The sequence below is a fragment of the Streptomyces sp. NPDC003720 genome (genome assembly GCF_042875075.1).
Classification (GTDB): Bacteria; Actinomycetota; Actinomycetes; order Streptomycetales; family Streptomycetaceae; genus Streptomyces.
The window spans coordinates 388928-502340 of sequence record NZ_JBIANZ010000002.1; the positions used below are offsets into that span (position 1 = coordinate 388928).

The following is a 113413-nucleotide window of genomic DNA, read 5'->3' on the forward strand; positions in this document are numbered from 1 at the left end:
TCTTCGTCGGGGAATGGGCCCCCACGTTCTTCGGTCTCGGACTGGCCTTGTCCACCTACGAATAGGGTTGTGGTCGGGGGCCGTAGGGGTGGTGGTGCATCCAGAAGCCTCGGCCCACGACCTCGGTTCCGTCGTGAGCACACGCTGCAGGCCAGGACTCGTGCTGGGAGCGTGGGTGTGACCCCGTGAGTGACGTCACCGGCGACTTCGATGCCTGACCGGCCGAACTCGGCACAGTCGAGCGACGGCCTGTGCTGTTTCGCCGACAGGGCCGTCAGCCGATCACAGGCGCGAGCTGTACTACGTCGGGTGGAGGTCGACGTACCGCCGCAGTATCAGTTGGTCCGCCCGTCTCCACCCGGTGCCGGCTGCCCGAACCCTCAAAAAGGTGTACTTCCGGCCTCTCGCTAGGACGGCAGGATGGGTGCATGCCCGCCCGTCCTGTTGACGGAGTCCCAATGCCCTATTCCGCCGATGCTCGTCCGGTACGTCTCGCGCGCGGTGCATCGCCGTGGCTTCTCCCGGCCGTCGCCACCGCAGCCCTCAGCCTGGTCCGCGCCCGCCGCTCGGGCGCGGCCAAGGCCGTCGCCGTGCCCGCCACCGCGCTCGCGGCGGGCATGCTGTGGTTCTTCCGCGACCCCGAGCGCGAGATCGCCCCCGGCCGGGTCATCTCGCCCGCCGACGGCGTGGTGCAGAGCATCATGCCCTGGAAGGACGGCCGCACCCGCGTCGCGATCTTCATGAGCCCGCTCAACGTGCACGTGAACCGCGCGCCGCTCGCCGGCACCGTGACGTCGGTCGAGCACATCCCCGGCGGCTTCGTTCCCGCTTTCAACAAGGAGAGCGAGAACAACGAGCGCGTAGTCTGGCATTTCGACACCGAACTCGGCGACATCGAAATGATCCAGATCGCCGGCGCGGTGGCCCGCCGCATCGTGCCGTACATCCCCGAGGGCACGAAGGTCGAGCAGGGCGACCGCATCGGTCTGATCCGCTTCGGCTCGCGTGTCGACCTCTACCTGCCCGAGGGCGTGGAGGTCGCGGTCGAGGTCGGACAGAAGACCGTGGCTGGGGTGACTCGCATCGACCGCAGCTAGAGCCGAACTGGAGACGCGGAAAGGCGTCGAAGGCCCGGGCCCCGGTGGGGCGGCGATTGCGCACCAGGGCTCAGGCCGCCGATGCCGCCAGGTGGCGGGTCGCCGGGTGCGACGGGCCTCGCCGGCGTCGGTTCCGACCTACGAATAGTCCACTTGCCTGGTCATGCGCCGCCTTGCCCTCGAGACTCGGAGAGAGCGCTTCCATGCCGTTGCCGCCGGTGAAGTAGGGTGACGGCGCGGAAGGAGCGTGAGCAGTGCGAGAGCAGGTCACCATGGCGGACGTCGCGCGGGCCGCCGGCGTGTCGACCGCTACGGTTTCCTACGTCCTGTCCGGCAAGCGGCCCGTCTCCCCGGTGACGCGTGCGGCGGTGGAGGCCGCCATCGCCGACCTGGGGTTCGCCGTGAACACCGCGGCGCGCAGCCTGAGGACCGGCCGCTCGAGCCTGGTGGCGCTGATCGTTCCCGACATCGCCAACCCGTTCTTCGCGCAACTCGCTGCCACGCTGCAGGAGGAACTCCGCGGCCTGGGTATGCACGTCGTCGTCTGCAACACCCGAGCCGACCGTGAGGAGGAGCGGGCGCTGCTGGCGGAGGCCGTGCAGCAGCGCTTCGCCGGGGTGGTGATCACTCCGTTCCGTCTGCTGCCCAAGGATCTGGACACCCTGGCGAGGGCCGACATCCCTACCGTGGTGAGTGCCGATGTGCATTTTGGGGCGGTCGACCAGGTCACGCCGGACGCGCGGACCGCGACCCGGCAGGCGTTGGAAAGGGTGACCGCCGCGAAACGTCGCCGCATAGCAGTGATCGCCGGGCCTCGGGACGCTACCGGCGGCGACCCCCGTCTGGAGCTTCTGCGAGCGCTCTCCCGCCAGTTCGGCACCTCCCTGCCGCGAGTGCTTGTGGTGCGCGGCGAGCACACCCGGGAGGCGGGGGCCGCCGGGTTCGCCGAGCTGATGAGCCGGCGCTACCCGCCGGACGCGGTGTTCTGCTCCAACGACGTGATCGCGGTCGGCGCCCTGGACAAGGCGCGTGAGCTCGGCATCGACGTACCCGGCGACGTGGCGCTCGTGGGTCACGACGACGCCTCCTTCGCCTCGTTGGTGCGACCGCAGTTGACGACGATCCGCTATCCCGCGGAGGACGTCGGCCGCGCGGCCGCACAGTTGCTCAAGGAGCGTTTCGACGGGCGCCGCGTACCTAAGACCGTCCGTGTGAAGGCCGAGTTCGTCGCACGGGCCTCGGTCTGAGGCGTCGCGCGCCTACCGAGGCGTCCCACCCACCCCGACACCACACCGCCGTGGCCCGGCGAACACCGTAGCGTAATCGATTGCGCCTGACGAGAGATGGTCGCGACGCATGCTCACCGACCCGGTGAAAGAGCAGCTCAGGATACATTTGAGGGATCGTAAGGCGTCCTGGACGTGCGTCTCGAAGTGGACTCGTTAGGGAAAAACTTCGTTCGGCCTGTTGACTTCTGGGGATTCCCGTTGTGAAGGTTGCCGCCATTGCTTGTCGGAGCGGGATAACCGGTGCAAGGAGCAACCTCATGGCGATAGGCGAGCGCACTTCATCCCTGATCAGACGGTCACTGATCAGGCGCTGCATGATCGGTGCGGCGGTCATGGCACTCGCCATGGCGACCGGCTGCGGCAGCGGTGGCGAAGAGGGCGACGCCGCGGCAGGCTCGTCCTGCAAGCCGTCCTCCGGCAAGGTGACACTGCAGTACTGGTCGTGGGTCCCTGGCATGCAGAAGGCTGTGGACCTGTGGAACAGCGAGAACCCCGACGTGCAGGTCAAGCTGAAGACCACCCCGGCCGGCAACGCGGGCACCTACCAGAACATGTCCAACGCCCTGAAAGCCGGCAAGGCCCCCGATCTCGGCCAGATCGAGTACGACTCACTGGCGAGTTTCCGTCTCAAGGACGGGCTGCGCGACATCGCCAAGTGCCCCGGAGTGGACGCCGCCCAGAGCAAGTTCGTCGACTGGACGTGGTCGCAGGTCGGCTTCGGAGCAGGCGGCAAGGACGGCATCTGGGCCGTCCCCCAGGACACCGGCCCGATGGCCCTGTTCTACCGCAAGGACATCTTCGACAAGCTCGGCCTCAAGGCCCCCACGACGTGGGACGAGTACGCGGCCGACGCGGTCAAGCTGAAGAAGGCCGGCAAGTACATCACCCACTACTCGCAGACCGACCCGAACTGGTTCACCGGCCTGCTGTGGCAGAACAAGGCCACCATGTTTCAGCGCAGCGGCGACTCCTGGAAGGTCACGGTCGACCGGCCCGAGAGCCGGCAGGTCGCCGACTACTGGCAGAAGCTGATCGACGACAAGCTCGTCGCCACCGACCTGCAGGGCTTCTCGCCCGCGCTGTACAAGTCCTGGAACGACGGCGAGGTCGTCACCTGGATCAGTGCGGCCTGGGGCTACAGCACCATCCGCGACAACGCCAAGTCCACCGCGGGCAAGTGGGCGGTGGCCCCCATGCCGCAGTGGCACCCGGGCGACCAGCAGGCCGGCAACTGGGGCGGCTCGACCACGGCCGTGCTCTCCGGCAGCAAGCACCCCGCCGAGGCGGCCCGGTTCGCGCTGTGGCTCAACAGTGACCCCAAGGCACTCGAGATCCTCAACCGCGAGGGCGGCCTCTACCCGGCGGCGAAGGGGGGCCTGAACCTCCCGGCACTGAAGCAGCCGGTCGACTTCTACGGCAGGCAGCACATCTTCGACGTCTTCGCCAAGGCATCGGACAACGTGGACAACAACTTCACCTGGGGGCCGACGATGACCGACACGTACCGCTTCATCAGCGACGGCACTGCGGGAGCCGTAGGCGGCAAGGGCACGCTCACCGACGTGCTGAAGCAGACCCAGTCCCAGAGCGTGGAATCGCTGCGCAAGCAGTCCCTCGACGTGACCGGCTGACCCGGTCGTCCACCCCCAGAGCGTCCCCGCCGCCCCCACCGCGGCGGGGGCGGCACCCACCCTGCCGAAGGCCCTCTCGTGACCACCACAACCGCCCCACCCAAGGCACGCCGGAGACCCGCGCGCCAGGCCCTCGCCCCCTACGCCTTCCTCCTGCCCTTCCTCGTCCCGTTCGTCCTGTTCACCCTGCTGCCGGTCGCCTACGCCTTCTGGCAGAGCCTGCACAAGACCGAGCGCACGGGCGGCACCTTCGGACACACCCACTCGGTGTTCGCCGGCTTCGAGCAGTACGCCGACGTCGTACACGAGCCCTTCTTCGGCGACAGCGTCGTGCGCGTCGGCGTGTTCGCACTGGTGCAGATACCCGTGATGCTGCTGCTCGCGCTGGTCCTGGCCCTGCTGCTGGACTCGACTGTGGCCCGGCTCAGGCGCTTCTTCCGCCTGGTGTACTTCGTCCCGTACGGCATTCCCGGCGTCGTCGCGGCAGTGATGTGGGCCTTCCTCTACGACCCCCGGCTCTCACCGATCGTGAGACTGCTGAGGTCGGCAGGCGCACAGGTCGACCTGCTGGGCTCCCATCTCATCCTGTTCTCCATCGGCAACGTGGTCACCTGGACGTACACCGGTTACAACATGCTCATCCTCTACTCGGCCCTGCAGGCCCTCCCGGCCGACATCGGCGAGGCGGCCCGCGTCGACGGAGCGGGCGGCTGGACAATCGTCACCCGGATCAAGATTCCGATGATCCGCCCGGCACTCGTGCTCACTGGGGTGTTCTCGATCATCGGCACTTTCCAGCTGTTCACCGAGCCCCAGGTCTTCCGGACCATCTCCACCAGCGTGACCAGTACCTACACGCCCAACCTGGCGGCCTACTCGCTGGCGTCGGGCGACAACTACAGCGAGGCGGCCGCCCTTTCGGTCCTGCTCGCCATCGTGACCTTTCTGCTGTCGTTCGCGTTTCTGCGCCTGACCTCCAGGAGGCAGGGATGAGCGTCCTCACCCGCGTCGAAGGGGCCCACGCCACTACCAAGCGGGGCCGGGGCGCGCCCGGGCGGCTCTCCGTGGTGGCCGCGTTGGCCTTCATGGTCCTGGCCGCCTGCTACATGCTGCTGCCGGTCTACTGGCTGCTCGTCTCCTCGACCAAGAGCCAGGGCGACCTCGTCTCCACCCCCGGACTGCTGCCCGCCCACTGGCACCTCGGTGACAACCTCGCCGCGCTGTTCGCGCAGCAGGACGGCGTCTTCGTCCGCTGGCTGCTCAACAGCCTGCTCTACGCCGGAGCGGGCGCGGCGGTCGCCACCGCGCTGGCCGCCGCGGCCGGGTACGCCCTGGCCAAGTACGAGTTCCGGGGGCGTGAGGCGGTGTTCTCCGTCGTTCTCGGCGGGGTCCTGGTGCCCGCGAGCGCCCTCGCCCTGCCGCTGTTCCTGCTGTTCGCCCAGGTGAACGCCACCAACACCTTCTGGTCGGTGTTCCTGCCCAGCATCGTCAGCCCCTTCGGCGTCTACCTCGCCCGGATCTTCGCCACGGCGTCGGTGCCGGACGAGGTGCTCGAGGCGGCCCGTATGGACGGCGCCGGCGAACTGCGCATCTTCCGCACCATCGCCCTGCGCCTGATGTCTCCGGCACTGGTGACCGTGTTCCTGTTCCAGTTCGTCGTCATCTGGAACAACTTCCTGCTGCCCCTGGTCATGCTCCAGGACGACGACCTCTACCCCGTCACCCTCGGCCTGTTCACGTGGCAGTCGCAGACCAGCCGGCTGCCACAGCTCCAGACCCTGACCATCGTGGGCGCCCTGATCTCGGTCGTACCCATCGTGCTCACCTTCCTTCTCCTGCAGCGCTACTGGCGAGCCGGACTCGCCGCAGGGGCGGTGAAGTCGTGACCCACACCCCGGCCCAACCACCGACCGTCCATCCCCTGACCGCGCTCACCCGCAAGCTGGGCTCCATCGCCTACGGCGGGGACTACAACCCGGAGCAGTGGCCGAGGCATGTATGGCAGGAGGACGTCCGCCTCATGCGGGAAGCGGGCGTCAACTTCGTCACCGTCGGCGTCTTCTCCTGGTCGCGCATCCAACCGCGCCCCGGCGCTTACGACTTCGGGCTGCTGGACGAGGTGCTCGACCTGCTCCACGCCAACGGCGTCGCCGTGGACCTCGCCACCGCGACCGCGGCCCCGCCCCCGTGGTTCACGCATCTGCACCCGGACGCCCTGCCGGTCACCTCCTCCGGCACCCGGCTCGCCCACGGCAGCCGCCAGGCCTTCTGTCCGAGCCACCCCGCCTACGCCGAGGCCGCCGACGCCCTGGTCGCCGCACTGGCCGAGCGGTACGCGAGCCATCCCGCCGTCGTCCTGTGGCACGTGCACAACGAGTTCGGGAACCACAACGCCCTGTGCTACTGCGACACCAGCGCCACCGCGTTCCGCCGGTGGCTGCAGGAGCGCTACACCACCCTGGACACCCTCAACGAGGTGTGGGGCACCGACTTCTGGGGGCAGCGCTACGGTGACTGGGAGGAGATCGAACCCCCGCGGGACACGACCGCCTTCCGCAATCCGGGTCAGGACCTCGACTACCGCCGCTTCTCCTCCGACGAACTCCTGGCACGCCACCGTGCCGAGGCTGCCCTGCTGCGGCGCCTCGCGCCCGGCATACCGCTGACCACCAATCACCTGGGCACGCTGGAGAAGAAGGCGGACGCCTACTCCTTCGCTGCGGACTGCGACCTCATCTCCCTGGACCACTACCTCCCTGCGGCCGACCCGGACGGCCACATAGACCTGGCGTTGAACGCCGACCTCGCGCGGGGAATGGCCGCCGGAAGCCCGTGGCTACTCATGGAGCACTCGACCTCAGCCGTCAACTGGCAGCCCGTCAATGTGGCCAAGCGGCCCGAAGAGATGCGCCGCAACAGCCTCACGCACCTGGCCCGCGGCGCCGACGGCATCATGTTCTTCCAGTGGCGGCAGTCCCGGGCGGGCGCCGAGAAGTGGCACTCCGCGATGCTCCCGCACGGCGGCACGGACACCCGAATCTGGAAGGAGGTGTGCGGTCTCGGGGCGGACCTGGCCGCCCTTGGCGAGGTGATGGGGACCCGGGTCGCAGCGGACGTCGCGCTGCTCTTCGACTGGCACAACTGGTGGGCGCTCGAACTGGACGCCCGCCCCTGCGGGCCCATGCGCTACCTCGAGTTGGTCCGTGACTGGTACGAGGCCCTATGGCGGCTGAACATCACCTGCGACGTGGTCGCGCCCGGAGCCGACCTCACGTCGTACAAGGCCGTCGTCGCGCCCAATCTCTACTTGTTGGCCGACGAGCACGCCGACGCCCTCACCGCGTATGTGCGCAACGGCGGGCACCTCGCCGTCGGCTGCTTCAGCGGAGTCGTCGACGCCCATGACCGAGTCCACCTCGGCGGCTACCCAGGCGCGCTGCGCGAGGTGCTCGGACTACGGATCGACGAATACTTGCCGCTGCGCCCCGGTGACACCGTCTCCCTCAGCGACGGCTCGACGGCTGTGCAGTGGGCCGAACGCGTCGAGCCGCGCGGCTGCGCACCGGTGCTGCGCTTCGCGGACGGCTCCGACGGCGGCCCGGCCGCAGGCGGCGCCGCGCTGACCCGGCACACCTACGGCGCGGGCACGAGCTGGTACGTGGCCACCCGCGCGTCAGGAGCGACGCTGCAGGAGCTCGTCCGGCGACTCGGCGAGGAGGCCGGGCTGCGGCCCGTCGCCGACGTGCCCGACGGGGTCGAGGCGGTCCGCCGATCGAGCACGGACGGCTCCTACCTCTTTCTCATCAATCACGGCGAGGATCCCGCCAAGGTCCTGGTCGAGGGAGCCCGCCTGCTCGACGCCGCCGGTGACGGCTGCTTCACGGAGATCCCCGCGGGAGGCGTGGCCGTCCTCCGGGAGAGCTCCGTCGAACCGCGTTCCTGAACCGCGCGCCGTCGTACACCGCGCCCGCCCTGTCCCCACCCGTCAAGGAGTGCCAGCCATGGCCGCCCCCGTGTCCTCCCAAGCACTTCCCGCGAGCGTGGAGTTCGACGAACGCAGCGGCACGGTGGTGCTGCGAACCCACGCCTCCTGCTACGTGCTGCGCGTGGACCGTGCAGGGGGCACCGTTCGTCACGTCCACTGGGGGGCTCCCGTACCGCCGACCGACGCGGCGGCGCTGCCGGTGTGGGCAGGCCACGACGACAGTTTCGAAGGGCGCCTCGACGGAGTGGAGGAGTACCCCGTCGAAGGCGGTGCCCGGTTCGGCGTCCCGGCCCTGGAGGTCCGGTTCGCCGACGGCAGCAGCCCCCTCGAACCCCGCGTCGATGACGTGCGGATCACCGACGGCAACCACCTCGTGGTCGCACTGCGGGACCGGTCCCGGCCCTTGGCCTGGGAGCTGCACTACCGGGTGCCGTCTGGCGGGGACGTACTCGAACGTTGGACAGAACTCATCCACACTGGCGAAGCGAACGAGGAGCCGCTGCACCTGACGCGGTATTCCTCCGCCCACTGGCCGCTGCCTCAGCGATCCGGCTGGCGGCTGTCCTGCGTCCATGGCGGTTGGTCCGCGGAGAGCCGTCTGGAGCGGACGGCACTGGGAGTTGGGGAGACCACGCTGACCAGCCGGCGCGGCCACACCGGCCACCACGCCAACCCGTGGGCCGTGCTCGACGCCGGTCACGCCGATGAGGAACACGGCGAGGTATGGGCCACGGCGCTCGCCACCAGCGGCAGTTGGCGTCTGACGATCCAACGCACGGCGGCCCGCCGTGCCGGTGTCGTCGCCTCGGAGGGACACGAGGGCGTCGAGATCCCCTTGGCACCCGGCCAGCGGTACGTCACCCCGATCAGCGTGGCGATGTATGCCACGGGCGGCTTCGGCGACGTCAGCCGTGCCTTCCACACTTACGTACGGCGGCACATCCTGCCTCACCCGGACGAGCTCCGGCCGGTGCTCTACAACTCGTGGGAGGCCACCTCCTTCGAGGTAGACGAGGACAACCAGCTCGCGCTGGCTCGCCGTGCCGCGTCCCTGGGCGTGGAACTGTTCGTGGTCGACGACGGCTGGTTCGGCGCCCGGGACGACGACCGCGCGGGGCTCGGCGACTGGACTCCGCACCCGCGGCGGTTCCCGCGCGGACTGCGGCCGCTGTCCGAGGAGGTGCACCGGCTGGGCATGTCGTTCGGCGTGTGGGTGGAGCCGGAGATGGTCAACGCCGACAGCGACCTGTTCCGCGCGCACCCCGACTGGGTGCTGCATCTGCCTGACCGCAACGCGACAAAGCTGCGCAACCAGCTGGTTCTGGACTTCTCCCGGCCGGAGGTGACCGACTGGGCATACAGGTGGCTCCACACTCTGGTCGCCGACAACGGCGTGGACTTTCTCAAGTGGGACTTCAACCGCTCGTTCACGGAAGCCGGCGGGCACGGCGGCCGGCCCTCCCGGCGGGTGTACATCGAGCATGCCCGGGGGGTGTATCTGCTGCTCGACCGGCTGCGAGCCGCCTTCCCCGCGCTGCGCGTCGAGGCGTGCGCGGGCGGCGGCGGACGAGCGGATCTGGGCCTACTCCGCCGCACCGACCAGGTCTGGACCTCGGACAACACCGACGCCGTGGACCGGCTGGCCATCCAGCACGGCTTCAGCCAGGTGTACCCGGCGGGAGTCATGTCCGCCTGGGTGACCGACAGCCCCAATCCACTGACAGGGCGGTCGGTCCCACTCGCCTTTCGTTTCCACTCCGCCATGGCGGGGGTCCTCGGCATCGGTGGCGACCTGACCCGGTGGACCGCGCCGGAAATCGAGGAGGCGGCCCGGCTGGTCCAGCGGTACAAGGAAATCCGTCCGCTGGTGCAGCACGGCCGCCAGGACCGGTTGCTGGTTCCGGGCGAGGGGGTGCTGACGGTCGTCCAGTACACCGACTCCGACGCCCACCGTGCCGCGGTGCTCGTCTGGCGGTCCAGCGCCTCCTTCGGGTCGGCCTGCCCTCCACTGCGGCTGCGCGGCCTGGACCCCGACGCCCGGTACCGCGACGAGGACACCGGTGCCGAATGGTCCGGGGCCACGCTGATGGGCTACGGCCTACCGGTACCGGCTCTTCCGGACGGTGACTGCGCGAGCACCATGGTCGTACTGCACCGGACGACGTAACGGCCCTTCAGCGGTCCACCGTGTCGCGCAGCCTGCCAGTACACACCAGCGATGCCGGCGGTGCGAAGGGTCAGGAGGAGTAGCCAGCGCTGGAAAGAGAGCGGGTGTCCGACAAGCAGGCCACGGCCAGGGCACACATGACGAAGACAACCGATGGCAACAGGGCCCAGGGGCGAGCCCCGTCCAGCATGACGGCGCAGAGGGCCGCACCGGCGACGAGCGCGGCGAAACGCAAGGGGACCCACAGGCCCGGGCTCCCGGTGCCTATGCCTTGGACGATGTAAGCGGCCAAGGTGCCGGTCAGGTAAGTGGTGGGGGCGGCGGCCTTACCGGCGGCGACCATCGCCGCGGACTGCGCGCCCATGGCGAGCGCGGCACCGCACTGCAGGATGTTCCGGAGCGCCTCGCCGGGCCGGCCACCCGTGAGTCCCCATACCAGGGCGCCTGCGGCCAGCAGCACAGCCTCAGCGGCGAGGACGACCAGCACACGACGAGGCCAGTGCATGGCCGACGTCACCGAAGCGCGGGTGTACCAGGCGACGAGCGCCGTGCCCGCGCCGAAGCCGCCCAGTGCCAACAAGGCCGCGGTGATGTCGAGCGGCTCGCCGCGTCCGGCGGCCATACCGAGCAGCGCAAGATTGCTGGTCATGACTCCGGCGAAGACATGGCCGAGGCCGAGAAAGGAGGTCGCCTCCACGCCGCCAGACGCCGCCACCAACAGCACTACGGCGAGTCGCAGGGTGCGCCCCTGGGTCGGTTTGATCAGCATGATCGGCCCACCTGTGGCGCTTGGTGATGAATCGTTGCTCATGGTTATCCGGCCTCTTGCGCAGAAGGGGTTACCCGAGCCCGGCCAGAGCGCAGGGGTCTTCGGACGGCGACCCGGGCGGCGTCTCCTCGGCAGCGGGCCCGTTGTGACCGCCGGGCTTGGAGATCCAGGCGGGCCGGTCTTGCTGACGAGCGAAGCTGAAGGCCGAACTTAATCCATCGTCGAGACCTCGCTCCTCTCGCCCATTTCCGCGGCCAGCAACCAGGGATCCCGGTCACGTACGTTGCCGACCGGTGGAGGGCGGGCTCCGATCCATCCTGTACAGGAGTCGGCCTCCCCGTGCAGGTAGATCGGCTCGGACAATGCGCGCAGGGCACTTCGCACGTCCTCCTACCATGAAGCACTACAGCAGGCCGTGACAACCGGCCGCGGCGCGCCGCGGGTTCGACGACACGTCTCGCAACGCTGTGCTGCCCGGACGTACGGCCCTTCCACGTCTTTTGGGGGAACACTGCTCTCGCGGGGGCAGCACGCACAGTCGGTGACCGTTGCGGGTCGTCTCTCGGGTGGCGACGAGCACCGTGTTCATCGGCAGCCAGAGGAAATTCCCACAGGGGATCGGTCGGCGGACCACGTCCAATCAAGGGAGATGCCATGCGCGCCTTGCAGGAATCACTGCACGTCACGGTCCGCAATGCAAGGGCGTGGCGACGCGCGCTGGTCGTCCTTGCCGTTGGACAGGTGATCAGCTCGATCTTCAGCCAGGCGTCCGGGACACAGCTGACCACACCGGATCGGTCAGGAGAACCCCCGATCGTGCCCGTCGGATGGGCATTCTCCATCTGGGGGCTGATCGAACTGCTGAGCTTGGCCTACGCCGTATGGGCCTTGCCCGACAGCCGCCCTGACAACCGTCTCCGCGACGAACTGGCTGTACCTCTGACGATCGTGTACGCCGGGTTCAGCTGCTGGCTGGTGGCAGCCGAGATCGAGCCCGTCTGGACGACGGTCGTCGTCTTCGCCATCATGATCGCCGGCCTCCTCAAGGCCCTGCAGATCGCCCTGCACAACCGGAACGCAATCGGCGAGTGGTCACGGCCCGCGCAATGGCTGATCTGGTGGACCATCGGCATCTACTCCGGCTGGTCGACCATGGCGATCTGGATCAACCTCACCACCGCCATGGCCGGCTCCGGGGCCCCGATCAGCGGTACCTGGGGCATCAGCGCCCAACTCGTCGTCCTCGCCGGTGCGACGGCGACAGCCGTTCTCATCGCTCGGTGGACCGATGCGCTGCTCCCGTACACGCTGGCGGCCTGCTGGGCCCTGGCCACAGCCGGGCTCGGCGCCGCAGGCGCCGGAGAAACCCTCTTGGCCGCGGCCGCAGCAGCAGGCTTGGTCATCACCGCGGCCGTAGCTGTCCGCACCCGTGGATGCAAAGGCGTCCGGACTTGATCGGACGACGCCGGGACGGCCCGGGAGAGACGGCACCCACGTGCACGGTCTGTGACGAGGCAAGCCATCGTCGGTGTGCAGAACGGAACCGCCTCGTTCAAGGAAGCGAGCCGGCCCACCACCGCGCACCTCAGAAGCCTTGCTGATCGCTCACAAGTGGCCGGCCAGATGTGGCCAGCCGCCACCATCTCGACGTCTTCAGCAGACACAGGGAGAGCGCGATGCGGACGGGGCTGTGCCAGATCCGCAGACGGACATGGATCCTCCAGCTGCTCGGTACAGATCACCGGAACGGCTCGTGGCCGTACGCAACCGATAGAGGCCTTGGAGCGGAAGAACGATTGCCGGTGGCTGTGTGAATGGTCGCCGTCGTTCTGATGAGGGGCGGGGTCTTGGCTCCGAAAGGGTCAGACATGAAGCCGTACGACGAGTTCCCGGCAGAGCACAAGTGCACGTCCGTGCACCGGCACGGCGCCGGAGTGTGTGGCGGCATTTTCCTCGCCTTCGGCTGCCTGGGCTTCGCCGACGAAACACGTCGCATCTGCACCCAGGGCACCCACATCACCACGATGTCGACCAACGGCTTGCGGAGCCAGGTCTCCGTGGCCTTCGGAGGGATCCTCGTCCGCGGAGCGGTTCTGTGCGGGAGCCTCGCCTCGACGCTGAGCACGGTCGCCGGCGCCCTTTTCATCCTGAGCGGCTGGATTCACCATTCCATCCTGACCGCCTCGACGGGTGGTGTGGTCGGTGTGGTGCGGTTGGCCCGCTCGTTCCTGGACTCAGCGGCGATCACACAAGGAGTCCGCCATGGCACACAGCAGTGAGACCACACCGACCATCCCTGACTTCCTCACGAACCCGCTCCTGAACCACGGTGTGGCGTTCACGCAGGACGAACGCGACGCGCTAGGCCTGACGGGCCGCCTGCCGGCCGCGGTACTCACCCTGGAACAGCAGGCCGGCCGCGCGTTCTGGCAGATGGAGGCCCAGGGCGACAATCTCGCCAAGAACGTCTACCTGGAGGAGCTGCACGACCGGAACGAAACCCTCTACTTCAAGGTCCTTCGTGACCACCTGGCCGAACTGCTGCCCATCGTCTACGACCCTACGGTCGGTGAGGCCATCGAGCAGTACTCCAACGAGTACCGAAGCCCTCGCGGGCTGTTCCTGTCGATCGACCGTCCCGATGACATGGACCGGGCGTTCGACACACTTGGTTTCGCCCCGGGTGATGTCGACCTGATCGTCTGCTCCGATGCCGAGGAGATCCTCGGCATCGGTGACTGGGGGGTGGGCGGCGTTCAGATAGCCGTCGGGAAGCTGGCCGTCTACACTGCCGCCGCCGGCATCGACCCGAGCCGAGTGATAGCCGTTTCCCTGGACGTCGGCACGGACCGCGAGTCGCTGCTACAGGACCCTCTCTATCTGGGCAACCGCTTCCCCCGCGTGCGCGGCGAGAAGTACGACGCCTTCATCGAGCAGTACCTGCGTACCGCCTCCACCCGCTTCCCCAGCGCCCTCCTGCACTTCGAGGACTTCGGTCCGGGCAACGCCCGCCGCATTCTGGAGGAGTACCGCGACCGGTATCGCATCTTCAATGATGACGTCCAGGGCACCGGGGCCATCAGCCTGGCCGCCGCCCTCTCCGCCGTGAAGGTGAGCGGCGTTCCGATGCGCGAGCAGAAGCTGGTGGTCTTCGGTTCCGGCTCCGCCGGAGTGGGGATCGCCGACCAGCTTCGCGATGCCATGGTCCGCGACGGCGCCGGCGAACAGGATGCCGTCTCGCGGATCTGGCTGATCGACCGACAGGGCCTGCTCACCAGTGACATGCCCGACCTGCGCGACTTCCAGCGGCGTTACGCCCGCGACCCCTCCGAAGTGGACGACTGGGCCGCGGATGACGACGGCATCTCACTGCTGGAGACAGTACGCCGGGTCGCGCCCACCATACTGCTGGGTACCTCCACCGTGTCCGGTGCCTTCACCCGGGACGTCGTAGAAGCGATGGCGGCTGGCACGGAGCGGCCGATCGTCCTGCCACTGTCCAACCCGACCTCGCAGATCGAGGCCATGCCAGCCGACATCATCTCTTGGACCGGCGGCAAGGCCCTGGTGGCTACGGGCATCCCGGTCGACCCCGTCGAGTACCAGGGTGTCACCTACCGCATCGGCCAGGCCAACAACGCCTTGCTCTATCCCGGGCTCGGTCTCGGCACCATCGTCGCGGGAGCGGAACGAGTGACCGATGGCATGCTGCGCGCAGCCGCCCAGGCTGTAGCCGATCAGGTCGATCCTGCCGAACCCGGGGCCGCACTGCTGCCGCCCGTCGAGGACCTGTGGGAGTCGTCCGCCCGCACCGCCACCGCCGTCGTTGAAGCGGCCATGGCCGAAGGCGTCGCCACACATCGCCCCAATGACCCGCGACGCGCCGTTCGCGACCGGATGTGGGAACCCCATTACCCACACGCGGAGGGTGTGACCCCATGACCTCCCGTGACAACAACGGCACCACGCCGGAGATCCACGACGTGCCCATTGGACTCGACGCCGGCGGCACGCGCCGCGAGACGGACTCCATGGGCGCCGTCGACGTACCTGCGGACCGCTATTGGGGCGCCCAGACACAGCGCTCTCTGATCCACTTCTCCATCGGCGACGACCACATGCCGAAGGCCGTCTACCACGCCTACGGCCAAGTGAAGCGCGCTGCAGCGATCGTCAATGGCCGCGCCGGGCGGATGCCGGCCTGGAAGGCCGGTCTTATCGAGCGGGTGGCCGACGAAGTCATCGCAGGTGACCTGGACGACCATTTCCCGCTCTACGTCTGGCAGACGGGCTCGGGCACGCAGTCCAACATGAACACCAACGAGGTCATCAGCAATCGCGCGATCCAACTCGTGGGCGGCGAACTCGGCAGCAAGACGCCGGTGCATCCCAACGACCACGTCAACATGGGTCAGTCCTCCAACGACACCTTCCCCACCGCGATGCACATCGCCGCCGTCAAGGCGGTTCACGAGGCCCTGCTGCCCAGCGTGCGCGCGCTCCAGCAGACCATCGCGCACAAGGCGGAACGCTGGCGCGGGGTCGTGAAGATCGGCCGGACCCACCTGGAAGACGCCGTCCCCCTGACCGTGGGTGAGGAATGGTCCGGCTACGCGACCCAGCTGGAGCAGGCGTGTCACCGCGCAGTGCGGGCCGCCGAGGGACTGCTGGAGATCGCCATGGGCGGCACCGCGGTCGGCACCGGCCTGAACGCGCCGGAGGGCTTCGCCGACCAGGTCGCGGACGAAATCGCCCGCAACACCGGTTACCCTTTCGTCACCGCGCGGAACAAGTTCGCCGCCCAGGGCGGACTCGACGCCATGGTGGGGGCATCCGCCGGCGTACGCGCGCTGGCCGTGCCGCTGATGAAGATCGCCAACGACGTTCGCTGGCTGGCGTCCGGACCCCGTTGCGGCCTGGGTGAACTCGTCCTGCCGGCCAATGAGCCGGGCTCCTCGATCATGCCCGGCAAGGTCAATCCGACTCAGTGTGAAGCCATGGTGATGGTGTGTATCCAGGTGCTCTCGGAGGATCAGGCCATCGCCTTCGCGGGCTCGCAGGGCAACTTCGAACTGAACGCCATGCGTCCGGTCATCATCAACAACTTCCTGCACATGACGGGCATCCTCGCCGACGCCTGCCAGAAGTTCCGGGAGTTCTGCATGGAGGGTGTCGAACTCGACCATGACAGGGTCGGGGAGTACGTGGAGCGGTCGCTCATGCTGGTCACCGCGCTCTCACCCGCGATCGGCTACGACAAGGCGTCCGCCATCGCCCACAAGGCGAACGACGAAGGGACGACCCTCCGCGAGGCCGCGCTGGCCACCGGATACGTCAGTGCAGAGGACTTCGACCGGATAGTCGACCCCACGACCATGGTCGGTCTGACCTCGCACCGCGCATAGGAGCGCGACTTGGCCGCCGTCCTGAGCGCCCCAGCGGCGGGGAGAGGCAGTCGTGGGAGCACCCAGGAAGATGCATGGTGGCATGGACCGCACAGGAGGTATGTGCCCATGACCCGTAGCGGCGTTCTTATGTGCGTCGACGAACACGGTCACGTCGTCGAGTGGACTCGGCTCGCCGAAGATCTCCTGCACAAATCACCGGGAGATGCCCTCGGCCGTGCCGTGGGCACCCTACTGTCCGATTCCTCCGGCCCGGGCCAAAACGGTGGCCTTCGTTCCGCTCCTTGGCCCTCCGTGCGGATTCGACCCAAACTTTGCGACGGGCACACGACGTTCGAGGTGCTTACCGGGGATGACGACACTCCATCCCAAGCCGACTACGCGGTGCTCAGGGCCGCCTTCGCCCAGCAGACCGTCGGGCTGCACGTGCTCGACGACCAGTTGCGCGTGGTCACCGTGAGCACGGGCACGTCCACCATGCGGGAAACTCCCGTTGAGCATGTAATCGGCAGACGCTTCGTCGATGTGTTGGATCTGGAGCATCCTGAGGCGGAGGAGGCGACCGCGCGTGAGGTCCTCCACACAGGAGTGCCGGTGACAAACCGGCTCATTCGCGGCGGTGCGGCAGAAGGCGGGCGCACTCGGCGTGTCTACTCCGTGACAACGATGCGCCTGGAGAACGACGGCGGAGAGATTCTGGGGCTGCTGGCCTCAGTCGTCGACGTCACGGAGCGCGAGCGCACGCGCCGGGGAGTGGACATCCTCGGCGCCGTCCGTGAACGGGTGGGGCGGCGGCTGGACGTCATCGCCGTCTGCGGAGAGTTCGTCGACGCGGTCGCACCGACCTTCACCGGGATCGTCGTGGTGGAGGTCGTCGACGCCGTCGTGCGCGGCGAAGATCCTCCACTGGCCCCTGTGGATCCGGACGTACCCTTGCGCAGGGCCGCCTTCAGGGGAGTGGTGTCGGCACATCCAGTCGGCGACATCCGGCATCTGCCTTATGGCACCCCGTTCACCCGGGTTCTCGCCGACCTCCGGCCGCGCCTGGTCCCCGTCGACGAGACCAGCCCGTGGCTCGCCGCCGACCCGCACCGTGCCGAGGCCATCCGTCTCTCCGCCGTGCACTCCCTCCTCGTGGTCCCCTTGGAGCTGCGCGGCGAGGTGTTTGGCGTGGTCAGCTTCTACCGGCACGAGGGAGAAGACCCCTTCGCCGAGGACGACATCGCACTGGCGACCGACATCTGTGCCCACACTGTCCTGTGCATCGACAACGCCCGCCGCTACGCCCGCGAGCGAGCGATCGCGGCGACGGTACAGCGCAGATCGCTTCCGCAGCGGCCCGCCAACCTGTCAACAGTGGAGATCTCGCCGCTGTTTCTCACCGGGCCAGAGGGCGGGGGAGCCTGGTACGACGCCATCCCACTCCCGAGCGCGAGGACCGCGCTCATCGTTGGAGACGTCGCCGGACACGGTATCGCCGCCACGACCGCGATGGGCCAACTGCGCACGGCGCTCTACTCGCTGGCCGCGCTGGACCTGGGCGCAGACGAGTTGATGGCACGGCTGAACGACACGGTCGTCCGCCTCGCCGCCGAGCGCGCCTGGCTCCCGGTCGGGGATCCTCTGCAACACGAGCCGCTGACCGCCCGGTGCGTGATCGCCATTTACGACCCCGTCGGCCTTACCTGCACGATCGCTCGTGCCGGGCTGCCCGAGCCCTTGCTCGTCGACCCCCACGGCTCCTCGCGCGTCCTCGCCACTCCAGAGGCACCACTTCTGGCGGGTTCGGACGACGCGCCCTTCGCCACCGCAACGGTGCCTCTGCCTGACGGCAGCGTCCTCGCTATGGAGACGTCATCGCTGGCGGACCACATTCTGGCTCCGGCGGGCCTCTTGCGGGGTGTTTTGGAGCGCGGCGCCGGGCGCGACCTGAGGGAGCTGTGCGACGTCATGACCTATGCCCTGCAAGCGGGGAACTCCCACGACGAGGCCTTGCTGCTGCTGGCTCGGACGAAGCGGATACCACCGCACAGCGTGCATGAGCGCGACCTGCCCGCCGACACGGAAGCGGCACCCATGGCCCGTGCAACCGTCCGAGACCAAATGGAGCGCTGGCGCGTCGACGACGAGACCGCCTACACCACGGAGCTGCTGGCCAGTGAACTGGTAGGCAACGCTGTTCGCTATGGAGAGCCACCGCTGAGCATGCGCTTGATACTCGACAGGGTTCTGACCTGCGAAGTCACGGACGCGGCCATGAGCGCACCGCACGTGCGACACGCCCGAACGGTCGACGAGACGGGGCGCGGTCTTTTCATCGTGACCAGCCTCGCCCAAAATTGGGGCACCCGGTATCACGAAGACGGCAAGACCGTGTGGGCCGAACTGCCCGCGGGCCCCGGCGGCGCGAATCGAAGTGATCCGGCTCCCCTCAAACGGGTGCGCGACCTATGGGCAGGGTGACCGGCCGCTCGTTTGCCGTGGACGACGGTGTCGGCAAGAAGCACTCTGTGGTGCATCCGGTGCGCGGGCGCAGGTGGAAGAGAGGTCAACAGATCGTGCTGCGGGGCCCGTGCGGTCCTCATCGCGGGAAGCCCACGGCCGGCCGGCGGCGGGCGCGCCCATGGCTGCTGACCGCATCACAAGGTTTACGACGCAAAGGCCGATTATGGCTGATGATCGCCCTAATCCGTGGGGATCCTAGCCACGCCCGCACGCGAACCCGGCATCAGTCCCTTCGACATCGCCGAACGCACCGCGCAGATACGTTGATGCTTTCCACACCAGCGTTACGCCGAGGATCCTGGGCGGTATGCGGCAGGGGCAGCTGACCCATTGCAGTCGAATCTTCTCTTGGGTAGAAGGTGCAGCAATGAATCTGACCGAACGCCTCCGTGAAGCGGTGGAGCACCCTATCTCCTCGGACGCCTTCGATTTTGAAGCGCATCTAGGCGAAGTTTTGCACGAAGCAGGGTTGACAGCGGATGACTGCGGAGGGGCGGTCGCGATCATCGGGGGGGTCGACCCTCTCGTGCCGGCCCGGTTCCGGTTCGGGTCGGCTGCTGCCCTGACACTGGCGGGCAAGGGGGTGGCGGCGTCCGCGATCTGGCGGGACCGGGGCGGAGAGCCGCAAGACATCACGGTCGATGTCCGCAAGGCCTTCCGGCGGTTCGCCGGGTTCGCCGACGCCAGATGGGAACTGGTCAACGGGCGGCCGCCGTCGAACAAATGGAACAAGCGCAACCCGTTCATCGACATGCCGTTCTTCCGTCGTACGAGGGACGGGCGGAGCGTCGTTCCGTTGAACGTCTATCCCGGCCTGCGCAGCAAGGCACTCGCCCTGCTGAATTGTCCGGACAGCTCCGAGGCGGTGAACGCGGCCATCGCCACGTGGGACGCGGATGGGCTCGAGGAAGCTGCGGCGGAAGCGGGCATCGTTCTGGCAAAAGTACGCTCGCTGGAGGAGTTCCTCGTCGAGGCGCAGTACACCGAGGTGCTTGCCGACCTCCCGTTGATCGATGTCGAGAAACTCGCGGACAGTGCACCGGCGCCGTTCGCAACCCGGGCGCGGCAACCGTTGGACGGTGTGAGGGCCTTGGGCTTGAGTCATGTCATTGCGGGTGCGGGCATCGGGCGTGACCTCGCCTCCTTCGGTGCTGATGTGCTGAACATCTGGCGCCCCGACAATGTCGAGATCGAGTCCTTCTACTGGGACACGCAGGTGGGTATGCGCTCGGCCTACCTTGATGAATCCGGCCCGGACAGGCTGCGTCTCGACGGGCTGCTCGTGGATGCCGACGTGTTCTTCTCGAACCGACACCCTGGTTATCTGGCTCAGCAGGAGTTGGCAGCGGAGGAACTGTGTGTGCGTCACCCCGGTTTGATTCAGACCGAGGTGCAGATGCACGGTCCGTCAGGTCCGTGGAAGTCGCGTCCCGGGTTCGATGAGATCGGCGCGTGCGTGTCGGGGATCTTCGCGCTCGAGGGCACTCTGGAGCACCCGAAGCAGCCTCCGATGTTGCCCATCGTCGACAACGTGGTGGGCTGGCTAGGCACGATCGGCACGCTGGCGGCGCTGCGGCGGCGGGCGGTCGAGGGCGGCTCCTACCGGGTCCGGGTTTCGCTGACCAAGACCTGCCTGTGGCTGACGTCCCTGGGTGTCTTCGACCGCGAGTTTACGCACGAAACAGCGGGCTCCACGCCGGAGCACTCGCTGATCGACCCGGACCTGTTCACCGCGCAAACCCCACTAGGCACCTACCAGGGGATGACCGACCAGGTGGAGTTCACCTCCTTGCGGCAAGGCCACTTCGCCACCGTTCTCAGTCCTATGGGGGCGGACGAGCCCGCGTGGCGATCCGCACACTGACCTCGACTTTCCGCAAGTCCGCCTGCCGCGGCACGCGCCTGTCGGTGCTCGTATCTGTCTGTATGTGTTCTTTGGGAGTGGTTCGTTATGGCAGTCGTGACCATCGTCGGCGCCGGAGTGATCGGTGTCTCGTGGGCCCGACTCTTCGCTGCGGCGGGTTGGGAGGTTCGGATCAGTGACCCGCGGCCGGACCTGAAGGACGTAGCCGACCAATACTTGAGTGGACTGCCGGTCACCCTGGGTCCGGATCTGGCCCTTGCCGCGGATGGAGTGGACTTCGTGCAGGAGGCCGGACCGGAGCGGATCAAGATCAAAGAGCAGATGTTCGCGACCCTTGCCGCGCACACAGGTGATGACGTGGTGCTCGCCTCGTCCTCTTCTTCGCTGCTCCCCTCGGCCATCGCGGACGGGAACCCGGCGGCTGACCGAATCGTGATCGGCCACCCGTTCAACCCGCCGGAGTTGATGCCGCTTGTGGAAGTGGTGCCTGGCCCCCGGACGTCCGCGCGCACGGTGGAGCGGGCGGTCGAGGTCTACCGTGCGCTGGACAAACTGCCCATCCGGCTGAAACGAGAGATTCCGGGGTTCGTCGGCAACCGGCTGCAGAAGGTCTTCAATGATCAATGCACCTATCTGGTGCAGCAGGGTGTGATCGACGTGGCGGACCTCGATGACCTGGTCCGCGCCTCACTGGGACTGCGCTACGCGACCATCGGACCGTTCCAGAGCGGAAGTCTGGGCGGCGGCCCTGCAGGAATGCGACATCTGGTGACGCATGTCGGCTCCCAGATGACATTTGAGATCGGCGAGCCGGATCCCGCCCGGATGAATGACGTCCTTGAGGCCGTCGAGTCCGCCTACGGCACGGGAGAGTCGGCCTACGAGCGACTGGTTGCCCTGCGGGACGTACGCACTCGTGCCGCTCTTGGGCCGCTGGGATGGCAGCAGCCTTCCGCCCTCCAAGACCCGCAGGAGTGAACTCGACCACCACGCGGCACGCGAAAGGACTTCGACAGTGTGGAAGGCACTGCTGGCGCTCCAAGTGGCGGCTGGACAGGTGTTGCGGGTGAGTCTGCCCGACGGACAGGCACGCGTCTTGGTCGAGACGACGGGTGTTGCCCCTGACGGCATCGTCATGGACGCCGGGATCGTCTACTGGACCACCATGGGGGCACCCATTCAAGACCCTGACACCCCCGGTGAGGGCGGACAGGATTTCTCCCGCCGCAACGGTGGTCTGCACGCGCTGGACATGGACAGCGGTACACAGTGGGACGTGGTGCCACCCGGCACGATCATCACCGGTAAACAACTCACCTCAGACCGGGCCGGCACCCTGTACTGGGCTGACCGGGAAGGGCATCGGATCAGCCGGGTCCGCACCGACGGCAGCGACCTGACCGACTTGGTGGTGACCCCCGCCGACACGGGGATCATGGGCGAGTGCGTCGGTGTCGCCGTGGATGCCGGCGCCGGCCATCTGTACTGGACACAAAAGGGCCCGCCCAAGGGCGGTCAGGGGCAGATCCTCCGGGCCGGCCTCCAACTACCGGCCGGTGAGACCGCCGAGAGCCGCACCGACGTCGAAGTGCTCTGGAGTGGATTGCCCGAGCCGATCGACCTGCATTTGGAGGGCGATCGCCTGTACTGGACCGACCGCGGCGCACCCCCATCCGGCAACACACTCAACCGGGCACACGTGCCATCGGCGGGTACGCCATCCGAAACACCCGAGATACTAGCCAATGGATTCGACGAGGCCATCGGCTTGGCCGTCGACAGCGAGGCTGGACTCGCCTACGTCTCTGACCTCGGCGGTCACCTCTACGCAGTTCCGCTTCCTGACGGGCCCGTAGCCGAGGCGGTATCGTGCCGGATCATTGCTCTGGGACCGCTCACCGGCCTGACCGGTTTCGGCTGACGAACCCATCGGGATGGAGCGCTGCAGGTCGGTCCAGGTCCGCTGCGGTGATGGCGGATCGCACTGGTGCCGGCCGCCCCAAGTCACCGCCCGTGGGCATGCGCCCAGAGCCGTCTGTCCCGCAGCAGCGGTGACAGCGCACATGGCCGCCATCTGCGGCCAGCGGCTACTGGTCGGGATGGACGGCTTGGATGCCGGTGCCAGCGCAGGCCTTGGGGCGATGGCACCGATGCTGCGCAGGTCGCGGGCGGCTTCGAGGAGGAACATCCAGCCCTCGGCGTTGCGCTGCGCGAGGACAGGGTCGTGTCAGGTGCTCCAGTTGTATACGCCTTCGACACTAAGAAGCGGGCCCACGGAGAGGAGGGCCTCCTCGACCACCCTCGCGCCCATTCACGAGCCCTGCCCGCACCGGGCAGGATGTCGCGGACCTGGTGGAGGCGTTGCGGCGGCAGACCAAGCACAGGCCCGCCCGACTCGCTGTCGACCGGAAGCGGCTGCACGGCGTCACCATGGCGCCCGGCACCGTGCACCGCATCCTCGTCCGGCGAGGACTCAACCGGCTGCGCGACCTAGACCCGTCGACCGGCGAGCAATTGCGCGAGGTCATCCTGTACGAGCACGAGAGCCCCAGCGGCCTGGTCCACTTCGATATCGAGAAACTCGGACGCATCCCCGCCGGCGGCGGCTGGCGCATGCACGGGGGGACCGAGGTCGCACGGGCCTCCAAGCGCACCGGTCCGGGCACCGGGAAGGTCGGCTAGACCTACCTTCACTCCGCGCTCGACGACCATTCCTGACTTGCCTGCGAGGCCGTGGATGATGAGAAGGCCGTGACCGCGGTCGCCTTCTGTCACTGTTCTCCAGCGACGACACCGCGGCAGCCGATCACGCCCGCGGCCGCCGATCATGCCCCGTCGGATTTCTCCCGGCCTCGGCGCGCTGCCGTCGGCAACGATTTGCGTGACCCGCCCCGGGTGAGCCGTGTCTCATAGGGGCAGCGTTGCTATGCAACGAGGTGCATAGGAGGATCGTGCGCATGGCGCTCGAGCACGCGATCCTCGTCTCCCTGCTGGAGAAGCCGGGTTCCGGCTATGAGCTGGCTCGGCGGTTCGAGCGGTCCATCGGGTACTTCTGGACCGCCACCCACCAGCAGATCTACCGCGTGCTCAGGCGGATGGAGAGCGATCGGTGGATCGACGTCCGGGACGTCCCGCAACACGGACGTCCTGACAAGAAGGAGTACTCCGTCGCCCAGCCCGGACGGGAAGCGCTCTCTGCGTGGCTGAGCGAACCGACCGAGCCGGAGAGCGTGCGGCACGACCTGGCGGTGAAGATCCGGGGCGCCGCCTTCGACGATCCGGCCGCCCTGATCAACGAGGTCGAGCGGCACCGGCAGGCACACACCGACCGCCTCGCCCACTACCTCGCGGGCGAGACCCGCGACTTCGGAGAACCCCCGGCGGACGGTCCGCTCGACGCCGAACGGGAACTCCAGCACGTCGTACTGCGCGGCGGCATCGCGTACGAACGCATGATGATCGCCTGGCTCGACGACGTCCTCGCCACACTCGCCCGCTTCGACGATCACTGACCGGCCGAGCAGGCACTCACCGGACCGTGACCGTGCCCGGACCCACCCTCATCCATCCCAGCCGAAAGGCGGCACCCGTGACCGACGCGCTGCTCTTCAACCCGCGCACTTACGACCCCGCGCACTTCGACCCCGAGACCCGCAGGCTGCTGCGCGCCACCGTCGACTGGTTCGAAGAGCGAGGCAAGCGCCGGCTGATCGAGGACTACCGGACCCGCGCCTGGCTCGGTGACTTCCTCGCTTTCGCCGCCAAGGAGGGCCTCTTCGCGACTTTCCTCACCCCTGCGTCCGCCGCCGCAGAGGGCGAGGGCGACAAGCGCTGGGACACCGCCCGCATCGCCGCCCTCAACGAAATCCTCGGCTTCTACGGCCTCGATTACTGGTACGCCTGGCAGGTCACCATCCTCGGCCTCGGCCCCGTCTGGCAGAGCGACAACCCCGCCGCCCGCGCCCGCGCCGCCGAACTGCTCTCCCAGGGGGAGGTCTTCGCCTTCGGCCTGTCCGAGAAGGCCCACGGCGCCGACATCTACTCCACCGACATGCTCCTGGAACCGGACGGCAGGGGCGGCTTCCGGGCCACCGGCTCCAAGTACTACATCGGCAACGGCAATGCCGCCGGGCTCGTCTCCGTCTTCGGACGCCGCACCGATGTCGAGGGCCCCGACGGCTACGTCTTCTTCGCCGCCGACAGCCGCCACCCGGCTTACCACCTGGTCAAGAACGTCGTCGATTCCTCGAAGTACGTCAGCGAGTTCCGCCTCGAGGACTACCCCGTAGCTCCGGGAGACGTCCTGCACACCGGCCGAGCAGCCTTCGACGCCGCCCTGAACAGCGTCAACGTAGGCAAGTTCAACCTGTGCACCGCCTCGATAGGCATCTGCGAGCACGCCATGTACGAGGCCGTCACCCACGCGCGGAATCGCATCCTCTACGGCCGCCCCGTCACCGCCTTCCCGCACGTGCGGCGCGAGCTGGCCGACGCGTACGTCCGGCTCGTCGGCATGAAGCTGTTCAGCGACCGCGCCGTCGACTACTTCCGCACCGCGGGCCCCGACGACCGCCGCTACCTTCTCTTCAACCCGATGACGAAGGTGAAGGTGACCACCGAGGGCGAGAAGGTCATCGACCTGATGTGGGACGTCATCGCCGCCAAGGGCTTCGAGAGGGACAACTACTTCGCCCAGGCCGCCGTCGAGATCCGCAGCCTGCCGAAGCTGGAGGGCACCGTCCACGTCAACCTGGCACTGATCCTCAAGTTCATGCGGAACCACCTCCTCGACCCGGTCGCCTACGAGCCCGTCCCGACCCGCCTCGACGCGGCCGACGACGGTTTCCTCTTCCGCCAGGGCCCGGCCCGCGGCCTCGGCTCGGTGCGCTTCCACGACTGGCGGCCGGCCTTCGACACCTATGCACACCTGCCCAACGTTGCCCGGTTCCGTGAACAGGCCGATGCGCTGTGCGAGTTCGTACGCACGGCCGCTCCCGACGAGGAGCAGAGCCGGGACCTCGACCTCCTCCTCGCCGTCGGGCAGCTCTTCGCGCTCGTCGTCCACGGGCAGCTGGTCCTGGAGCAGGCGGCCCTGGCCGGCGTCGAGGAGGACGTCCTCGACGAACTGTTCGCCGTCCTCGTACGTGACTTCTCCGCGCACGCTGTCGAGTTGCACGGCAAGGACTCCGCGACCGAGGAGCAGCAGCTCTGGGCACTCGGTGCTGTCCGGCGCCCGGCGGTCGACGAGGCGCGTTCGGAGCGCGTCTGGCAGCGCGTCGAGGCACTGTCCGGGGCGTACGAGATGATGCCCTGACGCCTCGGCACGGCTGCGGGGTGCGGCGGCCGCCGCCGCACCCCGCGAGGAGTTCGCCGGTGAGCGTGGAGCGTTCGGCGAAGGCCGACGAGGCACTGGACTATGGTCTCGGGCCCGTTGATCCGGCCGGGCCGCATTTGCCGCACCGCGCACTCAGACCAGGATATGTACGCGATATGTCCGCTTCACGGACGCCACGGGTCAGAACGTGAAGGAGGCACGCAGCACGGACCAGCCGCAGCCCCCGGATCGTAGGTGCAGAGGTGGTCAATGCCGGACAGCGCCTCCAACGGGCGTCGGTGAGCCTCGACGGCCTGCTCTGGCGGTCGTCGGGGTGCGCAGCCTCGGGGCCAGAGCTGTGCGCAGTGCCGGGGTAAGGATGTGGCGGGTCTCGGACGGGGTGAGGGCGGCGGGGGTCGGTAACGGGTTGAGGTAGCGGGTGTAGATGAGGCCGCCGAGGATTGTCACCACGGCTGTGGCGCGGGCGGTCGCGTCCCGGCCACCGAGAAATTCAACAAGCCGGGTCAGCAGCTCGTGTTCCAGGTATTCGCGGATCACTTCGGCGGCCTCGTCGCCCCGGGTGGTGAGCTTCTGGAAGTCGTCGTCCTCCCATAGATCCGTGACCGCGTCGATCAGGCGGTCGGGGAGGGTGGCCGGGTCGCCGCCGAGGACGTCGTCCACTGCCAGTGAGTTGGCGCACTGGAACTGCATCACCTCTGCGAACAGGCCCTTCTTTGAGCCGAAGTGGTAGGCGATCAGCGCCGGATCGACCCCGGCCGCCTTGGCCACCGCACGCACGGTGGTGCGCCGATACCCGTGCTCCAGGAACAACCCGCGGCCCGCCGAGACGATCACCTGGCGGGTCGGCGGGTTGCCGCGAGGACGGCCTCGGGTGCGGGCGGGTGCGAGGGCGGCGTTATTCATCAACGTTGAGCTTGTGCTTCGTGATCAGCACAGTCAAGGGCGTTCCGGGAAGCACACGAAGGGATGACCCGACATCATGCGTATCGCAGTCTTCGGCGCCAATGGACCGACCGGCCGCCACCTCACCGAGCAGGCCCTCGCCGCCGGCCACCAGGTCGTTGCCGTGACCCGCCGCCCCGGCTCCCTCCCCGCGCGGCCCGGCCTCACCGTAGCCGTCGCCGACGCCACCGACCCGGTGGCCGTCGATGCCGCGCTCGGCGGGACGGACGCCGTCCTATCCGCGCTGGGCGCACGCTTCAGCAAGGAGACCATAACCACGTACTCGGCGAGCGCCACGGCCATCACCGGGGCTATGACCCGCCACGGCATCAAACGACTTCTCGCTGTCAGCTCCAGCATCGCCGACCCGAACTGGCGTCCCACCGGCGCGCACTTCTTCAACCATGTGCTCGACCCGCTGGTGAACCGGCGCCTGGGCCGCACCCTTCACGAGGACATGCGCCGCATGGAGGACGTGATCCGTCAGAGCAGCCTCGACTGGACCCTCGTGCGACCCTCGGGCCTGTTCGAGAACCCCGTCGTCACCGAATACCACACCGCCGAGACCAGCGCCGACGGCGTCTTCACCGCCCGCGCCGACCTCGCCGCGAGCATGCTGCGCGAGCTGAAGGAACGGCGCTACGTCCGGACAGCCATGGGCGTCATCACCACGGCCGTGAAGCCGAATATCGCCAAGCTGATCTGGAATGAGGGCGTGAAGAAGAAGTGAGCCGGGCGACCGCCGAACTCCCGGTCAGCACGCGGGCGTTCCTCACTACTTCTCATGCCACCTTGATGACGACCTTGCCCGAGCTGTGACCGTTCTCGACGGTGGCGAGGGCGGCCGGGGCGTCGGAGAGCGGATGGACCGCGGTGATGACGGGTGCGAGGAGTCCGTCGAGGGCCAGCCGGGCCGACCGCTGCAGGTTCTCGCGGTCGACGCGACGCTCGACGAAACGCCCACCGAGATCGGGCACAGACATATCACCCACAGAGATGACGTTGCGGGGGTCCTGGGCCAGCGGAGCGACCGTCCGCAGCGAGGTGCCACCGGCCAGGTCGACGATCCCGTTGAAGCCGTCCGGAACCCACTCGCGTGCCGCGGCGGCGACGTCCTCGGCGGTGTAGTCGATGAACCGCACCCCGATGGCCTCGGCGTGCTCGCGTTTGGCGGTACTCCCGGTGCCGATGACCCGCAGTTCGCGCCCGACAGCCAGACGGGCGACGGCGAGGCCGACCCCGCCCCCGACCCCGTTGACCAGGACCGTGGCACCGGCCGGGAGGCCGAGCTGGTCGAGCACGTCCACCGCGGTCGTCGCGGCCACTGGCAGCGTCGCCGCCACGGTCGCGGACAGACCCTCCGGGATGCGCGCGGTGTTCGGCGCGGACAGCACCGTCGTCTCGGCGTAGGTGCCGCCACCGGTGAGTGCGAAACCGAAGACCGCGTCACCCACCTCGAGCCCGCTGACGTCCTCGCCCCGTGCGAGAACGGTGCCGGCTGCCTCCATGCCCAGCACGCGGGGAAACGGACGCCCGCCGTCGAGCCCGTCGACCAGACCCGAGCGCAGCAGGTGGTCGAGGGGATTCACACCGGCGACGTCGACGTGGATCAGCACCTCGTCGCGACCTGGGACGGGATCGGGACGATCAAAGAACTCCTGCACTTCGGGCCCGCCGTACTTGCCGAAACCCCACGTCTGCCCCATCTTCCGCCGCCTCTCGTACGACCGACCCGGTGATTCCGGGCGTTGTCGCCATCCTCACCCCTGACATCGATGTGAGGGGCAACGGGATGAGACGCAGATCACAGCGTCAAGCCGACTGTGCCACCGGTTCCGGGGCCGCGGACAGCTCCGCCCGGTGTCGGCTGTTGGCCCCGATCAGCACGTCGAGTGCGTCCCGGGTCTCGATCAGGTGCGCGATGTCGGCGTCGATCCGGTCGCGCTCGCGCATCATCGCCGTGAACGTCTCCTCGGCGACGCCCAGGTCACCCGGGACATCCACGCACGGCAGCACAGTCGCGATCACCCGGCTGGACATACCCGCGTCGAACAACTGCCGGATGAGTGACACGCGCTGGACCGCACCATCGGAAAAGTGACGCTGCCCCGCGTCGGAGCGTGAGCTGGTCAGCAGGCCCTGCTCTTCGTAGTACCGCAATGAGCGCGGACTCACGCCCGTGCGCTTGGACAACTCGCCTATCCGCATCCCTGAAAGCCTACGCCCGCGAGCACCAGGTACGGACCGCCGTCGAGTCATGGACGCTCGCGGACACACCCACGGCCGCAGACGTGTCCTCCCGGTCCCACGACTGAGCACGTTCGTCTGTACACGCCTGAGCATCTGTCTCGGCATGCCAGGCGCAGGGGCTGCGGTCACAATGACGGATGCTGAGCGGCCCTCGTCCCCCCATCAGTGGGTCGCTCGGCGTCAGCAGAGCTGATCGCTAGTTTCGTCCCTGACGGGATCGGTGGTCAGGACCATGGCCACTACGATCCGCTTGCTCGACGATGGCGGCGCCGTCGGCCACCGCTCGCCGGCCGACCGGTCCGGCAGTAGCAGACGCGGGGCGTGCTCGGCCAGGATGCTTCGCTACCCCCACCCAGTCTCTGCCGTCGTCCTCGAAGGTGAAGTACACGCTCAGCACGCATGAGAAGGTTTCCCCGGCGGGGGCGTTCTCCCACGCCGTGTCGATGATCCGGACATCGTGCGCCGCGACCCATGCGGCGGCTTCCGCGAAGGGCTCCGCCATAGCCGACCCGAAGAACATCTTTCGCGCCATAGGGTGCACTTGGGAGTCGGCGTCGGAATCATCGAAGTCGTCAGGGACCATCAGGTGAAGACGGGGTTCAGTTCTCATGCGGCCACCTTTCAGCGTTCGGCCGCCTGGTCGCGACCCTCACCGTGAGGACTCCACAGCGCGCTTCGGGGTTGATCCTCGGGGCAGTTCAGATGGCACGGACGTATCCGGCCGTCACTCTGGGAGAACCAGACAGCATGTCTTGCCGGGGTGCACGCCGATGCAGCGGTCCGGTAGTTCGACCTCGAATACCGACAGCTCGGACGGTGGGGAACTCGGCGCCTCAGGGACCCCCAGGCGGGAGATGAACCCGACCTGGGCGGTGGACGCTCCGGCAGCGGCATCAGCAGCGCCCGGGCCGCGGCCAGACGGCCCGTCTTTCCGGAACTTCGACCAGGCCCTCAGCGCCTTCCTCCACCAGCGCCCCACGACAGCAACGCGGGCCGCGCGGACTGCAGTCCGGTGCGCCGCCGCCGGGCACAGGAAGTGCGCACAGCACAGGCCCGCGTCAGCGAGGGCGGCAGAACCCGTGAACCCGTCCGCGAGGTGGTTGAGCGCATCTCCTTGCCCCGACGCTGCTCCGCCTCGCGAACACGCGCTCTAATTAGCATTACGCATCGCCTCGGCTACCTCACCGACACCCAGGAAAGGATCCTGCGCTTGATCCGTGAGCACATCGCCACCCATGGCGAAGCTCCGACGATCACGCAGATCGGGGCGGCCGCGGGCCTGCGGAGCCGCGCCTCGGTGCACTACCAGCTGGGCGAGCTGGAGACGAAGCACGCGATCGTCCGGGAGCCCGGACAGCGTAGAGGGATCCGCCTGGCATGACCAGCCCCGACCACTACTACCTGCTGTTCACCTGTGACGGTCGCCTGGTTCTGCGCGGCTGGTGGGGAACGGAGGCGGTCGCCCGGAGGAAGTTCCGTCTCTGGGGCGGCGAGTACGGCAGCCTGCCCGGTGCCCGGATCACCCTCACTGACGAGGCCACCCCCCTTCAGTGCCCACTCCTCGACGTCACCGAACCCAGCACCCGAGCCCTGTCATCTACCTGCTCGAAAACGCAATCTGGGCCGGTGCGCTGCCCGATCAGCGCCACGAGCGCGCCAAGGAGCTCCTGCACACCCTGAACGCCGCCCTGGACGCCTGGCCAACGGGGCGACCACCGCGTCCGGCCCGGCCCCGCCCTCGTGCCGGGCCGGACGCGCCGCTGCCCGAGCCGGGGGAGCGGGCGTGCGCCACTTACACCGCCATCCACGACGTCACACCCAGCCGCTGAACGCCCCGGACCCCTCTCTGGCACGGAGGGCGACCGGCAACAACCGGGCCACGCCGCGCACAACCCCTACCGCGGCGCGCCGCCCGGCATCACCCCCTGGCGCCCGAACACCGCTGGCCATGTGCCCGCCGACCAGGCAGCCACGCGGCCACCGTTGCGTCCCTTGGTGCCCGGCCCGGCACCGCCCCCATCGGTCGCCGTAACGGTCCGGACGGCGGAGGGCCCGGCACCTGTGCGGTGCCGGGCCCTCGTCCTGCCTGCCGGTCTCATCCCACCAGTTCGGGCTCCCGCTCGGTCGCCGGGAGCCCGTTGTCCGGCGCGCCCTCCACGTGCTGCGCCGGACGCTTCGGGAGGGCGGACATCAACAGGAAGATCACGCCCATGATCCCGGCGACCCACCACAGCGCGTTCTGGAAGGCGTGCACGAAGGCCGGCCCCACCTGGGCGCGCGTCAGCCGGTCGCCGATCACCCCGAAGAACACCACGGACACCAGCCCGAGGCCGAGCGCGTTGCCCATCTGCTGCACGGTGTTGATGAGACCGGACGCCGATCCGGCATGCTCGCGCGGGACCTCCGAGAGCACCGCGTCCGTCAGCGGGGCGACGATCAGCCCCATGCCGGCCCCCATGACGACCAGCGGGAGGGCCATCTGCCAGGAGGCGATGGCGAGACCGTACCGGTGGGCCTCCCAGATGTAGAGGAGGACACCCGCCGCCATCACCAGCGCGCCCGCCTGGAGCACCTTGCGACCGAACCGCGGGACCAGCCTCTGCACCGACATCCCGGCCGCCGTGGACACCGCGAGCGAGAACGGCACACCGGTCAGGCCGGCCCGCAGCGGGCTCCAGCCGAGACCGATCTGCATGTACAGCGTCCAGACCAGGAAGAAGATGCCGAGCGCGACACCGAAGACGGTCTGCACGGCGACGCCGGCGGCGAAGCTCTTGACCTTGAACAGCGACAGCTCGATCAGCGGGGAGCCGTCGCGGGCGGCCTTGCGCCGCTCGTAGGCCACCAGCACCGCGAAGACCACCAGCGCGCCCGCCATGCACAGGTGGCCCCACAGCGGCCAGCCCAGCTCACGGCCGCGGGTGAGCGGGTAGAGCAGCATCAGCAGGCCGAGGGTCACCAGGGCGACGCCGACCAGGTCCAGCTTCAGCGCCCTCGGCGCGCGGGACTCGGTGATGTAGCGGCGGCCGAGCAGGAAGGCGACGACGCCGACCGGCAGGTTGATCAGGAAGATGGGCCGCCACTCCAGACCGAACAGGTTCCACTCCGTCAGCAGCGCGCCGAGCAGCGGCCCGGATACCGCGCCGAGGCCGACGATCGCGCCGAACAGCCCGAAGACCTTGCCGCGTTCGTGGGCGGGGAAGGTGACGTGCACGATCGACAGGACCTGCGGGACCATCATCGCCGCCATGCCGCCCTGGAGGAGGCGGGAGGCGACCAGCATCTCCGGGTTCGCGGCGAACCCGCACAGCGCCGAAGCCAGGGTGAAGCCGCCGATACCGACGAGGAACAGCCGGCGGCGGCCGTGGATGTCGCCGAGACGGCCACCGGTGATCAGGCCGGCGGCGAAGGCGAGGGCGTACCCCGCGGTTATCCACTGGATCTGGCTGAGCGACGCGCCCGCGTCACGCTGGATCGAGGGGATCGCGATGTTGACGATCGTGACGTCGACGAGGTCCATGAAGGCCGCCGCCATGATGATCGCGAGCGCGAACCAGCGGCGGCGGTCGCCCGGTGCCTGCTGTGTGCTGAGGGTTGGTTCCGTGGAGGTCATGCGTCCAAGCTAGGACCCCAGTAGGTCAGATCGTGTCCTAGTGGTGCGGGCATCCTCGAAGGCATGACGACGGACACCCCGGCCCGGCTTCTCCAGCTGCTCTCCCTCCTCCAGACCCCGCGTGAGTGGCCCGGCGGTGAGCTCGCCGACCGGCTAGAGGTGTCCCGCCGTACCGTCCGGCGGGACATCGACCGGCTGCGGGAGCTGGGCTACCCGGTGCAGGCCACGATGGGCGCGGACGGCGGGTACCGGCTGGTCGCGGGCAAGGCGATGCCCCCGCTGGTGCTCGACGACGAGGAGGCGGTGGCGATCGCCGTCGGCCTGCGGGCCGGCGCCGGGCACGCGGTGGCGGGCGTGGACGAGGCATCCGTGCGGGCGCTGGCGAAGCTGGAGCAGGTGCTGCCGGCCCGGCTGCGCCACCGGGTCTCCACACTGCAGGCCGCGACGACCCCGCTGACCAGCGGGGACGGGGCGAGCATCGCACCGGAGACGCTGACCGTGATGGCGTCGACGGTGGCGGGCCGGGAGCGGCTGCGCTTCGCCTATCGCGACAAGGAGGGCGGTGAGACCCGGCGGCTGACCGAGCCGCACCGGCTCGTCTCGACCGGGCGCCGGTGGTACCTCGTCGCCTACGACCTCGACCGGGAGGACTGGCGCACGTTCCGGGTCGACCGGGTGCGGGAGCCGTTGGCCACCGGGATGCGGTTCGCGCCGCGGGAACTGCCGGAGGGCGGCGCGGCGGAGTACCTGCGCCGGTCCATCGGGCAGCGGCACGACCGGTACGAGTACGAGGTCCGGTTCGCCGCCCCCGTGGAGACGGTGTCGGCGCGGCTGCCGGAATGGCTCGGCGCACCGGAGGCGGACGGGGAGGGCGGGTGCGTGCTGCGCGGCGCGGGCGGGGACCAGCCGGAGTGGCTGGCGGTGCGCCTGGCCATGGTGGGCTGCGAGTTCACCGTACGGTCACCGGCCGAACTGGCGGACTGCGCGCGGGAACTGGGCGACCGGCTGAGCCGCGCGGGCGGGACCGGGCACGGCGGGGTGAGCCGCGCGGGCGGTACTGCCAAGTGAGCCGCGCGCGGTACGGGCACGGCCGGGTGAGTCGCCCGGGCGGGACGACCGGCTGTGCCGCGCGGGCGCGTGGGAGCAACCGGCCGCCGACCGGGCACGTCGCCTCCTCCCAGGTGAAGTGGGCCAGCGCGTCGAGGTTGTGCAGGGCCAGCGTGGCCGGGCCGCCGGCGCCCGTGGGCGGCTCGGTGGTGGCGGCCCAGGACTCGACGGCGACTCGGATCGCCGCCCCCGCGACCGCCGCAGCGAAGCGCAGACGGGGAGGGACGGGGGCCGGGGCGGGGGCCGGAGGGTCCGGGCTCGGGTCCGGGTCCGGGCTCGGGTCCGGGTCCGGGGGCGGGCTCGGGTCCAGGTCCGGGTCCGAGGTCGAGTCCGGGTGGGAAACGTTGTCGTGGGTGTCCTCGTAGACACCGGTACGGCTTGTCCCACCAGAGCTGCCGGCCTCCCCGGCGGTCGCCGCCCGCCCCGCGTACGTCGACAGCCGGTGGGCCAGGATCTCCGCGAGTGCACCCTCCTCCGCCTGGCAGACCTCGGCCCAGACCTTGCGCAGGGCGGGGCTGGCGTCGGCGAGCCGGATGAGGGTGCGCACCCACTCCCAGGCCGACGCCGAGACGCCGAAACCCGGGGTGAGGGTCTCGCGGACCGCGTGCCGCAGGGCCTCCAGGACGCCGAGGGAGGCCGGGGCCTCGCGTACGGCCTGGGTCCAGCGCCGGGCGCACGCGGCGTAGAGCGGGGCCACCGCCTCCTCCTTTGATTGGGCCGCTTTCCCCGAGGACTCCAGCCTGCTGGTGACCGGTTGTGATCGCTGGCGGTGTACCGGCTCCCGGTCCCGCCGGTCTCTCTGAGGGGGGGGCGGCTGTTGGAGCGGTAGCAGCGCCGCCGCAGCTACGACCCGGGCTGGCGTGGGCCCCGCTTACGGGCCGAGCGCGCCGACCTCGGCGCCGACGTTAAAGCAACCGACCCCTACGGGCGGCGCTGGGTGAGCCAGCTTCATCGCCGCTGACGGCTGGGAGGTCGACCTGCCGCTGTGGACGGACGCCGCCGACTGCGGCCCCTGCCACCCCGGCAACGACTCGCACTGACCGCCCAGCAACGCCGAGCTCCCCGGACCCAGGCACACGGCTGGGGTTCGGGGAGCACACCCGGGTGAGATGTCAGCAAACCGGTCCGCGGCCTAGTCGCGGCCGCCAGGATGGACCGGGTGACCACCAGCACCGCAGACCTCTGGCACCACTACGGCCGCGCCCGCGCCAGCAGCGACCGCACCGTTCCCGACACCTTCTACTGGAGTTGGAGCCAGGACGCCGGGCCCGGCCCCGAAGCCTTCGGGGAGCTGACCGGCCTCTGCGTGGGCGACCTCGGCGCCGGCACAGCCCGGCACGCAGCACACCTGGCGGTCCACCACCAGCCGGCCCGGGTAGTCGCCGTCGACGCCTCGCCCGCCCAGCACGCCATGGCAACCGACCTCTACGCCCACCTCGCTCCGCCCTTGCACATCGTGCAGTCCGACGCGGTGCCCCACCTGCAGGCGATGACCGGCACATACGACGTGCTGTACAGCGTCTTCGGCGCCCTGGACTTCACCGACCCACGCGAGTTGCTACCAGCGGCGGCCACCGCGCTCAAACCAGGCGGCAGGCTGGTGTACTCCACCCTCGCCCACTACCTGAACGGAGCGCCAGCCCAACCCGATGCAGTGGCTGCCGACATCCCGGCAAGGACGCCTAACGGCGAAGCAGTCACGATGCGCCGCTGGGTCCTCCAGGAGCACGTGTGGACCAAACTGCTCGACGAGGCCGGATTCACCAACATCACAGTCGACGTCCTGCCCGCCGCCACCGGACCGCGCACCGCCGACACGCTGCTGATGAGCGCCTACCATCCGTCCTAGAGCAGGGCCGGCCGCCACACTAACGCTGCCCGGCGGCAGCAGTGGCCGGGCACCATACGCACCGCGGGCAGGTCCAGCTGGTTGATCTACTGCGCTGACGAACGGTGAGTTGGTCGTCGACCCACGCGGTGGGGTGCGGGTCATTTCGTTGTCGCCGGCGGGTTCGGGCCGCCGGGCGGGGCAGGGTCCGTGGTGGGTGGTCTGGTGCGGACGGTGGGCTGGTCCCCGCGGGGGCCGAACAGGTGCAGGATTTCCACGGCGTTCGAGTCCGCGGGGCCGAACCAGTGAGGTTCGGTGGTGTCGAACTCGGCCACTTCGCCGGGCCGCAGCGTGAAGTCCCGCGCCCCGAGGACGAGGCGCAGCCGGCCGGCGAGGACGTAGAGCCATTCGTAGCCCTCGTGCGTGACCAATTCCGGCTCGCGGTGCGCCAGCACCTGTTTGAAGACCTGCACCCGGCCCGGGTACTGCGTCAGGGGCACTAGAACGCTGCCGCGCCCCTTGCGCACGGGCCGCAAGTGCACCCGAGGGTCACCACTGGCCGGTGCCGCCACCAACTGGTCGAGTGCGACGTGGTGCGCCTGTGCCAGCGGGATGAGCAGATCGAGCGTCGGGCGGCGCCTGCCCGACTCCACCCGGGACAGCGTGCTGACGGAGATCCCGGTCGCGGCGGCGAGCGCCTCGAGCGTGAGTCCCCGGTCCCGGCGCAGATTGCGCAGCCGGGGCCCAATGCCGTTGAGGATCTGCTCCAGCTCCGCATCATCGACTTCTGCCCTGCCCCCATTTTGCAGTGTCCGCAAAACTACTGGGCTGTGGCCACGGCGCGACCTGAGCCTTGCCAGGCACGGTTCCCGGACAGCAGAGGCAGACATGACCGCGACGACACCCCCTGTGCCCTCCCCGCTCAATGCGCGCAGACGCTGGACGATCCTGGCCGTCTGCTGCCTGAGCATGTTCCTGGTCGGGCTGGACACCACCATTGTCAACGTGGGCTGCCGGCCATCGGACGTGGTGTGCAGGTTGGTACCCGCGGACTGGAATGGATCGTGGACTCCTATACCCTCGTCCTGGCCAGCTGCCTGATCTCCTCCGGCGTACTGGCGGACCGCTTCGGACGCCGCCGGGTATTCCAGTGCGGACTGGCCGTCTTCGGCACCGCCTCACTGCTCTGCGCCCTCGCCCCGTCGGCCGGCCTGCTCATCACGGCTCGTGCCCTGCAGGGCATCGGCGCCTCGATGCTCAGCCCGGTGGCACTTGCGAGCGTGGTGAACGCGATGACCGACCCGAAGGAACGGGCACAGGCGATCGGCATCTGGGCATCGGTGTTCGGACTGAGCATGGCCGCCGGACCCGTCACGGCCTTCAGCGGTGCCGTCGTGGGCGCGGTGGCCGTGTTCGTCGCCCTGAACATGACGCTGTTGCTGAACACCCTCTACCTGCAGCACACCCGGCAATGGACGCCACTGGCCGCCGGCCTGGCGACCTTGCCCCTGGCCCTCGGAGCGACCGTCTGCGCCCCCTGGTCCGGCCGCATGGTCGGCCGCACGGGACCGCGACTGCCGCTTGCTCCTGGGCGGCGCCTTCATCGCGGCCGGCGCCCTCTGCCTGGTCGGGCTCGCCCCACGTACCAGCGTGCTCCTGCTGCTGACCGCCTACCTGCTCACCGGCATCGGGTTCGGCTTCGCCAACGCCCCGATCACCAACACCGCGGTCAACGGACTGCCGCCCGCCCGCCCGCGCCGGCGTGGCCGGGGCGATCACCTCCACTGCGAGGCAACTCGGTGCCGCCCTCGGCATCGCCCTCGCCGGCGGCCTGGTCGCGGCCGCCACCCCCAAGGGGCTCGCCGAGGCGTCCCGCCCGGGCTGGGTCCTGGCCACCGCCTGCGGCGGACTGCTCCTCCTGCTGGTCCTCACAGCACAGCCGAAGGGATCCTTCCCGAGCCCCGCCTTGCGACCGGCGCGGCAGCCCGCCGGACGCACCGCGGTCCGTCTCCCCCCCCCGCTCGGAGGCCGGCAGGCAGCGGACTCTGCGAACAGCAGGGCGAAGAGCGAGCCGCGGGACGGGAGGTAACCCGCCAACCCGCCCGGACCTCGGCGAGGTCCCGTAGCCGGCCAGGAGACCGGCAGCAGCCCTCCCGCGTGGTTCTGCTGGGTGGGCAGCGACCGGGACGCGCGGTTGGGGCCCCTTCGCATGCGCCCGGTACGGGCCGCCCCGACAGCCCGGCCGCCCGCTGGTCCGCAGCGGTGAGGAGCCCGGTGCCCACGCAGGGGTCCTCATGGCGGCCTGCACCTTCCGTACACGGGGATGGGCGGCCGGTGTGCGCGGCCGGACAGCGAGCGCCCACAGGCCGCCGCACGGGCTAGGACCGAGGAGACGGGCTCCCCGCCGCTCAGGCGCTCCTTAACGCGCACGCCGTACGAAGCCACGTTCATCGCGGACAGGGAGATGCCCGCTGTGCGGCAGTCCCGGGCGATGGCGGCGCCGTCCACACCGACGATGCCGATCCATGCCTCCATCTCCTGCGGCCACAGCCCCACCCGGGCCCAGGCCTGCGCCCGGCTCCGCAACTCGGGCCCGCGCAGGCGCACGGCCTGGCGGCTGAGCATGGTGAAGGCCAGGGCTTGAAGCGACCGACGGTCGTCGCGGCGGGTCGTCTGTTGCCGAGTTGCCGAGTTGCCGAGTTGCCGAGTTGCCGAGTTGCCGCGGTGCGAGCGGTGCGGGCGGTGCGCCGGCGTACGGCGGCCAGGTCGGCCGCCAGGTCCAGGCCTTCGCGGGCGGCGACGGCTTCCGCGCTGTCGGCCGGTGCGCCGGTGTAGGCGGCGGCGAGGTAGGCGTAGGCGGCCTGCAGTGCGGGGCCGGTGAACCGGGGACGGGCCATGGCAGGGCTCCTAAAAGGGGTGCGGGCAGGACGAAGGCCCGATGCCGAGGGGCATCGGGGCCTTCGAGGACTGCGGCTATATGTGAGGGGGACAGTCCGTGCGCGCTGCTCTCAGCGGAGCTGGCAGGGGGTGAGCGGACTGTCGGTGATGAAGAAAGCGGGGTACACCCCGCGGGCTACCGACGGAACTCGCTGGCCTGGGTCTTACGGCGCTTCGCTCGTGTAGTGATCCCGTGATGGGACCGCCAGGTTCCCTGCCGGTCCGACGATGTGTCGACGACGTCAAATCATGGGAATGCTGTTTGCAGTCCCGCATGATCACTGTGTGAGACGTGTACTGAAGTGGGTTGGACTGCTGTATGTAGTCATGGTCGGAGCATTCCTGGCGTGGTACGTCGCTCGCGGCTACCAGGTCAAAGATCTGGTCGCTTTCGTGTCCGCCTTCACTGGTCTGCTGGCGCTACCTGCCGCAGTGATTGGCGTGCTTCACCGCGGCAAGAGCGAGTCCGTGCCTGTCCGGCTGGGGGAGGTGGCCGACCAACTTGCCCAGGGGCGCGCCAACAGTGGGAGGCCGAGGCGCAGGTGCGCCGCCTCAATGACCCTTTCCCGCTGTCCGTCGAATGGGTCGCGGCCGATGCGGACCTGGTGGAGTCGTGGCCGCACTTGAGGGAGCTCGCCGAAGGCTGGCCTGGCCACTCCTCGGAAGCCGCCTCCGCCTGGGCTGTCAGTCCCAGGGGACTGGCCGGCGAGGGGGGTGAGATCGCCAAGACCTTCGAGCGTGTTCCCACCCGCCGTCTAGTGGTCCTCGGCGACCCTGGTGGGGGCAAGACCATGCTGCTGATCCGCCTGCTCCTGGCCCTGCTCGAACGCCGCCCTCCCCAGGGCCCCGTCCCGGTCCTGTTTCCACTGGCCTCCTGGGACCCAGCCCGGCAGGACCTGTACACATGCATGACCCTGGACCTCGAGCAAGACCACCCTGCTCTACGCAACCCCGTACCCGCCGATCGCCCAGCGGCCGCAACCGGCACCCTGGCACGTGCCTTGCTGCAGCAGCGGCTCATCCTGCCCATTCTCGACGGCCTGGATGAACTCCCTGAAGCCGTACGGGCCCGGGCCCTGCATGCCATCAACCAGGCACTACCCGCAGGGCAACCGCTCGTGCTCTCCAGCCGCACCGACGAGTACCGCAGCGCCCTTACCGCTCCATCCGGGACCAGTGTGCTTCTGAATGGAGCGGCAGGAATCCGTCTGCTGCCCCTTGAACCCGCGAAAGCGGCTGCCTACTTAGAGCGCGATGCCGGAGGCACCGGCACCCCGGCCGCAGCCCGCTGGAGACGGGTCACCGTTGCGCTGAGCACCGACACCTCGGCCTCCGAGGCACTAAGCACCCCACTCGGCCTGTTCCTGGCCCGCACCATTTACAACCCACGCCCCGACGAAGAGGTCGCCGAACTTCCCGACCCCGATGAACTTATCGACCAGGCCCGCTACCCCACACGCCGGCACCTCGACACCCATCTGTTCGCCGCATTCATCCCCGCCGCCTACCGCCCCCACCCTCATTACCCCACACGCTGGAGCGTTCACAAAGCACAGCGCACCCTCACCTTCCTCGCCAGCCACCTTCAACACCACCTTGACGGCACCCCCAACATGGCCTGGTGGCAACTTCGCCAAGCCTTTCCTGGACGCGGTCTCACGGCGCTGACAGCCGGGCTCATGGGCTGTCTCCCAGTCGCGCTCCTCGTCGAACTCACAAACGGCGAGATCGCGGCCGTCCTCTTGTTCGGATTCGTGACCGGCGTGCCGTGCGCAGCGATTGGGGGGTTCACCACCTCATGCGGAAGAGGCAGCCCGAGTTCGGGCATTCGCTGGGGCTGGAGCGGCAGAGCCTTGCTCACCTTCGGGCTGCCCATCGCGCTGCCTTTCGGACTTTTGTTCGGACTCCTGGTTGGGGGCGGTTACGGACTCCAGGTCGGGCTGATGGTCGGATTGGCCAGTGGGCTCACATCCGGGCTTCTGGCCGGGGTCAAGCCGGTACACCCCGAACTGGACAAGGCAGTGGGCCCAGGGGTGGTCCTAGCCTGGGACCGGCGCACATTCTGGAGCATGATGCTCCTGGGTTGGATCATGTGCACGGTTGCGGTGGCGCTCGTGAGCGTGGCCGGGTTCTTTTTCGCGTTGAGCATCAGCATCGGCCTCCTCGTGCTCGCGGTTGCGGTCCTCGTCGGGTACCCGATCGGTCTCATGCTCGGACTCGCCCGGTCAATGTGGGTGGACTACCTGGCGGCGCGGATCAGACTGGCGATACTGGGGCGTGTGCCCTGGCGCTTCATGAGTTTCCTAGACGACGCCCACGCGCGGGGCGTACTGCGACAGGCGGGAGCGGTATACCAGTTCCGCCACATCGACCTCCAGCGGCGCCTCGCAGAAGGCCACCGACGGCCGGGAGGCCCCACAGGGGCCACCCGCGGCCGACAACAAGACAGGCACGGGTGGAGCGGATGGGAGCGCCGTCAACCCTGACCAGGTGCCCTTTCTCCTCCTTCAACTGGCTGGAGCCGGCAGCGCGTGTGGCGTTCGGCCTCCCGCAGCAGCCGGGCGGCTTCCCTGCGGCCCGCCTACCTCCACAGCGCCCTCGCCTGACATCGGGTTCTTCGGGCACGGCGCCGGCACCGCGACAGCCCGTCGGCGGGGGGCCGGGCGCGCTGGCAGACCGGGGGTACTCACCGCGAGTTCACGCGCCACCTCGCGCACCCGCGCGGGTCCCCGGTCCAGGCGGACCGACAACGCGCCGACCCCGGCCCGCAGCAGGGCGGGGAGCTCCGCGGCGAGGCGCCCGGCCGCCTCCCGGGGGTCCAGCCGGCGCAGCGCGGACGCGAGCCGGCGGGGCGGGTCACCCGGCAGCTCCTCCAGCGGCACGGCCCGGCCGACCAGCGCGGCGGCCGGCACGCCCAGCAGCGGAAGGACCGTGCCCGGCGCGAGACGCAGCTCCACACACGAGAGGGAGGCCTTGCCCGGGTGGTACGAGGCCCGCACCCGCGGCCCGACGGCCAGGACGTCACGCAGCCCGCCCGCGCGTCCCTGCTCGACCGGATCCGCCGCGGCCCACGCCCCCGTGGCCGAGCTGGCCGCGGACGCCGACCTGCCCCTGACCGTCGTCCGTGTCCTGCTCGGCGACCTGGCCGAGGCCGGACTGGTCCGCATCGACCGCCCCCGCCGCGTCCAGGCCACCGGCCCGGCAGCCGACCCGCAGCTGCTGCGAGAGATCGTGGAACGACTGAAGAAGCTGTAGCGGCGACCTGACGCGCGTGGCGGGCTCCAGCCGGCTGACGCGCCGCCGGGTGCGCCGGTCGCCCAGCCGGTCGTGCCGACCGCGGTCGTGGACCCTGCCGCCGACCCGCCTGTCCGCGGCGGGGAACCCCGCCGTGGCGGGTCGCGTACCTGGAGCTGATGGCAGACGCCCACGTCACGGGTGAGCTCTACTGGAGAGTCGTGAACGCGTTCCGACAGACCTAGGGGTAGGCCTGCTCACGTGGGCTGCTACTGGGCATCGAACGAGGCAACCGTGCTGGGCGCGGCCATCAACGATTGGCTCTGTCCAGCACACTCACAACTCCAGCCCTCGAGTGGTCGGCCGCTCGCGCCCCCAGGCGGCCAGCGGCTGGAGTGCGTCGTTGAGGCGCCTGCCGTCCTCGGTCAGCGAGTACTCGACACGGGGCGGCACCTCGTCATAGGAGACGCGGCGCACGACGCCGTCCGCTTCCAGCTCCCGTAGGTGAGAGGCCAGCACCTTCTCGGTGATGCCGGGAAGCAGCCGGCGCAGCTCGCCGAAGCGGCGGTAGGGGTGCTCGTGGAGCGCCCAGAGGATCAGCACCTTCCACTTGCCGCCGATCACCTCCATCGCGGTGTCGATCCCGCAGACGTGTCCGTCTGGTGCGCCCGGCCGGTTCAGCGTCGTCATGCCCCACCCTTCCGACGTGCTCGCTCACCCCGGGGTAACCACCCACTGCGAAGTGCGTACTTGATCATCCCCGGGCCGGTGACCAGCCTAATCGGCATGACACACAACACTGGTGAGAAGACTTCCGTCACGCTGTTGGGCCTCGGCGCAATGGGCACCGTCCTGGCCCGAACCTGGCTCGCCGTCGGCCACCCGCTCACCGTCTGGAACCGCACCCCGGCCCGCGCCGCGGCACTCGCCACCGAAGGTGCACGGGTCGCGGACAGCGCCGCTGAGGCAGTCGCGGCGAACACCTTGATCATCGTTTGCCTGTTGGACGACGCCTCGGTCGAGGAGGTGCTGGCCGGCGCCGACCTGGCGGGCCGGGACCTGGTCAACCTGACCACCAGCACCCCAGCCCAGGCCCGCGCCCGCGCCGATTGGGCCCGCGAGCGCGGCGCCCGCTACCTGGACGGCGGGATCATGGCTGTCCCTCCGATGATCGGCGTCCCGGAAGCCGGCGGCTACGTCTTCTACAGCGGCTCGCGGGAGCTGTTCGAGCGGCACCAGGAAACCCTGGCCGTCCCGGCCGACACCACCTACGTCGGCGGGGACGCGGGCTTCGCGGCCCTGCACGACGTGGCCCTGCTAAGCGCCATGTACGGGATGTTCGCCGGGGCCGCGCACGCCTTCGCCCTGATCCGCAAGGAGGACATCGACCCCACGGCACTCGCCCCGCTGCTCGCCGACTGGCTCGTCGCGATGACCCCGGCAGTTCACCAGACCGCCGACCAACTGCGCAGCGGCGACTACACCAAGGGCGTCGTCTCCAACCTCGCCATGCAGGTGGCCGGCACGCCGACCTTCCTGAGCACCGCCGAGCAGCAAGGTGTCAGCCCGGAACTGCTCAGGCCTTACTTCGAGCTGATGCGTCGCCGCCTGGCCGAGGGCAGCGGCGAGGAGGACCTGACGGGCGTGATCGACCTGCTGGTGCACTGACCAGCCACTCGCCGCCACAGAGGCGACCGCGCTGGTTGAAGTCCTCTCGCCCGACACGGTCCCGGCCGAGGGCGTTCAGGCTCCTGGCGGCCGTTCGTGGCGGCGCCCGCCGCGCCCCCAGTGCCGACGCATCGGCCAACGTTGCATCAGCGGCAGGCCCGGGGGAGAGGGAAGAGCGGGTGAGTGGCGCGATGGACGCCACCTGAGAAGGCGTCACCAGTGGATGCGGGGCACCGGCGAACGGCATGGTCGTACGTTCGGCATCACCGACGGGCATGCGAACTTCGACGCCGTCCTGGGCACCGACGGCCGAGAGCGTGTCATCGAGGCCAACGCAGTCTCGACAGGATCGGATCCGTCTTTCTATGGATCAACACCGACCGCACCTACAGGCCTCATATGTGGAGCTCCTGCGGGAAGCCGGTCCAGCGGAGCTCGGCGGGGAGGTGGCCGGTGTCGTTGAAGAGGAGAATCGCCGGAGGGCGGCCGGGTGTGTAGCGGATGACGGTCAGTGCCGCGTTGGCATGGTTGATGCCCATCCAGCGCCACTTGGGCGCGTCGAGGGCGGCTCGGACGAGCCAAGCGACGAGGAAGTTGTGGGTGACGACGAGTTCGTGGCGCGGCTCGTCGCCGATGACAGGTCCGGTGAACTCCTCGAACGCGGCCGCCGCGAGCCGGGGTCCGTCCTCGCGCTCCTGGGCTGGGAACTGGTCCAGGAACCCGAGCATGGCGTCAGCTGTCTCGGGCGGCAGCTCCTCACGTGCCGGCAGGTACGGGATGTAGTCGCCAGCCGCTTCGGAGAGCTGCACGCGGACGCCGTCGAGCCGTTCGCCGACCAGCCGCGCGGTCTGTTCGGCACGGGCGAGTGGCCCGTGGTGGATCGCCGCCAGCGGAACCCCACGCAGCCGCTCCCCCAGCAGGGCAGCCTGGCGGCGGCCCGCATCCGTCAGTTCACTCTCGTCCGGGGATGCCTCGCCGTGACGGGTGAGATAGAGGTAGCGGGCGGCCGTACCGGGCATGGATGCGTCCTTCAGTGAAGTCGATCTTGCGGACTCATGGAAGGACGCCGATCCACGCGGACCGGTTCCGCAAAGGGGGGAGTCGGGCCTCAAGCTGGATCAGCGCGAAGGTCTGGACGACGTGTCTCAATCCGGACCTGGAAGCCGTCGGCGGCCCGTGAGTCTGCGTGCTCGCAGGTACCAGGGTAGACCTCGGCGGTCTGAGGGCCGATGCTTCAGGCTAGAGCCTGAACGGTGTAGAGGAGGCCGACCGTCGCGGCGAGCCCGCCTAGAAGGAGCCGCAGCGCGGCCTCGGGCAGGTGCGGTTGCAGATGGGCTCCGAGGTAGCCGCCGAGCAGGCCGCCCAGTCCGCAGGCAAGGCCCAGCAGCCAGTCCGGGGCGATCGGACCGGTGGTGGTCAGGGCCAGCAGCGCGTACGTGATGGTGCCGACGACCGAGGTGAGGAAGGTGGCAGCCAGCGCCGCCGGAGCCACCACGGTGACCGGTAGGCCGAGACCGACCAGGAGCGGCCCGAGTATGGAACCGCCCCCTATGCCGTAGACCCCGCCGACTACGCCGACTGCCAGGCCGAGCGCGGTGAGGGCCGGACCGGAAGAGGCGGGCCGGGTTGTGTCCGTGCGGGATGGCCGTATCGTGCGCAGGCACAGCCACAGGCCCAGAGGCAGCAGGAGTACGGCGACCAGGGCCCGGAAGACACCGGGACCGGGCACGACGAATACACGGATCACCGCGCCCGCGACCACGCCGGGCAGCGTCCCCAGGGCCAGTCGGCGGGTGAGTGGTCCGCCGAGACGGCCGCTCCTGGCGTGGCGGATCAGCGCGCCGGGGCCGGCCGTCACGTTGTAAAGAAGGTTGGTGGGCGTGACCGCCGGACTCGGCACGCCTAGCACACTCAGCTGCACGGGAAGCAGGAACACCGCCCCCGAGACCCCTACCGGCGCGGTGACCACCGCAATCAACAAACCGGCGGAAAAGCTGGCGCATCCCGTCAACCAGGTCACTGCTGGCCCCCCTCGGTAGTGACCCGAGATTCGATGCGGGCAGTGTTGGCCCTCGGCGTGCAGCCGAGCCGCATCAAGCAGCCGTTTCCGGCGTCGGTGAGCGTGCGTGGCCGGTTGGTGCGTGAGGCAGCGCAGAAGTACCCGAGGGCCCGCCTGCTGCCCCGGTTGGCCCAGTCGAAGAACAGCCGCCTTCGCCCGCTCTCGACCGAACGCAGGATCTCGACGTCTCCGCTGAAGCGCGCCTTGCCGGTGTTGTCGCGCGGTGCGAGGTCGAGGTCGGGGAACGAGCGGTTGGCGGCCGCCTCCGGTTCCACGGCGTAGTGGGTGTTGGCGGCCAGCAGTTCGTACGCCCCGATACCCGGGAAACGGTGGGCCTCGGCGAGCGGCTCGCGGGCATGAGCCTGGAGCCGGACCGGGCGCTCGGGACCAGGGCTCACTGGCCCGCCTCCTGAAGCGCCGAGGAAGCGGGGCGCCAGCCCAGCTTGGGGGCGATCAGGTGCCGGACGTCGTGCAGGATCTGTTCGTACTCCTCACGATGGAACTCGTACGGCAGCTCCAGGCGTAGCTCCGACACCTGTGCGAGGACGGGGTCGGTCGTCAGCTGCTCCAGGATCTGCTCCGCGGTGCCGACCACGTCCGGGGCGAACAGGAATCGCTTCGGGCCCATCGCCCCCAGGGTCTGCGGTTTCAGCGTGCGCTCGTGCCGACTGGCCGCGTAGTCCCGGTAGCGGGCCCGGGTGGCATCTTCCGCGCTGTCGAACGGCACGATCACCCGTCCCAGCGCCACCCGCGCCGCCGGGCGGTTGTCGTCCAGGCGGTGCCGGTACTCGCGGAGCAGGTTCAGCTGGGCCGTGGTGAAGTCGTCGGTGTCTTCGCCGGAGACGATGTTGCCGGACAGCAGGTTGAGACGGTTTTCAGCGGCCCATCGGACCGACCGCAGGCTGCCTCCGCCGTACCAGATCCGCTTCACAAGGCCGGGGTTGTGAGGCTGCAGGCGCGGGCGCTGGACGTTGCCGGGCGAACGGATGACCGTGTCCGGGTCGCCGAGATAGTCCCCGCGCAGGTTGTCGACGAGGCGGGCAATCCTGCCGTATGACAGGTCGAAGCTGCGCCAGTCGCCGTCGTACACGAGGTCGCCGAGCAGGTCGGCGTGCGGCATGCCGGTGCTGAAGCCGACTTGGAGGCGGCCGCGGGACAGCACATCGGCAAGCGCCAGGTCTTCGGCCAGACGGAACGGGCTTTCGTAGCCGATAGGGATGACCGCGGTGCCCAGCTCGATCCGCTCGGTGCGCTGGCCGGCCGCGGTGAGGAATACGGCAGCTGAGCCGACGCCGTGTTCGAGGTGGCGCTGGCGGATCCAGGCGCCGTCGAAGCCGAGCCGTTCACCGTACTCGAAGAGTCGGAGTGTCTCCTCCAGGCCGGTGTACGGGTCGTCGTCGGCGAAATTGCCCGGGGTGAGAAAGGCCAATGAGGTGATGGTGGGAGTGCTCATGCGACCGTGGTCCTCAGCTCGTGGTGGTCTCGGCGGCGAGGGTGGGGACGCGGCCGCCGGGAATGGCCGCGAGCAGTTCGTGGGTGTATGCGTGGCGGGGGCGGGTGAACAGTTCTTCCGGCGGACCCGTCTCGACGAGGCGGCCGGCCCGCATGACGGCGACCTGGTGCGCGATCTGCCGTACGACGGCCATATCGTGGGAGATGAAGAGGTACGCCACTCCCGTACCGGCCTGCAACTCGGCCAGCAGATCTAGGACTTGGGCCTGCACGGACACGTCGAGCGCGGAGACTGGTTCGTCGCAGACCACCAGGTTGGGGGAGAGGGCGAGAGCACGAGCGATGGCCACGCGCTGCCGCTGTCCGCCGGACAGTTCCGCCGGACGGCGCTCCAGCGTCGCGGCCGGAAGTGCCACCCGGTCGAGCAGATCTCGGGCCAGGGCGAGCCGGGAGACGCGGTCGCCGATCTTGAAGGCGCGCAGCGGTTCGGTGATCACCTCGCCGATGGAGAACCGGGGGTCGAGCGAGGCGTAGGGGTTCTGGTAGACAAGCTGGGCGCGGCGGCGAAGTTGCCTGGCTTGGGCGCCCTTGGCGGTGGTGACGTCGACGCCGTCGAAGAGGATCTGTCCGGACGTCGCGTCGGCGAGGCGGAGTATCAGGCGGGCGGTGGTTGACTTGCCCGACCCTGACTCTCCGACCAGAGCAAGGGTCTGGCCCCGGTGAAGGGTGAAGCTGACGTCGTCGACGGCGCGCAGGGTTCGGGGGCCGTTGCTGGTGCGGGGGAGCCTGTACTCCTTGACCAGGTTGCGTACCTCGACCAGGGGTGCCGTCTCGGGCTTGGGGACGGCGGGGCTTGGTGTGCGGGGCCGGGCGGTGGTCAAACTGGGGGCGCTGGTCAGCAGATGCCTGGTGTAGTCGTCCCGCGGGTCGGCGAGGATGTCGCGGGTGGGGCCCGCCTCGACGACCTTGCCCTGGGACATCACCACCAGGCGCTGGGCCCGGTCGGCGGCGACCCCGAGGTCGTGGGTGACGAGCAGGATCGCCGTGCCGGACTCCTCGGTCAGGCGCTGGAGATGGTCGAGGATGACCTGCTGCACGGTGACGTCGAGCGCGCTGGTGGGCTCGTCGGCGATGATCAGCTCGGGTTTCGCGGCGATGGCGATGGCGATCAGGGCGCGTTGCCGCATGCCGCCGGACAGTTCGTGCGGGTACTGCCGGGCGCGGGTGGCCGCGTCGGGCAGTCCGGCCCGGTCCAGGACGGCGATCGCCTCTGCGGGGGCCGAGCGGCGGGTTGCGAGACCGTGGATGCGCAGCACTTCGGCGACCTGGTCGCCGATGCGCCTGACGGGGTTGAGGGAGACCGTCGGATCCTGGGGGACCAGTCCGATACGTGCCCCGCGTACAGTGCGCAGTTCCGCCTCCGACAGGGTGGCCAGGTCGTGTCGGCCGAAGCGGACGGTGCCCGCGTCGATGCTGCCGTTCGCCGACAGGAGCCGGGTGATCGCGTGCGCGGTCGTGCTTTTGCCGGAGCCGGACTCGCCGACCACCGCGGTCACCTGTCCCGGCCACACGTCGAGGTCGACGCCGCGGACGGCCTGGACTGTGCCGCCCCGGGTGCGGTACGACACCGACAGGTCGCGTATCTCCAGCAGTGGTGTGGTCACGTCCTCACCTTTCTCACGCTCGTCGGTCATCGCTGCCGGGACCATTCGCCGTCCAGCGCCCGGGCGATGCGGTTGGTGGCCAGTACGGTCGCGGCGATCACCAGCCCGGGCAGTGCGGTCAGCCACCAGGCGTTGGCGAGGTAGTTGCGGCCGTCGGAGATCAAGGTTCCCCATTCCGGAGCCGGCGGGGGAGCGCCGTAGCCGAGGAAGCTCAGGGCCGACACGGCCAGGATGGAGGAGCCGAAGTCGAGGGTGGCCAGGACGATCACCGGGCCTGCCGCGTTGGGCAGCACATGGCGGCCCAGTACCGAGTACCAGCGTGCTCCGCTGGCGCGTGAGGCCTCGACGAAGACGGCCTGCCGCACCCGCAGCACCTCTGAGCGCGCCACCCGCGCGAACGCGGCGACGCTGGCGATGCCGACCGCGACTGCCACCTTCACCGTGCCGTAGCCGAGAGCGGTGACCAGGGCCAGGGACATGAACAGGGCGGGGATGGACAGGAGTACGTCGACGAAGCGCATGAGCAGGTCGTCCACCCAGCGGCCCACGAACCCGGCGACCACCCCGAGTAGCCCGCCGACCACGAACGCGACCAGCACGGCGATCAGCGTTGCCTTCAGTGACAGCTGGGCGCCGTGGACGACCCGCGAGAACACGTCGCGGCCCAGCTCGTCGGTGCCGAACCAGTGACTGCCACTCGGAGCACGGAAGTTCTGCGACGGCACGCCCTTCAGCGGGTCCTGGGAGGTGAACAGATCCGGCCAGAACGAGGCCAGCACCACCAGCACGAGGAGGGTCACGGACAGGAGCAGCCCCGGGCGGCGTACCACGAAGCGCAGCAACCGTCGTACGTCCACGCGGCCCCCGGGACCAGGCTTCGGCCCCGCCTCGACCGGGCGGGCCGGTCCCAGTGCTGTTTCGGCGGGGTCGTCGACAAGGCTCTGGCTCATGTGAGTACCGCCCTTCCGCCCGAGGCCACCACGATCCGCGGGTCCAGGAGTGGATAGACCAGGTCGATGACCAGGTTCGTCGTCACGAAGATCAGCGCACCGAAGACCACCACCCCCTGGACCAGCGGGATGTCCTGGGCCGTGACCGCCGCCGCGGTGACCCGGCCGAGGCCGTCGCGGGAGAACACCGTCTCGACGACGACCGAACCGGCGATCAGCTGCCCCACCAGCAAGCCGACGACCGTCAGGGCCGGCAGGGACGCGTTGCGCAGCGCATGCCGCAGATGAACCCGCCACCGCCCGGCGCCCTTGGCCCGCGCGGTCTCCACATACGCCTGGTCGAGCGAGGTGAGCAGGCTTTTGGCGAGGACCTGCGCGACCTGCGCGCCCGTCGGCACCGCCAGCGTAAGCGCCGGCAATACCAGCCCCTTGAATCCGTCGTTGCCGAACGCCGGGAACCAGCGCAGCCGGAACGAGAACAACTCGACCAGCAGGAGCCCCACCCAGAACGTCGGGACGGACACCCCCAGCGGCGGCAGCGACAGCAGCAGCTGCCGCAGCCAGCGCTGGGCGGTGTAGGTCGCCAGCACCGCCAGACCGCCGCCGAGGAGCACCGCGAGCAAAAGGGCCGCGCCGGTCAGCTGCAGCGTCTGCGGCAGCGCATCGGCCAGCGTTGAGGTCACCGGCCGACCGGTGGACACCGAGTCGCCGAAGTCCCCGCGCACCGCCCGGCCGAGGTACTCGGCGTACTGCACCAGCACCGGCTTGTCGAAGCCGTACTCGTGCCGCAGGGCGGCGAGCTGCTTCGGGTCGACCTGCCCCGAGTCCATACCAGCGCTGGCCATCGCCGTGACCGGGTCGCCCGGCAGATAGTCCAGCACCAGGAACGAGACCGTGTAGGCCGCCCACAGCACCACGACCGCCTGGGCCAGCCGCTTGATCACATAGCGGCGCATGCGCTAGCCGATCCAGGTGTCGTGCAGTTGGACCCGGCTGGAGGCGTCGAAGTTCAGGTCGTGCACCTTCTTCGCCACGCCCAACTGGGTCTGGAGCTCAACCACCGGCACGTAGTGGGCGTTCTGCACGATCAACTGCTGTGCCTGGGTGACCAGTTGCCTGCGCTTGGCCCCATCGACGGTTGCGGCCTGGTCGGACAGGGCGGTGTCGAGGGAACTGACGGGCAGGCGGTAGAAGTTGGCCAGCTTGGTGGAGAAGGAGCTGCGCAGGATGTCGGGGTCGGCACGGGTCACGTTGCCCCACACCGCGTCGTAGTCACCCGACTGGAGGGTCGGGGCGAACTGCGTGATCTGGAGCTGCTTGAGAACCACTTCGACGCCGACGGCCTTGAGCTGCTGCTGGATCAGCTCCAGCGCGGGCTGGTTGGTGGCCGCGTTGGGGAACCACTTGATGGTCAGGCTGAGCTTCTTGCCGTCCTTGGCGCGGATGCCGTCGCTGCCGGTCTTCCAGCCGGCCCCGTCCAGCGAGGACTTGGCCGCGGCGGCGTCGAAGGTCAGGCCGGAGGCGAGGTCGGTGTAGTCGGGCGTGGTGTGCGCGAGGACGCTGGTGGCCGGCCGGGTGCCGGTCGGAAACACGGTGTCGGCGATCTGCTGCCGGTCAACGGCGTACAGGATCGCCTGGCGCACCTTGGCGTCCTTGAGCAGCGGCCGTGAGTTGTTGAGGCCGAGACCGAACACGACGCCGGGGTTGGCCCGTCGCTGGAGGGTGACCTGGCCGCCCTTGAGGGCCGCCTCGTTGGCCTTGCCGACGCTGGAGACGGCGTCGACCTGGCCGGACTGCAGGCTGCCGGCCCGCACACCCGCCTCCGGCACCACCTTGAACACCAGCTTGTCCAGGTACGCCTCGCCCTTCTTGGACCACAGCGAGGAACCCCAGGCGTATCCGGTGCGCTTGGCGAGGGTGAGGGACTGGTTCTGCACGTACTGCTTCAGCACGAAGGGCCCGGACCCGATCACCCCCTCGCTGCACTTCCGCTGCGGGGTCTTCTTCACGCTCGCCGAGGACTCGATCCCCAGCGAGTGTGTCGAAGTGGCCTGAAGAAACTGGGCGTTGGGCTGGCTGAAGGTCACCTTCACGGTGAGCGGGTCGACCACGGTGGTGCTCTTGACGCCGCTCAGATAGCCCTCGGCGAGCGTCCCCAGGGCGCCGAGCTTCGGCACCGCGTCGAAGTTGTCCTTGACCACCTGCGCGGTCAGCTTCGAGCCGTCGCTGAAGGTGACGCCCGACCTCAGATGGAACGTGAACGTCGTGGCGTCGGAGCTGACATCCCAGCTCTTCGCCAGCCACGGCACGATCTTGCCGGTCTTGGGGTCCTGGTCCGTCAGGGAGTCCACGACCTGGCGCACCGAGTAGATGGTCTCGTTGCTGGCGACCTGCTGCGGATCCACGCAGCCGGCGTCCGAACCCACCGCGAAGGTCAGGGTGCCGCCGGACTTGGGCTGCCCGGCGCCGCTGCCGGAATCGCCGCCGCCGGAGCCGCAGGCGCTCAGCAGAACACTGGTGGTCACAAGGGCGGTCAGTGCCGCCCACCGGGAGGATCTGACATGGGAAAGTGCAGTCACGGAGGGCTTCTCCAACTCGTGTCACCAGGCACGGACGCCGTACGAGGCATGGCCGTGCGTGGGCATGCGGCCCCGGCCGGCGCGACGCCGGTGCCGAGGGGGCGCTGTGCAGGCGGGGATCAGAGGGAAAAGGGAGGATCAAAGACAGGCGGAGATCAGGCGCAGGCGGGTGCGGCGACGACAGGTCTCGTACCGCGGCCTGGGGCGGGAAGACCCGTCAGGCCTGACAGAGACAGCTGGTCGAGCGCTTGAGGTCGATGTGGCGCCGACGCGAGAGCCGGGAGAACACGGTGGCGCCGGCGAAACGGGCGCTGAGGTCACCACCGTGCCGCATATCGGTCCTCCGCCTATCCGGCCCCGGTCACGGGGCCACGCGCTTGCGGGATCGTCGGTGATCCCGCCGGGCTTTCACCTGGAGCACCCCACCGCGCGGGAGGGTTGCCGGTCAGCGAGCCAGGGCTTCACGCTGACACTCAATGCCGTTCATGATCCTACGGAGCGGTCTTGGCGTGCGTCAATGGCGCAAAAGGACGCTCCGTCAGGGGAGTCGGGGCGTGAGTGCGTCCGGCTCAGGAGCCTCCGCGCTCGCGGGGGATCTTCTGGCCGGCCTCGATCGCCACGGGCAGCCGGTTCTCGGCCGGGGGCAGCGGGCAGGTGGCCAGGTCCGTGTAGGCGCACGGCAGGTTCGCGGCGCGGTTGAAGTCCAGGACGACCGTGCCGTCGGCGGCGGGCGGATCGAGCGCCAGGGACCGGTTGGCGGCGTAGGTGGTGACCCCGGAGGTCGCGTCGGTGAACAGCACCAGCAGCCGTCCCGCACCAGGGCCGGGAAATGCGGTCAGCGACAGCGGGCGCCCGTCGAGCTCGAACTCGACCCTGCCCGGAGCGTCGTACACATGCTCAAGGCCCTCGACCGCGGCGCCCACGGTGGTCGGCCGCGGTGTGTCGAAGGGAATGTAGCGGCCAGGCACGGCCCAGCGCGGATCGGGGGCGTAGGCGGGCGTGCCGGTGAAAGCCGTGCGCAGCGGCGCGTCCGGGTGCCGGGGGCGCACGATGTCGTTGCCGCCGCGCTTGGCGACCTCGATGACGGCGTCTCCCCAGACGGCGTCGACGCCGCCGCGCTCGGGAAGCACGCCGAAGCGGTGCTGGCCGCGCACCGGCGTCCCGTCGACGACCAGCTCCTCGCCCTCGTCGAGGTCCACGACGACGCCTTCGGGGCCGGTGTGCCACGAGCCGGGCGCGTCCGGGAAGCGCTGGGGCCGGTCGTCGAGCCAGTGCAGGCCGGTGACCGCCAGGAAGCCGTGCGGGGCGGCGAGCCGGGCCTCCTGGCTGCGGTACCACTCCAGCCAGGTCTCGGTGAAGGCGTGGAGGTCCGTGGTGGTGGCCTCGGTGGTCATATGGGGAATCTCCTTTGTGCCGGGGGTGCCTTCGGGCAGGGAATGCAAGGGGTTGTGGGGCCGACGGGTGTACTCAGCCGGCCAGTTCGCCGAGGAGTCGCCAGGTGCGTCGGCGGTCGGCTGCTCCCGCGATCTCGGTGACCGAGAACACGACCTCGGTGGCGCCCGCGTCGTGACGGCGCACCTCGGCCTCGAACGTCTTCTCGTCGCGCCGGGCCGGGGGCTCAGCCCGCCTGCCGCTGGCGCGGTGCGGACCGGTGGGTGAGGGGTGCGCGCAGGCCGAGGTTCTCGCGCAGGGTGTTGCCGGTGTATTCGGTGCGGTAGATCCCGCGTTCCTGCAGTTCCGGGACGAGCAGGTCGACGATGTCGTCGAGGCCGTCGGGGATGAGGTACGGCGTGACGTTGAATCCGTCGACCGCGCCGTGCCGTACATAGTGGGCGAACTTGTCGGCGAGGCCGGACGGAGTGCCGACGTGCCCGCGCTGCGGGCCCAGCGCGATGACGGTCTCGCGCAGCGACCAGCCGTGCGCCTCCGCCTTCGCCCGCCACTCCCCGACGACGGCACGCGGGTCGGCGACGCGCCGAGCACCGAAGGAGCCGTCGTTCTCGGTGACGACCGGGTCCTCCTTGGGCAAGGGGCCGTCGGCGTCGTGGTCCGACAGGTCGATGCCCCACAGCAGCCCGGCGATCCCCAAGGCCGTTGCAGGGGTGACCTGTTGGAGCCGGACCCAGCGCTTCTTCTCCTGAGCCTCCTCCTCCGTGGCGCCGATGATGATCTCGGTGCCGGGCAGGATCCGCAGATCGTCGTCGGGCCGCCCGACCGCGCGCAGTCGGCGCCGGATGTCGTCGGCGAAGGCCAGTGCGTCGTCGAAGTCGGTGCCGTGCGCGGAGAAGATGACGTCGGCGTTGCGGGCGGCGAAGTCGCGCCCCTCACCGGAGTCACCGGCCTGGAAGATCACCGGATGACCCTGGGCGCTGCGCGGCAGGGTCGGAGCGAGGTCGACGTCGAACTGCGTTCCCTTGTGCCGCACTTGGCGTACGGCGCCGGGCGCCGCCCAGGCGGGCGCGCCGATGGAGTCGGCGACTGCCTCGTCCTCCCAGCCGTCCCAGAGGGCGCGGGCCAGGGTGAGGAACTCCTCGGCGCGCCGGTAGCGGTCGGCGTGGTCGAGGTAGCCGCCGCGGCGGAAGTTCGCGCCGGTCCAGGCGTTGTCCGTGGTCACCACGTTCCAGCCGGCGCGGCCCTCGGAGAGCAGGTCCAGACCGGACAGGCGGCGGGCCAGATCGGCGGGTTCGTTGAAGGTGGAGTTGGACGTGGAGACCAGGCCGATGCGGCGGGTGACCGCGGCCAGCGCGGCGAGCTGGGTGATGGCGTCCGGCCGTCCGGCCACGTCGAGGTCGTGGATCCTGCCGTCGACCTCGCGCAGCCGCAGCCCCTCACCGAGAAAGAAGGCGTCGAACAGGCCGCGTTCGGCGGTCTGGGCGACCCGGCGGAAGGAGGCTGGGTCGATCTGGGAGCCGCTGTCGGGGGCGGACCAGATGGTCCAGTGGTTGACGCCCTGGAAGAACACCCCCAAGTGGAGCTGGGCGTCGGGCCGGGGGACGTCGAGGGGGTCGGTGCGGGTCATTGGGCGTCCTCCGGGGCGGCCGCGGCGGCGGTGGCGAAGCGGTTGGCGGGGCGCTGCAGACCCAGGGTCGAGCGCAGGGACGTGCCGGGCACCGGACGGGCGACAAGACGCCGCCCGGACAGGTCCGGCAGGACGAGGCGGGAGAGGACGGACAGGTCCTCGTCCAGCACCAGCGGATGCAGCCGTACGCCGTCGACGTGACGGCTCAATTCATTTAGCAGGGCGATGAGTTGGTCGGCGGGGCCGATGTGCCGCAGCCTTCCCCGGTCGGTCCATTCCGCGTGTCGTTCGAGATCTGCGACGCGTTCGGCGGCTGTGGCCTCGGGTGTGTCCAGTGCCACTTCGACCTCCGCGAAGACGCGGGGCGTACCGGCGGCTGCGGCGGCCGTGGCGACCGATGCGAGGTCGCGCCCTGTGACGAGCGCGACGTCGAGCTGTGCGTCGGGAACCCGGTCCGGACGGCCCAGGACGACAAGCTGCCCCTGGGGCGGGCGCGGCACGATGGCCGGGCCCTTGACGGCATACGTCTCACCGGTGAAGTCGACGTAGTGGAGCCGTTCGCGGTCGAGGTAGCGGCTGGTGGCCACGGACCGGACGACCGCGTCGTCCTCCCACGAGTCCCACAGGGCGCGGGCCACGTCGACCCCGTCACGGGACTCCCGGGCCCGCGCGTCGGCGCCGGCGACGAGCGGGCGCCCCCAGGCCCGGGCCGCCTCGGGACGCTCCTCCTCCGTCACCACCCACCCGGCGCGACCGGCGGATATGTGGTCCAGGGACGCCAACTGACTGGAGACGTGGAAGGGCTCCGCATAGGTGACCGGGACGACCGGCGCGATCCCGATGGTGCTCGTGGACGCCGCGACGAAAGCCGCCCGCTCGACTGCGCCGATCCGGCCCACCGGATCCGGTGCGGCGCCCGGCGGCAGCACGCCGTCGTCCAGGGTGATCAGGCTGAACCCGGCGTTCTCGGCGATGGCCGCGACCCGGGCCACGCGGCGCGGCGTGAGCAGTTGATCGGGGGAGTGGGCGGCGCGGCGCCAGGCCGCGGGGTGGGCGCCGTCGCCGTCGAGCTCGACGGCGAGGTGCAGGGCAGAGCCGGACAATGGGGTTCCTTCCGGGAACACGGGAGCACGGAAACGCGAGCGCGCGCGGCCACAGGCCACGACGAGACAGCCGGCGGGACTGGCCGGCAGGGGTCAGACGTGCACGGAAGGACAAACGGCGGAGGAGGTGCGGCAGTAGTCGACATGCCGCCGGGTGATCAGCCGCGCACCAGTGCACGCACCGCGCGGTGCCGCGCCCAGTACGTGCATCGAAGCCTCCACCTGTCAGGAACTTCCCCGTTCAACGTATGTCGTCCACCCCGCTGAATGTCAAGGTCGACCATGGGCGCAGGGCCGTCTCGCCCGCTGGGACGCATGGTGGACTCATCTTTCCGAGTGTGCTTTGATCCGGCCATGGAGACCACTGGCACGGCACACACGGTGCTGCTCGACCCGTTCTGGGTGAGCCGCCGCGCCGATCAGTTCGACCAGGTCTGTTGCTGACCGCCATTCGACGGCTCGCGATCTCGTTCATCTCTTTCTGCCTGCTGCCTCCTTTCGCCCTCAACTAGACATTTTCAGGGCGTAGTTGTGGAGCGCGCGTGTCGGCCTTGCCGTGAAGGAATCTCCCATGGCCCAGTCCACAGCCTTGCCTGTCATCGACATCTCCCGCTTCCGCGCCCCGGACGCGGACCGTGACGCTCTCCTCGCCGAACTCCGCTCCGCCGCCCACGAGGTGGGCTTCTTCTACGTCACCGGGCACGGTGTGTCAGCGGCACTGCGGGAAGAGGTACTGAGCGCGGCCCGCCGCTTCTTCGCGCTGCCGGAAGAGCAGCGGCTGGAGATCGAGAACCTCAACTCACCGCAGTTCCGCGGCTATACGCGCACCGGCACCGAATACACGGGGGGCAGCGCCGACTGGCGCGAGCAGATCGACATCGGCCCGGAGCGGGCAGCGCTCGAGACCGGCCCGGACGATCCCGACTATCTGCGCCTGATCGGCCCCAACCAATGGCCCTCCGCCCTACCGGAGCTGCGGGACATCGTGCTGCGCTGGCAGGCGGAGGCGCTGCGGGTGAGTCGTGAGGTGCTGCGGGCGCTCGCCGCGGCGCTCGGGCAGGACGAGGGCTACTTCGACCAGTGGTTCGACGACGAGGCGGCCGTGCACGTGAAGATCGTGCACTATCCGCCGCGCGTCGCCGAGGACGCAGACCAGGGCGTGGGTGCGCACAAGGACTACGGCTATCTCGCGCTGCTGCAGCAGGACGAGGTCGGCGGGCTCCAGGTGCAGCGCGAGGACGGCGAGTGGATCGACGCGGTACCCGTGCCCGGCGCGTTCGTGTTCAACATCGGTGAGATGCTGGAGATCGCCACCCAGGGCTATCTGAAGGCCCCTGGTGAAACGGGAGGTCTAGAACCCATGAGCAACTGGGCCTTCGAGACCCGTCAGGTGCATGCTGGCGCCGTTCCCGACCCCGCGACCGGCGCCCGGGTGGTGCCGATCCACCAGGCCACCAGCTACGTCTTCCGGGACACCGCGCACGCCGCCGCGGCCTTCGAACTGGCCGACCTGACCACTCACGCCTACACGCGGCTGTCGAACCCGACCACCGCGGTGGCCGAGGAGAGGATCGCCTCCCTGGAGGGCGGGTCGGCCGCGGTCGCCGTGGCCAGCGGCCAGGCCGCTACGAGCCTCGCCCTGCTCAACCTGGCGCGCGCAGGCGATCACATCGTCGCTTCGTCGTCCCTGTACGGCGGCGCCCGCACCCTCTTGGAGCACACCTTCGCCGACTTCGGCATCGATGTCACCTTCGTCGACGACCCGGACGACCTGCGCGCCTGGTACACGGCTGTACGTCCCACCACGAAGGCGTTCTTCGGTGAGACCATCGGCAACCCACGCGGCAACGTCCTCGACATCGAGACGGTGGCCCGCATCGCCCACGAGGTCGGCGTGCCGCTCGTCGTCGACAACACCGTGCTCACGCCCTACCTGCTGCGCCCGTTCGAGCACGGCGCCGACATCGTCGTGCACTCCACCACCAAGTTCCTCTCCGGCCACGGCACCGGTATCGGCGGGGTCGTCGTGGACGGCGGGCACTTCGACTTCGGTGCCGACCCCGATCGATGGCCGGGACTGACCCGCCCCGATCCCACCTACAACGGCCTGACCTTCTGGGACTCCTTCTCCGACCTCGGCCTTGCCTACTTGTTGCGTCTGCGTACCCGTCTGGTCCGGGATCTGGGACCGGCCGTCTCGCCCTTCAACAGCTTCCTGCTCCTGCAGGGCCTGGAGACGCTCAGCCTGCGCATCGAACGGCAAGTCTCCAACACCCAGTCGCTCGCGGCATGGCTGGAGGAACAGCCCCAGGTGACGCGGGTGCACTACGCCTCCCTGCCCTCCAGCCCGTGGCAGACGCAGGCCAAGCGGTATCTGCCGCGCGGTGCCGGAGCGGTCCTCGCCTTCGAACTCGCCGGTGGCCTGGAGGCGGGCCGGCGCTTCGTCGAGGGCGTCAGGCTGTTCAGCCATCTCGCGAACATCGGCGACGTACGCAGCCTCGTCATCCAGCCCGCCTCCACCACCCACGCCCAACTGGACGCCGGTCAGCAGGCCGCGGCCGGGGTCACCCCCGGCCTGGTGCGGCTGTCGGTCGGGATCGAGGGCGTCGACGACCTGATCGCCGACCTCGAAGCAGGGCTGAGAGCAGCCGCCGTATGAACCCCGTCGCCGGCACCCGAGGAACACGATCCGCCATGCGTCGCAGTACCGCCCTCCGGCTCGCCGCCAGCTCAGTCCTCGCCGGCCTGGCCGCGACCGCCTGCGGCACCGGCGCGGCCGACGACCCGGTGAACGCAGGGGCGAGCAGCGTGGACGCCTTCGCCGAGCGCGTCATCCCCGGGCTGCGGCGCCGCAGCAGGTTCCGCACCTACTGCACGCGCCGCCCACTGCGCGATCACCTGGGCCTGCCGCGGTCGTCCCGGCGGGCGTAGTGCTCCCGGGAGAAGACCGCGCCGCACGACGGGTGCTGCTGGTGTGCATGGCGGCGGGCGCGACGACCCTGCTGGACCAGGCTGTGCTCAACATCGCGATCCCCGGCATGCGCCAGTCGCTCGGGGCCACCGGGGCGGACGTCCAGTGGATCGTGGCCGGGTACTCGCTGGCCTTCGGCCTGGCCCTCGTGCCCGGTGGCAGCCTCGGTGACCTGCACGGGCGCAAGCGTCTCTTCATGGCCGGGGTGGCGGTCTTCCTCCTGGCCGGGGTGACGGCCGCGACCGGAGATGAGCCGGAGACCCTGATCGGTGCCCGGCTGGTCCAGGGTGCTGCGGCTGGGCTCGTCAACTCGCAGGTTATCGGCACCCTTCAGGATGTCTTCCACGGTCCGGCCCGCGGTCGTGCGCTTGGCCTGTACGCGGTCACCGGCGGCGTGGCCACGGCCCTCGGCCCGCCACTCGGCGGTGGGCTCGTCGCCGGACTCGGCCCCGAGGCGGGCTGGCGGTGCTGCCTGTTGATGAGCACTCCGTGCGCGATGCTCACCCTGATCCTCGCGGCCCGCCTGCTGCCTCCGCCCAGGCGCACCGCCCGCAACTCCCGGCTGGACGTCCTCGGCCTCGGTCTGCTCTGCGGCTGCACGCTGACGCTGATGGTGCCCTTCATCCGCACCCCGGACGGCGGGGGAGAAACACTGCTGTGGGGCACCGCGGCGGGCGTGCTGGCAGCCGTTTTCGCCGTGCACCAGCGCCTACGGGTGCGGCGGGGCCGTCAGCCGCTGGTGCACCCCGCGCTGACCTCATCGAAGCCGTACATGCTGGGCACAGCCGTCGCCATGGCCCAGTTCGGCTCCTCACTGGCCGCGTTCCTCGTACTCACCGTCTTCCTGCAAAGCGGCCTCGGTCTGTCCGCTCTGCTCACGGCGGCGGTCACCCTCCCCGGGGCGGTCGGGATGGGCGTCTCCTCGGCCCTGGCCTGGCGGCTAGTGCGACGGATCGGACCGCGTACGGTGACCGTCGGACTGACCCTGGGCATCGGTGCCGCTCTGACGGGAGCGGCAGTCGCGCTCTACGCGCCGACAGAGGCGCTGCCGATGACACTGGCCGGGACGCAGCTGATGTCCGGCACCGCCGGAGGGCTCACCGCCTCGCCCAACCAGACCCAGGTGCTGCAGCACGCGCCGGCCGAGGCCGCGGGAGTGGGCGGCGGCGTCCTGCAGATGGCCCAGCGCATCGCGGCGGCCATCTGCCTCAGCGCCGTCCCGGCGGTCTATCTGCACGCCGCTTCCGGTCCCCCGGGAGACGGTCAACCTCGGTCGGGGTACGCGCTGGCCTCCTGTGTCTGCGCGGGCCTGCTCGCCGTGGCCCTGCTGCTGTCCTCGAGGCGCCGCCCCGTCCCGCCGTCTCGCCTGTCCGCACCCGCGGAGGCGCGCCACGCCGACGCGGTTCCCCGTTCCAAGGAACCGACCTGATTCCCCGTGGCGCGGGTGTCGCACCTCGCCCTCCTCATGCCTCAGCGGCTCTTTCACCCCTACCGAAAACCGAAGGAGATCACGTGAGTTCGACCAGAACGCGGCCCGCCCTCGTAGTCCTGGGTGCGGCGGCGCTGTTGACCGCGTCCGTCGCCGTTCCCCAGGCCTCGGCGGCCGGCCGTACGTCCACGTCCCTCGCCTGGTACGACGCCACCGCCGAGACCATCGGGGCGGCCGGGGCATCCACCCAGATCACCAACAGCCGTACGTGGGCCATAAGTTGGCTCGCAGCCGCCAGGGCCACCCGGAGCGTGCCCACGGGCGTCGAGCGCGGCGTGTATCAGGAGGCGGCGCTCGCCGGGGCCGTACACCGTGCGCTGGTGACGCTGGTCCCGAGCCGTGCGGAGCAGCTCGACGCGACGTACAAGGAGACCCTCGACGCGATCCCCGATGGCCCCGCTGAGGAGCGGGGTGTCGCAGCCGGGGAGAAGCAGGCCGATCTTGCCCTGAAGTCGAGGGAGGGCGACGGCCTGGATCCCGCCTCGGTCAACGCGCCCTATCCCGTGAAGCCCGCGGCGCCGGGCGTGTGGCAGCCGACGCCGCCCGACTACGCACCGGCGGCCCAGTACGGCAACCGTCTCGCCAAGCCGTTCCTGCTCAAAACGCAGAACCAGTTCCGGCTCGGCCCGCCGCCCGCCCTCGACTCCCGGCGTTACGCCGCCGACCTCGCGGAGGTGCGGGCGTACGGTGCTGCGGACAGCGCGGTGCGCAGCGCCCGCCAGACCGAGACGGCCACCTTCTGGCTGGGCTCCTCCCTCACCCTCTACACCGAGCCGCTGCGGGTGGCGCTCTCGCGCGCGGACCAGGGGATCGCCGGGCAGGCGCGGCTGGTCGCGCTCTTCCACGTGGCGCTGGTGGACACACAGATCGCCACCTCCGACAGCAAGTACACCTACGAACGCTGGCGTCCCGTCACCGCGATCCGCACCGGCACCATCGACCCTGACCCGGACTGGACGCCGCTGCACACCACCCCCGCTCATCCGGACTACCCCAGCGGCCACAACACCTACGCGGGCGCCGCACAGACCGTGCTGTCGGCACTGGTCGGGCCGCGTACCGCCCCGTTCGACCTGACCAGCCCCACCGCGCCCGGGGTGACGAGGACGTACACCGCCTGGAAGCAGCTCGCGGACGAGAACGTGGACGCTCGGGTCTTCTCCGGCATCCACACCCGGTCGGCCGACGAGGCAGGGATCACGCTTGGCACGAACGTGGCACGGTACGTCCTGCAGAACGCGGGACGGCTCCTCGCCCCACGCTGACCCTCCGAGCGCTCACCGGCAGCGCGGCGCCCAATCCGCGGTGCTGACGAAACGCAGGCGATGACCGTACCGAGGCCTCGCCGTTGTGTGGGGCCTCGGTGGGCCGGGCTCATTCGAACGCCGCCGCCTCGCGCGCCTGGGCCGCATGACCCCACCCCGGCGCACCGCCCGCAACTCCCGGCTGACGTTCTCGGCCTCGGCCCGCTCTGCGGCCGCCCGCTGACGCTCACCGGGGTGCCGTGTCCGCAATGCAAGACCTGCCCGGAAAATTATTGACCGACGTGGTGGACCTCTGCTGAACTCCCGTCTTATGAACCCGCGCGTGGACCTCACTCGGCGGCGCCACATCGACCTGGCGCACGTCTCCAGCGCGTTTTGTTGTCGCTGACGCGGCAAGGGATCGTCGTATCCACCTCCTGAGGGCTCCCCTCCCTCTCACCTCCCTCGTATGAGCCGGGAGCCTGTTCGCGCACGTCGACTCGGCCGCTGAGATCGCGGCTGTAGCGGTCCTGCGACCACGCGCCTTCTGCGACCACGCGTCCTCTCTCCGGCCGGCCCAGTCCGGTATTCCGCATGGTCGATCAGTCCTGCGCGGTACCCAACCCCCTTCACTCGACTCCCCGTTCTCCAGCACCCCTTGGCGTGCCCATCTGCCCGGGAGGGATCCCCTCATGCCTCCGTCCATCCGAAAGCTCACCGGCCGCATCGGCGCGGTCGTCGACGGCGTCGACCTCGCGGCGCCACCCGACCTCGCGACAGTCACGACGCTCCGAGACGCCCTCAACGAGCACAAGGCGATCGTGTTCGACGACGTGCAGCTCGACAACGCCGGCCAAGAGCGCGTGGCCGGGTGGTTCGGCGAACTCACCACCGCCCATCCGAACGTGCCGGCCGCCGACGGCACGACGAATGTCCTTGCCGTCGACAGCGCGACGTCCAAGGCCAACGAGTGGCACACGGACGTCACCTTCGTGGTCAACCCGCCGCAGCTCACCACGCTCCGGTCCATCGTGACCACGCCCTACGGCGGCCAGACGCTCATCGCCAACGCCGCCGCGGCCTACCGCGACCTGCCCGAACCGCTGCGCTCCCTCGCGGACACGCTGCGCGTCGTGCACACCAACCAGCACGACTACGCCCGCCCCGCAGCCACGACGGCGCAGCGACAGGAGTACGACCGGGCCTTCGTCTCGACGCCCTACGAGGCCGAGCACCCGGTCGTGCGAGTCCATCCGCTCACCGGCGAACGCGGGCTGTTCATCGGTGGCTTCGCCAAGCGGATCGTCGGCCTGTCGAGCGGCGACTCGGCAGATCTGCTGCGCATCCTCCAGTCGTATGTGACCCGTCCGGAGAACATCCTGAGCTGGACCTGGTCTCCGAACCAGCTGCTGATCTTCGACAACCGGATCACCCAGCACTACGCGGTGGACAACTACGACGACCACCCGCGCCGCCTCAACCGGGTGACGATCGCAGGAGAGGTACCGACCGGTGTCGACGGCCGCCGCAGCGAGCAACTGATCGGCGATGCCTCGCACTACAGCAGCGTGCTGGCGGTGGCGGCATGACCGATCTCGGCCTCAAGGCGCCGGCCGTCACCAAGGTCCCGGACGCCGAGACGACGGGCACGCGGGAACGCGAGGTGTTCCTGCCGCGCGACGCCCGCCGCCGGACGCCGCTCAGTACGCTCCGCGAGCGCCTGCGCTGGCCGCTGGGCATCTACACGACTCCGGTCGCCATCCTCATCGCCTGGGAGATCCTCGCCCGGGCCGGAGTGTTGGCGAAGACCTACGCCCCCGCGCCGACGTCGATCGTGAGGTCCGCCGTCGATCTCTGGCAACAGGGCGTCCTCGGGCCGGACTTGGCCATCTCGCTGCAGAGGGCCGGCATCGGTCTCGCGATCGGTCTGACGGCGGGCATCGTCAGCGGGGTGCTCGGCGGGCTGCTACGCAGTGGTGAGTACCTGTTCAACGGCTTGGTACAGGTGCTGAACACGATCCCCCTCCTCGCGGTGCTGCCGCTGATGATCGTGTGGTTCGGCATCGACGAGCTCACGAAGGTGCTGCTGATCTCCTTCGGCGCCGGTGTCCCGATGTATCTCAACCTGTTCGCCGCGATACGGGGCGTCGACCAGCGGCTGATCGAAATGGCGCGCACGACGGGCGCGGGCACCTGGCGCCTGGTGACGCGCGTGCTGGTGCCCGGGGCCCTGCCAGGGTTCCTGGTGGGCCTCCGGTTCTCCCTCGCATACAGCGTCCTGGGTCTCGTCGCCGCCGAAACCGTCAACGCCGACGCGGGACTTGGCTTTCTCATCACTCAGGGGCAGACCTATCTCCAGACCAATCAGGTCTTCGTGGGACTGGTGATCTACTCGCTCCTCGGTCTGCTCGCCGACCAGCTCGTCCGGGCTCTTGAGCGGGTGCTGCTGCGGTGGCGACCCAGTTATGAGGCGTCATGAGCAGCACGACCGCGACAGAGCCCCGTCGACAGACCGGGGCAGTCGTCGAGCAGGTGGTCCGACAGTTCGGTGACCGGGTGGTGCTCGACCACCTCGACCTCACCATCGCCGACGAGGAGTTGGTGATCCTGCTCGGCCCTTCGGGCTGCGGCAAGAGCACCCTGCTGCGGCTGCTCGCCGGACTGGACCGGCCCGACGGCGGGCGCGTGGAGGTCCCGGCCCGGCGTGCGATCGTCTTCCAGGCCGACCGGCTGCTGCCCTGGCAGCGGGTACTGCGCAACGTCACGCTCGGCCTGCGCGGGTACGACGCTGAGCAGCGGGCCCGCGACGTACTCGCCGAGGTCGGCCTCGCCGGCCGCGAGAAGGCGTGGCCCAAGGAACTCTCCGGCGGCGAGGCCCAGCGGGTCTCACTCGCGCGGGCGCTCGTCTCCGAGCCCGAACTCGTCCTGCTCGACGAACCGTTCGCCGCCCTCGACGCGATCACCCGGCTGCGCATGCACGACCTCGTACGCGCGCTGCGGACCAAGCATCAGGCGGCCATGCTGCTGGTCACCCACGACGTCGACGAGGCGATCGCCCTGGCGGACCGCATCGTCGTCATGAGCAACGGCCGCATCGGCACCTCGCACGAGGTGCACCTCACCGCCGCGGACCGCGAGGCGAGCATCGCACGCGAGGAACTGCGCGCCCGGCTCCTGGAAGACCTCGGCCTCGCCGGCCAGCACTGACCTCCCCGAACACCCTCACCCAGTACAGAAAGCACCACACCCATGCGAAAGAGAACCACGAGACTCATCGGCGCAGTCGGCTCGCTCGCTCTGGCGAGTACCCTCGTCGCCTGCGGAGGATCGTCGTCGGACACCGCCGCGCCGCTGAGCAACGCCGTCGACGCGAGTGACGCCAAGCACCCCGAGTGGAGCAAGTACACCTTCACGATCGGCGACAACGGCGGTGACGGCAGCCAGGAACTGGCGAAGGTCACCGGCGTGTTCGACAACGCGCCCTACAAGGTGAAGTTCGCCCGCTTCACCTACGGTCCGCCGCTTGTGCAGGCCGCCGCCTCGGGCGGCATCGACCTGGGCAGCGTCGGCGACGTACCGCCGATCACCGGCGCCGCGAAGGAGTACGGCTTCAAGGTCGTGGCCGTCAACCGCTCGCTCACACCCACCCAGTCGAACGAGAACATCATCGTGCCAAAGGGCTCGAAGCTGAAGACGGCCGCCGACCTCAAGGGCAAGAGGATCGCTGTCCCGCAGGGCAGTTCGGCCCACGGTCTGGCCTTGAACGCGCTGAAGAGCGCCGGTCTCACCCCCAAGGACGTGAAGCTGGTCTTCCTCGACCCGGCGGCCGGCGCCACGGCGTTCAACACCGGGAAGGTGGACGCTTGGTCGATCTGGAACCCGCAGTCGGCGATCGCGGTCAAGAACGGCGCGCGGATCCTGGTGAAGGGCCTCCCGCCGATCGACCAGACGAGCAGTTACTACGTCGCGAGCGACACGTCGCTGAAGGACAAGACCAAGCGTGCGGCTCTTACAGACGTCCTGAAGAGGCTGTCGCGAGAGTTCGCCTGGGCGGTCAAGAACCCCGACGAATACGCGCAGGCGCTGTCGAAGGAGCAGGGCATCCCGCTGGATGACGCCAAGGCGTCCCTGGCCGCCTACTCGAACCGGGTGACTCCGGTGGAGCAGTCGGACATCGAACTGGAGCAGAAGCTCGCCGACGCCTTCCTGGAGGCGGGGCAGATCACCAAGAAGGTCGACGTCCCATCGATCGTCGACAACCTTCTGCCGGCCGGTTACGACAGCTCGAAGCTGAAGGTCACCTCATGAGCGCGGGACGGAGGAGGCTCCACCTCAACGCCTTCCTCATGGAAGCGGGCCACCACGAGGCGGCGTGGCGGCTGCCGCACAGCAATCCCCGGGCCGACTTCGACCTACGGCACTGGATCGAGCTGGCACAACTGGCGGAGAGCGCCAAGTTCGACTCGCTGTTCCTCGCGGACGGCCCCGCCCTCATCGGCACCGGCGAGTTCCGGCCGCCGGGCCAGCTCGAACCGCTGACGCTGCTGACCGCGCTGTCCCAGGCGACCAGCAGGATCGGCCTCATCGCGACCGTGTCCTCGACGTACAACGAGCCGTACAACCTCGCCCGTCGGCTCGCGTCCGTCGACCACGTCAGCGGCGGCCGGGCCGGCTGGAACATAGTCACCTCGGCAGGGGCCGACGAAGCGGCCAACTTCGGTCTCGACGACCGCCCCGGCCACGCCGAGCGCTACGCCCGCGCCGACGAGTTCCTGAAGGTCGCCAAGGCGCTGTGGGACAGCTGGGAGTCCGAGGCCGTCATCGCGGACAAGGCCGCCGGACGCTACGCCGACCCCGCACGCCTGCACCGGCTCAGCCATGAGGGCAGGTACTTCAAGGTGGCCGGCCCGCTCAACGTCGAGCGTCCGCCACAGGGTTACCCGCTGCTGGTCCAGGCCGGCTCCTCGGAGGACGGCCAGGACTTCGCGGCATGGCACGCCGAGGCGATCTTCACCGCGCACACGACATACGAGCGTGCGGCCGGCTTCTACGCGGACATCAAGGCACGGACCAGGGCCGCGGGGCGCGACCCGGACGGTGTCATCGTCCTGCCGGGCATCGTCCCGTACATCGGCTCGACCGAGGAGGAGGCCCGGGCGCTTGCGCGGCAGTTCGACGAGCTGCGCGTCCCTGAGTACGGGCTGCGTCAGCTGGCCGCCGTGTTCGAGACCGAGCCGTCGGTCCTCGAACTCGACCAGCCGTTGCCAGAGTTCATCCTGGCGAGGCCGAAGCTGGAGGGTTCGCAGAGCCGTTCCGACCTGATCATCGATCTCGCGGTGCGCGAGAAGCTCACGGTCCGGCAGATCATCTCCCGGCTCGGTGGCGGACGCGGCCACTTCGAGTTCGTCGGCACACCCGAGCAGGTGGCGGACACGATCATCGCCTGGTTCGAGGGCGGTGCCGCGGACGGGTTCAACATCATGGCCCCCGGACTCCCCTCGGGCCTGACGGCCTTCGTCGAGCGCGTGCTGCCGATCCTGCGCGGCAAGGGGTTGTTCCGCGAGGAGTACGAAGGCACCACCCTGCGTGAGCACTACGGGCTCCCGGTGCCCGCGAACCAGTTCCACGACTGACCAGCTTTCCGGGCCTGATCCGCTTCCCACGGCCGGCCCGCTTCCCCTGGCCGACCCGCTCGCGACTCCCGCCGCTTCCACTTACCGAAGCGGCGGGAGTCCGCCCGCGCTGCGGGTCGAGGGCCTGCGCAAGACGTACGAGGACGGCTTCACCGCGGTGGCCGGCCTCGACCCTGGAGATACCGGATGGCGCGGTCTTCGGCCTGCTCGGCCCGAACGGCGCCGGGAAGACCACGCTCATCGGCTCGGTGTGCAACATCGTGCGCCCCGGCGCCGGCAGCCTCTCTGTCTTCGGGCACGATTACCGCAGCCGTCAGGTCCCCAGATTGCTGGGTCTGGCCGCGCAGGAGATCAACGCCGACCGGTTCCTGTCCATCCGGCAGATCCTGATCCACCACGCGCGATATCACGGCATCGGTCGAAAGGCGGCCGCCCGGCGCGCGGACGAACTGCTCGCCCCGTTCCGCCTCGACGACAAGCCCGACGTACGCGCCTACGAACTCTCCGGCGGCATGCAACGGCGCCTCGTCCCGCCTGCTCATCCTCGACGAGCCGACGGCCGGCGTCGAACTGCGCTCGGAGATCTGGCGGGTCGTGAAGGGCCTCAACGCGGTTGGCGCCACGGTCCTGCTGACGACGCTCCCCCACTCTCGGCTCCGCTCGAGCGGGACCCGTCTTCTGGCTGGTCCAGGTCGAAGGGATCGGGTTCCTCGGCCAGGGCGACGTCAGCGCCGGCTGGGCCCTTGCCGTGGTCTGGGTATGGCGGCGACGCTGACGGCCTGGTCGGCCGCAATGTTCGCCACTGGCCGACTCAAACCCTGAACCGCCGGCGCCCGCCACGGCGTCGCCCGGCACCCGATGATGCCGGGCCGAACGCGTGGGCCTCGGGTGCCTTCACACGATGGCCCTGTAGCCCTTCCAGCCCGTGGCGATCTTCGTGCGGCTGCCGAAGGAGCCTTTGCCGTTTCCGTTGTAGCGCCACATGTTGCCGGAGGCGTCCCGGGCGACCAGATCCGCGCGACCGTCGCCGGTGAAGTCGTTGACGCCGACGACCGCGTTGTAGGAGGAACCCCAGTCGCTGAACACCTTGACCCGGGCTTTGAAGCCGCCCGTGCTCGTGGTGTTCGCCTCATACCGCCACAACTCGTTGGACTTGTCTTGGACGAGGAGGTCACCGCGACCGTCGCCATTGAGGTCACCGACGCCGACGATCTTCTTGTAGCCGACCCAGTGAGAGGCGATCTTCGTGCGGGCGGAGAGCTTCCCGTTCGCTGTGCCCTTGAAAAGGTAGACGTCTCCGGTCGAGGACTGGCGGCCGATCAGGTCGGGACGGCCGTCACCGTTGACGTCGCCAGGGGAGGTGAGGACGTCATACGCGTTCCAGCCGGAGGTGCCGAGCGAGGTGTACGGCGTGGCGGGCGTCGCGGCCTTGCCGCAGGCCGGGCGGTAGGCCCGCAGGGTGGCGCCGGTGCGAACCAGCACATCGTTGCAGTGGTCACCGCCGAGGTCGCCGAACGGCACGACCCGGGCGGTGGACGGCCAGCCGGAGCCGGAGACCTTGCCGTCCAGCCTGCCCGTGCCGGTGCCGCGCTGGATGGTCAGGGTGCCGGAGGAGCTGAGCGTGAGGACGTCGCCGACCCCGTCGTTGCCAGCGTAGTCGCGCGGTGCCGCGGCTCCGGCCGTCACTTTGACGTCTCCGGAGAGGGTGAGAGCGGCACCCTGGCCGTCGGCGGGCCGGGCGGTGAGGGTCCAGGCGTACGTGCCGTTGGTGACGAGGCGGCCTGCGCTGTCCTTGCCGTCCCAGGCGGCCGTCAGCAGACCACGGGCGGCGGTGCCGGACAGCGTGCGGACGGTGACGCCGCACGCCTTCTGGCGGATCGTCACCTTCCAATCGGCGGCGGGCTTGGACAGCCACCAGGTGCCGGACCAGTGCGCGGCTCCTGAGGCGACCGTGGCGTCGACAACCGTGAGCGGGGATGCTGGAACACCGGTCGGTACTACGTGCACGCGCTGGTCGCGGTCGGCGTAGGCGACGCCACCGCCGAATCGGTCGACGGTCCAGCTGGTTCCGGCCCCGGTGTTGTCCCGGCCGAGGTCAGTCCAGTCGGCGAGCTTGCGACTCGGCAGGTCGGTGTGACTGCCACCGGCCGGCAGCCCGTTGTGCAGGTCGAGCAGTGTCAGCCCGCTGGCCGACTGGGTGCCGGGAACGCGCTCGACCAGGTATCCGTCACCGAGCAGGACCTGGCCGTCCGGGGCGGTGGAGGTGCGCCTGGTTGTGCGGTCGTACAGGCCCGAGCCGTGCACATCCCCCCAGGCGTCCTCGCAGACCCAGTACACGAAGCGGCCCACGGCCTGGAGGTCGGACGGGGTGCAGCCGTTGCGGGTGGTGAACGACTCGACGGTGGTCCCCGTGGGCAGCCGGGCGCCCGTGACGTTGCCACCGCTCGCCGCGCCGCTCCACAGGGTGTTCCCCCATACGGCCGCGGCGACCCGGTCGCGTTTGAGCAGGACCTTCCCTGCCCCGGCGGTGGCGAACTCACCGATGTACTGCTTGCCGGAGGAGGCGCCGTCGACGACGGCGTACCGCCCGGAAAGGTCCGCGAGTTCCGGGGAGTCGTCACCGGTGTCGAGAGTCGGACCCCAGTCGGCGACGCCGTTGGTGCGGAGCATGGTCAGGCCCGACTCGGTGGCATCGCGGCGGCCGTGGTGGCCGGTGCCGTCGGCGAACATCCGGATGCAGCGGGGCGTGGTCTCGTCGCAGAAGCCGTCCCAGCCGCTGACCAGCCCGTCCACGGTGGTCCGGGTGGGGCTCGGGGTGCCGCTCGTGTTCAGCCAGGTGCTGCGGTAGGCCCCGAGGATGGTGTTCGGCTCGTAGAGCGTGCTGTCGTCGGCCGTGCTGAGGATGCCGCTGCCGAGGGACAGACCGTGAATCTGCGCGGGCATCGGCTGCACGGTGGTCAGACGGCTGCGAGTGACCGAGCCGTCGACGCCCTGGGCGACCCGGTACACGCCCCAGTCGAGGTCACCCCGGTCGACCTGGTGCGCGGCGCCCGCCACGAGGACGGAACCGTCCGGAGCTTGAACGAGCTGATGGGCGGCCGGATCCATGATCGTGGTCGATGCCGTGTCCGAACCGTCAGAGGTGAGGGCGAACAAGGGCTGGCCGCGGTATTTGTTGTCGCCCGGCGCCATCGGCTCGACGCCCAACAGTACGGACCCGACGACGCCGTAGGCGGCCTCGTACGACAACGAACTCGTCTCAAGGGTGCGGGGCTCCGCGGCCAGGTCGGCCCGGTCGAACACGTCCACCTTGCCGCGTCCCGGGCGCAGCCGCAGGACCGCGCCGGGGCTCAATCGGAAGCCGGTCACCTCCCAGCCCTCCTGCGGGCTGGGACGGTCGGGCAGCGGATCCGACGCGCCGGTGACGAGGTCGACGATGCTCCAGTGACTGCCGTCGTCCATCTGATATCGCAGGATGACGGACCGTGCGTCGCCGTCCGCTACGCGGACGTCGGCGGCGCTGCCGGGAAGTCCCGTCACCGGCGTCTCCCGGACTACGCCGTCCTCGATCCGCCGGAGCTGATAGGCGTCCGGGTTGCCGTTGCCGGTGTTGCTCGTGCTGGTGAGGACGGTGTCGCCGAAGGTGCCCTGGTACTCGTGGTACTCGGGCACGGGTACGACGACGGTGTCCCCCGGGGTGCCGACGCCCCGGCTGAGCGTGACCTGGTCGTTCTCCTCCGAGTAGAGGGCGACGGTGTCCGATCCGTCTCCGTAGTAGCCGGGTCGGAAGGAGACGTCCCCACGGTAGGAGCCGTCGTCGACGTCGTACTGGAGTGGGACCGCCATGCGCTGTTCGAGCGCAGTGGTGGTGCCGGTGGCGTAGTCCGTCCACAAGAACCGGTCGTCGTCCTCCTGCGCCCACAGGAAACCACTGGTCCCGGCGTTGAGTATCCGGGTGAACCGGGGGACCGCCCGCGCCGCGGCGGGCAGGACAACGCCCTGGGCGGAGGCCGTGGGCGCAGCCGGCACCGCCACCGCAGGCGTCTGCGCGAACCGGAGGCCGAGACTCAACGCCGCCACGAGGACGGCCGCGGTTCCTCGTGCCGAGCGTGGGCCGAGGCGGGGTGTGTGCCGACGTGGGCTGAGTTGAGCCACCGGGTTCCTCCATAGGGGGCGGGGGAGCAGGGGCAGGAGGTATGGAATGCCCTCGCATTGCCTCCGGCCCCCCGGCCGCCCCCCCCCGCGCGTTTGCGAGGAGGCTAACAGCATGGACATGACCTTCTGCCCATGAGCTCGCTTCCGTGGACGAGGCGCCAAGGCGCGGGCCCTGTGCCGGCGGCGGTGTCAGTCGGCAGCGCTGGTGGCGCCGGCCACGTAGTCCTCAGCTTCAGCAACCGACCTCCCCGCCGCCTACCCGGGAGCCGGCTCGCCGCCGACTCGGAAACCGGCACCGCTGCCAGCTTCCGCCTTGCGGGTGACGGCACGGGGCCTCCGCGTTACCCTGCCCGGCTCAGCCAGTCCCGGGGACGGTGCGACGTCGGACCCTCCAGGCGACTGCCTGGACTCCTCTGACTTGAGGTCAACTAGCCCCGGTGACCGAAGCGATAGTTCGGTGGTCTAGCCCCACCACCCGCCTCCCGCTAAGATCACGCGAACAATTGTTTGATTACAGTGAGGGTTGATCATGTCAACGTTGCGCAAGCGTGTCATGTCCGTCGGGGGAATGTTCGCCGCCTTGACTGCTGCCGTAGTCTTCGGCGCGCAGCCGGCCTCGGCGGTCAGCTTCAAGGTGTACACGCAGGACTACGGCAAGTACGTGCACGGCGCCGGGACGGAGAACTTCCGCGCCTACGGCGACTATATCGATCTCTGCGACGACGACTCCGACGGTGCCGGTGTCGTGGGCTACTGGTACGTCAACTCCGGTTCCGTCCACTCGTGGTACAACGGCGACGGTGCCGGTATCTGCCTGACTCAGAACCACGACTTCGCTGAGACCTCCGAGGTTCACATGAGGGTCTGCCTCCGTGACAACGGCGTGGAACTGAGCAACACCTGCAGCGACTGGGTGGACTTCAGCGCCGGCGGCAACTGACCCGCACACACCGCTGACGGAGTGGTCCGCCCCGGGATTTGGGGGGCGGACCACTCTTGCGGTGGCACGGCGATGCAGCGCCGCGAGGGGCCGCAGTCGGCGATCACCGTGGTGTTGCCGAGGCCTTCGTCCCAAACAACTCCCATGCCCTGCAGTCGTTGCGCGGTTGCCGGGCACGGTTGGCCAACCGCGACACCAGGCGCTGGTGGTTGGTGGAGTACCCGTGGTTCTTCGCCTGCTCGCGTTCTTACCGTCACCGTCTGATCAGGCCGGGCCCGCATGCATCTCTCGGCTGTTGGAGGATCCGCCGCCGTACCGGGCCAACGCGGTGCTGCGCGGCCCCCGCCACCTCCCCGTCGTCATCGAAGGCCTCACCGTCTGAACACCGCCGCCTCGACCGGCCCTGCTCGGCCACGCGACGCATTCGGGTGTGTCCACCGACAGTCGTCGCCAGTGCGAACCCACCTGCCCGTACGCTGTCGGCCGGTGGCGTGGACGACAGGCTGGGAGTGGGCATGGACGGTGCGGCGAGTGGCCCCGGTAGCCAGGGCCGTCCGGGTGGTCCGGGCAGCCTGGCGCTGCGGTTGCGGCGCGAGCAGGACGTGCTCGCGCGGATGCGCGGGACCGAGGACCGGATCGCGGACGCGATCACCGCCTTCGCCGGCACCATGCACTTCGTCTACATCCACGCGGCGTGGTTCACGATCTGGATCGTGTGCAACATGGGCGTGTTCGGCCAGGGGCTCGTCTGGGATCCCTTCCCCTTCGGGCTGCTCACCATGATCGTCAGCCTGGAGGCGATCTTCCTGTCCACCTTCGTGATGGTGAGCCAGAACCGCCAGGCCACCCGCGACAACGTCCGCGCCGACCTCGACTTCGAGACCAACGTGCGCTCGGAGGTCTGGTCGATCCACATGGGCCGCGCCCTGGGCGTCGACCCGACCGAGGTCGAGCGCAAGGTGCAGGAGGTCCTCGCGGAGAACCGCGCCCGGATGCTCGGCTCCGGCCAGTCCTCCGCTTAGCCGGCCGACTGCTCCGAACCGGTGCCTCACGGCTACGGCATCGGCCCTCGCCGTCATACGCCTGGCGCCGACCGCCAACGAAGAGCCCTTCTCGCCACTGCCAGGGGTCGCCGGGAGTGGATGATCAGAGGACGACGGCCGTGGTGCCGGCTGCCGACGGACGGCCTCCAAGCGACGGCGCTGCGCCTCGACCCAGCCATCGGCCAGGTCCACGGGCACCACCATGGCCGTCCCCGAGCCCCGGCCGTCCTCCACGGTGATCACGGGAACCGAGAACTGGGTGTTGAACTCGTTGATCCCCGGGTTGCTTAGGTCGGTCATCCAGCAGACGCTGCGGCCGGCAGCAAGCTCGTCCAGGGCCTTCGCCCAGTCGTCCAGGTCCTGGGGGGACAAGCAGAGGTCGAGCCGGCCGTTGCAGAAGCTGCTCGTGATGACGACCTCGGCGGCCAGGTCACCCGAATCGCGGCGGCCCAGCACCCGGACCACCACGCTGTTCTCATGATCGGCCAAGCGATCAGCTCCCCCGCTATGCCCTCACTCACGTACACCCCTCCAGCGCAACACCCTCGCCGACCATTGTGCAACAGCCGCAGGACAGCCACGACTAGCGGCTTTCGCCCGCTCGCCCGGAGGCCAGCCGCTGTGGCGGAGAACCGGACGCAGCGCCCCGCGGTCCTGGTCCCGGCCTCGGTCCTGCTAACTTCGGTCCCCGGTCGTGGCGGGTGGTAACGAGGGGCTTGATGACGGCAGGAAGTGAACCGTTCCTGATGTGCGTCGAAGACGCCTTCGACCGCAACCAGGGCCGGCTGGTCTTGCTGACGGGCCGGATCGAGCGCGGCCGGGTCCGTGAAGGCGACATGGTGGAGACCGTCGGCCTCGACGGCGGCACACTTCTGCCCGTCAGAGGCGTCGAAGTGCACCACCGACGTATCGACGAGGCGGGTGCGGACACGCATGTGGGCCTGCTGCTGCCCGGCGTGGCGTCCAGTTCGATTGAACGCGGACAGGTGCTGGCGGCGCCTGGCTCGGTCGTCGCTCATGCTCGCTTCACGGCGGACATCGCACTGCTGGCCGAGGACCACGGCGGCGCGGAGATACGCAGTGGTGAGCGCCTGCAGTTCCACGTCCGTACCGCCGTAGTCCGGGGGACGGTCATGCTGGCCCCCGACACGGACGCACTCCCACCACTGCACAGGGGAACGGTCACGGCCGCCCTCGAACGGCCCGTCGCCCTCGAGGAAGGCCAGCCCTTCGCCTTCCGACAGCACGGCCGTGCCGCCGGCACGGGGACCGTGACCCGACTTCCGAACTGACCGCCCGCGCGGCCACCGACCGGCATGCGAACAACACCGAACTTCCCGCACCGGCGGGCCCGGGCGGGGCGCGACCGGGTCAACAGCTGGGCGAGCAGCCGACTCGTGATGCGAGGCGACCGGTTGCCGTCACCGTGGCCCGCGGGCTGTTCCCGGCTCGGTCGATAGCGCTTGGAACTCAGCGCTGGAGACCGGGTGCCGGCTCGATGACGTCGGGGCGCAGACTGGATCGCCCCACGAGTTGCCCTTCATGCCGAGGCGCGCCGCGACGACATCATCGAGGAAGCGTGCGGGGACGCCGACCGTCTCGTGGAACCACCGCAGCGAGTCGCACTCGGGGCAGAGCAGGAAGCACATCCCGTCGTCCTTGAAGCGGTACCGCTGGACTCAGTCCTGCTCGCAGCGCCGACAGACACCGTCGGCTGGGGCATGACCGGCACGATGCTCGAGCGCACGTGCACGTTCCGCAGCCTGCAGGTGGGCACCGTAGGTGTGTGCAGGCCGCTCATTCCGGGGCGACGCGAATGAGGCCCGGGCCGGCATCGACGAACGACTCCCCAGGTTGCACGTCGTGGCCGTTGTCGCAGCGGAGCACCGCATGCACCGGCGCACCGCAGTTCTCGTGGCGTACGACCACCGGGGGCCCCTGTTCGTCGGCGGCCCAGGTGTCGCCCCACTGGCGCAGCGCCATGATGACGGCCCGAAAGTCCCGCCCCTTCTGCGTCAGTTGATAGGCGTACCGGGTCCGCTGGCCGGGCTCCTGGTAAGGGACGCGCTCCAGGAGACCTGCGGCGGTCAGCTCTTTCAGGCGCGCCGCGGCGGCAGGTTCTCCAATGCCCACACGCCTGGCGAAGTCGTCGAACCGGCGTGTGCCGAGGAACGCCTCACGCATGATCAGCATCGCGGTCCTGTTTCCGACGATCTCCAGAGCCCTGGCGATTGAGCAATTGGCCATGGACCAGGCGTCCCGTTCCTTCAGCAGATCCTTCATTTCCCCACCTTCCGCCTGGCTTGCCTTATGCGAAGCCAGCCTATACCGTCGAGCCTGACTTTTGGAAGCGTAAGTCAGCCTAGAGGCGTGCCTCCCGAGGAGGAATCATGGACATCAGCACATCAAGGGTTCTGGTCACAGGGGCCAACCGCGGGCTCGGCAGGGCACTGGCTGAAGAACTGGTCGCGCGCGGTGCCACGGTGTACGGGGCATCCCGCCGACCGGATCAGATCGATCTGCCCGGCGTGAAAGCGATACGGCTCGATGTCACCGACCCCGCCTCCGTCGCCGCGGCGGCGAAGGAAGCCCGTGACATCACCGTGCTGATCAACAACGCGGGCAGTTCCACGGGCGCCGATCTCCTGACCGGCAGCTGGGACGCCGTCCGTCTGGAGATGGAGACCCATTACCTGGGCACCCTCGGCATGATCCGTGCTTTCGCCCCGCTGATGGAGGCCCAGGGCGGGGGCTCCGTCCTCAATGTCCTTTCCGTGCTGTCGTGGATCAGCTTTCCCGCCGTCGGCGCCTACGCCGCAGCCAAGTCCGCGGAGTGGAGCCTGACCAACGCGTTGCGACAGCAGCTCGCACCCCGGGGCATAACCGTGGCTGGACTTCACGTCGGATACATGGACACCGACATGGCCCGCCACGTCACCGAGCCCAAGACCGACCCGGTGGACGTCGCCCGCGCTGCGGTCGACGGCATCGCCTCCGGGGCTGCCGAGATCGTCGTCGATGACCGCAGCCGTCAGGTACAGGCTGACCTCTCCGGTGGCATCGCCGCCCTGTACCCGCAGCTCGGCTGAGACGAGGACACCGTGACCTCCACTCCATCCCCCGCGCCGGGCCGACTCCGGCCGACCGACCCGCACACGGATGTCCGACCCTTTTCGGACCAGCTCTCTCGGCGCGCCGCCGCCGTCACGCTCATCGCGATGTGCCTGGGCGCCATGACGACCTTCCTGCTGATCACCGCATCGGTGTCAGCGATGTCGGCCATCCAGGATGATCTGCACGTCACTCCCACCGGCCTGGTCTGGATTCCCTCCGCGTACGCCTTGCTCGTGGCCTGCCTGGTGATGTCTGCGGGCACCGTCGGCAATCTCTACGGCCGCAAGCGCACCTTCCTCACCGGCGCCGCGATCATGATCGTCGGCTCGCTCACCGTCTATGCCGCGCATTCAGCGGGAGGCGTCATCGCCGGCCAGCTCGTCTCCGGCCTCGGCGGCGCTCTCATCCTGCCCAACAGCCTGGCCATCCTGGGAGCGGCATTCCCCGACCCCCACCGGCGCACCGAAGTCGTCACCGCCTGGGCGGCCTCCTCGGGCATCGGGCTGGCCGCCGGCCCCCTGATTGCGGGCACCCTCCTGGACCACTTCCACTGGAACACGGTCTTTCTGTCGACCGCTGTCCTCGCCCTGGTCACCATGGCCGTCGCCGCCTTCGTCACCGAATCGCGCGGCCCCGACGGCAAGCTCGACATCCCCGGCCAGATCCTGGCCGTCATGGGCATCGCCGCTCTCGTCTACGCCCTGATCGAAGGCGGACATGACGGTTACACCAGCCCCAGCATTCTCACCGCCTTGATCATCGCGGTCGCGGCTCTGAGCGGTTTCGTCCTCGTCGAGCGCGCCGGCCGCACCCCTATGCTGGACATGACCTTGTTTCGGTCGGCGTCGTTCAGCGCCGTCATGTTCGTAGGCGCGGTCTCCCTGTTCGGCTTCACCGGCATGGCCATCCTGTCGGTGCTCTTCTACGAGCGCGTTCAGCGACTGTCCGCCCTGGACGTGGGATGGCGGCTGCTGGCCTTCTTCGGCGTCTACGTCGTCGTCGCCTACGCGACCGGACGCGTGATCCGCCGTACCGGCTTCAAGCTCCCGTTGACCCTCGGCTTCATCCTGGGCGCCGCCGCAGCAGCCGGACTCACCACGCTGGATCCGACCACCCCCTATGCCCGGGTGTGGTGGCTGTACGGGCTCTTCGGCGCCGCAAGCGGGATGGTGGCCGCGCCGAGCACCGCCGCCGCCTTGGTCAGCGTCTCGCACGAGCGCGCCGGCATGGCTTCCGGAGCCGTCAACACCTTCCGCCAGATCGGATCCGTCACCGGCTCCTCACTGCTGGGCGCACTCCTCGCCAGCCGACTCCAGTCCCAACTGCCGGCACGGCTCGGCGCCCACCACGTCCCCCGCGCGGCCTGGCCCGCCGTCGAGCACGCCGTCTCCACCGGCAGCGGCGCCCACCGAGCGGTCCCGCCGAACGTGACCGCCGCGATTGACGACGCCTTCACCTCCGGCGTCCATGTCGGCATGACCGTGATCGCCGCCGTGTTCTTGTGCGCGGCCCTCGCCTCGGCCCTGCTGATACAGAACCGACCGCACCACACCACCGCCACGATGAACTGACGTCCAACTTCCGTGAGCGACGCCGCGCACTGTGGGTCCGTTGCGCAGCGATGTCGACGCGGTCTACGGTGCCGGGCCGCTGCATGGGGCGTGGCTCGCCGTGGAAGACCTGGCGGAGCGCGGCGGCCCCAGAGCACTATGACATGTTCCCCGGGCGGCTGTGCTGTGGCCGATGGAGCCCGGTGCGACAAAGATGCGGTGGTCATCCGCCGAGCCGGCCCCTGATCCGGCTCACACCTCGGAAACGCGCGCCATGGAAGGATGCACATGCCAGGGCCGTACTGGAAGGAGACGTCATGCAGGTAGCCGTGGTCACCTTCGACGGGTTCAACGAACTCGACAGCTTCATCGCATCCGCGCTGATCAACCGATGTCGCAAGGACGGCTTGGAAGCTTTCATCACCACCCCGACACCGGTAGTCAGGTCGATGAACGGTGTCGAGGTGACCGGACAGCGCCCGATGGAATTTGTGACCGAAGCCGAGGTGGTGCTGATCGGCAGCGGCGTGAAGACACGAGACGTGGTCGCCGACGACCAGTTGATCTCCCGGCTGCCGCTTGACCCTTCGCGACAACTCATCGGTGCGCAATGCTCCGGCGCGCTCGTGCTCGCCCGGCTGGGGTTGTTGGACGGCATGCCGGCTTGCACCGATGTGAAGAGCCGACCCTTTGTCGAAGCCTGCGACGTGACCGTGCTGGACGCGCCGTTCCACGCCGAGGGGAACATCGCCACAGCAGGCGGCTGCCTGGCGTCCCAGTACCTCGCCACCTGGGTGATCACCCGCGTGCTCGGGGAAGGCGCCGCGCAAGACGTCATCGGCTACGTGGCTCCAGTCGGCGAAAGCCGGGAGACCATCGAGCGTGCCATGCGCGCCGTCCACACGGGCGCTATCGCACTGCGCTGACGTCGAACACCGAAGACGTCCGGCATGCAGCGGGCCTGCCCCGGGCCCGCCGCGACGCCTGGGGCTGTGGGAGCGTGGAGCCGGGACGTCGCCGCTGGGCCGGCCGCCATGCGGTGGGTCAGGTGACGCATGCACACCCGGCAGCGGCCTTCGCTTCGGCCGGGGTGTGGGAGGGGTCGATGGCCTGGTCGCCGGGCGTGCAGCAAGCGGTGGTCCGACAGCATGCCTGCGGCGTGCTGTAGGCGCTCCTGCCGAGGGTGTCGGCACTAGCCTTGACGACGTAGATCTCCCACGGTTCCTTGCCGGAGCCGGTCACCCACACCTTGTCCTGCAGGGCGTAGCAGCAGGAGGTGACGTTCTGCTCGAAGGTGGCCAGCCCTGATTTCAGCCGGGTGGAGGAGTCGGTGACCTCCTCAGTGGTGGCGACCTCGACGCCGAGGTGGTCCAGGCGGGTCTCCTCGCCCGCCTGTCCCTCGAAGAGGACGAGCTTGAGCGGCGGCTCGGTGAGGGCGAAGTTGGCGTATCCGTCGCGGCGCTTGGCGGGCTCGGCGCCGAACAGCAATCGACCCGGCTTCCCCCGATCATCCGCACACCGACCTCATCCAATGAGCTGCATGGGTGGCCGAGGAAGCCCCCAGGAAGTGCTGTCGGCGTTGACCACGTTCTTGGCCCCGTGCCGCGCACAAGAAGGGAGCAGGCGGCCCTCAGCTGCTGCGACGCCCGGCGATAGCCGGAGTCGGATTGCGGGTCGGAGATGCGGGCACTGCCGTCGCAGTGGGGTGCATGGCGCCTCACGGCGTTGTCGGCGTCAGCCAGTGAACAGCCCGGGGTTCTTGTGAACGAACCCGGCTACTCCTGCGGCTGACCCGCGCGCTGATCGCCGTGTCGGCCGCCTCGAACCGGTCCAAGGCGGACCAGGATCCCACCACCTGGCTGCCGCCGGCCACCGCATACCGCTCGCTGCCGGTACGTCACCGACTGGGGCCGACAAGACCCGCTGGGGCCTGAGCATCGACATCGCCGAGCAAAGCGCACTGTCTGAGGAACTCGGCAACTGCGCGGATGCTCCGATCACTGTCGTCCTGGCACGCTGACTGCCTTCCGGGCCGTAGCGACAGGGCGGGTGGTGCTGGGTCCTGCCCTGCAGGGCTGCGGAACGAAAGGTGTGCTGGGAAGGCCGCCTGGATCCGCCGTCGACCGTCTTGCGTGCAAGCGAGGCGGTGCAGTCGGCCGTGCTCGTAGGAGGCCGCCGTTGGCCGTCGCCGGCACCTCCAGGCCTGCGGCGCTCAACCGTCCGTGCCACCACCGCCGTCCATTGGTTGCGGATGTGCCCTGTGGCCCGGCATCTGCAGACTGAATGTACGCACCCGAACCCGTGCGGGAGGCCGCTGTGACAGCTGAACCACATTCCGTGCAACCAGACATGGTGATCACTGCAGTCGACGGCCGGCATGCCGAGGTGACCCTGTCGGGGGAAATCAGCACCCTCCTGCTCCGCGACCTCGAAGCGCTACTAGCTGATCCGCGCCTGCACGCCGCAGAGCACTGGGTACTGGACCTGCACAAGGTGACCGGCATCGACCTGGCGTGCGTCTACGCCCTGCTGCGGGCCGTGACAGAGCACTCCGGAACGGCCGCCGTGTGCGGTGCGCGACGCGCCGTGCTGCGCACCCTGCGGCATGCCGGCCTGGACAAGGCAATGGTGATCGAGTAGGGCCCGAGTGCCGCACACGCGGAGCGTGCCAGATTGTGGCGGGTGGCCGGTCAGAACGATGGTGATCCGTCGGCCTGGGATACGAGGTGCGGCCGGTGCGGATGGCGTGAGGGGGTGCGTTCGATGATCAGGAAGGCTGCGTCGTCGGTGAGCTGCTCGCCGGTGTGCACGAGCAGGTCGCGGTGGATCTCCTGCAGCAGGGCATCCGGGCTTGATGCCTGAAAGGAAGCGACCCGATCGGCGAGCGGGTAAAAGGAGCCGGTCGGTGAGCGGGCTTCGATCACGCCGTCGGTGTACAGCAGCAGCATGTCACCCGGTTCGAAGGTGAACCGGTCGGTGCGATCGCTGCCTACGCTGAGGGCGCGCAGTCCCAGCAGGGATGATCAGCGCGGGCGACGGCCAACAGGTCGCCTCCGATCTGAGCCTCGTCCTCGGCGGCAAGATACAGCCAGGCCACCCGCAGCGGCCCGATCCGGCGGGGTGGCGGCCGCAGCAAAGCTCGCTGCGTTATCTCGGCCACCGACCGCAACCGGCTCAGCTCCCGGGCATGCCGCTCCCGTACGTAACAGACGAAGACCACCAGAGCCGACAGCCCGCGCCGGTGCTCGGGGAGCCGCTCCCCACGGATATCGCGTAGACGCATATGCCCTTTCTGCGCTCTTCTCGGCCCGCGCAGGCTCCCGGAGCCTCACACTCACGCGGGATACCGACCCCCGGCCTGGCAGCAACATCGTGCCTATGGAACGCGTGCGGAACTGCTTGCGTTGGCCGGGACCCGTGCCCCGTGTTCGACGGGAGGGCCGCGGCCAACATGATCGACACCGTTGGCACGCATCCCAGAACGGCGAGGAGCATGTAGACGGCGGACACCACGCAGTAGGCGACCGCGTCCCCAGAGTCTCAGAGTGGCCGGTTCGCCCCCATGCGAGATGGAGAACGATTTGGCGTGCGCAGGCTTCTCGCGGCTGGGCAGCGTTGCCCGCACCAGCACGGCCGCTGCCTACCTCCCCTGGCCGTCGTCGAGGACGAAGAGTGGCTTGGTGCCGTGTGCGGGTGCCTCGGCGAGCGAGACAGCTTCGGTGAAGCGCTCGAGCGGGAACGGTCGGCCTCGCGGGATGGTCAGCACCTCGGTCGTGACGAGATCGCGGACCTGGGACAGCGCCTGCAGCGCGACATCGGGTGAGGCGGCGCCGAACCAGCGGTTCAGCCAGAAACCCCGGACGGTTTTGGTCTCGTAAATGACCGAGCGCGCCTGGAGGGGGATCGTCAGCGCAGCCGGGTCCGTCTGCCGATGGGTGGAGAGGGCGCCGTAGACGATGACTTCTCCTCCCGGGGCCAGTGCCTGGGACACCTGGGCGCCCACGGGACCCGCTACACAGTCGAGGGCCTTGCGCACGCCGGCCGGTCCCGCTGTCTCGGCCACCCGCCGCAGTAGGTCCTCGTCCTCGGTGCAGATGACCGCGTCACCACCGACCGCTTTGATCTCTTCGACGGCAGCGCGTCGGCGTACGACATTGAGGGTGCGGATGCCGAGATGCCTGCACACCTGGATGACTAGGCGGCCGACGGTGGAGCCCGCGGCCGTCTGCAGCAGCCATTCGCCGGGCTCACAGTCGAGTTCGCGCGTGACCAGGAGCAGCGCGGTCAGCGGGTTGACCGCGAGCTGGCAGGCGCTGAAGTCACTGAGCAGGTCAGGGACCGGCAGAAGTCTCCGCGTGTCGGCCACCAGGTACTCCTGCCAGGTGCCGACCGGAGAGGGCCCGGGTACCGCCGGGATCGCGGCGACCACCACCCGCTCGCCGACCGCCGGTCCTTCGGTGTCCGCGCCCAGGCCCGCGACACGGCCCACGCACTCCATGTGGCCCCCGACGGCGGGGAAGTCGAGGGAGAAGCCGTAGCGGCCGCGCAGCACGTGCAGATCGCTGGCGTGGATCGGGGTCACGTCCACCCGAATCAGTGCTTGACCCGGTCCCGGCGCGGGAACGGAACGAGACTCCAGCCGCAGGACGTCAGCGGGCTCACCGGCCTTCACCGCCACGAGCGCGCGCATGGTCGAAGACATGAGCGGCCTTTCCGTTCTTCACAGGCGTTGCCGTCGTCGGCATCGCCAGCCCCGAGCTTTCATCGGCGTCGCCGCGCGGACCACCATGGACTGCGGACGACCGCGACAACACTCAGCCCCGTGACCACGACTGCTCGCCGCAGCGCACCTCTTCACTTCGTGGCCACAACGTTCCTCCCATCACGCTACGCCAGGAGCCGGGTAGATTCCTGGTAGCGGACCGTCCACGATGAGGCGCAGGGCCGTTGCGGGGCCGTGCCGGCAGATGCCGGGACTCTCTACCGCCTCTGGCTGAGGATCCAGGGCACTGGCGCCGGCCAAGCGCAGGTCCGGGGACGCTCGGCCCGCTCGCCTTGCGAGGCGTTTGTGCACGGGTTGATTCTGAGGTAGAGGCATGCCAACCCACCGTATGCACCAGCGCAGGCGGCTGCGGGCTTTCGACTGCGGCGGGCCGCGCGGGGAGCGGGCTACCAATGAGGCTTGTCGTCGATCTCAATCGGTGTCAGGCGTACGCGCAGTGCGTCTTCCTCGCCCCGGACGTCTTCGCCCTGCACGGCGACGAGGGGCTGCTGTTCTCGCCCCGTTTCGACGAGGGGCTGCGTGACCGAGTGGAAGAGGCCGCGGCCGCCTGCCCGGTCCAGGCCATTCTCGTCGACTACTCCGACAAGCCGACGAAGGGGGTGCAGCCCCGTGTCGGCTGACACCGACGTCGCAGCCCTGCGCCGGGACGGCCGGATCGTCGTCGTGGGCGCGTCCCTGGCGGGCCTGCGTGCCGCGGAGACCCTGCGCGAGCAGGGCTTCACCGGATCACTCACCATGATCGGCGACGAGCCGTACGAGCCCTACGACCGGCCTCCACTGTCCAAGCAGGTGCTGCTCGGGCGAGCCCGGGCCGAGGACACACAACTCCCACGGCGGCGTGACGTCAATGCGCAATGGCGTCTCGGTGTTCCCGCCGAGGGCCTGGACAGGGACGCCAAGCAGGTACGCCTGGCGAACGGCGACACCGTCGGTTACGACCGTTTGCTGATCGCCACCGGAACCAGGGCGCGCCCGTGGTTCCATCCTGAACAGGCGGAGCTGGACGGGGTGTTCGTCCTGCGAACCCGCGACGACTCCGCACGCCTGAAACGGAAATTGACCAGCGGCTCCGCGCGAGTACTGGTGATCGGCGCGGGCTTCACCGGCTGTGAAGTCGCTTCCGCGTGCCGCGAGTTGAATCTCGATGTCACGGTCGCCGAACGCGGCCCGGCGCCCCTGGTGGGCGCACTCGGTGGTGTGATCGGCGCGGTCGCCGACCGGATGCAGCGCAGGAACGGCGTCGACCTCCGATGCGGCGTCAGCGTCACGGCCCTGGAGGGCGACTATTCCGGTCGGCTCAGGCGTGCTCACCTGTCCGACGGCACGGCGATCGACGTTCAGGTGGCGGTCGTCTCCCTGGGTGCCCTGAGGAACACCGAATGGCTGGCCGGTTCGGGGGTGGCCGCGGGACCTCGGGGCATCGCCTGTGACGCTGGATGCCGGGTGTTCGATGTCAACGGCATCGTCACGGACGACATCTACGCCGCGGGGGACGTCGCACGCAGTCCGCACCCGCTGTTCGACTACCAGTTCCTCTCGCTGGAGCACTGGGGCAACGCCGTCGAGCAGGCGGAGATAGCGGCCCACAACATGATCTGTCCAGGCCCTGATCGGCGCCCGCACCTGTGGTTGCCGATGTTCTGGTCCACCCAGTTCCGCGTCAACATCAAGTCCGTGGGCATTCCCTCGATGGGCGACCAGATGGTCATCGCCCAGGGGACACTCGCCGAGGAACGCTTCGTCGCCGTGTACGGCTACCGGGGCCGGGTCATAGCCGCGGCGTCCTTCGACGGTGCCAGGTGGCTGGGGTTCTACGAGGAGCAGATCGCCGCCGCCGCCCCGTTCCCCCCGGACTACCGCCTGGGCGACCGCCGCACCAGCACCGTGCCCGTCATCGACCCCGAGTTCCCCGACCCCCACCTGCCCACCCACGGGCCCACCGTCACCCTCACGGGCCACTCACCGAGCGAACGGCGGGTCAAGTTCGTGCCGTCACATGCCTGATCCGCGTGCAACCCTACGGTCCAGGAGGCCTCCATGAACCCCGGCAGCCTCTCCGCTCAGATCCTCGACTACGCCAACCGAGCAGATCCGTACCCGCTCTACGCGGAACTACGCAAGACACCGGTGCTGCGAGAGGACGACGGTACCTACCTGGTCAGCAGCTACCACGCGGTGCGGAGCCTGGCCAACGACCCGCGAGTGAGCCAGGATCCCCGCAACCGTCCGCCGGGCTACGCCGGCCCCGGCCACTCGGAGGAGGACTCCGGCCTGCCACCGAGCTTCATCCTCACCGATCCGCCCGAACACGACCGGCTGCGCGCCACCGCCAACCGGCCGTTCGGCCCCCCGCACAGCCCCAGGTTCCTCGACGGCCTGCGCGGCGAACTCGCCACCGCCGTATCCGCCTTGCTCGACGCCTTCGACGGCAAGGAGCACGTCGACATAGTGAAGGACTTCGCCTACCCCTTGCCCGTCACCGCCATCTGCAAAGTGCTCGGTGTGCCACGTGAGGACGAACCACGCTTCCACCGCTGGGCGGACCCAGTGGCCTCCGGCATCGATCCCCAGCACGGCGGCCTCGGCGCGGCCGAGTATCAGCAGGCGCGCAAGGAAATGGGCACCTACCTGGCCGACCTGATCGACACCAAACGCCGCCACCCCGGCCCCGGCATACTCAGCGCCCTCGCCCCCGACACCGGTCCCGGTGGCAGCATGACACCGGCGGACCTGGTGGCTACCGCGATCCTGCTGCTCGTTGCCGGCCACGAAACCACCGTCAACCTGATCACCAACACCACCCTCACCCTGCTGCGCCACCCCGACGCCCTGCAGCGCTTCCAGAACGAACCCGAGCTGACCGTGCCCCTCATCGAGGAAGTGCTGCGCTACGAACCACCAGTGCAGTTCGTCCCCATCAACGTCACCCTGGCCGACATCGACATCGCCGACGTCACCATCCCGAAGGGATCGCCGGTCTGGCTCATGATCGCCGCTGCCAACCGCGATCCCAGCCGCTTCAAGAACCCCGACCGATTCGTGCCCGACCGCGAAGACAACGAGCACCTGGGCTTCTACACAGGCATCCACTACTGCTTCGGCGCCCCACTCGCCCGTATCGAAGCACGCCTCGCCCTGCCGGAACTCTTCCGCCGGGTCAAGAACTTCCGGCTGCTGGAGGACCCTCCGCCCTACCGGGCCAACGCCGTCCTGCGCGGCCCCCGCCACCTGCCCGTCGCCATCGACGGCCTCAGTGCCTAACCCCACGGAAGCGGCCGTCCAGTTCGCCCAGTCCCGGCTGGATGGATCCCCGAGCGCAGTCCGAAGGGCAGGTTGCAGGTCAAGTTGCTGCAGGAAGTCGCTGAGCGGCAGTACCACAAGTGCGAAGCGCGGATCTTCGGGCGCAACGAGGCATCGCCGGCACTGCATCGCCGGCACTGCATCGCCGTCTCGGCTTCGCCGAGGAGGGGCGTTTACACGATCGCGTGTTCTTCGCCGGCCGACATCATCTGATCTTGATGGGCATAGTCGCTGACCAGTTTGTGCAGCTGCACTCGATGAGCAAACTTGCGTGAGTGCTGGGCTTCCGCAGCAGAGTGAGGCTGCTTCAACCCGCTCGACGACAAGAACCTGAACTGCTGGACCCTCAGGGACGCCGGATGTCACGTTCCTGCAGGTCGACAAAGTCCGTCGGCTGTCCGGAACCTTGAGCCTCGCCGACGCCCTGCGTCACGGCATGCCTGCACCCTGACGCTCCGGCTGCACACCGCGAACGGGCTACGTCATCAACTCGATGTGCGGATGCTCTGGGTTTGCCGGGCAGACGAACAGATGCTGCCGGTAGCCGCTGCCTATCTGGACCCCGGTCGCGTTGTAGCCGCGGTGGCCCGGGTACGGTCCCGCACCTGGGTGGGGGTGCGGAGACCAGCTGTTCCCGGCGTCGTCCCCTTCCTCGAACGTGGCGACGGTCATCAGGACCTGCATGCCGGTGCCGCACTCGGAGCAGGGCTGCGGGCTGGGGTCGGTGGAGTTCCAAGCGGGCCAGCCGCCGACCTTCCAGCCGGGTGCGTTGGACAGCACACAGTCGTAGTACGCGTCCGGGTCCATGTCTTCCTCTGCAGCCTGCGGCACACTCCATTGCTTGAGCTGCTCCTGCAGTTCTTCGCTCAGCTCCAGATGGTCGGGGTACTCGGTGATCTGCTCCGGTTCGAGCACGCACGGTTCCGGTAGATAGCCGTCGAACTGCACTGCGGGCGGCTCGGGGGGCGTGTCGAGGATGTCGGTGACGGCGGCTGCGGAACGCCAGAAGAGCAGGGTCCTGGGCATGATCGGGTGATCGAAGGGGCACCACAGAACCTGCAGCAGGTCCTTACCCTCCGGCGGGCTCAGGTCGGGCACATCCCGTACGTACAGCTGCGCGACGGGCAGCATCGCTATGGGACCGTCGTACGACTGGACCGCCAGCCTCACCGGATATGTCTGAGGGGGCCGGATCCGCTCCAGAGTCTCCCGTTCCTCCGGAGTCAGGTCCCGGCCGTGCGAGGCGGCGAAGATCCGTCGTTCCAACCGCAGATCCGCCGGGGATTGAGCTGGGTTGATGCCGTCCACCACATGCGATTCCTCGCAGTGCGGCCACGGTTCCCCAGCGGGCCACAGCAGCGGCCCGCCGATTGAGCTGTCGTGCCACGTCGGGGCCCCAGGGCGGGGGTGCAGGCGGGTCGCCGTGCGGGCCAGCGGGGCCAGTTGGGGAAAGACCGCGACAACGTCGATCGGCCGTGGCGGAGTGACGGGAGTGACATTCATGGCCGCAATCTTGCCAATCGCCACTGACAACGGCCCTCGTGGCCGCCCCGCGAGGAGCTCCGCCACGGAGCCATCTGGGAGAGACCTACCGCCCGTCGCCGGTAGATGGCTCGCAAGCAAGTCGACGATCGCCGCGTGGTCGCCCGTCCACGCGCGCGGTTCGTCGGAGGGGAACCGGCCGAACGTCGACGCCTCGTGCTCCGACGACGAGCGCGGTGAGAACTCCCTGCAGGTCCTCGACGCCACGGCCCGCTCCCTCGTGCAGCGGTCACTCGACAGCGGCGCGCCCGTTCTGATCGGCTCCGCGGCCGCGCTGACCACCGCTCATCCACACCTGGCCCCCCTCGCGCAGGCCGACCCCGCAGGCGTGGGCGGCACTGCCGGTCATGGACTCGCGCGGCGGCGTCAGTTCGTGCCTCGTCATGCCGACGCGCTTCCCTAGTGGGTGCCAGACCAAACTCGTCCAGCCACACTCTGCGCGGTCCGCACCTCGGCGCTCATCAGGCTGTGCAGGTCACCAGACGACGAGCCGGATGACAGCTGGTGCTGTCGGCGAACACCAGGCGCTCACCGCGGCGCAGGACGCGTGGGGCCTGCGGGACGGCAAGGTGCAGGGGGCGCCCGGCTGAGCCCCCTGAAGCCGCAGAACACCAGGTTGAAGCTGTCCGTGCCAAGGGGGAGTTGTTCGGTGACTTGAAAGGCGTAAGGGTCCACCGCACGAAGCTCGGCGTTACGGGTATGAGAGGCGTGTCAGGCGTTCGACGCGTATCGCCAAAACCGCCTGATCACCGGTGCTGGCGCAGGACCCGTCGCTCCCACCTGAGTCAGCAGGATGGTGACTGCTCCCGTGTCTGGGACGATGTGCGCCGCTGTGCCCGTGCCACCGACCCAGCCGTAGCGGCCGGGGACATTCCACGGGTGGGTCCGGGCGATGTCGACCGAGCCGCCGAAGCCCCAGCCCTGCCCCTCCAGGAACAGCCGGCCGATGTGGCGCTGGGCGGGATTCGTGTGGTCGGTGGTCATCATGCGTACGGAGCCGGCCGTCAGCACTCGTCGGCCGTTGGCCGCCACCCCGTCGGCCAGCAGCATCCGGGAGAAGGTCAACCAGTCCTCGGCGGTCGAGGCCAGGCCGCCGTTGCCGAGAGGCAGCGCAGGCAGGCTGCTCCACTCTCCGTCCGGGCCGTCGGCGAGCTCCAGGCTGCCGTCGCCGGTCGGCCTGTAGAAGCTGGTGAATCGGCCCCGCTTGGCGGCCGGCACCTCGAAACCGGTGTCGACCATGCCCAGTGGCTGGAAGATCCTCTCCGCCAGAAATTCCGGCAGCGGCTGCCTGGTGACCCGCGAGATCAGCACACCCTGCAGCACGGAGCAGGTGTCGTACAGCCAGGCGTCGCCAGGCTGGTAGAGGAGCGGGACTCTGCCGAGAGCAGTCATCCACTTGTCGGCCGGCGGGAAGTTGCTCGGCACCCGCCCGTCCTTTTGCACCGTGAACAACTCTTGCACCGCCGGCAGCGTGAAGTCGGAAGGGAATCCATACCCTGCCTGGGAGGCCAGCACGTCGAAGACCGAGATGGGCCGGGCGGCCGGCACCACGTCGTCCACCGGGCTTGCCGGGGTACGTACGACCATCGGTTCTGCCAACTCCGGCAGCCACGTCCTGATGGGGTCGTTCAGCGCGATCCTGCCCTCCTCCACCAGGATCAGCAGTGCGGCGGCGGTGACCGACTTGGTAATCGAAGCCACCCTGAAGATGGAGTCTCTCGCCATGGGAACGCTGCCCCCGACGTCCTGTGAACCGACGGCTGCGATCTCGACCCGATCACCCCGGGCCACGACGCCAACCGCTCCTGGCACCGTTCCGGCACCGACGTGGGCTTCGAGCAAGTCGTGCAGGGTGGTCATGAGGCCGCCTTCCAGAAGACCGTGTCGAGAGACAGACTCCCGCACGCGCCGGGAATCATCGCGCCGCCCGTCGCCCCGCGAACCCATCTCGTCCCGGCCCCCAGCGCCATCGCCGCGCCCGCGGGGCGCGCCCGCATCGACGGCGCCACCTACCCAGCCCCCTCATGCGCGCCGCCGCCACGTTCGGCGCCGTTCCAGGGATCGGGGACGCAGCACCGGCGTACGTGTACCGATAGACGGAAGCGACCGGTATCGGGATCGGCAGCGGGTTGCAGGGCATCGGTTGCCCTCCGCAAAGAGGATCTCCACCGGAGCATGTCGAGCTCGGGTCCGAGGCGGACTGTCCAGGCAACCGGCCCCCGGGTCGCTGGACGCCCGCCACACGACCGGCTGCTCAAGGGGTTCCGCTGCCAGAATGGCAGGACAGCACGCAGTCCTACGCAGCGTGGACCGGGGGACCGGGGGACCGGGGGACCGGGGGACTGGGGGGCGGCGCCTACGCCTCTGGACCGCTTACACCAACGACCACGGGGATCCACGGCGTTGATCGTGGTGTTGGCGGCGTCGAACCGGTCGAAAGGGTGGCCGACAAGCGCCTGACCGTCGACGCCACCGGACGCCACACCCTGGTCGACCGACTCGGTCGGTGCTCCGACATGCCCGTCACCGTGACTTTCGGCCGGTAGGAGAGCGGTCACGATCGGGGCGTTCTAGCTCGGTGCCTGGCGCATGTCCAGGTAGCAGCGCAGCCGTACACCGGGTTGGCCGGAATCCCGGCTGGTGCGTTCCACCGCGGTGGTCGTCCATATCGACGCGAGCGCTTGTTGGAAGGCGAAAGCGGTCTGGTCGTCGGCGGCTGCGACGTCCACGACAACCAGACCGGGCTCCGACACGTGCACGTCGCTGAAGGCATCCACGCCTGCCACGACGGACTCCCTGCGGTCACGGGTTCTGCCTGCGGCGGCTTTTCACCCGCTCGGCGCAGCAGTGTGTGCTGCATGGTGCGCCATGGGCGCGCGCCCATGGCGCCGTTTCCGCGCCGTGTGATGTGGTCGCAGGCGTCTGGGACGTGGGCCTTGCCGACTTGCTGTATTCCGACCCCGCTGCGCATCAGTAAGTCGTTGCCACCACCAACATCACCGTCGAACAGCCCTTCTGCTGCACCGGCGCCACCCTGCCGCTGCTGGTGCGGAAAAGCCGTTGCCCTAGAACATGTTACGACTGATAGACAGGGGTATGGACGACGAGATCATGCCCTCAGTCGAGCGGATGCTCGCGGAACGCGCTTGCGAGCGAATCATTGTGGACTTCATCCACCGTCTCGACCTCGGTGACCCGAGTTCGGTGGCCGAACTGTTCACGCCCGATGGTGTCTGGCACTGGCCATCCGGGGACCGGCGTATCGAGGGGTGCGAGGCCCTGCGCGCCTACTTCGCCTCTCGGCCGGCGGACAGGCTGTCACGCCGTCTGATGACGAACATCCTGGTCACGGTGGATTCCGAGGCGACAGCGCGGGGCGTCTCCTATCTGACGACATACCGGGTCGATGGCTATTCAGGTGGGATGATCGAGCCCAGACTCCCGGCAAACGTCGGCCATTACGAGGACATCTTCCGCAAGATCGACGGCACGTGGTTCCTCGCCAGCCGTACTGTTTTCCTCCCCTTCGGCGGCGTGACGGAACGGCTCCCCGTCGCGGATGCATCACATGCTTGACGACACCCGTTCAAGGCCCGGCGACGGAAGGTCGCTGCTGGTACTGGACGAGGCGCGCGTCGTGTCGGTGCGGGCGCAGCCGGCGGCTGGGAGCGGATCGTCGGCGAAGGGGCCGCGCGGTTGCTGCTGGCGCCCGTGTTCGGGCGGGCCGGGGACTGGGGGCTGGGGGCCGGTCGTCGTGCCGGGTTGGCCGTCGCCGGGCAGTTGGGCGCCTACGAAGCCGTCCTGTGCCGGGGCGTACTTAGCGGGCGCCACTGCCGGCAGCGGCCGTGCTTCTCGGCAGGCCTTTCGGCGCCGGACAGGAGGCCGACGCCGACGGATCTAGACGCCTGGCTTCTTGTCGAGAATCTCGATGTTCGACCACAGGCCGTCGAGCCCGAAGCGGGCCAGGTACTCCTCAAGGATGAGGAACGGCGGATGTGCGTCCGGGGCGCGGCCTACCCAGTGGTGCCCGATACAACCATGATCCTCAAGTTTCTTCTCCCCAACGTACCGACGGTCCGGGCGTCCGATGTCTGCCGGTCGGGGCGGTTGGCGCTTACTGGTCGGTGTGGACGGCGTGGACGCCGGTGCCCGCGTACGCCTTGGGAGTGAGGGTGAGCACATACCGCCCGGTGGGGTGAGGGGCGTTGGGGCGGGCGGAGTGGATGGCTTGGACGGGCCCAGGAGCGCCCGAACCGCAGCAACTCGGTGGCGGTGACCGCGACGTCGGTGTCGAACGCCTCGATCCAGATGAACCGTAGCCCCTTGATGTAGCGAGCCGAGCAGGCTGGGCCGTTCCGTGTCGCCGCCCGTCGGCGACAGCGCCGGCGCGTACAGGTTGCCGAGTCCGCCGGAGGCCTGAACGTGGAACCCTCACGCTCTGTTGGAGCGTCTGGGCGGCGATGCGAGATCAGATGCCCGCGCGTCCGTTGCCGTTTCGTCAGTTGGGGATGTCATCCGGCGTCGACGCCTCTGATGAACAGTGCGCTTCTTCTCCAAGGCTTCCTGCCGGTGCCGGTGCCGGATCGCCGCAATCGCCGGTCAGGGCCACTTCGACACCGCGGCTGAGCCGTGCCGTGTGGTTGAGCGCGAGGCTGCACAGGCATGCCATGACAGTGCCCACGAAGACCTCCAGGGCGACGACCACGATGGCGATGACCAGCGTTCGCGTCAGTGACGGCCCCTCGCCTGGGGCCACGACGTACAAAACCATGGATGCGGTGAACACGGCGCCGAGAACGCACACCCCCAAGCCCCCCAGTACCAGGAAGCTCATCACCGTGATCGACCAGGGATTGGTCTCGAGTATGCGCATTCGGGTGGACCGATGTGACGGAGTCTGGAGCAGCGCCGGATGAGCAACCGGCCCCGGCTTCGGCGACTCGATTCTGTGCTCCGTCAAGGCGGGCGCCGCCGGTTCCGTCACGACGCGGGACGCGATCCTCGGCGTCCGCCTACGAGTCGCGCTGAAGGTTCTGCCGCGCCTAGGTGGGCTCATTTCCACTCCCTGCTTGCTCCCCACCTGCGACGTTATGGGCAGAGGTGCGGCCTCGCACTTCAGAGGATGACCATGAGTGACGGACAATGCGTCTACGGGTCAAGAGGACAGTACGCCCGCCCAACGGCGACGGCGACGGCGCCCGCCCAACGGTGACGGCGCCCGCAACAGTCCCAGCACGGGAGATCGTCGATGACCGCAGCCGTGCCCCCGAGTGCGATTGGCCCGGCGCTGGCGCCGCCTCACCGGCATCGGGACGCAGGGCGCCGGCGCCGTAGCCCAGCATGGCCGGCCGGACGACGGCTCCGGGCATGTGGGCGCGGTCGGTCAGCAGCGGGGCGTCAGCCGTCGTGACAACGAAGATCCTCCACAGGTGTCACCGACTTCCGCGAGCCGGCCTGCGGCGCCCGGCCCCCTGTATCGGGATTGCGGGTGCGCAGCACCGGTTCAGTAGTGAGTGTTTCAGCCCAGTGCCTCGGCGACGACTGAGGCGGCTTGATCCGGCAGTGGCTTCCGCCTGATGCGGTCGGGCGCTCGTTTCCCCGGCGGCGAGCCGACCGGCAGCCCGGCGGGCAGGAAGGCGCGGGGTGCCTGGGCGGGGACGGTGTGGGCGGCGCAGCGGCTCCTGCTGCTGCGCCGCCGCTGCGTCGCTCAGGGGCTCGGGGCCGTGAGGTAGCGCTGGATGGTCGGGCCTAGCCAGGCCACCAGTTCGTCCCGGTGCAGATCCATCACCGCGGGCAGGCGCAGAACATACCGGGTCAGGGCCACGCCCAGCAGCTGAGCGGCGCACAGTGCGGCCCGGGCCGGGGCACGTTCGGGGTCCGGGCACACCTGCCGGGCCACCGGCAGCAGCTGCTCGCCGAAGATGGCCTGCATCCGCTCGGCCCCGGTCTGGTTGGTGACGCCGACCCGCAGCACGGCCGTCAGCTCCCCGTTCTCCTCCCATAGGTCGAGGAAGTGGCCCACCAGCGCCCGCCCGACCTCGTCCGGTGGCACCCGCCGCAGGTCGGGTAGCCGCAGATCCAGCGTGACGGCCGCCGCGAACAGGCCTTCCTTGCTGCCGTAGTACCGCATCACCATCGACGGGTCGATGCTCGCGTCCCTGGCGATCGCCCGGATGGTGGCCCGCTCGTAGCCGTCGGCGGCGAACCGCTCGCGGGCCGCGACGAGGATGGCGCCGCGGGTGGCGTCCGAGCGGCGGGACGGGGCGGCCAAGCTGGCATCCGATCGGCGAGACGAGGGTGCGTTCGTGCTGGCGTTCATGGCGGCGAGGGTATGCCCACACGTGTGGGCCAACAAGTGTTGACTCCCGCTGGGCACCGGCCTACCGTTGCCAACAAGCGTTGACCAACAGTCGTTGGCCAACGATCGTTGGCATCATAGGGAGGCTCCCATGGCCGGCACCACGGCGCCCACCCCCGGGCACGTCATCGTCGTCGGCGCCGGGCCGACCGGCCTGCTCCTCGCCGGCGACCTCGCCGCCGCCGGCATTGCGGTGACCGTCCTGGAAAAGCGCTCCGAGGAGATCAGCAACCTGTCCCGCGCCTTCGTTCTGCACGCCCGCACCCTGGAACTGCTCGACGCCCGCGGCCTCTCCGACGGCCTGGAAGCCGCCGGGCAGTGCCTGGAGCGCCTGCGCATGTTCGGCCGGCTCAGCATCGATCTCGGCGCTCTGCACTCGCGCTTCAACCACCTCCTCGTCCTGCCCCAGTACGAGCTGGAGAAGGTCCTGCGGCAGCGGGCCGAGCGGGCGGGCGTGGAGTTTCTGTACGCGACCGAGCTGACCGGGCTCGCTCAGGACGCGGACGGGGTCACGGCCCAGGCGCGCGGGCCCGCGGGAGTCACGCACAGCCTGCGCGCCGCGTACGTCGTCGGCGCCGACGGCATGCGCAGCTCCGTCAGGGAGGCGATCGGGCTGCCTTTCCCGGGCCGGTCGGTGCTCCGCTCCGTCGTCCTGGCCGACGTCCGACTCGCCGAGAAGCCGCCGAGTCTGCTCACGGTCAGCGCCGTTGGCGACGCCTTCGCCTTCATCGCGCCGTTCGGCGACGGCTACTACCGGGTGATCGGCTGGAACCGCGCCCGCGACGCCGCCGACGACGAGCCGCTCGAACTGGCCGAGGTCCAGGAGATCGCCCGGCTCGCGCTGGGCCGGGACTTCGGGATGTACGACGCCCGCTGGATGTCCCGCTTCCACAGCGACGAACGGCAGGCACCGGCCTACCGGGTCGGGCGCGTCTTCCTGGCCGGTGACGCCGCCCACGTGCACACCCCGGCCGGTGGGCAGGGCATGAACACCGGCCTCCAGGACGCGGCGAACCTCAGCTGGAAGCTGGCCGCGGTCCTCACCGCCTACACCGACCCCGGCCTGCTCGACACGTACCAGGCCGAGCGGCACCCCGTGGGCAGGGCCGTGCTGCGCAGCAGCGGCGGGATCGTCCGCCTCGCCATGGCCAAGCGCCCCTGGACCCTGGCGGCCCGCGCCGCGTTTACCGCGTTCCTGAACGCAGTGGGCCCCGCCCGCCGCGCACTCGCGGCGCAGGTCACGGGCATCGGCTACCGCTATCCCGCACCCCGCGGTGCCCACCGCCTCACCGGCGCCCGCGTCCCGGACGTCGCCCTCGCCGGCGGCACCCGCCTGTACGAGGCCCTGCGCGGTGGCCGGTTCGTGCTGATCACCGCCGAGCCGTACACGGCCGGCGCCGGCCGCGCGGACCGGCTGACCGTGGCTCGCTGGGCGAGCGAGCGCCGTACGACCGTGCTGGTCCGCCCCGACGGACACGCGGCCTGGGCGTCCGACCGCGCCACGGCCCGCGAGATCGAGGCGGCGGTCGCCGAACGGCTCGGCGGCTGAGGCCTCGCCTGCAACCGGACGCCAACTGGATCAGTCCGCACCGGTCCGGATCAAGCCGGGACAGGTGGGACCAGGCGAGGTGCCAAGGCCAGCGAACCCGCCGGTCCGGCGGATCCCCCGCACCGCCACGGGCCGGATTGCCCCAGGCCGTTTTGCGCGCAGCGGCTGGCCGGCTCGGCACCCCTGATCTGCAGGTCCTCAACGGGACTGCGCGGCAGGTGCACGGGGCGGAGATCGCCGTGATCGTCACCAACGGACGCGCGGAGGCTCACGTCATCGGCTCCATACGGACCGCTCAAGGCAGCAAATGCCACCCCATCTACGCCCGCCCTCGCTGCCGCAGGCCGCCTGCGCGCCTCACACGTCGCCGGGCGGGACGATTTCTCCAACAACCCGGCTGCGTCTCCCGTCCCACGGACATAGCTGCCGACCGGGCGCTGCAACCACACCAGACACCGGCTGGCGCCCGGCGGATGCGGCCTTTCGGGGAAAGCGCGGCCAGCGGAACCGGCAGGCGGGGCCACCGCAAGCAGGTGCCGTCAGCGTCGTCGCCGGGGCGGGAGCAGCGGTGCGGCCCGGCGGACCTGTGAGGCGGACCGGTGCGGGGGAACGCCGCATCAGAGGCTGCGACGGATGCCTGATGCCGACCGTGGAAAAGGAAGCGGCGTTGAAGCGCCACCGGCACCCTGTTGGGCTGCTCTCACCCGGCGGTGTCCCCGTGCCGCTGCCCATCGTCCGCACGGCCTGCCCCTGACGAGCCCGCCGTGCCGCCCCCCCCCCCGCAGCATCTCGACTCGAGAGGAAGACAGGCGATGGCCCACGCGCAGGTCGCGTACGTCCCCCGCATCACCGACGCGCTGGCCAAGCGAGGCGGTCAGCTGTATGTCCAGCGCGATCCGCCTCGGCCTGGCGGCGGCACGGCCCTGGACGGCCCCATCGACGGCCACTTCACCGTCCCGCTCGTGGCCGCCGCCGGCTGCGCATGCTCTTCTCGACGCGCACCGCGCCCGCACCCACCCCGGTATGAGACGAGCCGCGCGATGGGAAGGACGGCTACGACTGGTTAGGCTCCCAGCCATGAGTGGACCGGTGTTGGTGATCGAGTTGGCGGAGGCCGTCCCCCGCGTTGCGCTTCAGCAGCTTCGTGACCTTCTGGTGCGCTCCTCGGCACGGTTCGAGGAGAAGCGGGTCGGCGAGTACGACCTGACCATTCATGCGGAAAGCCTCGGCATCTCGGACACCGGGGGCGTGGACGGACGGCGGCCCGTCCTGGTCTCCGCGATGGGGCCCGGCATCGGCGACGAGACCGTCTTCGAGGCCGAGCACGCCGACGAAGTCGATCCGAAGCCTCTCATCGGCTTCACGCCGACCCACGCCGTCCAGGTCATCGCCTTCTGCAACCGTCCGGTCGACCACGTCGTCACGGCCCTGCTGACCGCCGCCGTCATGGACGTCATCGGCGGCGTTGCCAACGCCGAACTGAGGGAGCACCAGGTACCCATCGTGGCCAGTCTCCCCGGCGTCATCGCAGTGGGAAGCAATCCATGGCCTACCGCGTACGGTTCGGCGGAGTTCCTCAGAGCGTGGGCTCGGCAGCCCGGCTTCCGGCTGCTGAAGTAGCCGGAACCACCCGGCAGCGGCACGAGGCGAGGGCGGCCAGGCGGTCCGTCGGACAGATCGGGACCGCGGCGTGGGAAAGGTTTCGTTCCGCAGCCCAGACCGCCGGACCAACTCCTCTGCCACCCTGAGGAATGAACGCATTGGGTCCAGCTTTGTCCCTTCTGGTGGAGGGCCGCCCCTGCTGAGATCACCCATGCCCAGCCAACGCTTCCCGTCTTCTCTGAGGAGCCCTGGACGTGAGCAGGCGCCCGTTCTCGCCCCGCTCTCTGTCCGTCATCCGCCCGCTGGAGTCCGCCCGGCCGTACGTGGCCACCCGACCGGGGGAGGAGCTCGCCGCGGTGTCGCGGCTCCCCGTCCCAGTACCCGCCCCGGCCCCGCCTGTCCATCCCCTCCGGGCGGGCGCTGCAGTATCTGGGTCCGCACCAACCTTCCGCCAGGTCTCAGTTTCTGCAGATGAGTTATCGGTAGACGCTGTCTACGCGTCTCTGGTAGACACTGTCTGTGGATGTTGAAGGATCCCTGCAGGAACGGCTGGTCGATGCAGGCGTAGAACTGGTGCTGTCTGAGGGCACCGCTTCGGTTGGTCTTCGGGAGATCGCCCGCCGGGCAGGTGTGTCGCACGGTGCGCCGCGGCGCTACTTCCCGACACACCGGGCGCTGCTGTCGGCCATCGCGCGCAGAGGCTTCGAAGAGCTGGGCGCGCGGTCCGCGGCGGCCACGGCCGGCATGGCCGTGCCGCGTGATGAGTTGGCGGCGCTGGCACGGGTGTACGTCACCTACGCACTGGAACGGCGCGGCATGTTCGAGTTGATGTTCCGTCACGACCTGCTCGACGGCAGCGAGCGGAGCGGAGCTCCGGACGGCCCTCGGCTGCGAGAGGCGACGCTCCCGATGTTCCAGCGCGTCACCGAGCTCGTCGCTCGGTGCCGGGCACAGGAGCTGGAGCCTTCGGCGGCTGTCACCGCGGCCGCCCTGTGGGCGAACCTGCACGGCATCGCGCAACTGTGGTCCTGGGGCAGCCTGCAACTCGCCCTCGGCGGCGAGGGTTTTGACAGTCGCGACCGGCTGATCGAAGCAGTGCTGGACGCCCATCTCGGACCGATGGCCTCATGACCGGGCGGCTGCGACGCCCGGTCCCGCTTCTCGTCAGCGTGGCCGGGGCGGTCGCGCTGACGCGCGATGGACACGGATCATAGGGGAACGAATTGATGTATGAGCACGTGAAGCGGCTGGCCGGGCCGGTGCTGCGTGCCGCGGCGCGACTCGAAGCCGTGGGCCTGGAAAATGTGCCGCAGTCGAACGGCGTCATCCTCGCGTCCAACCACCTGTCCATCGTGGACTCCACCTTCCTGCCGCTGGTGCTGGACCGGCAGGTGACCTTCATGGCGAAGGCGGAGTACTTCGAGGGAGGTTCCTGGCCGACGCGGCTCGTCTCGTCCTTCATGCGGGGCAGTGGGCAGGTTCCAGTCGACCGGGCGAACCAACGCGCGGCAGTAGCCTCGCTTGACGCGTGTCTTCGGGTGGTGAAGGACGGCGGCGTCTTCTGCATCTACCCTGAGGGCACACGATCCCCGGACGGCAGGCTATACCGGGCCAAAACAGGCGTGGCTTGGCTGGCTCTCATGTCCGGCGCGCCCGTGGTGCCGGTGGCCATGAGCGGCACCGACCGCGTCCTGCCGCCCGGGCGCATGCTTCCGCGTCCGGCCAAGGTCAAGGTCACCTTCGGCAAGCCCGTCGACCTCTCCATGTACGAGGGCCCCGCCGCTGACGCCGGCACCCGAAGGGCTGTCTCCGACCTGATCACGCAGGCCATAGCAGAGGTCTCCGGCCAGGAGTACGTGCCCCTCTACGCGGCGAGGGCGAAGGGATGAGGCTGACTGTGCGACACCCCATCAGTCCCCCTGGTCTTGCTTGCTGCACCCTTGTCCCCGTGAGCCACGGTGTTCTGTCTCCCTCACACTCCTTGTGGCTGGTTGTTGCTGCCGGTTGCTAGTCACTGTGACAGAGCGGCAGTTGCTCTTCCGCACCGTCACCACCCTCACGGTGAGAGTGGTGACCGGCGCGCTGCCTGGCCACACGGGCACCGGTACATTTCGCGACTCGCGCACTTCAGCCCAGCCGGATTCCCGCCTTCACGGAAGACAGTCAGTGTCTTCGCACTCCCAGGGCCTGCGGCAAGCTGACCTACGCGACGGTGATCCGCGCAAGGGTGTCCTGGAGTTGGCGGACGGCCTCCTCCGCCTCCGTGTATTCCTCGGGGCCCGCGAGGACGGTGCCAAAGGTGCCACCACCTTCAGCTGGCAGGGCACGCCAGCGCAAAACCGGTTCGAGCGCGTTGAGGGCACCGGAGAGGAACCAGGCCATGCGGCCGTGAGTGCGAGCTAGGGAGATCGCCAGGACGGCGAGCGCTTCCCGTAGATGTTCTAGCCGGCCTATCTGCGGCAATGCCTCCTGGCTGTTTGCCGGTCCGACAACGTTGCGCAGGCGAGCCTCGGTTGCGGAAGCGAGAGCGCGGTCGCTCGCAGCCAGTTTCCACAGTTGGTCCTGGAGTTGCTGCATGGCCTCTTCTGCCAGCACCGCGACGACCCTCCGCATGTCCATGCGGCTTACTCTAGTGACCGGGTCCACGCCGCCCGAGACGGCTTTGTAGCAAGGTGCGCTGTGAGTTGACGTGACGCGAAAACAAGCCCTGGCCGCGTGCCGTCACCTGATCACATCGCCGGCTTCGCCTCGGTGCGGGCGACGTCCATGGCCTTGGCGAACTCTCGGTCCCGGGTCCACCGTTGATAGATCGCGACGTCGAAAGACGCAGACAGCGGCCGCGAGATGGCCATCCCCGGAGTGTGCACTTCCTCGAGGAATTGGGCGACGCGCTCCGGGGTCAGCCGCATAGGCTTGAGGGAGCCGTACACGGCTGAGGAGACGCTGACGGCGTCGCAGGCGGCCGTGACGCTGGCTCGTCGCCGCGCATCCTGCGTCTGCGGTGCCCAGGATCGGCTCGGCGCGGGACGGGGGCAGGCTGGCCGAGGGCCAGGAGGCGGAGGTGGTCGGCGCGCATGCGGCCGGCGCGTCGGAGCACGGCGGCAGCGCCAAGGGCCCGCGCCTGGGCACCCGAGGGGGGGGACGGCGCGGGCCCTGTGCCGACGGGTGGTGTCACTCGGTCTGTATAGGCACGTCGAGGTACGTACGGCTCACCAAGCCCCCGCCCTGGGCATCCGTCACATCCTCGCCGGATCCCTGCCTGCCGGCCTGAACGGGCGGCGGAGACCGCCGCCCGTGCAGCTTTGTGGCTGGCCGAACTCTCCGACGAGGGAATGGACTTCACCTTCCGGCGGGAGACCTGGACGGGCCGCAGGGGCAGCCGATCCGGGCGCGGGAGCCCCTCGTCGGGCGGCTCAGTGGTGCTGTCCCATGCGGTCGACCACCTGGATGTCCTCCAGCGTCGTGGTCTTGTAGTAGTAGTTGACCTGCTTCCACTCGCCGTGCACCTTCTTCGCGGAACTGCCCTTGGTGCGCAGGCCCAGGTAGTCGTAGGTCTTGCGGTCGAAGAGGAAGGTGAAGGAGGCCTTAGGGTGCGAGACGCCGACGGCGCGACGGCCGGTCACGGTCGCGTCGTGGTAGTCGAGCTTGATCCGCGGAAGCTTCGACAGCGCCTCGAAGGCGGCGGCCTGCAGCGCCGGAGGCAGCACCCGGGGTTCCGTCAGCAGCATGCACCCCTCGAAGAAGGCTTGCACGTCGTTCAGCGGCGAGCTCTTCATGCCGTGCCTGAACTGGTCCAGGAGCCTGTCGGGATCCGTCGGCATCTGCTGGAGCTTGGAGTAGACGGTCGGCGGCCAGCGCACTTCGTGCTTGCCGAGCGGCGGGTCATGGTGGATCTTCCCGTTCTCCTGGCGCAGAGACGGCTTCGAGCCGTCTACCGACGTCCAGCTCTCGTCGGTCCACGTCCGAGTCCTGCCGCCCTTGAGGTACGTCTGGACGACGTACGTCCGGGTGTAGAAGTACTGGTCGTCGCGCGGGACGGGCAGGTCGCGGTTCGCGGTGCGGGACCGGTCGGCGGCCCGCCGCAGCACCTCGGCGGCGCTGACCGTGTCCAGCCGGGTCGTGCGGTCGTGTCCGTCGCCGTCGCGCGTGACGACGACGGCGACGCCCGCGCCCGCCGCGACGGCGCCGGCGAGCGCGGTGCGCAGCATCAGGCGCCGGTTCAGCCCGCCCGTGCGGGCGGTGCGGCCGCGGGACTCCTCGGCAACGGCGGTCTCCAGGCGGGCCCGGGCCGCCGCACGGGCCTGGTCGGAGAGACCCTCGGCGCCGGTGTCCCAGTCCCGCACCTGCGTCAGCTCATCCACGATCGGTCTCCTTCTGAGGTGGGGTCGAGGTGGGGTGGCCGGCTGCGGCCAGTGCCTTGCGCAGCCTGGCGCGTGCCCGGTGCAGACGGGAGCGCACGGTGCCGACCGGCACGCCCAAGGCCTGAGCGGCCTCCTCGTAGTTCAGCTCGCCCCAGGCGATCACCAGCAGCACGTCCCGGTACCGGGCGGGCAGCCCGGCGAGGGCGCCGGCCAGCGCGCTGTGCGAGTTGCCGCTGAGCCGTTCGGCGACCCCGTCCTCGGAACCGTCGTGTTCCGTGCCGGGCGCCAGGGAGGCCACCCGTGACAGCGCCCGCAACCGACGTGCCTCGTGGCGGCGGTGACGTCCGATCAGCTTCGTGGCGATCCCGTACAGCCAGGGGCGGGCGTGCGGGATGGCCGGGTCGTAGCGCCGCCGCCGCTGGAAGGCGATCACGAAGGTCTCCGCCATCAGGTCGTCTGCGGTGTCGGAGCCGAGGCGCCGGGCGATGTAGCGGTGGATGTCGTCGGCGTAGCGATCGAAGATCACGGCGAACGCGTCGGGCGTCTCCCAGGACCGTTCGATGACCGAGCCGTCGCACCCGCCGCTCGCGGCCGTCGCCGGGACGGTCGCGGCGCCGTTGTCTCGCATCGGGGTCACGTTCCACCTCTGTGGTTCATGCACGTCCTCGGGTCGGGTCGGGTCGGGTCGTGGTCACCCGTTGTTCGCCGATGCCGGGTAGGGAGTTCCAGTCCCGCAAGTGATCTGCGTCACAGCGCCGTTGATGCGCATTCGATGGCCGGAAGCCGTGACCGCGGCGGCCGGCCGGGCGGTCCTCGGAGTCAGTCCGTCAGCGCCTCCTGTACCAGCCGGCGCAAATACCCTCGGCCACGTCGCAGCTACCTGAAGCAAGAGTCGTTCAGCGACGGTGCGCCGATTGCCCGAGCGTGTTGGGCGCGCCGGACCCGTGGGACAGCCGTACTGCGAATCAGCGGACCATTCGCCATAAGCCCTCCGGCCCCTCCCGGGGCACCGAATGGCCGGGGCGCGCCGTTCACGCCCGTTCGGCGGCCGGCGCCCGCGCCACCCGCTGCCCCCGCCCGCCCGGTAACAGCTGTTACCATGCTGGCATGGCGAAGACACAGCTGGGCGCGCGCGTGGACGAGGACGTGGCGGAACTCGCGAAGAAGCGCGCCGCTGACTTGGGGCTGAGCATCGGCGACTACCTCGGCCGGCTGGTGCAAGACGACACGAGCGGTCTGCGCGCCCGCGCGGTGGACGCGGCCGCACGTTTCCTGGCCGAACACCAGGCACTCTTCGACGAGGCTGAACAAGCCCAGCAGACGCCTCGAGGAGCGCGCGCAGCCTGATGGATCTGAACATCGACGTTCCCTGGATCCTGCAGGTCGCCGAGGCCGCCGGGGCGAACGATCCGGCTCCCGACGACTACGGCGTGCCCGTCTCTGCGGTAGCCCGGCACCGGGCGGAACTGTTCGAGCAGCCCGTCTACGACGGTCCCTACGCCAAGGCCGCTGCCCTGGTGCACACGCTGGGCCGCTGCCGCTGGCTGGAGCGCTCCAACCTGGCCGTCGCCGCCGCGTCCGGCGTCATGTACCTCGAAGCCGCCGGGATCACCGTCAAACCCGCCCGCGAGGACGCGATCGCACTCAAGGATCTGATTCTCGATCCCGCCTGCACCGCGGGGAAGATCGCCGCTTTGTTGCGAACCTGGCCCACTGCCACCTGACGCCCGCGGACGCGTTCATCGTCTCGCGGACCCGACTTCGCGGGCCTCATGGCAGGGACCACTGCGCGCCAGGAGGGGCCCGCAAGCCGGGCAACGGTCCGGGCCCCTCCGCTGCGCACGCCTGCACGGGGGTCTGCATGCGTGCCGTGCTCAACGCCGGAGCGTACGGAAAGGTCACGCCGTCTCCTACTCCTGCCCCCGCTACGAAGAGGGACCGGCATCAACCGGGTCCCTCTCACATGCCTTCGGAAGCGGCCGCGATCATCTTGCCGACCGTGCCGATTCGCCGGGAAGGCGTCACGCCCGCTGGGGCCTGGCTCCGGCCGTCGATGAGGCGGCCAGGCTCTGGACGATCAGCGTGGCCGCCTCGGTCCCCGGAACGGTGACGGTCTGCTCCTCCAGGGCGGCGAAGATCTCCTCGACCAGCCGCTCGGCCATCTCGGCGCCGTTGGTCGCAGCAGGGTGACCAGCCGCCGACGGCCGGCCTTGCGGATCTGGGCCGGAGATCCGAACCGCTCCAGCAGCGTGAGGACGGCCGGGTGTTGCAACCGCGGCCCCAGCACCCTCTCCAGCGAAGGATGGATCGGCCCCTGCTCCATTGAGCGAAGCGCCGGTAGACCGTGGGCCAGGGCCGGGCCGAAGACCGGCGGCAGCTGGCGCCAAGTGCAGCCCAAAGTGGCAACAAAGATGATCGCGATCACCCGCACGACACCGGCCACCGCCCTGGGGGCGCTTGACCTCGTCTTAGAAGGTGTCTCTGACCCTGCAGCCGGCCATGACTGGCGCACTCAACACTCCGCGACCAGTGATCAAACGACGCCGCCTCGTTGGTAGTCAGTGAGCTGGTCACGGCCGGGGGAGAGCCCTCCTCGAGGGACGTCCCTGCACCCAGAACCGTGCGGGGCCGCCAGCGTATCGGGCGGCGGCCCCGTCGAGGCTCAACTCGCGCATGCAGCGGTCATCGCATGATCGTCGGTGGCACCTGGTAGGTGTGAGACAAGGCGCGCGTGGCACTCGCCGTGTGCGGCCCGGTCTGGCCCGGTCTGACGGCGTGGCCGCAGAGGTGTCGTACCAGCCGAGTGGAGGGCGGTGCCGAGGTGACGGAAGACAGTCCGCTCATGAGGCGGTCCAGTCGGTGAAAAGCGGCAAACAGTTCGCCGTTGCTGCCTCCGGGCGTGGACGGACGAGGAGGACGGCCGACGCAGGCTTCCCGCCGGCGAGGTCCACGCCTGGGAGCCGGGGCCGCAACGAGACCGTTTGCGGGCTGTCGCTCAGCCCCTCGCAACTCGCGCGCTTCTCGCATGTCGGCTGGCCCGACATCTTCCCGGAATCCGGCGGTGCCGCAGACCGGGTGCAGCGGGTGTGCCGACGCTGCGCCTCCGTAGCCGGATGCCGAGGCGGGGAAGCACGCCCCCGCTGGCATCGCGTCCATCCCCGCCCATGATGACCGCCTCCCGGCCAGGCTTTGGTCCCGGAGCGATCCTCGTCTATCTCCCCTGAGACGGTCACCGAATAAATCGCAGCGCCCAGCAGGGCACCGGCTTGGCCGGGTCGTGCTACACGACTACGGCATCCATCACGTCGGCATGCTCGCCGCCATTCCCCGGCCACCACTCAACGATTCCTGCCTTGCCGCCGGCCACCGCCGCGGCAACGGATGTGAGGCGCGGATCACGGTTCGCGCTCGACGTGAGAGGACCGCAGGCCGCATTCCATCTCTTGGCCAGGCTGGGCGTCCTCGGTGCCTGACCGGGTATCGTGCTGGCTGATCGGTAGGGGGCCGCCGTGCGGCCGCCCGGGGAACTGGGGGCAGAGCGTGGGCGTCGCACCTGGCGTTGGCGAGTCGACTGTCGTGTCGCCTCGTGGCGTGGTGCTGCAGATCGATACGTTGCCCGACAATGCTGGTCTGATGGTGATCGGGGAGATCAGCGTGAGCACACGGACCGTTTGGCAGCAGGCTTTGAAGCAACTGGTCGAGCGTCGCACGGACGTGCTGCATGTGGATCTGTCCCGGGTGAGGTTCGTAGATGTGGCCGGTGTAACGGACCTGGCGGTCACCGCCAAGTGTCTCCCCGAAGGCCAGCGGATGGTGCTTCACCGACCTCCGGCGCAGGTGCCACGCATCCTTGAGCTCTTCTGGCCCGGGCTTGCCGCGATCGAGGTGACTGCGTGATGAGCACGGCCACCTCGCACGAGCCGTTCGTTCACCCGGCGCTCTTCTACCGCGGCACGGATCAGTACATCGCGGGAACGGTTCCCTTCCTGCGAGAAGGGCTGGACGCCGGTGAGCCCGCTGCCGTCGCCGCCCCGCCGGATCGCCTGGAGCTGATCCGCGAGGGGCTCGGAGAGCGAGCAGCAGAGGTCCGCTTCATCGACATGACCGAGGCCGGCCGTAACCCCGGCCGCATCATCCCCAGTGTGCTGCGCAAGTTCGCCGACGCCCACATGGGAGCCCGCCGGGTCCGCATCATCGGCGAGCCGATCTGGCGAAGTCGTTCCGCCGTGGAGTATCCGGCGTGCGTCCAGCACGAGGCGCTGATCAACGCCGCTTTCGCCGGGCGCTCGGTAACCATCTTGTGCCCCTACGACGCCGACCGGCTGGAGAAGCAGGTCCTCAGTGACGCTCTGGCGACCCACCCAGTCGTCATCGACGCGGACGGCGAGACGAAGTCTGCCGCGTACAGCCCTGAGCAGATCATCGCCCGTTACAACGAGTCCCTGCTCGCCCCACTTGGCGCCGCGTCCTGCCCTTTCGCCACCCAGACACTTCCCAACGCTCGGGACTTCGCCGTGTCCCAGGCGCGGTCTCTCGGCGTGTCCGGCGTGAACCTTGGGGATCTGGAACTCGCGGTGGCGGAGCTGACCACCAACAGCGTTGTCCACGGCGCTGGTTCAGGGACGTTGCGGATCTGGGCCGAGAGCGACCGGATCATCTGCGAGGTCCACGACGGCGGACAGTTGGCCGATCCTCTGGCCGGCCGCCGCCCGCCGAATCCCACGCAGCCTGGTGGCCGTGGACTCATACTCGTCCACCAGCTCGCCGACCTGGTCCGTGTCCACACTGGCCCCAACGGCACCACCATTCGCTGCTACCTCCCTGCCTGACCAGCACTGCCGGGGAGTCGGCTCTGCTGAACCGGTTGGCGGGCGCGGACGCCGAGGTCGCGACGTGCTGTTCGCCACCCTGGACCCGCTCGTGCGCCAGGTCCGCACCACTGACGGAGGGTCCTACACCGTCACCAACAGGGTCGGATTCGTCCGTCACCTTCCCGATCAGTTGGTCGACGCCTTGCGGTCGACGTTCGAGGAGGTCGCACGGTCGGATCTGGTCCTGCACGTCGTCGACGCCTTCTCCCCGCAGGCCGCGGAGCACATCGCCACCGTCCGCGGAGTGCTGCGCGACAGCGGCGCGCAAACCTCACGGAAGGCGCCGAGAGCATCGCTGTTGACAGGTCCTGGTCTGGCCGGCGCGGGGTACGAGTAACCCTCATCACCGCGTCAGCGGCCCTAAACAGGGCAGCGGCTTGCAGGCCCCGCTCCAAGTCGGCCGGCGAGGGTCAGTCGGCCAGCGCTTGGTCGAGGGTTTCGTGGCAGTCGATGACAGTGTCGAGGCCGACGAGCTGCAGGGTGCGCAGCACCGGACCTGTCGGACCTGCTAGGCGGAGCCAACCGCCGGCCTCGCTGAGGGCGCGGTGGGCGGCGATGAGAACGTTGATGCCGCTGGAGTCCATGAACGCCACCTGTTGCAGGTCCACCACGACGTGGGGGCGGGACGTGCCGGAGAGGTCAAGGGCCTGGCTAAGGGCGTCACCGGTGTGGTGGTCGATTTCTCCGGCCACTGTCAGGACGTGGATGCCGTTGGTAGCGGTGGCCACGATGGACAGCTGCTCCAGCTGCTCGGCGTCTGACACTTCTTCCTCAGCCATGTCGGTGATCCTGGCACAGCCAGGTCTTCATCCGAAATCGCTGCCCTGGATGTATCGGGTGATGCTGAGTGAGACGGAAGTAACACAGGGGCATCGTGTATCACTCTCGCTGAGGCGGGTATCCGCGCGAAGTATGAATGGGGCATTTGAGGTGGCCAGGATGGAAGCAGTGCCTGTGGGTGAGGACGGCATCACGCCGGGCGAACAGGCTCTGCAGGCCACCATTGCCCTGGACGGGAACGACACGGTCATCGCCCACGCGCGTCACCTGGCCGCCGACTTCCTCACCCGCGTGCAGGCCGACCACGGCCTGCCGGTCTCGCAGCGCGCCATGGACCTGACCCAGCTGGTGGTCAGCGAGCTGGTCACCAACGCCATCAAGTACGCTCCCGGCCCGGTGCTGCTGGATGTGCGGATCACCGGGGACACGGTCGAGGTCGCGGTGTGGGACTCCGACCCGGTGCTGCCCATCGCCCGGGCCGCGGACGCCGGCCGGGTCGGCCAGCACGGCCTGGAGATCGTCATGGCCGTCTGCCAGGGCTTCGAAGCCCAGCGGGAACCGGTCGGCAAACGCATCACCGCCCGCATCGCCCTGCTGGACGACCCCGGCGGCGCCATCGCCGGACACCGCCCCCTGTAAAGCCCGGCGCGCGGTCAAGGGCGTATGGATGTGTCCCGTCAGCGGCAGCGCCCGTCTGCCGGTTGGAGCGCTGACCGTCGGCTAAGCGGTCTGTGACAGGTTGCGTCGAAGAAGCCCGGGACAGTGTGTGTCATGGGTGATCAAGTTGTGACGGCTGTCGACGTGCACCTCCATGAAGGTGCTGTTCCAGCAATCATCCCCGTCAACCCGTGACACTCCCGTCGGGCCGGGCGCTGATCAAAGTGACCCCGGGCGGGGTCATGGCGCCCAGTCTCCGGGGGGAGGCAAACGGGCGCCTCAGGGGCAGGCCCGGTTTCCCCCGTAACCGGGCCTGCCCTCGCTCGCTCCACGGAGTACCCCCAGGCAGGCAGCCGCTGTCTGTGCGCGAGGGCTGTGACACCGTCGGTACTTTCGGCGCTGTATGGGGTGGACCCAGGGGTCCGTGACGCTCGCTCGTCCCCCGTTTGAGTGAGCAGTCGCGTACAAGCGGCAGGCAGGTACGTCCCCCCGTCGTCTGCCTGCCCCGCACGGGGTGCTGTCGAGGGCCGACGCGCTCGGCCGCAGTACCGGTCGGCCGGGCACCTGCGGCCGAGGGACCACGGCCCGTGGGGGGGTAGGGGCCGTGGAATTGCGAGCGTTGTGGTGATCGGGGTGGGTGTGCAGGCGCTGCTGGCGGACCGCTATCAGTTGCAGGAACGGCTGGGGCGCGGGGCGACGGGGGAGGTGTGGCGGGCCGCCGACCAGCTCCTGGAACGCCCCGTTGCCATCAAGCTGCTGTTCGCGGAGGCGGCTGCGGACGCCGAGCGTCTTCGCCTGGAAGCGCAGACCGCGGGCCGGCTCAACCACCCCAACGTCGTCGGCATGTACGACTTCGGCTCGCACTATGACCAGTACTACCTCGTCATGGAACTCGTCGAAGGCTGGACTCTCGCACAGGAACGGTCCCTGCGCGGTGTGCTGAGCCCGCAGGACGCGGCGGCCATCGCCGCTCAGGCGGCAGCCGGTCTGGCCGCGGCGCATCAGCGCGGAGTGATCCACCGGGACATCAAGCCCGCCAACGTGATGCTGAGGCAGGACCGCACAGCGAAGATCGCCGACTTCGGGATCGCTCGCTTCGCCGATGAGGCGGCCAGTGCTCTGACCGTCACCGGGAAGGTCCTCGGCACCGCCGATTACCTTGCCCCCGAACGCGCCCTCGGGCGCCCCGCCCAACCCGCGTCCGACGTCTACTCCCTCGGCTGCGTGCTGCACGAACTCCTCACGGGCAGGCCCCCGTTCCGCGGCGCGACCTCCCTGGCCGTGGTGCAGCAGCACGTCGACGTCATCCCAGCACCGCCCAACCGGCTGCGCCCCGAGATACCGCAGCAGCTCTCTGACTATGTGCTACTCCTGCTCGCCAAGGACCCGGCCCACCGGCCCACCGCCGAGCAGGCGGCCTACTGGCTCGCCGGCTCTCACCGGACATCGACCCCGCCCGCGCCCCGCAGTGTGACGGTCATGTCGGCGCCGTCCATGGCTCCCGCTCCCGCTCCTGGCCCGCAGTCCCGGAGCGCGACGCATTCCCGCCCGCGCGGCCGCCGCAGATTGGCCACCCAAGCCACTTTCTGTGGCATTGGCCTAGGTCTCTTCGCTGCCGCAGCAGCACTAGGTGCGTCGATGCGATCCAGCGAGGGTGCCCCGTCGTCGCCATCCTCGCCCGCCCCGGCGACGGCCGCCCCGGCCACGGTCATTTCCGAACCCGCAAACCCGACACCGTCCCCGGCCGCCTCCTCCGCCGCTCCGACCCGCACCGTGCTGCCCGCACGGGAACGCGGCGACGACCAGGAGCACAGAGGCCAACACAAGCACGGGCGGGGGGAAAGTAAGAAGCAGCACTCTGACGGCTGAGTTGCTGCCCACTGTGGCACAACAGTCCCTGCGCCGCCCGTGCATCGAGCTCAGCGCGCAATTACGGCCGACGGGGCCAGGGGCCCCAGGAGGAGCTCCAGCGACGGCTGCTGCGACTCCTGCCCGATCTCGAAGCCCGCCAGGCGGGGGCCACGAGCGGACCGAGGGACTGGCTCCGCCTCGCGCCGCCCCTGCCAGTGCTGTGCCTGCCGCTGCGACGGCGCCCCTGAGACCTTGAGAGACACGCATGCGTACTCCGCTCCAGCAGATGCAGCCGCCCGATCCCTCCAGTTTCGCGCGACGGACCCGTCCTCCGGCCGCGTAGAGCGGACGACGGATTCACCCACGGAGGGGGCTGCACAGTGACAGCGCGTGCACTCAAGCAGGCACTGAGGGGTGCTAGGGCTACGGCGATCGCGGCGGCGGTGATGGCCGTGCTGACCGCGTCGCAGGCACCGAGGGCGCTCTCGGCCGAGACCACAGAGCTTGGGCGGGAGGCGGCACCTCCCGAGCACGGCCTGAGCATGACCGGCGACACCCCGTACCGCACCGGTCTTCCCCCGCTGCGAACGCGGAAGAAGGGTTCGGCACAGGAGGTGGCGGGCGGTGGCGCCCTGCCCGCGACCGTGTTCGCCGCCTACCGGCATGCCGAGGAGGAGTTGGCGCGCAGCGCGCCACGCTGCCGACTGCGCTGGCAACTGCTGGCCGCGATCGGCCAGGTGGAGTCCGGACAGGCACAGGGCGGCCGGGTGACCCGGGACGGTACGACTGTGACACCCGTCCTCGGCCCGCGGCTGACCGGCGGTGCCTTCGCCAGGGTGCCGGACACCGACGGCGGCGCGTACGACGGGGACGCGGTGTACGACCGCGCGGTCGGCCCTATGCAGTTCATCCCGTCCACCTGGGCTCGCTGGGGCGCCGACGGCAACGCTGACGGGCGGACGGATCCGAACAACGTCTACGACGCGGCGCTCGCCGCCGCCCGCTATCTCTGCGCGGACGGCCGGCACCTATCGAACCCCGCCGGCCTGGACCGGGCGATCCTGGGCTACAACCACTCGGACGCCTACCTGCGCACGGTCAAGGCGTGGTACGCGTACTACCTGACCGGACACCGCGTGGTGCCGGACGCGTCCGACGGATCCCGGGCGGACTGGCCGGAGCCGTCCCGCCCGAAGAGGCCGAAGCCCTCACCGTCGAAGCCGTCAGATGACCGGAAGCCGGGCCCCGGTCCCTCGCGCTCGCCGTCGATGCCGCCCACCTCATCTTCCCCCAGCCCGCCCCCCAGACCGGGCGTCCCCAAGGAGACCAGGACACCGCTGGTTCCGGTCCCCGAACCGACCCTCACGCTCCCCGGCGGCGGTGTGCTGCCCGACGCGAGGCCGCTGATCACCGACAACGGCTGAAACATGATGGGTGCCTTCCCCCTCCACAACTGCCACTACTCGGCGGTAATGTCGCCATGGCCGGGAGCAAAGGACCGGCGGCTGAGTGCGAAGGGGCCCTCATGGCGACGGACATGCCTGCGGACACAATGGCCGCCGACGAGCGTTGGCAGCGCATGTGGAGCCATCGCGAGCAGTTGCTGAAGGTGGCCCGGCGACGGTCTATGAGTCAAGAGGACGCAGAGGACGCCGTTCACGAGGCGATGTTGCGAGCAGCGGAGCGCCCGCACCTCGACGACGAGCGGCTCGGCGCCTGGCTGACGACGGTGACGATGCGGCTGTGCGTCGACCGGTACCGGCAGGTGAACCGCGAGGCCGAGGTAGGCAGGCGCCCCACGCTCATCGCGCCAAGCCCGGTACCCGTCGAGGAGGTGGTGTGCGACCGGGCGGAGGCGCAGTGGCTCGCCGTGCGCAGTGGTGAGCTGCCCGCCCGGCAGGCGGAGGCGCTTCGGTTGAGGGCCGAGGACCTGGACGTGAGCCAGGTCGCGGTGCGGATGGGGCTCAGCTACCGGACGGTCGAGTCGCTGCTGGCCCGGGCCCGGCGGACGCTGCGCGCCTCACTGGCCGGGACGCTCGGGCTGGTGCTGTTCCTGATCGAGCGCGGGCGGCTGCGTGGGGGCGGCAATGCCCAGGCGGTCGCGGTCACCTCGACGGCGGCGACCCTGGTGGTGGCGGGGTTCGTGATGCCGTTCGCGCTCGACGGGGGCCGACACGGAAGCGGTCCGGTGCCTCGACCGGCCATCTCCAGCGAAGTGCAGGTCCTGAGCGGCGAGGCCGCGGGCCGAGGGCGCACCCCTGGGACGCCCGCTACCTCCCGCTCGGCGCCGGGGGACTGGGGCCGGATGCCCTCACCCACCGGAGAAACGTCTCTGCTGCCGGGGTCGGAGGCACTGCGGATGGCGAAGGTGCCGTCCCTGCCGGCCGTGGCCGCGTCCGCGCTCCCGAAGCTGGCGGTGACGCGGGTTCCGCAGGTGCCCGAGGTGCCGGGTCTGACGGCCGCCGCGCCGGACCTGCCGACCGCCGTGCCGGACCTGCCGACGAAGCCGGCCGCCCCGTCGCTCCCGTCGCTTCCCCCGGCCTCGGCCGTACCGGCCGCCCCGCTCTCCGTCCCCGCCCAGGGGACGCCGTCGCCGAAGCTGCCGTAGCGCCCAGCACCCACGTCCGCAAAAAATTCTTCGTCCGCCGCGACGGACACCCCTCCCCTCCCCGTAGAGCAGACGTCGGAGCTGCTCCACGGGCGAAGGGTGATACCGGATGGGTGTCGAGATCTGTGTGGAAGGGCTGACCAAGTCCTTCGGCAACCAGGTCATCTGGCAGGACGTCTCGCTGACGCTGCCGGCCGGCGAGGTCTCGGTAATGCTCGGCCCCTCAGGGACGGGCAAGTCGGTGTTCCTCAAGACGCTCGTGGGACTGCTGAAGCCAGAGCGGGGCTCCATCACAATCCAGGGCCGGGACATCACCAGGCTCCGCGAGCGCGACCTGTACGAGGTGCGGAAGCTGTTCGGCGTGCTGTTCCAGGACGGAGCGCTGTTCGGCTCGATGAACCTCTACGACAACATCGCCTTCCCGCTGCGCGAACACACCCGAAGGTCCGAGGCCGAGATCAAACGGACCGTCCTCGACAAGATGGACATGGTCGGGCTAATCGGTGCCGAGGGGAAACTGCCCGGCGAAATCTCCGGCGGTATGCGCAAGCGCGCCGGAC

102 protein-coding genes, 7 pseudogenes and 1 riboswitch (2 of these 110 cut by a window edge) are annotated in these 113413 nt (G+C 69.5%); of the genes and pseudogenes, 67 read left to right on the plus strand and 42 right to left on the minus strand.

The features are described from left to right. From ACFYU0_RS07285 to ACFYU0_RS07320, 8 genes are all read left to right on the plus strand, one after another. On the plus strand, positions 1 to 65 hold the 3' end of the coding sequence (locus ACFYU0_RS07285) for a hypothetical protein (protein WP_351669514.1). It extends 148 nt beyond the left edge of the window; the window shows 65 of its 213 coding nt (coding positions 149-213); its start codon lies off the left edge, out of view; it ends in the stop codon at positions 63 to 65. Between the two features lie 393 nt (positions 66 to 458). After that, on the plus strand, positions 459 to 1097 hold the full coding sequence (locus tag ACFYU0_RS07290) for a phosphatidylserine decarboxylase (RefSeq protein WP_389298445.1): 639 nt from the start codon (positions 459 to 461) through the stop codon (positions 1095 to 1097). A gap of 254 nt (positions 1098 to 1351) precedes the next feature. Continuing rightward, positions 1352 to 2344, plus strand: coding sequence for a LacI family DNA-binding transcriptional regulator (locus ACFYU0_RS07295; protein WP_389298447.1), 993 nt, complete (start codon positions 1352 to 1354; stop codon positions 2342 to 2344). A 299-nt stretch (positions 2345 to 2643) separates the two neighbouring features. Beyond that, entirely contained in the window at positions 2644 to 4017 is a 1374-nt protein-coding gene (locus ACFYU0_RS07300) for an ABC transporter substrate-binding protein (RefSeq protein ID WP_389298449.1), read from the plus strand. A 78-nt stretch (positions 4018 to 4095) separates the two neighbouring features. Continuing rightward, entirely contained in the window at positions 4096 to 5010 is a 915-nt protein-coding gene (locus ACFYU0_RS07305) for a carbohydrate ABC transporter permease (protein ID WP_389298451.1), read from the plus strand. Next, the gene (locus tag ACFYU0_RS07310; protein ID WP_351673448.1) at positions 5007 to 5903 is read left to right on the plus strand and encodes a carbohydrate ABC transporter permease; all 897 of its coding nucleotides are present in this window, start codon (positions 5007 to 5009) and stop codon (positions 5901 to 5903) included. The genes ACFYU0_RS07305 and ACFYU0_RS07310 overlap by 4 nt, the downstream gene beginning before the upstream one ends. Further along, the gene (locus ACFYU0_RS07315) at positions 5900 to 7960 is read left to right on the plus strand and encodes a beta-galactosidase (RefSeq protein WP_389298454.1); all 2061 of its coding nucleotides are present in this window, start codon (positions 5900 to 5902) and stop codon (positions 7958 to 7960) included. Before ACFYU0_RS07310 ends, ACFYU0_RS07315 begins: the two co-directional genes overlap by 4 nt. A 58-nt stretch (positions 7961 to 8018) precedes the next feature. After that, positions 8019 to 10169, plus strand: a complete 2151-nt coding sequence (locus tag ACFYU0_RS07320; RefSeq protein WP_389298456.1) for an alpha-galactosidase — start codon at positions 8019 to 8021, stop codon at positions 10167 to 10169. A 70-nt stretch (positions 10170 to 10239) separates the two neighbouring features. Here ACFYU0_RS07320 and ACFYU0_RS07325 read toward each other — a convergent pair whose 3' ends face one another. Then, positions 10240 to 10938 carry a DUF1275 family protein gene (locus ACFYU0_RS07325; protein ID WP_389298458.1) on the minus strand — a complete coding sequence of 233 codons (699 nt, stop codon included), beginning with the start codon at positions 10936 to 10938 and terminating at the stop codon, positions 10240 to 10242. Positions 10939 to 11592: 654 nt separating this feature from the next. Here ACFYU0_RS07325 and ACFYU0_RS07330 point away from each other — a divergent pair. The 11 genes from ACFYU0_RS07330 (at position 11593) to ACFYU0_RS07380 (ending at position 26026) form a co-directional block, all read left to right on the plus strand. Beyond that, a complete protein-coding gene (locus ACFYU0_RS07330) occupies positions 11593 to 12393 on the plus strand; it encodes a hypothetical protein (protein ID WP_389298459.1) in 801 nt (266 codons plus the stop codon). Between the two features lie 413 nt (positions 12394 to 12806). After that, positions 12807 to 13217 (plus strand): hypothetical protein, encoded by a 411-nt coding sequence (locus ACFYU0_RS07335; protein WP_389298461.1) that lies wholly within the window; start codon positions 12807 to 12809, stop codon positions 13215 to 13217. Then, the gene (locus ACFYU0_RS07340; protein ID WP_389298463.1) at positions 13201 to 14880 is read left to right on the plus strand and encodes an NAD-dependent malic enzyme; all 1680 of its coding nucleotides are present in this window, start codon (positions 13201 to 13203) and stop codon (positions 14878 to 14880) included. Before ACFYU0_RS07335 ends, ACFYU0_RS07340 begins: the two co-directional genes overlap by 17 nt. Further along, entirely contained in the window at positions 14877 to 16343 is a 1467-nt protein-coding gene (fumC, locus tag ACFYU0_RS07345) for a class II fumarate hydratase (protein ID WP_389298464.1), read from the plus strand. The genes ACFYU0_RS07340 and fumC overlap by 4 nt, the downstream gene beginning before the upstream one ends. Before the next feature lie 108 nt (positions 16344 to 16451). Further along, positions 16452 to 18806, plus strand: a complete 2355-nt coding sequence (locus ACFYU0_RS07350) for a SpoIIE family protein phosphatase (RefSeq protein WP_389298465.1) — start codon at positions 16452 to 16454, stop codon at positions 18804 to 18806. Between the two features lie 409 nt (positions 18807 to 19215). Continuing rightward, a complete protein-coding gene (locus ACFYU0_RS07355) occupies positions 19216 to 20712 on the plus strand; it encodes a CoA transferase (protein WP_389298466.1) in 1497 nt (498 codons plus the stop codon). An 87-nt stretch (positions 20713 to 20799) separates the two neighbouring features. Beyond that, positions 20800 to 21690: a 3-hydroxyacyl-CoA dehydrogenase NAD-binding domain-containing protein gene (locus tag ACFYU0_RS07360; protein ID WP_351673466.1), complete on the plus strand. Its 891-nt coding sequence runs from the start codon at positions 20800 to 20802 to the stop codon at positions 21688 to 21690. A 37-nt stretch (positions 21691 to 21727) separates the two neighbouring features. Then, on the plus strand, positions 21728 to 22633 hold the full coding sequence (locus ACFYU0_RS07365) for a hypothetical protein (RefSeq protein WP_389298468.1): 906 nt from the start codon (positions 21728 to 21730) through the stop codon (positions 22631 to 22633). Positions 22634 to 23064: 431 nt separating this feature from the next. Continuing rightward, positions 23065 to 23394: a hypothetical protein gene (locus ACFYU0_RS07370; protein WP_389298469.1), complete on the plus strand. Its 330-nt coding sequence runs from the start codon at positions 23065 to 23067 to the stop codon at positions 23392 to 23394. A gap of 275 nt (positions 23395 to 23669) precedes the next feature. Beyond that, positions 23670 to 24224, plus strand: a complete 555-nt coding sequence (locus ACFYU0_RS07375) for a PadR family transcriptional regulator (RefSeq protein WP_389298470.1) — start codon at positions 23670 to 23672, stop codon at positions 24222 to 24224. Positions 24225 to 24301: 77 nt separating this feature from the next. Then, on the plus strand, positions 24302 to 26026 hold the full coding sequence (locus tag ACFYU0_RS07380) for an acyl-CoA dehydrogenase family protein (RefSeq protein ID WP_389298471.1): 1725 nt from the start codon (positions 24302 to 24304) through the stop codon (positions 26024 to 26026). Positions 26027 to 26293: 267 nt separating this feature from the next. Here the strand turns inward: ACFYU0_RS07380 and ACFYU0_RS07385 are convergent, their stop codons facing one another. Continuing rightward, complete coding sequence (locus tag ACFYU0_RS07385; protein WP_389298472.1) at positions 26294 to 26950, minus strand: TetR/AcrR family transcriptional regulator; 657 nt, start codon at positions 26948 to 26950, stop codon at positions 26294 to 26296. Positions 26951 to 27026: 76 nt separating this feature from the next. On the opposite strand from ACFYU0_RS07385, the gene ACFYU0_RS07390 reads away from it, so the two are divergent. Then, positions 27027 to 27719, plus strand: coding sequence for an NAD(P)H-binding protein (locus ACFYU0_RS07390; protein WP_351667167.1), 693 nt, complete (start codon positions 27027 to 27029; stop codon positions 27717 to 27719). Positions 27720 to 27771: 52 nt separating this feature from the next. On the opposite strand, the gene ACFYU0_RS07395 is transcribed toward ACFYU0_RS07390, so the two are convergent. The 3 genes from ACFYU0_RS07395 to ACFYU0_RS07405 all read right to left on the minus strand — a co-directional run bounded on the left by ACFYU0_RS07395 (position 27772) and on the right by ACFYU0_RS07405 (position 29849). After that, the gene (locus tag ACFYU0_RS07395) at positions 27772 to 28695 is read right to left on the minus strand and encodes an NADP-dependent oxidoreductase (protein WP_389298473.1); all 924 of its coding nucleotides are present in this window, start codon (positions 28693 to 28695) and stop codon (positions 27772 to 27774) included. Positions 28696 to 28801: 106 nt separating this feature from the next. Then, entirely contained in the window at positions 28802 to 29197 is a 396-nt protein-coding gene (locus ACFYU0_RS07400) for a MerR family transcriptional regulator (protein ID WP_351667164.1), read from the minus strand. Between the two features lie 238 nt (positions 29198 to 29435). Further along, positions 29436 to 29849 carry a hypothetical protein gene (locus ACFYU0_RS07405; protein ID WP_389298474.1) on the minus strand — a complete coding sequence of 138 codons (414 nt, stop codon included), beginning with the start codon at positions 29847 to 29849 and terminating at the stop codon, positions 29436 to 29438. Between the two features lie 486 nt (positions 29850 to 30335). On the opposite strand from ACFYU0_RS07405, the gene ACFYU0_RS07410 reads away from it, so the two are divergent. Next, positions 30336 to 30620, plus strand: a complete 285-nt coding sequence (locus tag ACFYU0_RS07410) for a hypothetical protein (RefSeq protein ID WP_389298926.1) — start codon at positions 30336 to 30338, stop codon at positions 30618 to 30620. Further along, entirely contained in the window at positions 30617 to 30919 is a 303-nt protein-coding gene (locus ACFYU0_RS07415) for a hypothetical protein (RefSeq protein WP_389298475.1), read from the plus strand. The genes ACFYU0_RS07410 and ACFYU0_RS07415 overlap by 4 nt, the downstream gene beginning before the upstream one ends. Before the next feature lie 415 nt (positions 30920 to 31334). Here ACFYU0_RS07415 and ACFYU0_RS07420 read toward each other — a convergent pair whose 3' ends face one another. Continuing rightward, entirely contained in the window at positions 31335 to 32852 is a 1518-nt protein-coding gene (locus ACFYU0_RS07420) for an MFS transporter (RefSeq protein WP_389298476.1), read from the minus strand. Positions 32853 to 32915: 63 nt separating this feature from the next. Here ACFYU0_RS07420 and ACFYU0_RS07425 point away from each other — a divergent pair, with 63 nt between their 5' ends. Beyond that, positions 32916 to 33920, plus strand: a complete 1005-nt coding sequence (locus ACFYU0_RS07425) for a helix-turn-helix transcriptional regulator (RefSeq protein WP_389298478.1) — start codon at positions 32916 to 32918, stop codon at positions 33918 to 33920. Here ACFYU0_RS07425 and ACFYU0_RS07430 read toward each other — a convergent pair. After that, positions 33802 to 34656: a hypothetical protein gene (locus ACFYU0_RS07430; protein WP_389298480.1), complete on the minus strand. Its 855-nt coding sequence runs from the start codon at positions 34654 to 34656 to the stop codon at positions 33802 to 33804. The two genes, ACFYU0_RS07425 and ACFYU0_RS07430, sit on opposite strands and share 119 nt — an antisense overlap. Before the next feature lie 186 nt (positions 34657 to 34842). On the opposite strand from ACFYU0_RS07430, the pseudogene ACFYU0_RS07435 reads away from it, so the two are divergent. Together ACFYU0_RS07435 and ACFYU0_RS07440 are read left to right on the plus strand one after the other, a co-directional pair. Then, a pseudogene (locus ACFYU0_RS07435) lies at positions 34843 to 34917 on the plus strand (restriction endonuclease); the annotation flags it as partial. 201 nt (positions 34918 to 35118) lie between these two features. After that, positions 35119 to 35808, plus strand: a complete 690-nt coding sequence (locus ACFYU0_RS07440; RefSeq protein WP_389298481.1) for a methyltransferase domain-containing protein — start codon at positions 35119 to 35121, stop codon at positions 35806 to 35808. A 140-nt stretch (positions 35809 to 35948) separates the two neighbouring features. On the opposite strand, the gene ACFYU0_RS07445 is transcribed toward ACFYU0_RS07440, so the two are convergent. Further along, entirely contained in the window at positions 35949 to 36605 is a 657-nt protein-coding gene (locus tag ACFYU0_RS07445) for a helix-turn-helix domain-containing protein (protein ID WP_389298483.1), read from the minus strand. A gap of 246 nt (positions 36606 to 36851) precedes the next feature. Here ACFYU0_RS07445 and ACFYU0_RS07450 point away from each other — a divergent pair, with 246 nt between their 5' ends. The 3 genes from ACFYU0_RS07450 (at position 36852) to ACFYU0_RS07460 (ending at position 41210) form a co-directional block, all read left to right on the plus strand. Continuing rightward, positions 36852 to 37913, plus strand: a complete 1062-nt coding sequence (locus tag ACFYU0_RS07450) for an MFS transporter (RefSeq protein ID WP_389298485.1) — start codon at positions 36852 to 36854, stop codon at positions 37911 to 37913. 338 nt (positions 37914 to 38251) lie between these two features. Beyond that, on the plus strand, positions 38252 to 38431 hold the full coding sequence (locus ACFYU0_RS07455; protein WP_389298487.1) for a hypothetical protein: 180 nt from the start codon (positions 38252 to 38254) through the stop codon (positions 38429 to 38431). An 835-nt stretch (positions 38432 to 39266) separates the two neighbouring features. Further along, a complete protein-coding gene (locus ACFYU0_RS07460) occupies positions 39267 to 41210 on the plus strand; it encodes an NACHT domain-containing protein (RefSeq protein ID WP_389298489.1) in 1944 nt (647 codons plus the stop codon). A 21-nt stretch (positions 41211 to 41231) separates the two neighbouring features. On the opposite strand, the gene ACFYU0_RS07465 is transcribed toward ACFYU0_RS07460, so the two are convergent. Further along, entirely contained in the window at positions 41232 to 41681 is a 450-nt protein-coding gene (locus tag ACFYU0_RS07465) for a hypothetical protein (RefSeq protein WP_389298490.1), read from the minus strand. Between the two features lie 121 nt (positions 41682 to 41802). Here ACFYU0_RS07465 and ACFYU0_RS07470 point away from each other — a divergent pair, with 121 nt between their 5' ends. Beyond that, on the plus strand, positions 41803 to 41979 hold the full coding sequence (locus tag ACFYU0_RS07470; protein ID WP_389298492.1) for a DUF742 domain-containing protein: 177 nt from the start codon (positions 41803 to 41805) through the stop codon (positions 41977 to 41979). Positions 41980 to 42294: 315 nt separating this feature from the next. Here the strand turns inward: ACFYU0_RS07470 and ACFYU0_RS07475 are convergent, their stop codons facing one another. Then, entirely contained in the window at positions 42295 to 42648 is a 354-nt protein-coding gene (locus ACFYU0_RS07475; RefSeq protein WP_351667151.1) for a helix-turn-helix domain-containing protein, read from the minus strand. 96 nt (positions 42649 to 42744) lie between these two features. Here ACFYU0_RS07475 and ACFYU0_RS07480 point away from each other — a divergent pair, with 96 nt between their 5' ends. After that, on the plus strand, positions 42745 to 43626 hold the full coding sequence (locus tag ACFYU0_RS07480; RefSeq protein WP_389298494.1) for an NAD(P)-dependent oxidoreductase: 882 nt from the start codon (positions 42745 to 42747) through the stop codon (positions 43624 to 43626). A 395-nt stretch (positions 43627 to 44021) separates the two neighbouring features. On the opposite strand, the gene ACFYU0_RS07485 is transcribed toward ACFYU0_RS07480, so the two are convergent. The 13 genes and pseudogenes from ACFYU0_RS07485 to ACFYU0_RS07545 form a co-directional block, all read right to left on the minus strand. Beyond that, positions 44022 to 44645, minus strand: a complete 624-nt coding sequence (locus ACFYU0_RS07485; protein WP_351667147.1) for a histidine phosphatase family protein — start codon at positions 44643 to 44645, stop codon at positions 44022 to 44024. 215 nt (positions 44646 to 44860) lie between these two features. Further along, positions 44861 to 45646: a TSUP family transporter gene (locus tag ACFYU0_RS07490; RefSeq protein WP_389298495.1), complete on the minus strand. Its 786-nt coding sequence runs from the start codon at positions 45644 to 45646 to the stop codon at positions 44861 to 44863. Continuing rightward, positions 45643 to 46083 (minus strand): hypothetical protein, encoded by a 441-nt coding sequence (locus ACFYU0_RS07495; RefSeq protein WP_389298496.1) that lies wholly within the window; start codon positions 46081 to 46083, stop codon positions 45643 to 45645. The genes ACFYU0_RS07490 and ACFYU0_RS07495 overlap by 4 nt, the downstream gene beginning before the upstream one ends. Beyond that, a complete protein-coding gene (locus ACFYU0_RS07500) occupies positions 46080 to 47138 on the minus strand; it encodes an LLM class flavin-dependent oxidoreductase (RefSeq protein WP_389298497.1) in 1059 nt (352 codons plus the stop codon). The genes ACFYU0_RS07495 and ACFYU0_RS07500 overlap by 4 nt, the downstream gene beginning before the upstream one ends. Positions 47139 to 47151: 13 nt before the next feature. Further along, on the minus strand, positions 47152 to 48846 hold the full coding sequence (locus tag ACFYU0_RS07505; protein WP_389298499.1) for a dipeptide ABC transporter ATP-binding protein: 1695 nt from the start codon (positions 48844 to 48846) through the stop codon (positions 47152 to 47154). Then, complete coding sequence (locus tag ACFYU0_RS07510) at positions 48828 to 49751, minus strand: ABC transporter permease (RefSeq protein WP_389298501.1); 924 nt, start codon at positions 49749 to 49751, stop codon at positions 48828 to 48830. Before ACFYU0_RS07510 ends, ACFYU0_RS07505 begins: the two co-directional genes overlap by 19 nt. After that, on the minus strand, positions 49748 to 50707 hold the full coding sequence (locus ACFYU0_RS07515; protein WP_389298503.1) for an ABC transporter permease: 960 nt from the start codon (positions 50705 to 50707) through the stop codon (positions 49748 to 49750). Before ACFYU0_RS07515 ends, ACFYU0_RS07510 begins: the two co-directional genes overlap by 4 nt. 3 nt (positions 50708 to 50710) lie before the next feature. Beyond that, positions 50711 to 52276 carry an ABC transporter substrate-binding protein gene (locus ACFYU0_RS07520; RefSeq protein ID WP_389298505.1) on the minus strand — a complete coding sequence of 522 codons (1566 nt, stop codon included), beginning with the start codon at positions 52274 to 52276 and terminating at the stop codon, positions 50711 to 50713. Between the two features lie 271 nt (positions 52277 to 52547). Continuing rightward, positions 52548 to 52664 (minus strand): putative leader peptide, encoded by a 117-nt coding sequence (locus tag ACFYU0_RS07525; RefSeq protein WP_023551189.1) that lies wholly within the window; start codon positions 52662 to 52664, stop codon positions 52548 to 52550. A 34-nt stretch (positions 52665 to 52698) separates the two neighbouring features. Further along, positions 52699 to 52811, minus strand: a riboswitch (SAM riboswitch). 88 nt (positions 52812 to 52899) lie between these two features. Then, positions 52900 to 53724 (minus strand): DUF1684 domain-containing protein, encoded by an 825-nt coding sequence (locus ACFYU0_RS07530; RefSeq protein ID WP_389298506.1) that lies wholly within the window; start codon positions 53722 to 53724, stop codon positions 52900 to 52902. A gap of 73 nt (positions 53725 to 53797) precedes the next feature. Beyond that, positions 53798 to 53932: pseudogene (locus ACFYU0_RS07535) on the minus strand (LLM class F420-dependent oxidoreductase); the annotation flags it as partial. Between the two features lie 16 nt (positions 53933 to 53948). Further along, entirely contained in the window at positions 53949 to 55349 is a 1401-nt protein-coding gene (locus ACFYU0_RS07540; protein ID WP_389298507.1) for an NtaA/DmoA family FMN-dependent monooxygenase, read from the minus strand. Then, a complete protein-coding gene (locus tag ACFYU0_RS07545) occupies positions 55346 to 56452 on the minus strand; it encodes an LLM class flavin-dependent oxidoreductase (RefSeq protein ID WP_389298509.1) in 1107 nt (368 codons plus the stop codon). The genes ACFYU0_RS07540 and ACFYU0_RS07545 overlap by 4 nt, the downstream gene beginning before the upstream one ends. 571 nt (positions 56453 to 57023) lie before the next feature. Here ACFYU0_RS07545 and ACFYU0_RS07550 point away from each other — a divergent pair. The 4 genes and pseudogenes from ACFYU0_RS07550 to ACFYU0_RS07565 all read left to right on the plus strand — a co-directional run. Beyond that, positions 57024 to 57725 (plus strand): annotated as a pseudogene (locus ACFYU0_RS07550) (isopenicillin N synthase family dioxygenase); the annotation flags it as partial. 87 nt (positions 57726 to 57812) lie between these two features. Then, positions 57813 to 59111, plus strand: coding sequence for an O-acetylhomoserine aminocarboxypropyltransferase/cysteine synthase family protein (locus tag ACFYU0_RS07555; RefSeq protein WP_389298928.1), 1299 nt, complete (start codon positions 57813 to 57815; stop codon positions 59109 to 59111). A 35-nt stretch (positions 59112 to 59146) separates the two neighbouring features. Continuing rightward, complete coding sequence (locus ACFYU0_RS07560; protein WP_389298511.1) at positions 59147 to 59383, plus strand: hypothetical protein; 237 nt, start codon at positions 59147 to 59149, stop codon at positions 59381 to 59383. Then, a complete protein-coding gene (locus tag ACFYU0_RS07565) occupies positions 59383 to 60852 on the plus strand; it encodes an MFS transporter (RefSeq protein ID WP_389298513.1) in 1470 nt (489 codons plus the stop codon). Before ACFYU0_RS07560 ends, ACFYU0_RS07565 begins: the two co-directional genes overlap by 1 nt. Before the next feature lie 79 nt (positions 60853 to 60931). On the opposite strand, the gene ACFYU0_RS07570 is transcribed toward ACFYU0_RS07565, so the two are convergent. Continuing rightward, a complete protein-coding gene (locus tag ACFYU0_RS07570; protein WP_389298514.1) occupies positions 60932 to 61129 on the minus strand; it encodes a hypothetical protein in 198 nt (65 codons plus the stop codon). 103 nt (positions 61130 to 61232) lie between these two features. On the opposite strand from ACFYU0_RS07570, the gene ACFYU0_RS07575 reads away from it, so the two are divergent. The 7 genes and pseudogenes from ACFYU0_RS07575 to ACFYU0_RS07605 all read left to right on the plus strand — a co-directional run. After that, entirely contained in the window at positions 61233 to 62177 is a 945-nt protein-coding gene (locus ACFYU0_RS07575; RefSeq protein WP_389298515.1) for a vanadium-dependent haloperoxidase, read from the plus strand. Positions 62178 to 62848: 671 nt separating this feature from the next. Next, the gene (locus tag ACFYU0_RS07580; RefSeq protein ID WP_389298516.1) at positions 62849 to 63745 is read left to right on the plus strand and encodes a TauD/TfdA dioxygenase family protein; all 897 of its coding nucleotides are present in this window, start codon (positions 62849 to 62851) and stop codon (positions 63743 to 63745) included. Beyond that, positions 63742 to 64635: an ABC transporter permease gene (locus tag ACFYU0_RS07585; protein WP_389298518.1), complete on the plus strand. Its 894-nt coding sequence runs from the start codon at positions 63742 to 63744 to the stop codon at positions 64633 to 64635. Before ACFYU0_RS07580 ends, ACFYU0_RS07585 begins: the two co-directional genes overlap by 4 nt. After that, positions 64632 to 65363: an ABC transporter ATP-binding protein gene (locus ACFYU0_RS07590; RefSeq protein ID WP_389298519.1), complete on the plus strand. Its 732-nt coding sequence runs from the start codon at positions 64632 to 64634 to the stop codon at positions 65361 to 65363. The genes ACFYU0_RS07585 and ACFYU0_RS07590 overlap by 4 nt, the downstream gene beginning before the upstream one ends. A 42-nt stretch (positions 65364 to 65405) precedes the next feature. Next, positions 65406 to 66464: an ABC transporter substrate-binding protein gene (locus ACFYU0_RS07595; RefSeq protein ID WP_389298521.1), complete on the plus strand. Its 1059-nt coding sequence runs from the start codon at positions 65406 to 65408 to the stop codon at positions 66462 to 66464. After that, positions 66461 to 67789 carry an LLM class flavin-dependent oxidoreductase gene (locus tag ACFYU0_RS07600; RefSeq protein WP_389298523.1) on the plus strand — a complete coding sequence of 443 codons (1329 nt, stop codon included), beginning with the start codon at positions 66461 to 66463 and terminating at the stop codon, positions 67787 to 67789. Before ACFYU0_RS07595 ends, ACFYU0_RS07600 begins: the two co-directional genes overlap by 4 nt. Before the next feature lie 203 nt (positions 67790 to 67992). Continuing rightward, positions 67993 to 68256 (plus strand): annotated as a pseudogene (locus ACFYU0_RS07605) (ATP-binding cassette domain-containing protein); the annotation flags it as partial. A gap of 427 nt (positions 68257 to 68683) precedes the next feature. Here ACFYU0_RS07605 and ACFYU0_RS07610 read toward each other — a convergent pair. Further along, on the minus strand, positions 68684 to 71869 hold the full coding sequence (locus ACFYU0_RS07610; protein WP_389298524.1) for an FG-GAP-like repeat-containing protein: 3186 nt from the start codon (positions 71867 to 71869) through the stop codon (positions 68684 to 68686). A 655-nt stretch (positions 71870 to 72524) separates the two neighbouring features. On the opposite strand from ACFYU0_RS07610, the gene ACFYU0_RS07615 reads away from it, so the two are divergent. Continuing rightward, on the plus strand, positions 72525 to 72884 hold the full coding sequence (locus ACFYU0_RS07615) for a hypothetical protein (protein WP_389298525.1): 360 nt from the start codon (positions 72525 to 72527) through the stop codon (positions 72882 to 72884). A 491-nt stretch (positions 72885 to 73375) separates the two neighbouring features. Then, positions 73376 to 73906 carry a DUF1003 domain-containing protein gene (locus ACFYU0_RS07620; RefSeq protein WP_389298527.1) on the plus strand — a complete coding sequence of 177 codons (531 nt, stop codon included), beginning with the start codon at positions 73376 to 73378 and terminating at the stop codon, positions 73904 to 73906. Positions 73907 to 74071: 165 nt separating this feature from the next. Here ACFYU0_RS07620 and ACFYU0_RS07625 read toward each other — a convergent pair. Further along, a pseudogene (locus tag ACFYU0_RS07625) lies at positions 74072 to 74416 on the minus strand (DUF5959 family protein); the annotation flags it as partial. Between the two features lie 230 nt (positions 74417 to 74646). On the opposite strand from ACFYU0_RS07625, the gene ACFYU0_RS07630 reads away from it, so the two are divergent. Then, positions 74647 to 75219: an EF-Tu/IF-2/RF-3 family GTPase gene (locus ACFYU0_RS07630; protein WP_389298528.1), complete on the plus strand. Its 573-nt coding sequence runs from the start codon at positions 74647 to 74649 to the stop codon at positions 75217 to 75219. Positions 75220 to 75724: 505 nt separating this feature from the next. On the opposite strand, the gene ACFYU0_RS07635 is transcribed toward ACFYU0_RS07630, so the two are convergent. Continuing rightward, positions 75725 to 76210, minus strand: a complete 486-nt coding sequence (locus ACFYU0_RS07635; protein WP_389298530.1) for a winged helix-turn-helix transcriptional regulator — start codon at positions 76208 to 76210, stop codon at positions 75725 to 75727. Positions 76211 to 76317: 107 nt separating this feature from the next. Between ACFYU0_RS07635 and ACFYU0_RS07640 the strand changes: the two genes are divergently transcribed. From ACFYU0_RS07640 to ACFYU0_RS07650, 3 genes are all read left to right on the plus strand, one after another. Next, the gene (locus tag ACFYU0_RS07640; protein WP_389298532.1) at positions 76318 to 77016 is read left to right on the plus strand and encodes an SDR family oxidoreductase; all 699 of its coding nucleotides are present in this window, start codon (positions 76318 to 76320) and stop codon (positions 77014 to 77016) included. 129 nt (positions 77017 to 77145) lie between these two features. Continuing rightward, entirely contained in the window at positions 77146 to 78612 is a 1467-nt protein-coding gene (locus tag ACFYU0_RS07645) for an MFS transporter (RefSeq protein ID WP_389298534.1), read from the plus strand. 296 nt (positions 78613 to 78908) lie between these two features. Next, positions 78909 to 79517 (plus strand): AraC family transcriptional regulator, encoded by a 609-nt coding sequence (locus ACFYU0_RS07650; RefSeq protein WP_389298536.1) that lies wholly within the window; start codon positions 78909 to 78911, stop codon positions 79515 to 79517. 118 nt (positions 79518 to 79635) lie between these two features. On the opposite strand, the gene ACFYU0_RS07655 is transcribed toward ACFYU0_RS07650, so the two are convergent. Next, positions 79636 to 80079 carry an ArsI/CadI family heavy metal resistance metalloenzyme gene (locus ACFYU0_RS07655; protein WP_389298538.1) on the minus strand — a complete coding sequence of 148 codons (444 nt, stop codon included), beginning with the start codon at positions 80077 to 80079 and terminating at the stop codon, positions 79636 to 79638. Positions 80080 to 80940: 861 nt separating this feature from the next. Between ACFYU0_RS07655 and ACFYU0_RS07660 the strand changes: the two genes are divergently transcribed. Further along, a complete protein-coding gene (locus tag ACFYU0_RS07660) occupies positions 80941 to 81231 on the plus strand; it encodes an STAS domain-containing protein (RefSeq protein ID WP_351667089.1) in 291 nt (96 codons plus the stop codon). A gap of 50 nt (positions 81232 to 81281) precedes the next feature. Here ACFYU0_RS07660 and ACFYU0_RS07665 read toward each other — a convergent pair whose 3' ends face one another. After that, positions 81282 to 81539 (minus strand): SpoIIE family protein phosphatase, encoded by a 258-nt coding sequence (locus ACFYU0_RS07665; RefSeq protein ID WP_389298539.1) that lies wholly within the window; start codon positions 81537 to 81539, stop codon positions 81282 to 81284. A gap of 692 nt (positions 81540 to 82231) precedes the next feature. Further along, positions 82232 to 83293 (minus strand): zinc-dependent alcohol dehydrogenase family protein, encoded by a 1062-nt coding sequence (locus ACFYU0_RS07670; protein WP_389298540.1) that lies wholly within the window; start codon positions 83291 to 83293, stop codon positions 82232 to 82234. A gap of 473 nt (positions 83294 to 83766) precedes the next feature. On the opposite strand from ACFYU0_RS07670, the gene ACFYU0_RS07675 reads away from it, so the two are divergent. The 3 genes from ACFYU0_RS07675 to ACFYU0_RS07685 are packed head-to-tail and all read left to right on the plus strand — an operon-like array spanning position 83767 to position 86635. Continuing rightward, positions 83767 to 83994: a ferredoxin gene (locus tag ACFYU0_RS07675; protein ID WP_351667085.1), complete on the plus strand. Its 228-nt coding sequence runs from the start codon at positions 83767 to 83769 to the stop codon at positions 83992 to 83994. Beyond that, on the plus strand, positions 83984 to 85378 hold the full coding sequence (locus ACFYU0_RS07680) for an NAD(P)/FAD-dependent oxidoreductase (protein WP_389298542.1): 1395 nt from the start codon (positions 83984 to 83986) through the stop codon (positions 85376 to 85378). Before ACFYU0_RS07675 ends, ACFYU0_RS07680 begins: the two co-directional genes overlap by 11 nt. A 33-nt stretch (positions 85379 to 85411) precedes the next feature. Then, positions 85412 to 86635 (plus strand): cytochrome P450, encoded by a 1224-nt coding sequence (locus ACFYU0_RS07685; protein WP_389298544.1) that lies wholly within the window; start codon positions 85412 to 85414, stop codon positions 86633 to 86635. A gap of 516 nt (positions 86636 to 87151) precedes the next feature. On the opposite strand, the gene ACFYU0_RS07690 is transcribed toward ACFYU0_RS07685, so the two are convergent. The 4 genes from ACFYU0_RS07690 to ACFYU0_RS07705 form a co-directional block, all read right to left on the minus strand. Beyond that, entirely contained in the window at positions 87152 to 88177 is a 1026-nt protein-coding gene (locus ACFYU0_RS07690) for a hypothetical protein (protein WP_389298546.1), read from the minus strand. Positions 88178 to 88445: 268 nt separating this feature from the next. Beyond that, positions 88446 to 88601 (minus strand): hypothetical protein, encoded by a 156-nt coding sequence (locus tag ACFYU0_RS07695; protein ID WP_389298548.1) that lies wholly within the window; start codon positions 88599 to 88601, stop codon positions 88446 to 88448. Positions 88602 to 88927: 326 nt separating this feature from the next. Continuing rightward, complete coding sequence (locus ACFYU0_RS07700) at positions 88928 to 90076, minus strand: serine hydrolase domain-containing protein (RefSeq protein WP_389298550.1); 1149 nt, start codon at positions 90074 to 90076, stop codon at positions 88928 to 88930. A gap of 710 nt (positions 90077 to 90786) precedes the next feature. Beyond that, complete coding sequence (locus tag ACFYU0_RS07705; protein ID WP_351667075.1) at positions 90787 to 91002, minus strand: DUF6207 family protein; 216 nt, start codon at positions 91000 to 91002, stop codon at positions 90787 to 90789. A 310-nt stretch (positions 91003 to 91312) separates the two neighbouring features. On the opposite strand from ACFYU0_RS07705, the gene ACFYU0_RS07710 reads away from it, so the two are divergent. Further along, complete coding sequence (locus tag ACFYU0_RS07710) at positions 91313 to 91792, plus strand: nuclear transport factor 2 family protein (RefSeq protein WP_351667073.1); 480 nt, start codon at positions 91313 to 91315, stop codon at positions 91790 to 91792. Between the two features lie 922 nt (positions 91793 to 92714). Here the strand turns inward: ACFYU0_RS07710 and ACFYU0_RS07715 are convergent. After that, positions 92715 to 93089 carry a hypothetical protein gene (locus ACFYU0_RS07715; RefSeq protein WP_389298552.1) on the minus strand — a complete coding sequence of 125 codons (375 nt, stop codon included), beginning with the start codon at positions 93087 to 93089 and terminating at the stop codon, positions 92715 to 92717. 834 nt (positions 93090 to 93923) lie between these two features. Then, the gene (locus ACFYU0_RS07720; RefSeq protein WP_389298554.1) at positions 93924 to 94535 is read right to left on the minus strand and encodes a TetR family transcriptional regulator; all 612 of its coding nucleotides are present in this window, start codon (positions 94533 to 94535) and stop codon (positions 93924 to 93926) included. A 130-nt stretch (positions 94536 to 94665) separates the two neighbouring features. Here ACFYU0_RS07720 and ACFYU0_RS07725 point away from each other — a divergent pair, with 130 nt between their 5' ends. The 4 genes from ACFYU0_RS07725 (at position 94666) to ACFYU0_RS07740 (ending at position 99614) form a co-directional block, all read left to right on the plus strand. After that, positions 94666 to 96123: an FAD-dependent monooxygenase gene (locus tag ACFYU0_RS07725; protein ID WP_389298556.1), complete on the plus strand. Its 1458-nt coding sequence runs from the start codon at positions 94666 to 94668 to the stop codon at positions 96121 to 96123. A gap of 1077 nt (positions 96124 to 97200) precedes the next feature. Next, positions 97201 to 97743, plus strand: coding sequence for a DUF6368 family protein (locus ACFYU0_RS07730; RefSeq protein WP_389298558.1), 543 nt, complete (start codon positions 97201 to 97203; stop codon positions 97741 to 97743). Positions 97744 to 98244: 501 nt separating this feature from the next. Further along, positions 98245 to 98856, plus strand: a complete 612-nt coding sequence (locus ACFYU0_RS07735) for a TetR/AcrR family transcriptional regulator (protein WP_389298560.1) — start codon at positions 98245 to 98247, stop codon at positions 98854 to 98856. Positions 98857 to 98963: 107 nt separating this feature from the next. Further along, positions 98964 to 99614: a lysophospholipid acyltransferase family protein gene (locus ACFYU0_RS07740; RefSeq protein WP_389298561.1), complete on the plus strand. Its 651-nt coding sequence runs from the start codon at positions 98964 to 98966 to the stop codon at positions 99612 to 99614. Between the two features lie 313 nt (positions 99615 to 99927). Here ACFYU0_RS07740 and ACFYU0_RS07745 read toward each other — a convergent pair whose 3' ends face one another. From ACFYU0_RS07745 to ACFYU0_RS07760, 4 genes are all read right to left on the minus strand, one after another. Then, the gene (locus ACFYU0_RS07745; RefSeq protein ID WP_389298563.1) at positions 99928 to 100344 is read right to left on the minus strand and encodes a hypothetical protein; all 417 of its coding nucleotides are present in this window, start codon (positions 100342 to 100344) and stop codon (positions 99928 to 99930) included. A gap of 110 nt (positions 100345 to 100454) precedes the next feature. After that, a complete protein-coding gene (locus tag ACFYU0_RS07750) occupies positions 100455 to 100634 on the minus strand; it encodes a hypothetical protein (protein WP_389298564.1) in 180 nt (59 codons plus the stop codon). 504 nt (positions 100635 to 101138) lie between these two features. Then, a complete protein-coding gene (locus ACFYU0_RS07755) occupies positions 101139 to 102086 on the minus strand; it encodes a CU044_5270 family protein (protein WP_351667053.1) in 948 nt (315 codons plus the stop codon). Next, entirely contained in the window at positions 102079 to 102714 is a 636-nt protein-coding gene (locus ACFYU0_RS07760; protein ID WP_389298565.1) for an RNA polymerase sigma factor, read from the minus strand. Before ACFYU0_RS07760 ends, ACFYU0_RS07755 begins: the two co-directional genes overlap by 8 nt. A 479-nt stretch (positions 102715 to 103193) precedes the next feature. Here ACFYU0_RS07760 and ACFYU0_RS07765 point away from each other — a divergent pair, with 479 nt between their 5' ends. Continuing rightward, positions 103194 to 103433, plus strand: a complete 240-nt coding sequence (locus tag ACFYU0_RS07765) for a hypothetical protein (RefSeq protein ID WP_351667051.1) — start codon at positions 103194 to 103196, stop codon at positions 103431 to 103433. Next, positions 103433 to 103810 (plus strand): fic family toxin-antitoxin system, toxin component, encoded by a 378-nt coding sequence (locus tag ACFYU0_RS07770; RefSeq protein WP_389298567.1) that lies wholly within the window; start codon positions 103433 to 103435, stop codon positions 103808 to 103810. The genes ACFYU0_RS07765 and ACFYU0_RS07770 overlap by 1 nt, the downstream gene beginning before the upstream one ends. Before the next feature lie 300 nt (positions 103811 to 104110). On the opposite strand, the pseudogene ACFYU0_RS07775 reads toward ACFYU0_RS07770, so the two are convergent. Further along, positions 104111 to 104391, minus strand: a pseudogene (locus ACFYU0_RS07775) (IS110 family transposase); the annotation flags it as partial. A gap of 554 nt (positions 104392 to 104945) precedes the next feature. Between ACFYU0_RS07775 and ACFYU0_RS07780 the strand changes: the two are divergent. The 4 genes and pseudogenes from ACFYU0_RS07780 (at position 104946) to ACFYU0_RS07795 (ending at position 107294) form a co-directional block, all read left to right on the plus strand. Beyond that, positions 104946 to 105254, plus strand: a pseudogene (locus ACFYU0_RS07780) (hypothetical protein). Between the two features lie 423 nt (positions 105255 to 105677). Continuing rightward, positions 105678 to 105983, plus strand: a complete 306-nt coding sequence (locus ACFYU0_RS07785; protein ID WP_389298569.1) for an STAS domain-containing protein — start codon at positions 105678 to 105680, stop codon at positions 105981 to 105983. Further along, positions 105983 to 106915: an anti-sigma factor RsbA family regulatory protein gene (locus tag ACFYU0_RS07790; protein ID WP_389298571.1), complete on the plus strand. Its 933-nt coding sequence runs from the start codon at positions 105983 to 105985 to the stop codon at positions 106913 to 106915. The genes ACFYU0_RS07785 and ACFYU0_RS07790 overlap by 1 nt, the downstream gene beginning before the upstream one ends. A 64-nt stretch (positions 106916 to 106979) precedes the next feature. After that, entirely contained in the window at positions 106980 to 107294 is a 315-nt protein-coding gene (locus ACFYU0_RS07795; RefSeq protein ID WP_351667043.1) for a hypothetical protein, read from the plus strand. A 73-nt stretch (positions 107295 to 107367) separates the two neighbouring features. Here ACFYU0_RS07795 and ACFYU0_RS07800 read toward each other — a convergent pair whose 3' ends face one another. Then, positions 107368 to 107736, minus strand: a complete 369-nt coding sequence (locus tag ACFYU0_RS07800; RefSeq protein WP_351667041.1) for an STAS domain-containing protein — start codon at positions 107734 to 107736, stop codon at positions 107368 to 107370. 160 nt (positions 107737 to 107896) lie between these two features. Between ACFYU0_RS07800 and ACFYU0_RS07805 the strand changes: the two genes are divergently transcribed. The 5 genes from ACFYU0_RS07805 to ACFYU0_RS07825 form a co-directional block, all read left to right on the plus strand. Further along, the gene (locus tag ACFYU0_RS07805; protein WP_351667040.1) at positions 107897 to 108376 is read left to right on the plus strand and encodes an ATP-binding protein; all 480 of its coding nucleotides are present in this window, start codon (positions 107897 to 107899) and stop codon (positions 108374 to 108376) included. Positions 108377 to 109015: 639 nt separating this feature from the next. Further along, positions 109016 to 110263 (plus strand): serine/threonine-protein kinase, encoded by a 1248-nt coding sequence (locus tag ACFYU0_RS07810; protein WP_389298574.1) that lies wholly within the window; start codon positions 109016 to 109018, stop codon positions 110261 to 110263. A gap of 524 nt (positions 110264 to 110787) precedes the next feature. Next, on the plus strand, positions 110788 to 111669 hold the full coding sequence (locus ACFYU0_RS07815; RefSeq protein WP_351667038.1) for a lytic transglycosylase domain-containing protein: 882 nt from the start codon (positions 110788 to 110790) through the stop codon (positions 111667 to 111669). Positions 111670 to 111782: 113 nt separating this feature from the next. Continuing rightward, entirely contained in the window at positions 111783 to 112853 is a 1071-nt protein-coding gene (locus ACFYU0_RS07820) for a sigma-70 family RNA polymerase sigma factor (RefSeq protein WP_389298576.1), read from the plus strand. 109 nt (positions 112854 to 112962) lie between these two features. Continuing rightward, a protein-coding gene (locus ACFYU0_RS07825; protein ID WP_351667036.1) for an ABC transporter ATP-binding protein crosses the window boundary here: on the plus strand, positions 112963 to 113413 show its start. It continues 479 nt past the right edge of the window; only the first 451 of its 930 coding nucleotides appear in the window; the start codon lies at positions 112963 to 112965; its stop codon lies beyond the right edge, outside the window.

Excerpts from the sequence above, each read along its gene's own strand:
- ACFYU0_RS07300 (WP_389298449.1), top strand. The coding sequence starts at position 2,644 with ATGGCGATAGGCGAGCGCACTTCATCCCTGATCAGACGGTCACTGATC.
- ACFYU0_RS07745 (WP_389298563.1), bottom strand. The coding sequence starts at position 100,344 with ATGGACATGCGGAGGGTCGTCGCGGTGCTGGCAGAAGAGGCCATGCAG.
- ACFYU0_RS07330 (WP_389298459.1), top strand. The coding sequence starts at position 11,593 with ATGCGCGCCTTGCAGGAATCACTGCACGTCACGGTCCGCAATGCAAGG.
- ACFYU0_RS07455 (WP_389298487.1), top strand. The coding sequence starts at position 38,252 with ATGCCCGCTGTGCGGCAGTCCCGGGCGATGGCGGCGCCGTCCACACCG.
- ACFYU0_RS07725 (WP_389298556.1), top strand. The coding sequence starts at position 94,666 with ATGGCCGGCACCACGGCGCCCACCCCCGGGCACGTCATCGTCGTCGGC.
- ACFYU0_RS07650 (WP_389298536.1), top strand. The coding sequence starts at position 78,909 with ATGCAGGTAGCCGTGGTCACCTTCGACGGGTTCAACGAACTCGACAGC.
- ACFYU0_RS07360 (WP_351673466.1), top strand. The coding sequence starts at position 20,800 with ATGGCAGTCGTGACCATCGTCGGCGCCGGAGTGATCGGTGTCTCGTGG.
- ACFYU0_RS07590 (WP_389298519.1), top strand. The coding sequence starts at position 64,632 with ATGAGCAGCACGACCGCGACAGAGCCCCGTCGACAGACCGGGGCAGTC.
- ACFYU0_RS07660 (WP_351667089.1), top strand. The coding sequence starts at position 80,941 with ATGGTGATCACTGCAGTCGACGGCCGGCATGCCGAGGTGACCCTGTCG.
- ACFYU0_RS07690 (WP_389298546.1), bottom strand. The coding sequence starts at position 88,177 with ATGAATGTCACTCCCGTCACTCCGCCACGGCCGATCGACGTTGTCGCG.
- ACFYU0_RS07350 (WP_389298465.1), top strand. The coding sequence starts at position 16,452 with ATGACCCGTAGCGGCGTTCTTATGTGCGTCGACGAACACGGTCACGTC.
- ACFYU0_RS07555 (WP_389298928.1), top strand. The coding sequence starts at position 57,813 with ATGAGCAACTGGGCCTTCGAGACCCGTCAGGTGCATGCTGGCGCCGTT.
- ACFYU0_RS07765 (WP_351667051.1), top strand. The coding sequence starts at position 103,194 with ATGGCGAAGACACAGCTGGGCGCGCGCGTGGACGAGGACGTGGCGGAA.
- ACFYU0_RS07595 (WP_389298521.1), top strand. The coding sequence starts at position 65,406 with ATGCGAAAGAGAACCACGAGACTCATCGGCGCAGTCGGCTCGCTCGCT.
- ACFYU0_RS07390 (WP_351667167.1), top strand. The coding sequence starts at position 27,027 with ATGCGTATCGCAGTCTTCGGCGCCAATGGACCGACCGGCCGCCACCTC.
- ACFYU0_RS07640 (WP_389298532.1), top strand. The coding sequence starts at position 76,318 with ATGGACATCAGCACATCAAGGGTTCTGGTCACAGGGGCCAACCGCGGG.
- ACFYU0_RS07355 (WP_389298466.1), top strand. The coding sequence starts at position 19,216 with ATGAATCTGACCGAACGCCTCCGTGAAGCGGTGGAGCACCCTATCTCC.
- ACFYU0_RS07395 (WP_389298473.1), bottom strand. The coding sequence starts at position 28,695 with ATGGGGCAGACGTGGGGTTTCGGCAAGTACGGCGGGCCCGAAGTGCAG.
- ACFYU0_RS07600 (WP_389298523.1), top strand. The coding sequence starts at position 66,461 with ATGAGCGCGGGACGGAGGAGGCTCCACCTCAACGCCTTCCTCATGGAA.
- ACFYU0_RS07415 (WP_389298475.1), top strand. The coding sequence starts at position 30,617 with ATGACCAGCCCCGACCACTACTACCTGCTGTTCACCTGTGACGGTCGC.
- ACFYU0_RS07525 (WP_023551189.1), bottom strand. The coding sequence starts at position 52,664 with ATGCGGCACGGTGGTGACCTCAGCGCCCGTTTCGCCGGCGCCACCGTG.
- ACFYU0_RS07385 (WP_389298472.1), bottom strand. The coding sequence starts at position 26,950 with ATGAATAACGCCGCCCTCGCACCCGCCCGCACCCGAGGCCGTCCTCGC.
- ACFYU0_RS07630 (WP_389298528.1), top strand. The coding sequence starts at position 74,647 with ATGACGGCAGGAAGTGAACCGTTCCTGATGTGCGTCGAAGACGCCTTC.
- ACFYU0_RS07710 (WP_351667073.1), top strand. The coding sequence starts at position 91,313 with ATGGACGACGAGATCATGCCCTCAGTCGAGCGGATGCTCGCGGAACGC.
- ACFYU0_RS07675 (WP_351667085.1), top strand. The coding sequence starts at position 83,767 with ATGAGGCTTGTCGTCGATCTCAATCGGTGTCAGGCGTACGCGCAGTGC.
- ACFYU0_RS07685 (WP_389298544.1), top strand. The coding sequence starts at position 85,412 with ATGAACCCCGGCAGCCTCTCCGCTCAGATCCTCGACTACGCCAACCGA.
- ACFYU0_RS07340 (WP_389298463.1), top strand. The coding sequence starts at position 13,201 with ATGGCACACAGCAGTGAGACCACACCGACCATCCCTGACTTCCTCACG.
- ACFYU0_RS07530 (WP_389298506.1), bottom strand. The coding sequence starts at position 53,724 with ATGACCACCGAGGCCACCACCACGGACCTCCACGCCTTCACCGAGACC.
- ACFYU0_RS07560 (WP_389298511.1), top strand. The coding sequence starts at position 59,147 with ATGCGTCGCAGTACCGCCCTCCGGCTCGCCGCCAGCTCAGTCCTCGCC.
- ACFYU0_RS07715 (WP_389298552.1), bottom strand. The coding sequence starts at position 93,089 with ATGCGCATACTCGAGACCAATCCCTGGTCGATCACGGTGATGAGCTTC.
- ACFYU0_RS07700 (WP_389298550.1), bottom strand. The coding sequence starts at position 90,076 with ATGACCACCCTGCACGACTTGCTCGAAGCCCACGTCGGTGCCGGAACG.
- ACFYU0_RS07720 (WP_389298554.1), bottom strand. The coding sequence starts at position 94,535 with ATGAACGCCAGCACGAACGCACCCTCGTCTCGCCGATCGGATGCCAGC.
- ACFYU0_RS07480 (WP_389298494.1), top strand. The coding sequence starts at position 42,745 with ATGACACACAACACTGGTGAGAAGACTTCCGTCACGCTGTTGGGCCTC.
- ACFYU0_RS07485 (WP_351667147.1), bottom strand. The coding sequence starts at position 44,645 with ATGCCCGGTACGGCCGCCCGCTACCTCTATCTCACCCGTCACGGCGAG.
- ACFYU0_RS07635 (WP_389298530.1), bottom strand. The coding sequence starts at position 76,210 with ATGAAGGATCTGCTGAAGGAACGGGACGCCTGGTCCATGGCCAATTGC.
- ACFYU0_RS07310 (WP_351673448.1), top strand. The coding sequence starts at position 5,007 with ATGAGCGTCCTCACCCGCGTCGAAGGGGCCCACGCCACTACCAAGCGG.
- ACFYU0_RS07405 (WP_389298474.1), bottom strand. The coding sequence starts at position 29,849 with ATGAGAACTGAACCCCGTCTTCACCTGATGGTCCCTGACGACTTCGAT.
- ACFYU0_RS07375 (WP_389298470.1), top strand. The coding sequence starts at position 23,670 with ATGGCGCTCGAGCACGCGATCCTCGTCTCCCTGCTGGAGAAGCCGGGT.
- ACFYU0_RS07510 (WP_389298501.1), bottom strand. The coding sequence starts at position 49,751 with ATGAGCCAGAGCCTTGTCGACGACCCCGCCGAAACAGCACTGGGACCG.
- ACFYU0_RS07400 (WP_351667164.1), bottom strand. The coding sequence starts at position 29,197 with ATGCGGATAGGCGAGTTGTCCAAGCGCACGGGCGTGAGTCCGCGCTCA.
- ACFYU0_RS07425 (WP_389298478.1), top strand. The coding sequence starts at position 32,916 with ATGACGACGGACACCCCGGCCCGGCTTCTCCAGCTGCTCTCCCTCCTC.
- ACFYU0_RS07420 (WP_389298476.1), bottom strand. The coding sequence starts at position 32,852 with ATGACCTCCACGGAACCAACCCTCAGCACACAGCAGGCACCGGGCGAC.
- ACFYU0_RS07335 (WP_389298461.1), top strand. The coding sequence starts at position 12,807 with ATGAAGCCGTACGACGAGTTCCCGGCAGAGCACAAGTGCACGTCCGTG.
- ACFYU0_RS07770 (WP_389298567.1), top strand. The coding sequence starts at position 103,433 with ATGGATCTGAACATCGACGTTCCCTGGATCCTGCAGGTCGCCGAGGCC.
- ACFYU0_RS07325 (WP_389298458.1), bottom strand. The coding sequence starts at position 10,938 with ATGCTGATCAAACCGACCCAGGGGCGCACCCTGCGACTCGCCGTAGTG.
- ACFYU0_RS07760 (WP_389298565.1), bottom strand. The coding sequence starts at position 102,714 with ATGCGAGACAACGGCGCCGCGACCGTCCCGGCGACGGCCGCGAGCGGC.
- ACFYU0_RS07670 (WP_389298540.1), bottom strand. The coding sequence starts at position 83,293 with ATGTCTTCGACCATGCGCGCGCTCGTGGCGGTGAAGGCCGGTGAGCCC.
- ACFYU0_RS07805 (WP_351667040.1), top strand. The coding sequence starts at position 107,897 with ATGGAAGCAGTGCCTGTGGGTGAGGACGGCATCACGCCGGGCGAACAG.
- ACFYU0_RS07750 (WP_389298564.1), bottom strand. The coding sequence starts at position 100,634 with ATGCGGCTGACCCCGGAGCGCGTCGCCCAATTCCTCGAGGAAGTGCAC.
- ACFYU0_RS07790 (WP_389298571.1), top strand. The coding sequence starts at position 105,983 with ATGAGCACGGCCACCTCGCACGAGCCGTTCGTTCACCCGGCGCTCTTC.
- ACFYU0_RS07730 (WP_389298558.1), top strand. The coding sequence starts at position 97,201 with ATGAGTGGACCGGTGTTGGTGATCGAGTTGGCGGAGGCCGTCCCCCGC.
- ACFYU0_RS07475 (WP_351667151.1), bottom strand. The coding sequence starts at position 42,648 with ATGACGACGCTGAACCGGCCGGGCGCACCAGACGGACACGTCTGCGGG.
- ACFYU0_RS07815 (WP_351667038.1), top strand. The coding sequence starts at position 110,788 with ATGACCGGCGACACCCCGTACCGCACCGGTCTTCCCCCGCTGCGAACG.
- ACFYU0_RS07645 (WP_389298534.1), top strand. The coding sequence starts at position 77,146 with ATGTGCCTGGGCGCCATGACGACCTTCCTGCTGATCACCGCATCGGTG.
- ACFYU0_RS07800 (WP_351667041.1), bottom strand. The coding sequence starts at position 107,736 with ATGGCTGAGGAAGAAGTGTCAGACGCCGAGCAGCTGGAGCAGCTGTCC.
- ACFYU0_RS07320 (WP_389298456.1), top strand. The coding sequence starts at position 8,019 with ATGGCCGCCCCCGTGTCCTCCCAAGCACTTCCCGCGAGCGTGGAGTTC.
- ACFYU0_RS07695 (WP_389298548.1), bottom strand. The coding sequence starts at position 88,601 with ATGACGAGGCACGAACTGACGCCGCCGCGCGAGTCCATGACCGGCAGT.
- ACFYU0_RS07290 (WP_389298445.1), top strand. The coding sequence starts at position 459 with ATGCCCTATTCCGCCGATGCTCGTCCGGTACGTCTCGCGCGCGGTGCA.
- ACFYU0_RS07570 (WP_389298514.1), bottom strand. The coding sequence starts at position 61,129 with ATGGCCCACGTACGGCTGTTGGTGATCTGGGTGGATGCCCCGGCCGCC.
- ACFYU0_RS07585 (WP_389298518.1), top strand. The coding sequence starts at position 63,742 with ATGACCGATCTCGGCCTCAAGGCGCCGGCCGTCACCAAGGTCCCGGAC.
- ACFYU0_RS07500 (WP_389298497.1), bottom strand. The coding sequence starts at position 47,138 with ATGAGCACTCCCACCATCACCTCATTGGCCTTTCTCACCCCGGGCAAT.
- ACFYU0_RS07515 (WP_389298503.1), bottom strand. The coding sequence starts at position 50,707 with ATGCGCCGCTATGTGATCAAGCGGCTGGCCCAGGCGGTCGTGGTGCTG.
- ACFYU0_RS07580 (WP_389298516.1), top strand. The coding sequence starts at position 62,849 with ATGCCTCCGTCCATCCGAAAGCTCACCGGCCGCATCGGCGCGGTCGTC.
- ACFYU0_RS07505 (WP_389298499.1), bottom strand. The coding sequence starts at position 48,846 with ATGGTCCCGGCAGCGATGACCGACGAGCGTGAGAAAGGTGAGGACGTG.
- ACFYU0_RS07665 (WP_389298539.1), bottom strand. The coding sequence starts at position 81,539 with ATGCTGCTGCTGTACACCGACGGCGTGATCGAAGCCCGCTCACCGACC.
- ACFYU0_RS07820 (WP_389298576.1), top strand. The coding sequence starts at position 111,783 with ATGCCTGCGGACACAATGGCCGCCGACGAGCGTTGGCAGCGCATGTGG.
- ACFYU0_RS07540 (WP_389298507.1), bottom strand. The coding sequence starts at position 55,349 with ATGACCCGCACCGACCCCCTCGACGTCCCCCGGCCCGACGCCCAGCTC.
- fumC (WP_389298464.1), top strand. The coding sequence starts at position 14,877 with ATGACCTCCCGTGACAACAACGGCACCACGCCGGAGATCCACGACGTG.